101 protein-coding genes and 1 pseudogene (1 of these 102 running past the window's edge) are annotated in these 115,343 nt (G+C 51.3%); 56 read left to right on the forward strand and 46 right to left on the reverse strand.

Features of this window, described 5'->3' with window-relative positions; translation table 11 throughout:
- Positions 1-349: 349 nt before the first annotated feature.
- The 3 genes from IQ268_RS06125 to psaC form a co-directional block, all read right to left on the reverse strand.
- On the reverse strand, positions 350-3,043 hold the full coding sequence (locus IQ268_RS06125) for a DNA methyltransferase (protein WP_193876616.1): 2,694 nt from the start codon (positions 3,041-3,043) through the stop codon (positions 350-352).
- A gap of 141 nt (positions 3,044-3,184) precedes the next feature.
- The gene (glmS, locus tag IQ268_RS06130; protein ID WP_193876618.1) at positions 3,185-5,086 is read right to left on the reverse strand and encodes a glutamine--fructose-6-phosphate transaminase (isomerizing); all 1,902 of its coding nucleotides are present in this window, start codon (positions 5,084-5,086) and stop codon (positions 3,185-3,187) included.
- A 283-nt stretch (positions 5,087-5,369) separates the two neighbouring features.
- Complete coding sequence (psaC, locus tag IQ268_RS06135) at positions 5,370-5,615, reverse strand: photosystem I iron-sulfur center protein PsaC (RefSeq protein ID WP_015160556.1); 246 nt, start codon at positions 5,613-5,615, stop codon at positions 5,370-5,372.
- A 21-nt stretch (positions 5,616-5,636) separates the two neighbouring features.
- On the opposite strand from psaC, the gene IQ268_RS06140 reads away from it, so the two are divergent.
- The 6 genes from IQ268_RS06140 to IQ268_RS06165 all read left to right on the forward strand — a co-directional run bounded on the left by IQ268_RS06140 (position 5,637) and on the right by IQ268_RS06165 (position 10,964).
- The gene (locus tag IQ268_RS06140; protein ID WP_193876620.1) at positions 5,637-5,912 is read left to right on the forward strand and encodes a hypothetical protein; all 276 of its coding nucleotides are present in this window, start codon (positions 5,637-5,639) and stop codon (positions 5,910-5,912) included.
- Between the two features lie 256 nt (positions 5,913-6,168).
- The gene (locus IQ268_RS06145) at positions 6,169-6,921 is read left to right on the forward strand and encodes a GntR family transcriptional regulator (RefSeq protein WP_193876622.1); all 753 of its coding nucleotides are present in this window, start codon (positions 6,169-6,171) and stop codon (positions 6,919-6,921) included.
- Positions 6,922-7,047: 126 nt separating this feature from the next.
- Positions 7,048-7,989 (forward strand): hypothetical protein, encoded by a 942-nt coding sequence (locus tag IQ268_RS06150; protein WP_193876624.1) that lies wholly within the window; start codon positions 7,048-7,050, stop codon positions 7,987-7,989.
- A 66-nt stretch (positions 7,990-8,055) separates the two neighbouring features.
- On the forward strand, positions 8,056-8,766 hold the full coding sequence (locus IQ268_RS06155; RefSeq protein WP_193876626.1) for a protein glxC: 711 nt from the start codon (positions 8,056-8,058) through the stop codon (positions 8,764-8,766).
- Positions 8,767-8,863: 97 nt separating this feature from the next.
- Positions 8,864-10,174: an FMN-binding glutamate synthase family protein gene (locus IQ268_RS06160; RefSeq protein ID WP_193876628.1), complete on the forward strand. Its 1,311-nt coding sequence runs from the start codon at positions 8,864-8,866 to the stop codon at positions 10,172-10,174.
- A gap of 376 nt (positions 10,175-10,550) precedes the next feature.
- Entirely contained in the window at positions 10,551-10,964 is a 414-nt protein-coding gene (locus tag IQ268_RS06165) for an RDD family protein (protein WP_193876630.1), read from the forward strand.
- Between the two features lie 71 nt (positions 10,965-11,035).
- On the opposite strand, the gene nfi is transcribed toward IQ268_RS06165, so the two are convergent.
- The 5 genes from nfi to lepA form a co-directional block, all read right to left on the reverse strand.
- The gene (gene nfi, locus IQ268_RS06170) at positions 11,036-11,779 is read right to left on the reverse strand and encodes a deoxyribonuclease V (RefSeq protein WP_193876632.1); all 744 of its coding nucleotides are present in this window, start codon (positions 11,777-11,779) and stop codon (positions 11,036-11,038) included.
- On the reverse strand, positions 11,776-12,597 hold the full coding sequence (gene panB / locus IQ268_RS06175; RefSeq protein WP_193876634.1) for a 3-methyl-2-oxobutanoate hydroxymethyltransferase: 822 nt from the start codon (positions 12,595-12,597) through the stop codon (positions 11,776-11,778). The genes nfi and panB overlap by 4 nt, the downstream gene beginning before the upstream one ends.
- A gap of 180 nt (positions 12,598-12,777) precedes the next feature.
- Positions 12,778-14,166, reverse strand: a complete 1,389-nt coding sequence (locus tag IQ268_RS06180; RefSeq protein ID WP_193876636.1) for a UDP-glucose/GDP-mannose dehydrogenase family protein — start codon at positions 14,164-14,166, stop codon at positions 12,778-12,780.
- A gap of 86 nt (positions 14,167-14,252) precedes the next feature.
- Positions 14,253-15,215: a UDP-glucuronic acid decarboxylase family protein gene (locus tag IQ268_RS06185; RefSeq protein WP_193876637.1), complete on the reverse strand. Its 963-nt coding sequence runs from the start codon at positions 15,213-15,215 to the stop codon at positions 14,253-14,255.
- Between the two features lie 503 nt (positions 15,216-15,718).
- Positions 15,719-17,521 (reverse strand): translation elongation factor 4, encoded by a 1,803-nt coding sequence (gene lepA / locus IQ268_RS06190; RefSeq protein WP_193876639.1) that lies wholly within the window; start codon positions 17,519-17,521, stop codon positions 15,719-15,721.
- A 523-nt stretch (positions 17,522-18,044) separates the two neighbouring features.
- Here lepA and IQ268_RS06195 point away from each other — a divergent pair.
- Both IQ268_RS06195 and IQ268_RS06200 read left to right on the forward strand, forming a co-directional pair.
- On the forward strand, positions 18,045-18,275 hold the full coding sequence (locus IQ268_RS06195) for a hypothetical protein (protein ID WP_193876641.1): 231 nt from the start codon (positions 18,045-18,047) through the stop codon (positions 18,273-18,275).
- A 192-nt stretch (positions 18,276-18,467) separates the two neighbouring features.
- On the forward strand, positions 18,468-20,318 hold the full coding sequence (locus tag IQ268_RS06200; RefSeq protein ID WP_193876643.1) for an ATP-binding protein: 1,851 nt from the start codon (positions 18,468-18,470) through the stop codon (positions 20,316-20,318).
- A gap of 89 nt (positions 20,319-20,407) precedes the next feature.
- Here IQ268_RS06200 and IQ268_RS33230 read toward each other — a convergent pair whose 3' ends face one another.
- Positions 20,408-22,540 carry a S8 family serine peptidase gene (locus tag IQ268_RS33230; protein ID WP_228035140.1) on the reverse strand — a complete coding sequence of 711 codons (2,133 nt, stop codon included), beginning with the start codon at positions 22,538-22,540 and terminating at the stop codon, positions 20,408-20,410.
- A 326-nt stretch (positions 22,541-22,866) separates the two neighbouring features.
- On the opposite strand from IQ268_RS33230, the gene IQ268_RS06210 reads away from it, so the two are divergent.
- The 3 genes from IQ268_RS06210 to grxD all read left to right on the forward strand — a co-directional run bounded on the left by IQ268_RS06210 (position 22,867) and on the right by grxD (position 24,301).
- Entirely contained in the window at positions 22,867-23,523 is a 657-nt protein-coding gene (locus IQ268_RS06210) for a hypothetical protein (RefSeq protein WP_193876645.1), read from the forward strand.
- 72 nt (positions 23,524-23,595) lie between these two features.
- Entirely contained in the window at positions 23,596-23,847 is a 252-nt protein-coding gene (locus tag IQ268_RS06215) for a BolA family protein (RefSeq protein WP_193876647.1), read from the forward strand.
- Positions 23,848-23,977: 130 nt separating this feature from the next.
- A complete protein-coding gene (gene grxD / locus IQ268_RS06220; RefSeq protein ID WP_193876649.1) occupies positions 23,978-24,301 on the forward strand; it encodes a Grx4 family monothiol glutaredoxin in 324 nt (107 codons plus the stop codon).
- Positions 24,302-24,379: 78 nt separating this feature from the next.
- Here the strand turns inward: grxD and IQ268_RS06225 are convergent, their stop codons facing one another.
- Positions 24,380-24,628 (reverse strand): DUF6761 family protein, encoded by a 249-nt coding sequence (locus tag IQ268_RS06225; RefSeq protein WP_193876651.1) that lies wholly within the window; start codon positions 24,626-24,628, stop codon positions 24,380-24,382.
- 531 nt (positions 24,629-25,159) lie between these two features.
- On the opposite strand from IQ268_RS06225, the gene IQ268_RS06230 reads away from it, so the two are divergent.
- The gene (locus tag IQ268_RS06230) at positions 25,160-25,933 is read left to right on the forward strand and encodes a response regulator transcription factor (protein ID WP_193876653.1); all 774 of its coding nucleotides are present in this window, start codon (positions 25,160-25,162) and stop codon (positions 25,931-25,933) included.
- Between the two features lie 13 nt (positions 25,934-25,946).
- On the opposite strand, the gene IQ268_RS06235 is transcribed toward IQ268_RS06230, so the two are convergent.
- Together IQ268_RS06235 and IQ268_RS06240 are read right to left on the reverse strand one after the other, a co-directional pair.
- The gene (locus tag IQ268_RS06235) at positions 25,947-26,705 is read right to left on the reverse strand and encodes an ATP-binding cassette domain-containing protein (protein ID WP_193876654.1); all 759 of its coding nucleotides are present in this window, start codon (positions 26,703-26,705) and stop codon (positions 25,947-25,949) included.
- Between the two features lie 80 nt (positions 26,706-26,785).
- Positions 26,786-27,340: a hypothetical protein gene (locus IQ268_RS06240; RefSeq protein ID WP_193876893.1), complete on the reverse strand. Its 555-nt coding sequence runs from the start codon at positions 27,338-27,340 to the stop codon at positions 26,786-26,788.
- Positions 27,341-27,749: 409 nt separating this feature from the next.
- Here IQ268_RS06240 and IQ268_RS06245 point away from each other — a divergent pair, with 409 nt between their 5' ends.
- Entirely contained in the window at positions 27,750-28,439 is a 690-nt protein-coding gene (locus tag IQ268_RS06245) for a hypothetical protein (protein ID WP_193876656.1), read from the forward strand.
- 92 nt (positions 28,440-28,531) lie between these two features.
- Here the strand turns inward: IQ268_RS06245 and IQ268_RS06250 are convergent, their stop codons facing one another.
- From IQ268_RS06250 to IQ268_RS06260, 3 genes are all read right to left on the reverse strand, one after another.
- A complete protein-coding gene (locus tag IQ268_RS06250; RefSeq protein ID WP_193876658.1) occupies positions 28,532-29,425 on the reverse strand; it encodes a hypothetical protein in 894 nt (297 codons plus the stop codon).
- A gap of 354 nt (positions 29,426-29,779) precedes the next feature.
- On the reverse strand, positions 29,780-30,217 hold the full coding sequence (locus IQ268_RS06255; protein WP_193876660.1) for a DUF4079 domain-containing protein: 438 nt from the start codon (positions 30,215-30,217) through the stop codon (positions 29,780-29,782).
- Positions 30,218-30,635: 418 nt separating this feature from the next.
- Positions 30,636-30,998, reverse strand: coding sequence for a DUF1830 domain-containing protein (locus IQ268_RS06260; RefSeq protein ID WP_193876662.1), 363 nt, complete (start codon positions 30,996-30,998; stop codon positions 30,636-30,638).
- 473 nt (positions 30,999-31,471) lie between these two features.
- On the opposite strand from IQ268_RS06260, the gene IQ268_RS06265 reads away from it, so the two are divergent.
- The 3 genes from IQ268_RS06265 (at position 31,472) to IQ268_RS06275 (ending at position 35,265) form a co-directional block, all read left to right on the forward strand.
- Positions 31,472-33,037 carry a photosystem II high light acclimation radical SAM protein gene (locus IQ268_RS06265; RefSeq protein ID WP_193876664.1) on the forward strand — a complete coding sequence of 522 codons (1,566 nt, stop codon included), beginning with the start codon at positions 31,472-31,474 and terminating at the stop codon, positions 33,035-33,037.
- Between the two features lie 106 nt (positions 33,038-33,143).
- Complete coding sequence (locus IQ268_RS06270; RefSeq protein WP_193876666.1) at positions 33,144-34,616, forward strand: DICT sensory domain-containing protein; 1,473 nt, start codon at positions 33,144-33,146, stop codon at positions 34,614-34,616.
- Between the two features lie 7 nt (positions 34,617-34,623).
- A complete protein-coding gene (locus IQ268_RS06275) occupies positions 34,624-35,265 on the forward strand; it encodes a pentapeptide repeat-containing protein (protein WP_193876668.1) in 642 nt (213 codons plus the stop codon).
- Positions 35,266-35,939: 674 nt separating this feature from the next.
- Here the strand turns inward: IQ268_RS06275 and IQ268_RS06280 are convergent.
- From IQ268_RS06280 to IQ268_RS06290, 3 genes are all read right to left on the reverse strand, one after another.
- Positions 35,940-36,695, reverse strand: coding sequence for a Uma2 family endonuclease (locus IQ268_RS06280; RefSeq protein ID WP_193876670.1), 756 nt, complete (start codon positions 36,693-36,695; stop codon positions 35,940-35,942).
- 188 nt (positions 36,696-36,883) lie between these two features.
- Entirely contained in the window at positions 36,884-37,489 is a 606-nt protein-coding gene (locus IQ268_RS06285) for a hypothetical protein (protein ID WP_193876671.1), read from the reverse strand.
- A 327-nt stretch (positions 37,490-37,816) separates the two neighbouring features.
- A complete protein-coding gene (locus IQ268_RS06290) occupies positions 37,817-38,302 on the reverse strand; it encodes an allophycocyanin subunit alpha-B (protein WP_193876673.1) in 486 nt (161 codons plus the stop codon).
- A gap of 381 nt (positions 38,303-38,683) precedes the next feature.
- Between IQ268_RS06290 and rlmD the strand changes: the two genes are divergently transcribed.
- Both rlmD and lpxD read left to right on the forward strand, forming a co-directional pair.
- Entirely contained in the window at positions 38,684-40,111 is a 1,428-nt protein-coding gene (rlmD, locus tag IQ268_RS06295; protein WP_193876896.1) for a 23S rRNA (uracil(1939)-C(5))-methyltransferase RlmD, read from the forward strand.
- 93 nt (positions 40,112-40,204) lie between these two features.
- A complete protein-coding gene (gene lpxD / locus IQ268_RS06300) occupies positions 40,205-41,257 on the forward strand; it encodes a UDP-3-O-(3-hydroxymyristoyl)glucosamine N-acyltransferase (RefSeq protein WP_193876675.1) in 1,053 nt (350 codons plus the stop codon).
- 37 nt (positions 41,258-41,294) lie between these two features.
- Here the strand turns inward: lpxD and IQ268_RS06305 are convergent, their stop codons facing one another.
- The 4 genes from IQ268_RS06305 to IQ268_RS06320 all read right to left on the reverse strand — a co-directional run bounded on the left by IQ268_RS06305 (position 41,295) and on the right by IQ268_RS06320 (position 45,774).
- Entirely contained in the window at positions 41,295-41,666 is a 372-nt protein-coding gene (locus tag IQ268_RS06305) for a VOC family protein (RefSeq protein ID WP_193876677.1), read from the reverse strand.
- Between the two features lie 27 nt (positions 41,667-41,693).
- Positions 41,694-43,292 (reverse strand): ATP-binding protein, encoded by a 1,599-nt coding sequence (locus IQ268_RS06310; RefSeq protein WP_193876679.1) that lies wholly within the window; start codon positions 43,290-43,292, stop codon positions 41,694-41,696.
- Between the two features lie 560 nt (positions 43,293-43,852).
- Entirely contained in the window at positions 43,853-44,779 is a 927-nt protein-coding gene (locus IQ268_RS06315; protein WP_193876681.1) for a D-isomer specific 2-hydroxyacid dehydrogenase family protein, read from the reverse strand.
- 179 nt (positions 44,780-44,958) lie between these two features.
- On the reverse strand, positions 44,959-45,774 hold the full coding sequence (locus IQ268_RS06320; RefSeq protein ID WP_370584652.1) for an ABC transporter ATP-binding protein: 816 nt from the start codon (positions 45,772-45,774) through the stop codon (positions 44,959-44,961).
- 293 nt (positions 45,775-46,067) lie between these two features.
- On the opposite strand from IQ268_RS06320, the gene IQ268_RS06325 reads away from it, so the two are divergent.
- From IQ268_RS06325 to IQ268_RS06340, 4 genes are all read left to right on the forward strand, one after another.
- Positions 46,068-46,844, forward strand: a complete 777-nt coding sequence (locus IQ268_RS06325; protein ID WP_193876684.1) for a creatininase family protein — start codon at positions 46,068-46,070, stop codon at positions 46,842-46,844.
- A gap of 84 nt (positions 46,845-46,928) precedes the next feature.
- Positions 46,929-48,287, forward strand: coding sequence for a type III glutamate--ammonia ligase (gene glnT / locus IQ268_RS06330; RefSeq protein WP_193876898.1), 1,359 nt, complete (start codon positions 46,929-46,931; stop codon positions 48,285-48,287).
- 157 nt (positions 48,288-48,444) lie between these two features.
- The gene (locus IQ268_RS06335; RefSeq protein WP_193876899.1) at positions 48,445-49,275 is read left to right on the forward strand and encodes an ABC transporter permease; all 831 of its coding nucleotides are present in this window, start codon (positions 48,445-48,447) and stop codon (positions 49,273-49,275) included.
- 328 nt (positions 49,276-49,603) lie between these two features.
- A complete protein-coding gene (locus IQ268_RS06340) occupies positions 49,604-49,993 on the forward strand; it encodes a hypothetical protein (protein ID WP_193876686.1) in 390 nt (129 codons plus the stop codon).
- Between the two features lie 102 nt (positions 49,994-50,095).
- On the opposite strand, the gene mutY is transcribed toward IQ268_RS06340, so the two are convergent.
- Together mutY and IQ268_RS06350 are read right to left on the reverse strand one after the other, a co-directional pair.
- Positions 50,096-51,184, reverse strand: coding sequence for an A/G-specific adenine glycosylase (gene mutY, locus IQ268_RS06345; RefSeq protein WP_370584653.1), 1,089 nt, complete (start codon positions 51,182-51,184; stop codon positions 50,096-50,098).
- A 69-nt stretch (positions 51,185-51,253) separates the two neighbouring features.
- A complete protein-coding gene (locus IQ268_RS06350; protein ID WP_193876688.1) occupies positions 51,254-51,601 on the reverse strand; it encodes a DUF760 domain-containing protein in 348 nt (115 codons plus the stop codon).
- A gap of 17 nt (positions 51,602-51,618) precedes the next feature.
- Here IQ268_RS06350 and IQ268_RS06355 point away from each other — a divergent pair, with 17 nt between their 5' ends.
- Positions 51,619-51,765 (forward strand): hypothetical protein, encoded by a 147-nt coding sequence (locus tag IQ268_RS06355; RefSeq protein WP_193876690.1) that lies wholly within the window; start codon positions 51,619-51,621, stop codon positions 51,763-51,765.
- A 28-nt stretch (positions 51,766-51,793) separates the two neighbouring features.
- Complete coding sequence (locus IQ268_RS06360; RefSeq protein ID WP_193876692.1) at positions 51,794-52,123, forward strand: STAS domain-containing protein; 330 nt, start codon at positions 51,794-51,796, stop codon at positions 52,121-52,123.
- Positions 52,124-52,213: 90 nt separating this feature from the next.
- On the opposite strand, the gene thiL is transcribed toward IQ268_RS06360, so the two are convergent.
- Positions 52,214-53,227 carry a thiamine-phosphate kinase gene (gene thiL, locus IQ268_RS06365; RefSeq protein WP_193876901.1) on the reverse strand — a complete coding sequence of 338 codons (1,014 nt, stop codon included), beginning with the start codon at positions 53,225-53,227 and terminating at the stop codon, positions 52,214-52,216.
- 58 nt (positions 53,228-53,285) lie between these two features.
- Complete coding sequence (locus IQ268_RS06370) at positions 53,286-54,440, reverse strand: peptidylprolyl isomerase (RefSeq protein ID WP_193876694.1); 1,155 nt, start codon at positions 54,438-54,440, stop codon at positions 53,286-53,288.
- Here IQ268_RS06370 and IQ268_RS06375 point away from each other — a divergent pair.
- The 3 genes from IQ268_RS06375 (at position 54,432) to accB (ending at position 55,924) form a co-directional block, all read left to right on the forward strand.
- On the forward strand, positions 54,432-54,647 hold the full coding sequence (locus IQ268_RS06375; RefSeq protein ID WP_193876696.1) for a hypothetical protein: 216 nt from the start codon (positions 54,432-54,434) through the stop codon (positions 54,645-54,647). The genes IQ268_RS06370 and IQ268_RS06375 overlap by 9 nt on opposite strands.
- 83 nt (positions 54,648-54,730) lie before the next feature.
- Complete coding sequence (efp, locus tag IQ268_RS06380) at positions 54,731-55,288, forward strand: elongation factor P (protein ID WP_193876698.1); 558 nt, start codon at positions 54,731-54,733, stop codon at positions 55,286-55,288.
- A gap of 111 nt (positions 55,289-55,399) precedes the next feature.
- Positions 55,400-55,924 (forward strand): acetyl-CoA carboxylase biotin carboxyl carrier protein, encoded by a 525-nt coding sequence (gene accB, locus IQ268_RS06385; protein ID WP_193876700.1) that lies wholly within the window; start codon positions 55,400-55,402, stop codon positions 55,922-55,924.
- Between the two features lie 44 nt (positions 55,925-55,968).
- Here the strand turns inward: accB and IQ268_RS06390 are convergent, their stop codons facing one another.
- From IQ268_RS06390 to IQ268_RS06400, 3 genes are all read right to left on the reverse strand, one after another.
- Positions 55,969-57,360, reverse strand: coding sequence for a glycoside hydrolase family 3 protein (locus tag IQ268_RS06390; RefSeq protein WP_193876702.1), 1,392 nt, complete (start codon positions 57,358-57,360; stop codon positions 55,969-55,971).
- A gap of 193 nt (positions 57,361-57,553) precedes the next feature.
- A complete protein-coding gene (locus IQ268_RS06395) occupies positions 57,554-61,558 on the reverse strand; it encodes a magnesium chelatase subunit H (RefSeq protein ID WP_193876704.1) in 4,005 nt (1,334 codons plus the stop codon).
- A 379-nt stretch (positions 61,559-61,937) separates the two neighbouring features.
- On the reverse strand, positions 61,938-63,500 hold the full coding sequence (locus IQ268_RS06400) for a glycosyltransferase family 39 protein (RefSeq protein ID WP_193876706.1): 1,563 nt from the start codon (positions 63,498-63,500) through the stop codon (positions 61,938-61,940).
- Between the two features lie 217 nt (positions 63,501-63,717).
- Between IQ268_RS06400 and IQ268_RS06405 the strand changes: the two genes are divergently transcribed.
- Entirely contained in the window at positions 63,718-64,980 is a 1,263-nt protein-coding gene (locus tag IQ268_RS06405) for a lipid-A-disaccharide synthase (protein ID WP_193876708.1), read from the forward strand.
- A gap of 340 nt (positions 64,981-65,320) precedes the next feature.
- Positions 65,321-65,614, forward strand: coding sequence for a DUF2470 domain-containing protein (locus tag IQ268_RS06410; protein ID WP_193876710.1), 294 nt, complete (start codon positions 65,321-65,323; stop codon positions 65,612-65,614).
- Between the two features lie 94 nt (positions 65,615-65,708).
- On the opposite strand, the gene petH is transcribed toward IQ268_RS06410, so the two are convergent.
- On the reverse strand, positions 65,709-66,929 hold the full coding sequence (petH, locus tag IQ268_RS06415; RefSeq protein WP_193876712.1) for a ferredoxin--NADP reductase: 1,221 nt from the start codon (positions 66,927-66,929) through the stop codon (positions 65,709-65,711).
- 615 nt (positions 66,930-67,544) lie between these two features.
- Between petH and IQ268_RS06420 the strand changes: the two genes are divergently transcribed.
- The 4 genes from IQ268_RS06420 to IQ268_RS06435 all read left to right on the forward strand — a co-directional run bounded on the left by IQ268_RS06420 (position 67,545) and on the right by IQ268_RS06435 (position 70,262).
- Positions 67,545-68,555 carry a phosphoribulokinase gene (locus tag IQ268_RS06420; RefSeq protein WP_193876714.1) on the forward strand — a complete coding sequence of 337 codons (1,011 nt, stop codon included), beginning with the start codon at positions 67,545-67,547 and terminating at the stop codon, positions 68,553-68,555.
- Positions 68,556-68,666: 111 nt separating this feature from the next.
- On the forward strand, positions 68,667-69,299 hold the full coding sequence (locus tag IQ268_RS06425; protein WP_193876716.1) for a TenA family protein: 633 nt from the start codon (positions 68,667-68,669) through the stop codon (positions 69,297-69,299).
- 19 nt (positions 69,300-69,318) lie between these two features.
- Complete coding sequence (locus IQ268_RS06430; protein ID WP_193876718.1) at positions 69,319-69,495, forward strand: hypothetical protein; 177 nt, start codon at positions 69,319-69,321, stop codon at positions 69,493-69,495.
- Positions 69,474-70,262, forward strand: a complete 789-nt coding sequence (locus tag IQ268_RS06435; RefSeq protein WP_193876720.1) for a TIGR00297 family protein — start codon at positions 69,474-69,476, stop codon at positions 70,260-70,262. The genes IQ268_RS06430 and IQ268_RS06435 overlap by 22 nt, the downstream gene beginning before the upstream one ends.
- Positions 70,263-70,309: 47 nt before the next feature.
- Here IQ268_RS06435 and IQ268_RS06440 read toward each other — a convergent pair whose 3' ends face one another.
- Both IQ268_RS06440 and IQ268_RS06445 read right to left on the reverse strand, forming a co-directional pair.
- Positions 70,310-71,197 carry an SDR family oxidoreductase gene (locus IQ268_RS06440; RefSeq protein ID WP_193876722.1) on the reverse strand — a complete coding sequence of 296 codons (888 nt, stop codon included), beginning with the start codon at positions 71,195-71,197 and terminating at the stop codon, positions 70,310-70,312.
- 60 nt (positions 71,198-71,257) lie between these two features.
- Entirely contained in the window at positions 71,258-71,896 is a 639-nt protein-coding gene (locus IQ268_RS06445; protein ID WP_193876724.1) for a GNAT family N-acetyltransferase, read from the reverse strand.
- Positions 71,897-72,523: 627 nt separating this feature from the next.
- On the opposite strand from IQ268_RS06445, the gene IQ268_RS06450 reads away from it, so the two are divergent.
- Both IQ268_RS06450 and IQ268_RS06455 read left to right on the forward strand, forming a co-directional pair.
- Positions 72,524-76,081, forward strand: a complete 3,558-nt coding sequence (locus IQ268_RS06450) for a response regulator (protein WP_193876726.1) — start codon at positions 72,524-72,526, stop codon at positions 76,079-76,081.
- A 172-nt stretch (positions 76,082-76,253) separates the two neighbouring features.
- On the forward strand, positions 76,254-76,577 hold the full coding sequence (locus tag IQ268_RS06455) for a DUF1825 family protein (protein WP_193876728.1): 324 nt from the start codon (positions 76,254-76,256) through the stop codon (positions 76,575-76,577).
- A gap of 167 nt (positions 76,578-76,744) precedes the next feature.
- Here the strand turns inward: IQ268_RS06455 and IQ268_RS06460 are convergent, their stop codons facing one another.
- Positions 76,745-78,673, reverse strand: a complete 1,929-nt coding sequence (locus IQ268_RS06460) for a penicillin-binding protein 1A (protein WP_339383666.1) — start codon at positions 78,671-78,673, stop codon at positions 76,745-76,747.
- Between the two features lie 338 nt (positions 78,674-79,011).
- Here IQ268_RS06460 and tyrS point away from each other — a divergent pair, with 338 nt between their 5' ends.
- From tyrS to IQ268_RS06475, 3 genes are all read left to right on the forward strand, one after another.
- Entirely contained in the window at positions 79,012-80,244 is a 1,233-nt protein-coding gene (tyrS, locus tag IQ268_RS06465) for a tyrosine--tRNA ligase (RefSeq protein ID WP_193876730.1), read from the forward strand.
- Between the two features lie 77 nt (positions 80,245-80,321).
- Complete coding sequence (gene pyrF, locus IQ268_RS06470) at positions 80,322-81,044, forward strand: orotidine-5'-phosphate decarboxylase (protein ID WP_193876732.1); 723 nt, start codon at positions 80,322-80,324, stop codon at positions 81,042-81,044.
- Between the two features lie 14 nt (positions 81,045-81,058).
- Positions 81,059-81,694, forward strand: coding sequence for a hypothetical protein (locus IQ268_RS06475; RefSeq protein WP_228035142.1), 636 nt, complete (start codon positions 81,059-81,061; stop codon positions 81,692-81,694).
- A 47-nt stretch (positions 81,695-81,741) separates the two neighbouring features.
- On the opposite strand, the gene IQ268_RS06480 is transcribed toward IQ268_RS06475, so the two are convergent.
- The 4 genes from IQ268_RS06480 to hpsL all read right to left on the reverse strand — a co-directional run bounded on the left by IQ268_RS06480 (position 81,742) and on the right by hpsL (position 86,555).
- Positions 81,742-82,440, reverse strand: coding sequence for a uracil-DNA glycosylase family protein (locus IQ268_RS06480; protein WP_193876733.1), 699 nt, complete (start codon positions 82,438-82,440; stop codon positions 81,742-81,744).
- Between the two features lie 137 nt (positions 82,441-82,577).
- Positions 82,578-83,786 carry a hormogonium polysaccharide biosynthesis glycosyltransferase HpsP gene (gene hpsP / locus IQ268_RS06485; RefSeq protein ID WP_193876735.1) on the reverse strand — a complete coding sequence of 403 codons (1,209 nt, stop codon included), beginning with the start codon at positions 83,784-83,786 and terminating at the stop codon, positions 82,578-82,580.
- Positions 83,787-83,812: 26 nt separating this feature from the next.
- On the reverse strand, positions 83,813-84,829 hold the full coding sequence (hpsN, locus tag IQ268_RS06490) for a hormogonium polysaccharide biosynthesis glycosyltransferase HpsN (RefSeq protein ID WP_193876904.1): 1,017 nt from the start codon (positions 84,827-84,829) through the stop codon (positions 83,813-83,815).
- Between the two features lie 94 nt (positions 84,830-84,923).
- Positions 84,924-86,555: a hormogonium polysaccharide biosynthesis protein HpsL gene (hpsL, locus tag IQ268_RS06495; RefSeq protein ID WP_193876737.1), complete on the reverse strand. Its 1,632-nt coding sequence runs from the start codon at positions 86,553-86,555 to the stop codon at positions 84,924-84,926.
- 233 nt (positions 86,556-86,788) lie between these two features.
- Here hpsL and IQ268_RS06500 point away from each other — a divergent pair, with 233 nt between their 5' ends.
- The gene (locus IQ268_RS06500; protein WP_193876739.1) at positions 86,789-88,273 is read left to right on the forward strand and encodes a DUF2157 domain-containing protein; all 1,485 of its coding nucleotides are present in this window, start codon (positions 86,789-86,791) and stop codon (positions 88,271-88,273) included.
- On the forward strand, positions 88,270-88,956 hold the full coding sequence (locus tag IQ268_RS06505; protein WP_193876741.1) for a GDYXXLXY domain-containing protein: 687 nt from the start codon (positions 88,270-88,272) through the stop codon (positions 88,954-88,956). The genes IQ268_RS06500 and IQ268_RS06505 overlap by 4 nt, the downstream gene beginning before the upstream one ends.
- 35 nt (positions 88,957-88,991) lie before the next feature.
- Here the strand turns inward: IQ268_RS06505 and IQ268_RS06510 are convergent, their stop codons facing one another.
- The 3 genes from IQ268_RS06510 to fni form a co-directional block, all read right to left on the reverse strand.
- A complete protein-coding gene (locus IQ268_RS06510; RefSeq protein WP_193876743.1) occupies positions 88,992-90,314 on the reverse strand; it encodes a pre-peptidase C-terminal domain-containing protein in 1,323 nt (440 codons plus the stop codon).
- Between the two features lie 210 nt (positions 90,315-90,524).
- Positions 90,525-92,357, reverse strand: a complete 1,833-nt coding sequence (gene sppA / locus IQ268_RS06515) for a signal peptide peptidase SppA (protein WP_193876745.1) — start codon at positions 92,355-92,357, stop codon at positions 90,525-90,527.
- Between the two features lie 167 nt (positions 92,358-92,524).
- Positions 92,525-93,628 carry a type 2 isopentenyl-diphosphate Delta-isomerase gene (gene fni / locus IQ268_RS06520; RefSeq protein WP_193876747.1) on the reverse strand — a complete coding sequence of 368 codons (1,104 nt, stop codon included), beginning with the start codon at positions 93,626-93,628 and terminating at the stop codon, positions 92,525-92,527.
- Between the two features lie 326 nt (positions 93,629-93,954).
- Here fni and IQ268_RS06525 point away from each other — a divergent pair, with 326 nt between their 5' ends.
- On the forward strand, positions 93,955-95,991 hold the full coding sequence (locus IQ268_RS06525; protein ID WP_193876749.1) for an alpha-amylase family glycosyl hydrolase: 2,037 nt from the start codon (positions 93,955-93,957) through the stop codon (positions 95,989-95,991).
- Between the two features lie 270 nt (positions 95,992-96,261).
- Complete coding sequence (locus tag IQ268_RS06530; protein ID WP_193876751.1) at positions 96,262-97,776, forward strand: CIA30 family protein; 1,515 nt, start codon at positions 96,262-96,264, stop codon at positions 97,774-97,776.
- Between the two features lie 322 nt (positions 97,777-98,098).
- Here IQ268_RS06530 and IQ268_RS33320 read toward each other — a convergent pair.
- Both IQ268_RS33320 and map read right to left on the reverse strand, forming a co-directional pair.
- A pseudogene (locus IQ268_RS33320) lies at positions 98,099-98,614 on the reverse strand (globin family protein); the annotation flags it as partial.
- 19 nt (positions 98,615-98,633) lie between these two features.
- Entirely contained in the window at positions 98,634-99,497 is an 864-nt protein-coding gene (map, locus tag IQ268_RS06540) for a type I methionyl aminopeptidase (protein WP_193876753.1), read from the reverse strand.
- Between the two features lie 169 nt (positions 99,498-99,666).
- On the opposite strand from map, the gene IQ268_RS06545 reads away from it, so the two are divergent.
- Positions 99,667-99,882, forward strand: a complete 216-nt coding sequence (locus tag IQ268_RS06545) for a CopG family transcriptional regulator (protein ID WP_193876755.1) — start codon at positions 99,667-99,669, stop codon at positions 99,880-99,882.
- 45 nt (positions 99,883-99,927) lie between these two features.
- Here IQ268_RS06545 and mnmE read toward each other — a convergent pair whose 3' ends face one another.
- Positions 99,928-101,310 carry a tRNA uridine-5-carboxymethylaminomethyl(34) synthesis GTPase MnmE gene (mnmE, locus tag IQ268_RS06550; protein ID WP_193876758.1) on the reverse strand — a complete coding sequence of 461 codons (1,383 nt, stop codon included), beginning with the start codon at positions 101,308-101,310 and terminating at the stop codon, positions 99,928-99,930.
- Between the two features lie 122 nt (positions 101,311-101,432).
- Here mnmE and IQ268_RS06555 point away from each other — a divergent pair, with 122 nt between their 5' ends.
- From IQ268_RS06555 to IQ268_RS06570, 4 genes are all read left to right on the forward strand, one after another.
- A complete protein-coding gene (locus IQ268_RS06555; protein ID WP_193876760.1) occupies positions 101,433-101,984 on the forward strand; it encodes a DUF2062 domain-containing protein in 552 nt (183 codons plus the stop codon).
- 128 nt (positions 101,985-102,112) lie between these two features.
- Positions 102,113-102,742 (forward strand): tRNA-(ms[2]io[6]A)-hydroxylase, encoded by a 630-nt coding sequence (locus tag IQ268_RS06560; RefSeq protein WP_193876762.1) that lies wholly within the window; start codon positions 102,113-102,115, stop codon positions 102,740-102,742.
- Between the two features lie 41 nt (positions 102,743-102,783).
- Positions 102,784-103,284, forward strand: a complete 501-nt coding sequence (locus IQ268_RS06565) for a GNAT family N-acetyltransferase (RefSeq protein WP_193876763.1) — start codon at positions 102,784-102,786, stop codon at positions 103,282-103,284.
- Between the two features lie 178 nt (positions 103,285-103,462).
- Entirely contained in the window at positions 103,463-103,687 is a 225-nt protein-coding gene (locus IQ268_RS06570) for a hypothetical protein (protein WP_193876765.1), read from the forward strand.
- A 63-nt stretch (positions 103,688-103,750) separates the two neighbouring features.
- Here IQ268_RS06570 and ribD read toward each other — a convergent pair whose 3' ends face one another.
- The gene (gene ribD / locus IQ268_RS06575) at positions 103,751-104,845 is read right to left on the reverse strand and encodes a bifunctional diaminohydroxyphosphoribosylaminopyrimidine deaminase/5-amino-6-(5-phosphoribosylamino)uracil reductase RibD (RefSeq protein WP_193876767.1); all 1,095 of its coding nucleotides are present in this window, start codon (positions 104,843-104,845) and stop codon (positions 103,751-103,753) included.
- Positions 104,846-105,400: 555 nt separating this feature from the next.
- Here ribD and IQ268_RS06580 point away from each other — a divergent pair.
- The 6 genes from IQ268_RS06580 to IQ268_RS06605 all read left to right on the forward strand — a co-directional run bounded on the left by IQ268_RS06580 (position 105,401) and on the right by IQ268_RS06605 (position 112,268).
- On the forward strand, positions 105,401-106,831 hold the full coding sequence (locus IQ268_RS06580) for a GAF domain-containing SpoIIE family protein phosphatase (protein ID WP_193876769.1): 1,431 nt from the start codon (positions 105,401-105,403) through the stop codon (positions 106,829-106,831).
- A gap of 472 nt (positions 106,832-107,303) precedes the next feature.
- Entirely contained in the window at positions 107,304-107,522 is a 219-nt protein-coding gene (locus IQ268_RS06585; protein ID WP_193876912.1) for a hypothetical protein, read from the forward strand.
- An 85-nt stretch (positions 107,523-107,607) separates the two neighbouring features.
- Complete coding sequence (gene argH, locus IQ268_RS06590; protein WP_193876905.1) at positions 107,608-109,008, forward strand: argininosuccinate lyase; 1,401 nt, start codon at positions 107,608-107,610, stop codon at positions 109,006-109,008.
- An 86-nt stretch (positions 109,009-109,094) separates the two neighbouring features.
- A complete protein-coding gene (locus IQ268_RS06595; RefSeq protein ID WP_193876771.1) occupies positions 109,095-109,292 on the forward strand; it encodes a hypothetical protein in 198 nt (65 codons plus the stop codon).
- Between the two features lie 241 nt (positions 109,293-109,533).
- Positions 109,534-111,831, forward strand: a complete 2,298-nt coding sequence (gene nrdJ / locus IQ268_RS06600; RefSeq protein WP_193876773.1) for a ribonucleoside-triphosphate reductase, adenosylcobalamin-dependent — start codon at positions 109,534-109,536, stop codon at positions 111,829-111,831.
- A gap of 218 nt (positions 111,832-112,049) precedes the next feature.
- Positions 112,050-112,268 (forward strand): hypothetical protein, encoded by a 219-nt coding sequence (locus tag IQ268_RS06605; protein WP_193876775.1) that lies wholly within the window; start codon positions 112,050-112,052, stop codon positions 112,266-112,268.
- 165 nt (positions 112,269-112,433) lie between these two features.
- On the opposite strand, the gene IQ268_RS06610 is transcribed toward IQ268_RS06605, so the two are convergent.
- Positions 112,434-113,219, reverse strand: a complete 786-nt coding sequence (locus IQ268_RS06610) for a tetratricopeptide repeat protein (protein WP_193876777.1) — start codon at positions 113,217-113,219, stop codon at positions 112,434-112,436.
- A 467-nt stretch (positions 113,220-113,686) separates the two neighbouring features.
- On the opposite strand from IQ268_RS06610, the gene IQ268_RS06615 reads away from it, so the two are divergent.
- Positions 113,687-114,151, forward strand: a complete 465-nt coding sequence (locus IQ268_RS06615; RefSeq protein ID WP_193876779.1) for a hypothetical protein — start codon at positions 113,687-113,689, stop codon at positions 114,149-114,151.
- Positions 114,151-114,711, forward strand: coding sequence for a glutathione S-transferase family protein (locus IQ268_RS06620; protein WP_193876781.1), 561 nt, complete (start codon positions 114,151-114,153; stop codon positions 114,709-114,711). Before IQ268_RS06615 ends, IQ268_RS06620 begins: the two co-directional genes overlap by 1 nt.
- Positions 114,712-114,803: 92 nt before the next feature.
- Here the strand turns inward: IQ268_RS06620 and IQ268_RS06625 are convergent, their stop codons facing one another.
- Positions 114,804-114,941, reverse strand: a complete 138-nt coding sequence (locus IQ268_RS06625) for a photosystem II reaction center protein K (protein ID WP_193876783.1) — start codon at positions 114,939-114,941, stop codon at positions 114,804-114,806.
- Positions 114,942-115,325: 384 nt separating this feature from the next.
- On the opposite strand from IQ268_RS06625, the gene malQ reads away from it, so the two are divergent.
- Positions 115,326-115,343, forward strand: the start of a protein-coding gene (gene malQ, locus IQ268_RS06630; protein ID WP_193876785.1) for a 4-alpha-glucanotransferase. Its footprint extends 1,482 nt past the window's final position; only the first 18 of its 1,500 coding nucleotides appear in the window; the start codon lies at positions 115,326-115,328; its stop codon lies off the right edge, out of view.

The following is a 115,343-nucleotide window of genomic DNA, read 5'->3' on the forward strand; positions in this document are numbered from 1 at the left end:
TGACAACCTTGCGATCTCAAAATCGCCCAGTGTTAGATTACTTGGTTGAGGCATGTCGGGCTGCTCGCCAGGGAGAACCTGTTCCATCCTTGCTGCCTACTGATACCCCCACCCCGTGAACGATTACAGAAAAAGAAAACAGAATTGCGTCTGTATATTACGCCTAGCTTAGATAGGCTGTTGAAGACACTATCTGGTCTTAGCGATCAAACCGTAAGCGGTATTGTCGAGGACACACTCAGAGAGAGTTTGCCCAATCGATACCAAGATTTGATGGAAGCTCACAACCTCGGAAAGCTTCTAGAAGATGAGGAATAGTGTAATTCTTTCAGGAAAGAACGATCGCCTCTCATTCTGTTTGAGGTGCCCAAGGCCCGATTACAGATTCACCTCGCTTCTCTTTTTCTGCCAGTTCAAGATTCAGGGCGAGTAGTTTTTCGAGAATATCATCGCTGTCGCTGAAGCCATAAGCTTGCATCACGAGGCGATCGAGTTTGGCATGGAGTTTATAGAGCTGGCTGGTGGGTTCAGCAAAATATTCGTTGTAGAGTTTGGTGATGCCCCACTGTTTTTTCTCCATCTGTTCGCTGCGATATTGATGGAGTTCTAAAGCAGACGATCGGATTTGTTCAACAATATTTGAATCTGGGTTTTGGGGAAAAGGGAAGGTTTCAAAGCAGGTGTTGTGGGTGTAGCGAGTTCGATCTTCTAGCGTAGAACTTTGAGCTTTAACCCAAAGCCGATGAACATTGGAGGTGAGAATTCCAAGAATATAAAAATCGTCTGAAACTACCGGATGAGCATTGTTCCCTGCCAACCAATTATTAGGAAAGGGAATGAACAAAGCCCACTTTGAAACTTCTGGAACAGCAAAACAGTAAGAAAGAGGGGCAAGAGCCCTTCTCAATGCGGGTCGTTTCTCTCCATACTTCCACCAATTGAGTTTAGTAACCTCTCTACGATTTCGATCTCGGACAGGTTTAACGGTTGTTCTCACATGATTAAAGGGCAGCTTATATTCACTTGCCTCCTCAATCGACATATCGTTGAAATCAACAATCCAACGTTCGGGCAATCCGTTTGGATTTTTGGCTAGATTTGCTCCCATTGAGAATAGCTTGAGAACATTTTTGTTTTTTGGATCTGTCTCAATCCAACTGTTAACTTGTTCTTCTGTAACAATGAAGCCTTCACCAACTGGAATCACACCCTGAAAACACCAGTTGAGATTTGCCTTTAACCGAACGGCTTGGGTGACATCGGTAATTGCCTTTAGCGAGGAGATAATGTGTGGAACTTCTACATTATCTAGGAAATATCTTTTGGGTTCTTCTCGACTCCAGTTAGCAATACTTACATGCACATTCGCCTCACCAGACCAAACCTGTGTAGAAACAGCTTCATGAATATACCCGTTGTTCTGAGTAATGTATCCTAACGATGCAGTTCTACTCTTGCCTTGACTAATTGAATTTGTGCCAACTAATCCTGCTCTACCGTTGGTTTCTTGAATCAAATCATGAGCTAAGCGGAACCAATAAGCACAGAAATCAACCGAGTCTCTGACATCAGGAAACCGATTAAACACGCGATCGATATACTCATCTCCGATCGCAATTCGCATATGTTTTCCACCTAGAAAAGGAGGGTTTCCAATAATTGCGTCTGCTTTTACCCACTCATTAAACAACGCATCTTTGCATTCAATATTTTGGTCGAGCGTATCTAGCGGAAGTGCAGGTTCAAACAAACCGAGGCGATCGATCGCCACTTTACGACCAATCATCATTGTCACCCGTGCCAGTTCCACCGCAAACGGGTTTGTATCCATGCCATAAAACTGTTGCGGTGTCACAAAGCCCATTTGCATTTGCTCACGAGGCGACCTGCGACGTTCCGCCATCTTATCGAGCAAAACCTGTTCAATGCGCTTTAGTTCTTGATAGGCAATGTAGAGAAAGTTACCAGAACCGCAAGCCGGATCAAGCACCTTATACGTTTGCAGTTCAAGTTGTAAGGCAGTGAGTTCAGCGATCGTGCTAGCCGCTTCAATCCGTTCTTCCCAATAGCGCGAAATGGTAGGACGAACGATCTTCATGATGTCTGCTTCAGATGTGAAATGAATGCCGTGGGCGTGGCGTTCTTGTTCGTCAATGGCAGACTCAAACAAATTGCCAAAAATCGCCGGACGAACCTTGCTCCAATCTTCCAGCGCACATACTTCCAGAAACTTCAATTCCTCCTTGCTCAACTGCAATGGATGAATGAGCGAGAACAAACCACCATTGAAGTAATCCACACCCTGATAGCGTCCAGCAGGTGTAATGCCGGGTGTATTCATCTCTCGGAACAAGCCCCCCAACATATCATAGGAACTCTGCCCATTCAAACAATCTTGCACACAGGAAATAAACAAACTATTGGGCAATAGCCTGCGGTCTTCGGCAAACATCGCTAATACGCATTGCAAGATAAACCGTTGTGCCACCAGCCCATCAATACCCCGTTTTTTCAGCTCCACCAGCAATGCGCCCATGCGACGGGCAGCCCGTTCCGTCACCTCTATCTGATTGTTGTTGAAGACCGGAGTGCGGTTCTCAAACTCCATGAAAGCAAAGGCACTGATCCGCTCTGGCAGTTGCACCAGCGGAATCATATCCACTGGCGTATCTAACTGAATATCAAAATCAAAGATCCAAAACTCATCAAAATTGCACAGCAAAACATACCGGGGGCGATCTGGCACTAAGCGAGTCCAGTATTCAAACGCCTGAGAATAGTGTTTGTTGAGGTCTTCCCCGCGCTTCTTCATCTCAATCAATACACGCGGCTTCCAGACCAGATCGGCAAAGCCTGTTCTCCCTGCCTTGCTGCCCTTCTTTACCCGTTCCTCATAGGTTGCGCCTGCTTCGATCGCCCCTTCATGCCCAAATGCCCGAAAGAAGCGATCGAGAAACACCTGTGCCTCTCCTTTTTCGTCGCCTTTCAAATGCTGTTGGCAGAATTGGATAAATTTAGAGAGAGTCTCAGGTGTAGAAGGCATAAGACCTTAAATTAGGAGGAGTAGAGACAGCAAATACTCAAGCGTCAAACGCCACATCCGAGTATTCCCATCTTCCACTCCATCCTTGATCCTCAAGCCCTAGAATGTCAGCCGCTAATTACAAAAATTGGCATTTGGTAACTATTCGACGGTTACAGATTTAGCCAAATTCCTTGGCTGATCGACATCTAAGCCTCTGCGTGCCGCAATGTGATACGCCAAAAATTGCAATGGAATTACCGTCAATATCGGAGACAGCAACTCCTCCACCGACGGCACTGGCAGGATATTGTCAAATACATCTGCCGCCTCTTCATTATTCATCGGCGTTACCCCAATCAACCGCGCATCTCTCGCCTTTGCTTCTTGAGCATTAGAAAGCACCTTTTCATACACCGTTCCCGGCATGGCGATCGCCACCACAGGCACCTTAGCATCCAATAGCGCGATCGGGCCATGCTTCATCTCACCCGCCGGATAGCCCTCTGCATGAATGTAGCTAATTTCCTTCAGCTTCAATGCACCTTCAAGGGCGATCGGGAAATTAATCCCCCGTCCCAAAAAGATAAAGTCCTGCGTTTCAGCAAAATCGTGAGCCAGTTCCTCAATGTACCGTTCCTGGCTTTCTAAAATCAATTCCATCTGAGACGGAAGCTGCCGCAGTTCAGTAATGATTTGCTCTAGCCGCTCCAATGATAATGTCTTGCGACGATAAGCCAAATCCAGCGCCAAACAATAGAACGCCACCAGTTGCGCCGTAAACGTTTTGGTTGCCGCAACGCCAATTTCAATTCCGGCTCGCGTATCAATCAAGTAATCCACCAGTTGAGCCAGGGTGCTGTCTGTGCGGTTGGTAATGCCCAAAAAGCGAACCTGATGTTCTGTACCTTGATCGGCTCGCCGTTGCTTTTCCATCTGCAAAGCCGACAACGTATCCGCCGTCTCGCCCGACTGCGTCACCCCAATCATCACCATATTTGGAGACATCGGCGGCGGCGCATAGCGAAACTCGGACGAATACTGCACCTGGGTAGGAATGCCAGCCAGTTGTTCTAGCAAATACTTGCCCACCAGGCCAGCGTGCCAACTGGTGCCGCACGCCACGATTTGAATCTGATCCAGATTGTCGTAAAAAGACTCCGCCAGCCCAAGCTGAATCGGAGAAGTGGTGGAACTGGATGACCAATGACTATCCACATAGGCTTCCAAACACGATCGCACCACCCCCGGCTGTTCATAGATCTCCTTCACCATAAAGTGCCGGAAACCTTGCTTCTCCACCACGATTGGGTTCCAGTTCAGCGTGCGCGGCGTTTTCTTGAGGCGATCGCCCTCAAAACTGTAAATTTCAACGCCCAATGGCGTGAGCCGCGCCAGTTCGCCATTGTCCAGAGTCAACACGGCACGCGTGTGAGTGACCAGAGCAGGCGTATCAGAGGCGCAAAAGAACTCACCCTGACCAAAGCCGATCGCCAATGGAGCCTGCTGCCGCACCGCAATCAGCTCATCGGGATGATCAGCACAGATCATCGCCAGGGCAAACGCCCCCTTCAACTTATTCACCGCCAGACGTACCGCTTCCAAAAATGGAGACTGCTGACCTAGCGATTTCTCGGCAGGAAGAGGCCGCTTCATAAATTCCGCAATCAGGTGCGGAATCACTTCAGTATCAGTATCAGAACGAAACTCGTGACCTTTCGCTTTTAGCTCTTCCCGCAGTTCTCGATAGTTTTCGATGATGCCGTTTTGCACCACCGCAATCCGACAGGCCATATCCATATGAGGATGGGCATTGTACTCTTCTGGCTTGCCATGAGTCGCCCACCGAGTGTGCCCAATACCCAGTTGTGCCGGATTTTCTAACCCTTCTAGCTTCTCTTGCAGATTTTGCAGCTTGCCTTTGGCGCGAACGCAGTGAATTTCGCCTTCCAAAACGGTGGCAATGCCAGCAGAGTCATACCCGCGATATTCTAGCTTTCGTAGCCCTTCGAGTAAGATGCTGCTGGCTGCTTGGGTACCGATATATCCAACAATTCCACACATGCTGCACCAATCCTGCAAGGTATAAAAGACGGTCTAGTCGTAACTTATTCTATTCATTCCGTTTGATCTTGAGGCTGAGAGACAGTAAAGAGTAGAACAAGGTTTGAGGGCTATGCCACAAAAAATGAACAATACTCTCCCCCGATCCGTTTAGGGTGCTACAGTTCCGTACCAGCCCTTTCCTGAAACATGGCCTAAAAAAAGACAAAAAAAGAGGGGGATGATCCCCCAATTTAATAAATGGATTCTGAAACGTTACGACGTAAAAATGAAAGCGTACTATCTAGTAAGCCAGGCCCATACTGCGAGTGGTTTCAGCACCAAGATAGACCCGGATGCTGAGGAAGTCTGTGGGGCAAGCCGTTTCGCAACGCTTGCAACCGACACAGTCTTCGGTGCGGGGGGATGAGGCAATTTGTTGTGCCTTGCAACCGTCCCAGGGAACCATTTCCAGAACGTCAGTTGGGCAAGCACGGACGCACTGGGTACATCCAATACAGGTGTCATAGATTTTGACTGAATGAGACATTGAATACAGGCTCCAAACTACGTGATGTTAACGGTCGTGCTTGTTAACGGTAGCTGTGCGGCTGAACCTTTACAGTTGACCGATACGTATTGCGATGCAATTGAATACTATATTGCGGTGCAATCGAAACCAGTGTACAGCAGCGCTTTTACCCGATTCAGTAAAAGGCTTAAAAACTTCAAACAACGTAATATCCAAACCTGGAAGCATAGAATGGGGCGATCGCACCATCGCATCTTGCCCCTGGCAAGGGGTGCCCTGGCAGCCCCCTATTGGCTCAGCCTTCTACCGATTTGAGCCACGCTGAACCCATTTATACTGCTTCAGCGGCTGAGATGCTGGCTGTCGGCTCAGATTAAGTACTGCAAAAAGATGTTAACTTTCGTTTAGTCTTTAGACAGCTCAATTGCTTCACACGGGTTCCGTGGGGCAACCATGAATCACAGCCAGTTTTCTCCATGCAAATTCTAAAATGGCATCGGTTGATGCCTTTCCTGCGAATTCAGGGGCTACACTGATAACAAAGAAATAGTGTTGAGACGAACGTGCCCGAATGGCAAGGACAGCAGTGGCTCAAGACCAAATTCCCCTGCATTTGGCAATCTCAGAGAAGCTACGGGGACAGATTTTTAATGAGCGCTACACGCCAGGGGAACAACTGCCCAGCGAACATCAATTAATGGAGCAGTTTGGGGTTAGCCGCATTACCGTGAGACGGGCGATCGCCAATTTGGTCAATCAAGGCTTAGTGGTTTCGCAACGGGGACGCGGTGTTTTTGTTAAACCACAGCAAAAGGTAACGCGATCGCTCTCTAATCCACTGATCTTTTTCGACGAAGACATGGGACGGCAGGGAGTCTCCACCTCGATTCGCAGCCTCTCCTTTGAGACGTTGCCCCCACCCTATGAGGTGCGCCATAAGCTAAAGCTGTTGCCTTCTGTGGAACAAATCTACTGTCAAACAAAGGTCATCTTGACCGAACAGGTTCCCGTAGCGCTAGACATCACATACATTCCGCTGGAGATTGGCAAAACCTTTGCTAAAGAGCTGCAATCCAGCCTGATTTATCCCACGCTAGACAAAAACGGAGTGTCGATCGAACGGGTTGAAACGACGCTGGAATGCACCCATGCCACGCACAACGTGAGCGAACATCTCGAAATTCCGCTGGGTGCCCCTTTATTGGTGAACCGATACACGACCTATACCAGCCAAAACCAGCCGATTATTTGCGGAGAGACGCTATCACGGGGCGATCGCCTCTGTTACTCGGTGGTGCTCACCAAAAGCACGCCTGAAAAGTGATGCCGTACACAGTTTGTTGAATTTTCACTTGTTATAACGAGTTGGGCGTTTCTGTTTCCTGAGAGCGTTTCAACGACTCTCTCAGTTCTTACTTCTGTATCGATCACGGTTTCCCAGGAGGCGACTTTGTGCGGAATTGCAGGCGTTATCTACCGTAACCCAACCCACCACTCTGAACTGGGTTCAGATTTGCTGGCGTTGATTCAACCCCTTGAAAGCCGTGGCCCTGATTCATGCGGAGTGGCGTTATATGGCAACGAAGCGGCTCCAGGGCAAATTAAGCTGATGCTGCGCGGCAGCGAGTCCTGGTCGCAGGTCAGTCAATGGTTGGAACAGTTTACAGAGGTCGTTGATACAGCCGCCGATCCGGGTGGACAACGCTTTATCCTTCGGTTGGATGTCGATCGCCCGTTTGATATCAGGCAGTTTAAGCAGGCGTTGCATCAGCAGTTTCCGTCGCTTCATCTCAGCAGCATCGGGCAAAAGCTGGAAATTTATAAGGGCGTTGGAGCCGTTAGTTTTCTCTCACGGCAGTACGGGCTGGATGGGTTCAGCGGCAGCCACGGCATTGCCCACACCCGCATGGCAACCGAGTCGGTGGTTGATACTGACCATAGCCATCCGTTTACCACCAGCTACGATCTGTCGATCGTCCACAATGGACAAATTTCAAATTACTACAAACTGCGGTTCCAGCTAGAGCGGGCAGGTATGGTGTTTGAAACCAACAATGATTCGGAGGCGATCGCCCACTACATTCACTATCAGCTTCTTCAAGGCGAACCGCTAGAAACAGCGCTGGAAAAGGTGTTGAGCGCTATTGATGGTACCTATACCTTTTTAGTGGCAACGGCTGACAAAGTGGGACTGGTGCGAGACAAATTTGCCGCCAAACCTGCCGTCATTTACGAATCGGATGAGATGGTGGCGATCGCCTCTGAATATCGATCGCTGCTCAACTTGCCGGGTTTTAATCCTGAAGCTGGCATTCGCGAACCCGATGCCAGTGAAGTCAACGTTTGGTCGGTGGCAACCGCCTCCCGCGAATTGCAGCTTACGGCCTCATAACGCCTTTCCCGTCTTTATCGTTCACCTGGACACCTCAATCTTTCCCAACCTACTTCCCCAACCTCAATGGAGACAACGCTCTCGAAAACCAGTTTGGATTGCACCCTATTAACGACCCGCGAAATTAACCAGCAGCTTAAAGCATTGGCGGCTCAGGGCGTTGAGCAGGTGGATTTAATTAACCCCGCCGGACGGCATAATCTGGCTGTGGCGATCGATCGCCCAATCGTCATTCAGATTCATGGTGCAGTCGGCTACTACTGCGGCGGATTGGGCGACGGCAGCACCATCGACATTCATGGCTCTTGCGGCTGGTCGGTGGGTGAAAACTTAATGTCTGGACAAATTATCGTTCGGGGAAATGCCTCGGCCAACGTTGCGGCCTCAGCCCACGGCGGCAAGGTTTGCATTTTGGGTCATGCAGGGCCAAGGGCGGCAATATCCCTCAAGGGTGGCACCGTGGTTGTAACCGGAAATGTAGGGCAAAGCAGCGCCTTCATGATGCAGCAAGGACGGTTCATTGTTTGCGGCAATGCGGGTGATAGTTTGGGCGACTCTATCTATGATGGTGAAATTTTTGTGGGGGGCGAGGTGCGATCGCTCGGTGCCGATGCCCGCATTGAACCCATGACCGGGCAGGACTGGCAGACCCTCAATGACGAGCTAAACCCGCTCGGTATTGATCCACACACCCATGACTTTAAAAAAATAGTCTGCGCCCAAGAGCTATATCACTTTAAAGCCCGTGACTTTAGTAAATGGAAGGATGCGTATTAGAAACGATTGAATCGGCCTTCAAAGGTAGCTGGTACCGTTCCAGAGCATCCTTTAGTCTATCTAGCATTTATTTCTACCTCACCCTTCATCTGCCACTATGGAACGACGCGTATTAAGCACCAGCAACACCTTTACTCCAGACGTAATTCAAGCCATCCAGGAACGGGCAGAATTGGGACGCTACATGATTCGGGGCTTTGGTGCGTTTCGTAACCTGCCTCGCTTTGATGACCTTGTGTTTCTCACGGCTTCTCTCACGCGCCTGCCGCTCGAAGGGTATCGTGAACGCTGTAATACCAAAACGTTGTTGGGCACTCGCTACGCCAAGCGCCCAATGGAATTAGAAATTCCGATCACGATCGCTGGGATGAGTTTTGGAGCGCTATCCCGCAATGCCAAAGTAGCGTTGGGTCAAGCTGCAACGTGGGTTGGCACCTCGACCACCACCGGAGACGGCGGTATGTTGGCAGAAGAACGGGAAGCCTCTGAAAAGCTGGTGTATCAATGTCTGCCCTCGCGCTATGGGTTTAACCCCAAAGATTTGAAGCAGGCCGACGCGATCGAAATTGTCATTGGTCAGGGTGCAAAACCCGGCGGTGGCGGGTTGCTGTTGGGGCAAAAGGTGAACAAAGTGGTGGCTGGAATGCGGACGCTACCAGAAGGGGTAGATCAGCGATCGCCTTCTCGCCATCCCGATTGGATTGGACCAGACGACCTCCGCATCAAAATTGAAGAACTGCGGGAAGCCACCGATTGGGAAATTCCCATTTACATCAAAATGGGCGCTACCCGTGTCAAAGATGATGTAAAACTGGCGGTTAAATCCGGTGCCGATGTAATTGTGTTGGACGGCATGGAGGGAGGCACGGCAGCCACCCAAAGCATTTTCCAGGAGCATTCCGGCATTCCTACCCTTCCGGCATTGGTGCAAGCGGTGGAAGCGCTAAAGGAAAGCGGGGTCTATGGCGACGTTCAACTCGTCATTTCAGGCGGCATTCGCTCTGGCCCTGACGTGGCAAAAGCGCTGGCGCTCGGTGCCGATGCGGTCAGCATTGGAACGGCTAGCCTTATTGCGTTGGGTTGCAACAAACCCATTTACGAAGAGGACTATCTCAAACTCGGCACAGAACCTTATCACTGCCACCACTGCCACACCGGGTTATGTCCGGTGGGCATTGCCACCCAGGACGAAGAGTTAATGGCGCGATTGCCTGTAGAGGAAGCCGCCACTCATGTTGCTAACTATCTACAGGCGATGGTGATGGAAGTGCAAAGCCTTGCCCGTGCTTGCGGTAAGTCGGATGTGCATAATTTTGAACGGGAAGATCTGGTGGCTTTAACGCTAGAAGCGTCAGCAATGGCAAAGCTGCCTCTGGCTGGCACCGATTTCGTAATGGGTCAGACGTAAGAGGTGCATCAAAGTACTGGACAACCGGAGCCGTTGCTCAAAAGTTGTTTAGAGAGCTATTAGTTACAAGACAGCTCGGTAACCGCTAACAGGCCACCGAGCTGTTTTTTGCTGTGCCGCCACTCAGTTTTCTGTAGGTAAACTTTTACTACATTGATAGTTAATGCGAATACAGTCCTGGGAAACCTTTTAATACTGCCAAGAAATATTGCCAAGAAATATGGTTTTGGGAAGAAAGTACCTGCCCAAAATCATTAGAACTACTCACCTATTTCAACAGGTTATAGTTGACAGTTTTACACGGGGTTTCATGCAAACGAAACGTCCTGATTGTCGTGTCTGTATTGAGTGATTAAGAATTACCAGGAGTTCAAGAATGAGATATGCGAATTTTTGGACAAGATTTGCAGCTTCTTTGATCGATGGCATTATTTTATATATTCTAGGTGCCATTGCAGGATTTATGATTGGGTTTGTTTATGGTCTAACCACTGGAACTTCAGAAGGTGCTGCCCTGCTGGGGGGCATTGCGGGGCTTTTGGTTGGTTGGCTGTATTATGCGCTGATGGAGAGTTCACCCCAACAAGCAACCCTGGGCAAACAAGCAATGGGAATTGTAGTAACTGATGAAAATGGCGATCGCATTTCATTTGGCAAAGCTACAGGAAGACATTTCGGCAAATTTATTTCGTCCATTATTCTTTTGATTGGCTACATCATGGCAGCGTTCACCGAGAAGCGGCAGGCACTTCATGACATGATGGCTGGAACATTGGTTGTCAAAAAATAAGTTCTCTTGGCTCAAACCTCAGCCCATGAGAATAGTGCTGACGCAATCCAGCCGTTAGGCATTGAAAGAAACTACAGTTCCAGATTGAGCTGATCGCCGTTATCTACCGATCGCGCCGCCTCTGGAGTAAACGCAACTGGGTTCACGCTGCCGGACTTGTCGGAGGCGAGTTTGTCGGCAAATCGCGTCGTTTCAGGTAGTCGATATTTGGTCGTGCAGCGCAAAACATAGTCGATCGCCGTTGACAAACCAACGCGGTGCCCACTGGAAATGTAGAGCGGTTTGGTGCCCGTTCGGGTTCGCAACACCGCACCAATCGTTTCACCTTTGTGTTGCAGCGATCGCCACTCGCCCTTTTCGTTGGGCACCTCGTCGTGTTTGCCTACCAATAGCGACTTACCAACGCCGATCGTCGGCCAGTTGATGATCACTCCTAAATGGCTGGCAATCCCAAAGCGGCGTGGATGGGCAATTCCCTGACCGTCACACAGCAGCAGATCGGGCGTAGACTGAAGCTTTTCCAGCGCGTCTAACACCGTCGGAATTTCGCGAAACGACAGTAACCCAGGAATATAGGGAAAACTCGTGGGGCGACGTGCCAACACCTGTTCCTGTAGTTGCAAATCTGGAAAGCTCAACACCGCCACCGCCGCCCGGGTGGTTTCTCCTCCATCCTCAAAGCCAACGTCAACCCCAGCGACTAACCCCACTGAGCCAACCTGGTCGGTGGTGATTACCTGCTGGCGCAACGACTGCTGGAGGGCGATCGCCTCTTCTGCGGTGTCTGCCCAGGGGTAATCTGCTGGAACCTTCATTCGCGGTGCTTCACCCAATCCAGCAACTGTTGCAGTTCTTCGGGTGCCATGTGGCGAACATTATCTTCCGATGGAAAGACCTGCTCTTCTACTTCTAATTTGTACTGGTTCATCACGGCAAGCGTTGACGTTTGATAGTCTGCATAGCGCTTAGCCAATCTCAATTTGCGGGGAGTAATGCCTAAAATGTCATTGACAATCAGCACTTGACCGTCAGTGTAGCGACCTGCGCCAATTCCAATTGTGGGCACGGTAACCGCTTCGGTGATCAGTTTACCTACTTCCTCTGGCACCAGTTCTAAAACGAGCAGTTTGATGCCCGCCTGCTCCAGGTCTAACGCCTGCTCCAGTAACTCTTTCGCTTGAGCAAAGCTTTTTCCTTGCACGGCTTTCTGCTGATGGGTTTGCGGCTGCAACCCAATATGGCCGCACACCTCAATGCCGTGGGCAACCAGATGCGATACGATTGTGGGGCGATCGCCTTCCAGTTTTACAATATCGGCTCCCGCCGCTACCAACCGTTGAGCGTTATCCAACGCTTGTTCGGGTGTGTCGTAGCACGCATAGGGCAAATCACCCAGAATGTAACTTTGACGTGCACCCCGACGCACCGCTTTAAGATGGTGAATAATGTCATCCAGCGTCACCTGGGTTTCGTTGTCATACCCCAAGATGTTGGTGCCCACACTATCGCCCACAAAAATGACATCGACTCCAGCCTGCTCTTCTAGCACCGCAGTTGGATAGTCATAACAGGTCAGTGCTGCAATCTTAAGATTGTTTTGCTTCTTCGCGAGTAGCTGTTCTGAAGTCGTCATCAAACCCACCCTCGTAATTCACGATGAGCGTTCCCCATCAAACCCAGCGTAAAGGGAAGATGGGAAAGGGTAAAGAGCGTTGAGCGATCGGATGCCTGGACTTTTCAATTCTAGCCAAAACAAGTAAGGGCAAGTAACCTTGCCCCTACTGCTCAACGTTTATTGAGGTTGGTTGCCAGGTTAGCGACCGATGCCAACGTAGCGGAAGCCCAACTTCTCTAGCTCTTCTTGGTCGAGGAAGTTGCGACCATCAATGATTACTGGGTTATTCATTAGCTTCGCCATCTTGGCAAAATCCAGCGTGCGGAATTGTTTCCAGTCGGTTACTAGCACCAGGGCATCGCAGCCATCAGCCAGGCGCTCTGGATCGGTTTCAACCATCACATTCGACAAACCATGCCGCATTCCAGTTTGGGAAACGAGTGGGTCAAATGCCTTAACTTTGGTGCCCAAACGGGTGAGGTGCTCAATCAGGTCGAGAGCAGGCGCATCGCGCATGTCATCTGTGTCGGGCTTAAAGGTCAGTCCTAAAAGACCAACCGTCTTACCCTTGAGGATTTTGAGCACTTGCTGCAACTTCTCAACCGCAATTAAACGCTGGCGCTGGTTAACATTCACAGCCGCTTTAAGCAGGTGGGTGTCATAGCCGTAATCGTCAGCCGTGTGGATCAGGGCAGACACATCTTTGGGGAAGCAGGAACCACCCCAGCCAATGCCCGCTTGCAAGAACTTGTTGCCAATCCGGGAATCTAGACCAATACCCTTTGCCACCTGGGTTACGTCTGCACCAACGCGATCGCAAATGTTAGCCACTTCGTTGATGAAGCTGATTTTGGTCGCCAGGAATGCATTCGAGGCATATTTAACCATTTCAGCCGAGCTGAGGTCAGTAACCACCACAGGGACAGTGGGCGCTGCTTTATCGTCTGCAAACTGACGAGACACAATCGGCGCATAAAGTTCTTTCATCATCGCAACGGCACGGGGGCTGTTGCTGCCTAGCACAATCCGATCGGGGTTGAAGGTATCGTAAACAGCTGACCCTTCCCGCAAGAACTCTGGATTGCTGACTACGTCAAAGCTAGCGTCACTCTCGGGTGCAACTACGTCGGTGGCTCCCCCTGCTGGAACCAGGGTCTTTTGCCGCTCAGCAATGCCATCCAGGACAATCATCCGCACCCAGTCGCCCGAACCGATGGGCACGGTTGATTTGTTAACGATGACCTTGTAACCACCGTTCAGATGGGCACCAATTCCGCGAGCAACCGCTTCTACATAGCGCGTGTCACTCTCTCCAGTCGGTAAGGGGGGCGTTCCAACCGCAATAAACAGAACTTCCCCGTGTGATACGCCAGATGCTAGGTCTGTAGTGAACTCGATCCGTCCAGCATCGATCGATTCCTTCATCAGTTCCGACAGCCCTGGTTCAAAAATGGGAGACTGCCCGGACTGCATCAGTTTGACCTTTTCTTCATTGTTATCTACACAGATAACCTGATGCCCGATATGAGCAAGGCAAACTCCAGTAACTAGACCAACGTATCCTGTACCGATGACACAAACGCGCATAGGGTAAATCCTCGCAAAAAGCAGGTGGTTAAACAGCACAAACAATTGGACGAGCGAACCAAAGGGTTCTTACCAGGCGGTAAGAGTTATAGGGGCGAAGTCGGCTGCGCTGTGGCGGCGCGATCGCCCATACGGGAACGGAAATCCTCTATCGTCAGCGTTAATCCTTCTGTCAGAGGAACTGCTGGCTGCCAACCCAGCCAAGTCCGTGCCCTGGTAATATCTGGCTTACGACGACGGGGGTCATCCTGCGGCAACGGCTCAAACTTAATGTCAGCATCCGGATTAACCATTTGCTGCACCGCTTCAGCCAACTGCAAAATCGTGTATTCGTCTGGGTTGCCCAGGTTAACCGGGCCAATATGGTCGCCGTTCATCAACCGCATCAATCCTTCAACCAGGTCAGAGACAAAGCAAAAGCTGCGGGTTTGTGAACCGTTGCCATACACTGTCAAGGGCTGACCGCGCAGGGCTTGCACCACAAAGTTGCTAACAACACGACCATCGTTCTCTAACATCCGAGGGCCATAGGTGTTGAAGATTCGCGCCACTCGAATTTCCACATCGTTTTGACGGTGGTAGTCAAATGCCAGCGTTTCAGCTACTCGCTTTCCTTCGTCATAGCAACTGCGAATCCCAATCGGGTTAACGTTGCCCCGATAGTCTTCCGTTTGGGGATGAACTTCTGGATCGCCATACACTTCAGAGGTTGATGCCAGCAAGAAACGAGCTTTTACCCGCTTTGCCAACCCCAACATGTTTAGAGTACCCATCACGTTGGTTTTGATGGTTTTAACCGGATTGTATTGGTAATGGATGGGGGATGCCGGACAGGCCAAATGATAAACCTGGTCAACCTCCAACCGAATGGGTTCGGTAATGTCGTGACGGATTAATTCAAAATAAGGATGATCGAACCACTTGAGCAGGTTTCGCCTGTGACCGGTGTAAAAGTTATCTAAACAGATTACTTCGTGACCTTCTGTCATCAGCCGATCAATCAGATGAGAACCGATAAAGCCCGCACCGCCTGTGACTAGAATTCGCATAGCTTCGTATTTCGAATAACTTGACAATTGCAGAATTGAAACAGCCTGGAATAACCCAAATCCCTGATTCACTGCCAAACTACCTTAGAAACTCACTAATGCCGCATCACCGATCAGCGCCATCGTGTTTCCACTGATTTGTATAGCAACTTAACAGAGATTCATGGATTAAGAAGCCTTTAAATCAATAGTTCACCAAATCTTCAACGCCTTACCGAGCATTTTGAAGGAATTCTAAGGCGTCGCAGCCTTATGTATGCACACTAGTTATCTACATTGCTCACCGTTTCTTATCCGCAAGATATAAGGCGACGAAACAACAAGATGTGATGAAGAGTACGATTTCTGCTCAATTTTCGCTCTACAGCAACAGAATTGAGGGTCTGAAATTTGCCTGAAACTACTTAGATCACCCTTGTACGACCAATCCGCTATGGGCTGAGTTGGGTTGCACCAGCCTATAGCGGATTGGTCGTACATTTGACTAAATGGCTCTACTGAACTTAAAGCTTCAGCACGGCCATGAAGGCTTCTTGAGGAACATCAACGGTGCCGATCGCCTTCAACCGTTTCTTACCCTTGGCCTGCTTCTGCAATAGCTTTTTCTTGCGGCTAATATCGCCACCGTAGCATTTTGCCAATACATCTTTTCGCAATGCCGGGATGTGTTCGCTGGCAACCACACGGCTACCGATCGATGCCTGAACTGGGATCTTAAACTGATGGCGTGGAATCAGTTCCTTTAGCTTCTCAACCAGGGCTTTACCCACATAATAGGCTTTGTCGCGATGCACAATGGTCGCTAGCGGATCGACCTGATCGCCGTTGATCAGGATGTCGAGCTTCACCAGCGGATTTTCTCGGTAGCCAATCAGGTGATATTCCATGCTGGCATATCCGCGCGATCGCGACTTCATCTGATCAAAAAAGTCAGTCACGACCTCGGCCAGCGGAATCTCATAGGTTAACGTGGTACGTCCCTGCGTTAGATATTTCATATCTTTGAACACACCCCGGCGGTTCTGGCTCAGCTCCATCAGCGAGCCAACAAACTCTTCCGGCGTAATCATGTCTACTTTGACGTAGGGTTCCTCAATCATCTCCCGCTCTTGCGGATCGGGCAGGAGACTGGGGTTGTCGATCATCACCACTTCGCCATCGATCTTCGTTACCTTGTAAATAACCGAAGGCGCAGTAGTAATCAGATCCAGGTCATACTCTCGCTCTAACCGCTCTTGCACAATTTCCATGTGCAGCAGCCCCAGGAAGCCGCACCGGAAACCAAACCCCATCGCGCTAGAGGTTTCTGGTTCATATTGCAGAGCCGCATCGTTGAGGCGCAGCTTTTCTAGAGCTTCCCGCAATTCTTCAAACTGATCGGCATCGGTGGGAAACAAGCCGCAGAACACCATCGGCTTGGCTTCTGTGTAACCCGGCAACGGGGCGGCGGCGGGTGCCTTTGCCAGGGTAATTGTGTCGCCAACACGGGCATCTTCCACAGACTTAATCGCCGCCGCTAAATAGCCCACTTCTCCGGCGTGTAGTTCATCGACCTGAATTTGAGTGGGGGATAGAACCCCTAATTCGTCAATCTCATACTCTTTTTTAGACACCATTAGCCGGACGCGATCGCCCTTCCGCACCGTGCCATCCATCACCCGGAAGTAAACAATAACTCCCCGGTATGGATCGTAGTAGCTATCAAAAATAAGCGCCCGTAGGGGCTCCTGGATCGTATCTTGGGGCGGCGGCACCAGAAACACAATAGATTCTAGAATCTCGTCAATGCCAATGCCCTCTTTGGCCGAGGCTAAAATCGCGTTGCTGCAATCGAGTCCAATAATCTCTTCAATTTCGCCTTTTACCCGCTCCGGTTCGGCTCCCGGCAGATCGATTTTGTTGAGAACGGGAATAATTTCCAGGTTGTGTTCTAACGCTAAATACACGTTTGCTAGCGTTTGCGCTTCAACCCCCTGTGAGGCATCGACCACTAACAGCGCTCCTTCACAGGCGGCAAGCGATCGCGACACCTCATAGGAAAAGTCAACATGCCCCGGCGTATCAATCAAGTTCAACACATATTGCTGTCCATCCCGCGCGGTGTAGTTCATCCGGGCGGCCTGTAGCTTGATGGTGATGCCCCTCTCCCGCTCCAGATCCATTGTGTCGAGGAACTGTTGCTTCATCTCGCGATCGCTGACGGTTCCGGTGGTCTGGAGCAAGCGATCGGCCAGGGTTGATTTACCGTGGTCGATGTGAGCAATAATCGAAAAATTCCGAATACGAGAGACGGGTACCTCAGTCATACACTTCCATTAACTGCTTAAGATATTGTAATACTTTCGTCAACTCAGCGCATTTCTACCGAAGTTCAGTTCAGCAAACGGTTAGTGCAGTTTTACCCAGGTTCTTTAGAAAATTCATCGTTAACCATGCAAAATAGGATAGAAATGAGGACTCTACATCCAGATGGCGACTGAGAGCGAGTGAAGGCTGTCACTATGCTGTCACTATAGAGATCTAAAGCTGCAACTCTCTTGCTAGTTTGGTTAATTGTCGTCGCTATGACAGAAGTGTTAGGCCAAAAGCGATCAGGGTTATGGACGGAACTTCTCCTGTACGGGTGCGCCTAAGTGTATCTTAAACTGTTATCTCATTGGGAATCTGAATTTCTCTGGCTGGGTTCCTCGATCCTTAAGTTACTCAATCCTTAAAGTTATTAGAGAGTCTCTACCCATTCTGAATCCATTCTGACAGGCTGAGCGAAACCAGAGTCGGCTCATCCTTTGTTGTATCGCCGTCAAAGCATTACCAGGAGTCCTAGCGTTTATGACTGACCCCACCGTGCGCTCAGAACCACAGTCGAATCGAGTTGACCTGTCCATCCAGATTGATGCTGAACTGCTAGAACAAATTAGCCACCTTACCAGCGATCCTAGCAAGGTAATCGAGGTTGCCGTCCGGCAATGGCTGCGGGGCAGTTCTCGACGGGATGACGATCTTACCCGTACCCTACAGCGCAATCCCCCCGTTCCTCCTCGGGGTGAATGGAATGATTAAGTAGAGTCCCTACAAACACTCGACTCACAATTGCATATAAGCTAGGTTAGAACGGGAATTCTAGAATTGGACGCTGAATTGTGATCTGCTTTACGATCCGAGCGTCTGCTTGTTGCATCTGCTAGTCACTCCTGCTAGTCAACAAACGCAATTGCTTAGTTCTTCATCCTGACAGTTTGCAATTCTAAGCTGATGACTTCGTCCGGCGATTTTTCCCTCTCACTTACGGAATCTATAGACCTGGCGGCTACCAAGACGTACGATGGTTTTTTGCCCACTTCCCAGGCAGATTTAGTCTTCACCCAAGATCGAACGGGTGATTACCAGTCTTTCTATTGGCGAGACGCTAAACGGCACGGGGTAGAGCCAGAACACCTGGTTGAGGGACGGGTGGGTGCAGCATTTGCTCCAGTTGCGATCGACTCCTACCTGAATCGCGTCTGCCGCATCCTGGATTATGTCGAGCCAGAACGGTTCAACTACCCGTTTCACTGCGACAGTGATTATCTCGTCTTCGATCTGGTGATCAGCCCTGTTTTGGTGCCCAACAGCGCTGCAACAACGGTAATCGTAACCGGGCAGTTTTTGTATGCCGCTTCTAGAGATCAGGCGTTAGAACTGGTCAACCAGTTGGGGCATACCCCATGCTTGACCAACCACGACTCCAAGCGATATCGCAAGTTGCTAAATCAGGTGGCGTGGAATATTCGCCGTACGCTTGATCTGGATACCATCTGGCAGCAAACGGTCGATGGTTTGGGCGAAGCGCTGGACGTTAGCCGCTGCTTGATTTGTCCGTATCCCCCATCCGCAACCGAGCTAGAAGTAGTGGCCGAGTATTGCCATGCCAGCCTCAGTTCGATGCTAGGAACAACGCTGTCGCTGGATCAGGATTCGTATCTCAGTCAAGCGTTGGCAACCCATAAACCGATCGCCCTCACTTCGGTAGAAGCCAATTTAGCGAACCAGCCCTACTCAATTCTGGCGGTGGCCACCTGCTATCAAGACCAGCCCAATGGTTTGATCGTTCTGCATCAGTTCGATCGCTCCCGTGTCTGGAACGACCTTGAGATTAACCTGATTCGAGAATTGGCCGATCAGGTGGGTACTGGCATTGCTCATGCCACGCTATTTGCCGAGAGCCAAAACTTGGCTGCTGAATTTGGGCGGCTTAACGATAGCCTGATGCAGCAGCATCAAGATTTGGAAGATGCTCGACAACAGGCCGAGGAAGCCTCTCGTCGCAAGAGCGAGTTTTTGGCGAACACGTCCCACGAACTGCGAACGCCGCTAAACGGCATGATTGGCTTTTTGAAGCTGATCATAGACGGCATGGCAGACGACCCGGCAGAGCAAATGGAATTCATTCAGGAGGCTCATAATTCAGCCGTCCATTTGCTGAGTCTGATCAATGACATCTTAGATATTGCCAAGATTGAGTCGGGTAAAATGCAGCTTGACTTTACCCAGGTCAAGCTAGATGACTTGTTAACGGCTGTGGAGAACTTTACCCGTACCCAGGCTCAGCAAAAAGGTCTTAGTTTCGAAATCCGAACTCCGGTGACGCGCGATGAAGTTGTCCTTTACGGCAACTATCAACGGTTGCTGCAAGTCATGCTGAATCTAGTTGGGAATGCGATCAAGTTCACCCACGAAGGCGGCATCACCATTACGGCTGAAGTGATTCAAAAGAGTGCCGTCATTCATGATCATGATGAGGAGAACCTGGGAATGGCAAAAATTAGCGTTGCCGATACCGGGATTGGGGTGTCGTTGGAGAAGCAGGACAAGCTATTTCAGTCGTTTAGCCAGCTAGATGGGTCGCGCACGCGTCAGTATGGCGGCACTGGTCTGGGGCTGGCGATTTCACAAAAGCTAGTAGAGGCCATGGACGGTGTGGTGAACTTTTACAGCATGGGTGAAGGGTTGGGTTCAACGGTGACCTTTACCGTACCGCTGTATCAAGATCCGGTGATGGTAGTTTCTCCCATCCAGAACTCCAGTGATGGGTTAATTTACGAGTCAGATACCCAATTGACCTGAGCCAGGGTCGGCGTTTTGGTTCGTCTTGCTGCCCACGATCGCCAGACCCGCTCCATTGCAGTGGCCGCATGGGCGCTTCCGCACCTGACCTAACTGATACCAATACTCAACTGCCACTGGGTTAAGGTGCCCGTATTGAGTGGGGCATAGTCGGTGACTTGCAGCCGCCAATTGCCGTTAGCCGCCTGGTTGAGACATTGCCTTAGCGCTGGCGTTGTTTGCAGAGAATAGGTTGTTTGCAGCCTGGTTCTGCGCCCTAGCGTGCGGCTTTGCAACAATACCGTTGTTCCGCGAGGCGGCATCAAGACGACTTCGATATCGCCCAGGTAACTATGGTTAATGTCTAAGCTGATCTGAATATCGCGAATCTGGCTGGTATTCGTTATTTGAATGCTGCTAACGGCACCCCTGGGATTATCGTCGGGAATGGCGATCGCTGCCGTATTTTGCTGCCGTACCCACTGCGATACCCTGGGAACCGCTGCTAGTCGCTGTTGTGCCGCCTGTACCGCCCTAGCCGCATTAACTTTGCCATAGCCAAACCACTGGGAATGACCTTTGGCATCATATGTTCCTTTCCTTAGCCCGAATTGAGGTTCCGGGGTCGAGTCAACAATTTTGTCCGTCGTCTCTTGCAGAATTTGCTTGACTTCCCTGGCTGTGAGGTCAGGATTGGCCGACAGCATTAAGGCGGCCACGCCTGCCACCAACGGGCAGGCACTAGAGGTGCCACCAAAGCCAGCCGTATAGTTGCCCGATTCGTAACCCGCTGCGCCGACGCGATCGCTTGTAAACACGCTTCGTCCCCGCAACGAGTCGCGAATGGTGGGGGCTGTGTTGGTGTAGCCAGTTTGTTGCAACCACATACCGGGCAACGAGTTGTTGCTGGGAGCCGCAACGGAAATATCCGTGCCCCAATTGCTGTACGCTGCTTTTTGGTTCAGGCTGGTGCTGGCCGCCACGGTGATCACATCAGGATGCACAGCAAACCCATTGAGCCAGTTGGTGGGGCCGCGCAACACATTATTAGGCCAGCCCTGTTCGTTGACGCTGCCGTTGACCGGACGGTTGGCATTTCCGGCGGCGAAAATAATAACGCATCCCTTACCGTTTCGCCCCTGAGTGGCGGCACGCGTTAGGGCTGCCCGTTGACGCAGCGGCAGCGGAAAGTAGACTTCGCTCGGCCCCCAACTGCACGAAATCACAGACGCGCCTTTTTCGATCGCCCAACCAAACAGTTGCTCGATCGCCCGATCGTCTACAAAGCCACTGGTACGAATCGGCATGAAAGCACAGCCCGGTGCCACACCAACCATGCCGTTGCCGTTTTCTTCCGCGATCGCCAACCCAGCACAGGCGGTGCCATGATTTTCCTGGGTGCTTCCCGGCATCGGCAAAAAATCCTGATCTTTTAGATCGCGTGGGGCAACAATCTTACCTTTTCCCTGAAAATCGGGGTGGTTTAAATCGATCGCGTCATCCGCTACGGCAACCACAACCGATCGCACCCCGCGCGTTATATCCCAGGCCGCTTCTGCGGAAATATGAGAATTGGCGGTTAAATCAGCCCCACCAGCATGGTTGAGATACCACTGCTTGCCATACTCTGAATCACGGGGACGGTAGAGTGGCTGAGTTCGAGTCACAATATTTGGCTCCGCCGTCAAGATTTCAGGGCGGCGCATCAGTTGGTTGGCTAGCTTGATCGGGTTGGCCGGAGACTGCCCCGATAGCCGAAAGACAAACGCCTGGGAAACCCCTTCAACCGCCTGAATAGCTTGCAACCCAAACGACTGCGCGATCGCCCTGGCGGTTTCTGGCTTGATTTGCTTCGCAAACTGTACCGTAAGCTGGTCGGTCAAATAGAACCAGGCATTAGGACTGCCCTTGAGTTGATAAACATGACTGGCAAACGAGACATCCCCCGATGCCCGTGCCAACTGCATCATCTGTTCCAACACACCAGGATCAACCTGAATTTCGACTAAATCGACCGATGCAATGGGGTTGACCGCAACAGCACCGACCTGCTGCGTCAGGTGATCGAGCGTGCGATTGGCGGTAGGCCGTACCGTGAAGCGATCGGGTACTTTTTCTAAGATCAGTTCTTCACCGCCACGCTGGAGAATCATCCCTTCACTAACGGGCAGTGTCAATTCAGTCTCAACAGAATCTGGCCATGGGTCAGGAAAGGCATCAGATGAGCGCACGTTGCCAGTCATAGGATTAAGTTTCAGTTGAGCTGCCGCTTGCAGAAGTGATTCGATTTGATTCTAATCGCTTGCAACGAGCTTGGGCGATGAGCTAACACTTTCTTCTACTTGACGGTACCATCTGGCGTTTGCCGGGTGGTTTAACTCTGGTGGAGCAATCCAGCCTTAAGGAACTTATTCGTAGCGGTTCAGTCTAAAAGGGTTTGGATGATTTGGGAGCCATGAGCAGGCTCGCAGTATAGCGGCTAAAGTGCTCATTTACGCGAAGACTTGCAATGGTAATATACCCAAGTGTTATATTGTTCTGCTCTTACACAATGGCATAGGGTTACTTCATGTTACTCGCTAGGACTGCTCGTTCCCTTTCTCTCACTTGCCTGTTATCGCTTTCGGCGACAGCGGCCTTGACTTGGCTGAGTCCACTAGCGGCTCAAGCACAAACGCCTTCTGAAGAAGGTTCGCTTGAGCAGCCCGCCGAACTCGATGACGATTTGCGTCCGTTGACACAAGATGGAAGCATCCTGAGTCTTGCTGGTGGACAACGTCTGATGTCAGAGGCCAATACTGCGGTCTCTGCCCAAAACTACGACCTCGCCGTGCAAAAGCTTCAGCAAGCCCGTCAGGTCTTCAATCAGCTTTCCAACTTTTATCAAGAACTAGCAGCTAGCTTCTCAGGAATTGATAACCGCATTTCTGAAAGTCAGCGGCAGCAAGCACTGGAAACGGCTCAGATGCGAGATCAAGCAACCTATCAACTGGCATTGGTGCACCGGGCACAAAACAAGCCCGAACTGGCGGTGCCCTTGTTGATTCAGATTATTCGCAGTCAGCAACCGACCCGTGACCTGGGACAACGAGCCTATCGTCAATTGTTTGAACTTGGGTTTGTCAATGCTCCTTACCAAGGCAGGCAGGGCGGCGGGGCATCGACTCCTAACCAGCCAGCGCAGCAGAGTCAAGAGTTAGTCCAGCCTCAGCAGCCTCAACAATAGGCTACGGGTTGGGGGTGAACCAGCTTAAGCTATAGTTTCAGTAGAGTTCAGAATTGCCGAGGTAAGAGAAGAATGGTCAGCCCCAGTCAGGTTGAATCGATGATCAAGGCTGCAATACCAGATGCCGAAGTGGAGATCCAGGACCTGACCGGTGGTGGAGATCACTATCAGGTAACGGTAATTTCATCCCAGTTTGAAGGGAAAGGACTGGTGCAGCAGCATCAGCTAGTGTATCGTGCGGTGCAGCAAGCCATGTCTTCTGAAGCGATCCATGCCTTGTCGTTGCGAACCTTCACCCCTCAATCTCGGGCGCAAGCAGGCTAGGCATGTTTGGTGTAGAGGAACTGTTTACTTGGGTTTCAACCTTGGCCTGACCTTAAAAGTTCAATCATCTCACCCAGTCAGTAAAGTTCCAGGTAGTATAGAACTGTTTAGTCATTTCAGTGATTTAGATATGACTCCAGAAGTGCAACAGCGGATTGACGATCTGGTTAATCAAGACAAAATTGTCGTCTTCATGAAGGGCAACAAACTGATGCCCCAGTGCGGTTTTTCGAACAACGTGGTGCAAATTCTAAATATGCTGGGCGTGCCTTACCAGACTGTTGATGTTCTGGATGACGCTGAGATTCGTCAGGGCATCAAAGAATATTCCACCTGGCCTACCATCCCTCAGGTTTACATCAACGGCCAGTTTGTGGGTGGTTCAGATATTTTGATCGAACTGTACCAGAAAGGTGAGTTGCAGCAAATGGTCGAGGTTGCTCTAGCGTCCTAGCTTATTTTGCTGGTGTTTAATTCAGCAGGGACGCACTAGCGCGTCCCTGTTTTTTTGTGCGGACAGTATGTGAACGAATTAATAATAGTCAGGCTCGGCCTCGGGTTCGGGTACCTGGAAACTCGACGGATCGAGCAAATAACGCGTTACTTCTTCTTCTAGTCGGTGGATCAAATAGGGTTCGATCGCATTTGCGTGCCGTAGAGCAGCCAGGTAGCCATCCAGATACAAACGAAGTTCATCAAGGCGATACCCTCGGTTCCACTGCTCGCTTAGAGCGTCGGTCGCTCGCTGGTAATAACGAATGGTTTGTGCGTCTTGCAGCATGGTATGTTCCGCTACTCGTCTACTTTAACTACAGATAGAGCCAGATATAATTTATACACGTTCAGATGTTTGTACTGACGATGCTAATGTTTTCCGGTGCCACCTCAGCAATTTCACGAACTTGTTGACTCTACACTTACCTTGCCCAAGTTTGGAATCAAGTCAGTGGGGATCGAATTTCCTTACAAACTTCAACATTTCTTAGAACTAAGCCTATAAAAATGAGAGGCGGTTTGTGCGGGGATTTAAGGGTTGGGAAACGGTCTAGAAAGATTCATGCTTATGGGTTTATTGTAACTTCAACTGCATTCCTTTCCTCTCTAGCCTGGGATGTAGTTAATCATACGGTAAACTTTCTATGACGTAACGTTAAGAGAGGATGGGTTAACGATGAAGACTTCGTTGGGCGTTTTCCTCTCTTTTCAGTATTTATTCAGCAGATGATGCTGAGATGAAGTAACAGCAGTTACAAAACCATGACAAACGCTTCTGATAACCTTGTAGCGCGAACCTGAAACAAAGCGTAGCGCTGTGGGCTCTGTTTGTATTCAAATTGTTGAAGGAAATCCTCATTTGCGATCGCTCCTTGGCTGGCATTTGCAGCAAGTGGGCTATTGGGTTCACCAGTCGGCTGACCTGCATCAGGCGAGGGAGGTCTTTCAAGACCGCCAACCTGATCTGGTTATTCTAGACTCCGAATTACCCGATGGGGATGGATTAGAGTTTTGTCGCTGGCTCCAGCAGCAGCGGCAAGCGCTTGTTTTGATATTGTCGGCTCGAAATACTGAATCAGATATTGTTGCCGGGTTACGAGCGGGTGCAGATGACTATCTGACAAAGCCATTTGGGATGCAGGAGTTTTTAGCCAGGGTCGAGGCGCTAACCCGCCGTAGCCGATCGCTTAGCGCTCCAGTTTCGTTAGATTATGGCGATCTCAAGATTGATTTAGTACAGCGCCGAGTGTGTCTCAAAAGCGAATTTATTGATTTAACTCCGCAGGAATTTAGCCTGCTTTATGTTTTAGCTCAGGCGGGTGGCTTACCGTTAAGCCGAACGGAACTGCTGCGACGAGCCTGGCCGGATGCGATCGACAACCATCGCACTGTAGACACGCATGTTCTATCGCTGCGAAAGAAAATTGAAGTTGATCCTCGGCAACCGAGCCTGATTCAAACCGTGCGGAATGTGGGCTATCGCTTTAACGTAGAGATGTTAGGATCTGGGCCGCAGTCGGCGGCAACCGAGCCGCTTAACCATAAGAAGCGAACCGCTCGCCCACTGTCGAGAGTGGCAGAAGGACTCTAGCCTGACCACACGTTCATTCCATCCACTCTTCGGCTTCTTTTGCTTCTGCCGCAATCAATGCTTGCTTTAGCTCTGCCCAATCGGTTTGGTCGGCGGCGGTTTCTTGCACCAGCCGACCCTGTTCTAAATACAGCAGTCGGTTGCAAAACTGCTGGGCAATATCAAGCTGGTGATTGGCCATTAAAATAGTGAGCTGTTGCTGGGTGGCTAGCTGGGTCAACAGGTTGATTAGATTGTGGCCCCGACCTGCATCTAGCGCTGAAGTCGGCTCATCTAGCAGTAAGACATGGGGTTGAATCATTAGCGCCCGGGCGATCGCCACTAGCTGCCGCTGCCCAACCGAAAGCTGCATTTCGGTTCGATCCAGCCAATCTGTTGGGATATGTAGCTGTTCTGTCCAGGTGAGTAGCCGTTGCTGAATGGTTTGCTTGGTTTCGCCCCGCAGCACCAGAGGGTAAGCCAACGTGTCTCGCACGGTCATTCCCAGCAATTTAGATTCCTGGGGTACCAACGTCACCTGCTGCCGCAGTTGGATGACTGGAATGTGGCGAATGTCTTGCCCGTTTAGGTAAATATGCCCGTCGCTTAGCTCACTCAACCGATTGAGCAGTCGCAATAACGAGGTTTTACCGGAACCAGAAGGGCCAACTAGAGCAAGGCGATCGCCCCGAGCCACCTTGCATGAAACGTTCTGCAAAATGTAGCGGGGGCCGATCGCCGCTTTTAAGCCAACCTGTTCTAAATGCAAGCAAGGCGTTAGGGAATCGGGCAACGTCTTGTGTTCCTGAGAAAAAGCAGCGTCATTACTGTAGCAAACCAGGTACACCCATTAGGGATCTGAGGCATCTATCCTTACGGCATGTATCCCATTGCCATCGCTGACCAGATCGTCCAACCATCGATCATCAACAGCACCAGCGTAAACGCCAACAAGATTAGATACATCCACGGTTGGGACAATGGCCGAACATCGGTTGTGTCAATTCCAGTCCTGGCTTGTACCTGTCGCACCAGTTGGGCAAATCCAGCGACGCGCATCGGTAACAGGTAAGCTTCGCCATCGCTGCTAAGAAAGTAATAGACCAGCCCCCCCTGCCCGGTCGAGCGGGGCTTTAGCGCCTGGATCTTAGACCAGGGCAATGTCCATCCCTTGCGCCAGAAACGGGGCACCCAGTTGGGGTAGGTGACTTGAATGCCCTGCTCATCTAAAACAACCTGTTCGCTGAGAGCGGCATACAGCCCAATGCCTCCCAGGACAACCCCCACAAACAGCAGCGTTGGTGGTACTGGGGCATGGGTCACATGCGCCAACAGGGGCAACGGTAACGTCAACGCCACATACAACGTCAGCAGAGTGAGGCGAATTAATGGCGAAAGGTTAAACCGTTCGATTGCTATTTCGGGCATAGGAACCGATGGAAGCGGCGTAGGTTCTGAATGAAATGGGTTTGACGGTTGAGACACGGCGATCGCAGTTGCGGTTGTTTCATCTAATTTAAGCCAATTTTCCAGTCGGTGCTGGGAATCGATCGCTGCCCTCAAGCGATCCGCCAAAGCAAGCCGTAAACACGAACTTACAGCCATTTTCATTTGCATTCACCACACCCCAAACTCTACACCTCAACCCCATCCTGGCGAGACTGTGGCTGACTCGATTGAGAACTGCTGTAGTTAGATCTACCCTGAGACAGAGCGTTGTTTAGACGTTTTATGCCCGTTGCCAGTCGTTTAATTGGGTTTTGTCTAACTAGCCTGAAAGGACAACCCGTGTGAAAACGGTTGCACTGTATCTCTTGGGAATTTCTTAGGAGGCGCTATGCCACAACGCAAACTAGACAACAAAGCATACCTTGGTCTCATTGGTGCTGCCTGTAGCAGTCTTGTATTGGGGTTGCCTGCGGTCATTCAACCCGCAGCGGCACAAACTGAAACTCCACAGGCGGAGGCGTTTCGAAACCCGTGCCCTCAAATTTATTATGAAGAACCATTTAACACCAATACCTTAGTTCCTGCGGGCTGTGCCCCCAACAGCATTAGCAGCCAACTTGGTTTTGACCAAACAACCGTTCCCACTGGCGTAATCCTGGGCAATCCCGATGGCACGCCCAACACTGCGATCGGTGGTATTACTCCCGCAGAGTCCTATAGTCCGCTTCAAGCGCAGCCTCCCTTGCCCAGCGTTCAAGGTGCATCGATCGCCACTGTTTCACCCATTGCTGGTGCAGTCAATGTACGCCTGGTGAATACCACCAATGCAGCCATCACCTATGAGGTCATTGGCGACACTCAGCCCCGGATGCTGATGGGCGGGGAAGAAACCATGTTAACGAACCTATCTCTGCCAACGACGATTACTGCTGTTCGGCAGGATGGGGGCTTGCTTGATTTGAGTCCAAGCAGCTTCGAGCAAGGCATGTTGGAAATCTCCCTGGGCGAAAATACCAGCTTTGATGAGACGCAAGGCGTTCTTCAAATTCAAGGGGATGGCCAGGTCTTTGTGAACTAAAACTCTATGAATCACAAATCAAGCAGAAGGGGCGCTTCGGCAAGCGCCCCTTCTATCCCGAACACGGGGAGTGCAGTCTACCCGAGGTTTAGCTAATTGTTTCGAGAGACGGCTCGCGCCTGTTGGTCAACCGGATAAATTTCCCTGGCTATCAGGGTTGGTTGATTGGCATATTGCCGTTCTAGCTGTTCTTGCGTGCTTGAATCCCACGCCAGGTTGTAATCTCGCTGGATGGTGGATGGCACAAACGGGCGCAGTTCCCCGATCGCCGTTACCGCTTCACCCTGGGTCATCCGAGTATCTGGCGTTGCCCCTACTACTAGCATATTGCCATCCTCAAAGAGGCGACCGTTGCTTAGCGTAAAGGTATCGGGAGCCAGGATATCGGCGATTTCGCCTTCAATGATGATGCGACGACCGTAGAATGCGTCTGGATTGTCGCGCAGTGCTGCTGCATCTGGAGCGAGCGCCAGCGAGTTTGCTACAATGACGGGCTGATCTTCAAACTGTGCAAACAGCGTTGGATCGAGAGCCTGGTCATACTCTCGCTGTATTCCTCTAACCGTAAACTGACGGACATCACCCGTCACCTGCACTGGTGCGATCGGATTCTGCGATAGCTCAGGCAGTTCGAAGGGTTGACCTGTGTTGTTAAATACCAGCACTTCTCGGCCATTGAACAAGTTGCTGGTCATAACGAATGCATTTTCGCCAATCCGTTCGCCAGCGTTGCCTCTAGTCGTCACCCGTTGTCCAATCAGGTCTTGCGAACCGCCGATGGTGGTCTCGGTTCCAGTGGTGCCAAACTCATCCTGCTCGATTGGCTGTCTGGCGCTGTTGTCATTGTCAACATTGAAGCGGCTGACTCCTGATTCAAGCGCATTGCAGGACGATAATAGCAGTGTTGCTGTCAGAGCGATCGCGCCAAAGCGACTCTGCCGATTGGCAGCAAGGAAACCACGCTGGAGTTGGTAGATTGTTTTCATGGAAGTTTCCTCAACATGTACCGGGCACCCAAGGGGAACATTAAGTTACAGGCGAACCAAGTCTACACCTGAGTGTGTAACCATGCGCCAGACGTTTGCTTTCAATTGCTTTCAATGTAGTCGGAATCGGATGGCTGCTGTCTCCTTCTACAGAGGAAAATCGTCTCTTTCCAGAAGCGGATCTTTGAAGCTATTCCCCTCTTATTTCAACAGTGCCATACCTCATTAGAGGTGGACACGACCCTGTGACGCTTGCTAAGCTGCCCAGGCACTGGGCAACCGTGACCCAGGTTAGTCACCTGGGGTAGAGGCTGGCAAACTCGCCAATTTCACTTCAGTCTGCTTGGAAATTTGTCAGGGCAAATATTTTTGGACAACGCTCCAGCCAGTCAACGACACCGCTATGAAGCCAAACAGCAAGGTGAGGTTGATACTTAAATGAAGCGATCGCGCCCACGGTCGGCTGGGGCTAATTTGGGTGGAACTCCAGGCTGAAACCAAAGTCAGGCCAACCACCGCCAGGCCAATGGGTAGATGAGCAGAGTGTCCTAAGCTGCCGTAATGCCCTACGGTTCCCACTAAGCCGATCGCCAACAGCAGCAGCACCAATGCAACCAGTGTGCCCCCAATAGTGTAGTGCAGGGGGCGCAACCACGCCGGACGAGGTTCGCTGTTCGATCGGCCATACAGTAGCCAACCGCCAGTGATGGCCAGCAGCAGATAAGCCAGCAATGATAGACCCATTGACCAGGCTGCGATCCGCCAAAGCCACAGGAAGGAAGGAAGATTCAAAAGCACCAACGCTTAAACAACAGTCTTTATTATTGCTTGAGTTGAACTAACCCAACATCAAACATGGGATGGATTAGCCAATCCTCTTGTTCGTTTCAGCGGCCAGGTTGGGAGCGATCGCGGCACCCCACCCGTTTCTCCAATAGACGTACTCTTTTTCACAAAACCTGCTACACCGATAACGGCCAGAGTTGCCGCATGTCTTCACACCAACTTGTAAATTGCACCGAAGGTGTACTGTCCGGTCGGCTAAATTTTATAGTTTATAGATTGGACGATCGTATGAATCAAATGATGGATCACCCCGATTGAGGTCGCCTTGAATCCGAGTGAGTCATGGCGGCAAGCAACACACGACTTTATGAGCTAAATCACCGCTGTTCGAATTTTACGCCTGTCATTGCCTTATTCAATTGCCTTATTCAACAGAGGATGCTGCCAGCGATTCGTGGGTGAGCTTGTTATGGTGAAACTCATCGACGGCAGTGCTAGACGCGTCAACCAATGTGCTTTCGTCTTTGGTTTCCTCTGCAACACAGAGGCGATCGCATGGAATCCGATCGGATAAGATAGCGCTGGCCATCATTCCGGTATGAATTTCTAAGTAAGCATCCGGCACCGCTTCAAAAATGAGCCGCTGCCCTGGAAACACGACACGCTCAAAATACCAATTTGGTACATTGGTAATCCGAGCAATTTGAATCTTGCTCGTAGCGTTTACATAACAGCAGAGTGCTTTGTCGGCTGCATTAGATGGTACGGGATCAATAATTTGAGCCATAGCAGTAGAGGAGTGTTACATCATCGTTGGGGTACTCGAACCGTAACACTCTGTGATCCCTGATAGCTGTAAACCCGACTACCAACCCTGCTGTAGGCAATGAGAAATTGGGCAACCCAACTGAGGCCAGGCCGTCTAATTTGGCAAATCTTGCCCGGTATTTATGATAATTGAGAGAAAAGCTGCCGTAGTGATGGAACGGCTCAAACTTTCTCAAACTAAAACAACCATACTCCCTCAGCGGCACCAATTTGAAGGACTCAAAAAACTTCCATGCAGGCAAAGAGAGTCAATGGTATCGTGAAGTTATATGAAACTGATTTCAGAATCCTATCAGATATCGTCGATCGCGTGAAGGTGGACGAGATCACGTTTCGTGAACTGTAATTCATCTGGCTGACGCTTAGTATCCCTCCTTAAATCCCATTCGATGACGTTGCAGGCTCGGAAGTCACAACATAGATTAGGTTCCAATGGAAAATCGTATTCTTTACGTTCGTTTGCCTTGTAATCCAATTTTTCCAATTGGAGTAGTATATTTAGCCGATCACGTCCACAAGTGCTTTCCCACGATCGAACAGCGCATTTTTGATTTGGGAGCCGTGCCGCCGCTCGATTTCTCCGCAGCGCTCGATCGGTGCATTGATCAGTTTCGCCCAACCATTTTGGTATTTTCCTGGCGCGACATTCAAATCTATGCTCCTGTGGGCGGGCGAGGCGGTAATCCGCTCCAGAATGCGTTCGAATTCTACTATGCTCGCAACCCTTTCACTAAGATGAGAGGTGCTGTTGGCGCTCTGCGAATGGCTACCAACTACTATGCAGAGCTGTGGCGCAACCTTGGTTTGATTAAGCGCGGCTTGAAACGAGCACAACGCTACAACCCCGGTGCTCGTATGATCATCGGCGGTGGCGCGGTGAGTGTCTTCTACGAACAGCTAGGCAGTATGGTGCCTCAAGGAACCATCATTTCGGTGGGGGAAGGAGAGGTACTGCTAGAACGGTTGCTGCAAAACCAGCCCTTTGCCGACCAGCGTTGCTACATTGCCGGAGAGACAGAACCGCGCGATCGCATGATTCACGAGTTTCCGACGCAAATCGAGAAAACCGCGTGCAACTACGATTACATCGCCAGCATCTGGGCAGATTTTGAGTATTATCTGCAAGCGCAAGACTTTTATATTGGCGTTCAAACCAAACGCGGCTGTCCACACAACTGCTGCTACTGCGTTTATACCGTGGTTGAAGGCAAGCAGGTGCGAATCAATCCCGCCGATGAAGTCGTTGCAGAAATGCGCCAACTTTACGACCGTGGGGTTCGCAACTTCTGGTTTACCGATGCCCAATTTATCCCGGCACGGCGGTTTATCGATGATGCGATCGAACTGCTGCAAAAAATCCTCGCCGCTGGCATGACCGACATTCATTGGGCTGCCTACATTCGAGCCGATAACCTAACGCCCGAACTGTGTCACCTGATGGTGCAAACGGGCATGAACTACTTTGAAATTGGCATTACCAGCGGTTCGCAGGAACTTGTTCGTAAAATGCGAATGGGCTATAACCTTCGTACCGTGCTGCAAAACTGCCGCGATCTCAAATCAGCCGGTTTCAACGATTTGGTTTCGGTCAACTACTCGTTTAATGTCATTGATGAGCGACCTGAAACGATTCGGCAAACGATCGCCTACCACCGTGAACTGGAGCGCATCTTTGGGGCAGACAAGGTAGAACCCGCTATCTTCTTTATTGGTCTACAGCCGCATACTCATTTGGAGGCGTATGCGTTTGAAAACCAGGTGCTGAAGCCGGGATATAACCCAATGAGTGTTATGCCCTGGACAGCGAAGAAGCTCCTGTGGAACCCCGAGCCGCTGGGGTCATTCTTTGGAGAGGTCTGCCTGCAAGCGTGGCAGCAAAACCCCAACGATTTTGGCCGGGAAGTCATGGCCATTTTAGAACAGCGCCTTGGTGTGGCTGATCTAGAAGAAGCGCTGACGGCTCCCATTACTCCAAAACGCGAGTTGGCTGCTGTCTAGCGAGTTGCAATGACGGGTTCTCTATTTTTCATCTTTTCATCTCGATTTTAATGTTGTGGCGATCGCCGCCTGACCAATCCTGGAGTTTGTAAGCATATCCATCGGCATGTTAAAAGGCTCAATTTTACAAAAACTAAGAGACGCCCATCGTCCGGAGTACTCGGCTCAGCGACCGCTTAATTTTGGCGTGTATTACAAAAACACGCTGGTTGCTCTATGCCATGCGCTCGAAGATTCGATTTTAACCAACGACTATTCGCCACTGGTGATTACTGCCTTTCAACAAGGAAAGTGGTATTTGCAGGAAGCCGATCGCTACAGTGACATTGCCGAGCAGTCGCAGCAGATTGTAATTATGGCTGGAGGGGATGCGGGGTTTGCTGACCACGCGACCAGCCAGCGATCGAATGTGGCGTTGGTTAGTTTAAATAGCGACGATCCGGTTGCTCAAGAGTGGCATCTAATCATTTTGTCGCCCAACTACACAGCGATGGTGCTGTGTCAGGAACTAACCGAGGAAGACTACGGTGCGGCTGGGATGCCTGATACCGATCTGGAGCGGAAGTTCTACGGGTTTTGGACATTTGAGCCAACACTCATTTTGGAAACGGCGCAACTGGCGATCGAACATGTGGGTCGTTACAATCCAGAATTGCAGCAAACGCTTCAGGCTCAGGTTCAGGCCATCCAGGCTCAAAGCTCACCGGAGCCGCCGCCGATTGTCGATCGCTTAAGCGACATTGTGGCTAGAGTTGTGGATTATCTTCACTCTAGCCAGCAAGAATTGACCCACAACGCCGATTACACGACTGGGGCGCGTCATTTAGACAACAATCTAATTTCTAACGAGCTACAGGCGTTTTTACGCGTTGCTCAATTGCTGGATCAAACTGATTTAAGTAACCCAATGGCTGCTGCCGAAGTGGCAACGCTGGCTGAAACCCTGGGGCAACTGTTGGATTTACCCGCATGGCAGCTCAACCGACTACGATTAGCGGGCTTACTCCACCGTCTGGCCTTTTTAGAAGGAATAGAAGAGACGGGCATGTTTTTGAATACAGGCTCGTCTCCCCGGTATCAAGACGAGGCTCCTAGTTTGCCCCTTACCTGTCCCTTGGTGCCAGGAACGCAGGTTTTACGAAAAATGCCTCGTTTACGGGCGATCGCCACAATCCTGACGCACCAGGCCGAATGGTGGAATGGGGCTGGTAAACCTGCCGGGTTATCGGGTGATGAGATTCCAATCGAGTCAAGAATTCTGGGCCTGGTGGCTTACTTTCAAATGCAGTTTGCTCAGCATCGGGCACAGCAAACCCACGCTGCGGTTTCTAATGAGACGAATCCACTGGTTGCCGCACTCACCGCCTGCCAACAGCAACAGGGCGATCGCTGGGATCCAAAATTAGTGGATACGCTAGCGCTGTTAGTTAGTGGACTCCAGCAAGGGCTTGACCTGTCTGTCGCGTTACCCAAAATCGCGGCTGGAATCTGGTTGTTGGACTCTCATTCGGAAGACGATTTGCTTAGCCTGTATCGGGAAGTAGACTTTTCTACATCGACAAGCACTCCAGTAAGCTGAAACACGTATGGATATTGAAGCAATTCGTTTAGGGAAGCTAAAAGACTTAGCAGGCGCAGATCTAGAGGACGAAGATTTCTCTAATACCGACTTAAGCAAGGTGAACCTAGCTGGAGCCAACCTGGTGGGTGCCAACTTGAACCAGGCAAACCTGAACGGTGCCCGGTTGGATGGTGCCAACATGGCTGGGAGCGACTGTAGCAGAGCCAACTTGCGTGCCCACCTGATGGGCACTAATTTGATGCAGGTGGATCTAACCGAAGCCGACCTGCGCGGCAGCAACTTGCGCGGAGCTAACTTGATGCAGGCACGGTTGCGCCACACGGCACTGGCAGGTGCGTTTCTCAGCGGCGCGAACCTGATGGGGGTAAACCTGGAGGGCGTTGATTTGCGCGGAGCCGACCTGCGCGGCAGCAACTTAAGCAACGCCAATCTTAAAGGGGCAAACCTGAGTGAAGCCGATTTGCAGGGCGCAACTCTAAGCGAAACCAACCTTGAAGAAGCAGACTTACGAGGAGCCAACCTATCAGGGGCGAATTTAACCCGCGCCAACTTACTCTGTGCCGAGTTAGAGGATACCAATGTGACGGGGGCGACTTTGACGGGTGCCTGCCTGATAGGAACGATTCTGGCAGATTTGGATAAGTAGCAGAGCAGGGCTTAGTTGAACCCAGCCAGCACCAGCACGACTCCACCGACTAGCGCCAGGATAGCGAGTACAAATCCGGCGTTGGGACTGCCCTTCCAGGAATAGTTCTTGTCTTTCATTCGGTTAACCTAAACGATTGATAACTAGTCTGATTGTGACACCTGACGCATATCAGGTAAATCTGCCTCTGGTGGTTTTTAGCTGTGATCAAGATCACGCCCCAACATGATCAAAGTCCTAAGCATTGGCACCTTACTCATCCATACTTAAAAAGACTCAACTCTAGCCGAGTCATCAACAGGGAACACACGACTTGCCGACAAATTCCATCTGGAATCTGTCGGTTTTTTGTTTCTAGACCGCGACTGACTACGGTTCACCTATCCTGGTAGCTCGGTGCAGATGCCGCTAACACTTCTGTTTGTTGCTGGCTCTGGTACAGGCTTTCGGGCGATCGCACATCCACATTACTTCATCCACCTGAGCAGCCACCTGAGTAACAATGCGGTTTGCTCAGCAGTAAACCAAAGATTCTCTTTCACTCAGCAACGCTGCACAACTCCACTGCAAACTGAGCCATCGCACGGGACGACAGAACTCCGCTGGATTTCCGGCACCCTAAAAGACTTTGATGCCATAGATGAATTCGGTACTCAACGCCAGCTTGCAATTGCTTATCCCAATTGCTCAGGGTCAATCCCCAACTCTCTGAGTTTCGCTGCCAGGGACTCTGCTCGTTGGTGTTCCTGTTCTGCCCGCTGGCGTTCCTGCTCTGCCTGCTCTGCGCTCCATAGAAGTAAATGTCCAGACGCATCCCACCAGCGCAACCAGTTCATGGTTTGCCCTAGACGCTCTCCTTGCCAAATCCCCAGCCACAGATCTAGCTCTGGAATCCGTATTCGTCCTTCAGAGTCAGCAGATTGCACAACATAGCGTCCTTCTTGCAGACATCGTACTTCTAATTCGGGTTCGTAGGGGTCGAAGGTAACGTAAGTAGGAACTTGCAGAATGTGTTCATAGAAATAAAGCTTGCCGTAGGGTGGCGTGGAACGGACAGACAGTTCGCCGCCATCTTCTTCCGACAAAAACTCCATCACTACTGCCACTGGATCACCCCCTAAGTTGGGGGTATAGCTTCGACGAATCACCCCTTCCGCAACTGGATTCACACGGGGAACATAGAGCCAATCGGGAGCTTTAACGACAATCTTTTTGTTAACAGTGGCAACCAGCCCAAAGTTGGAGACGATCAGCATCTCTGGTTGAATTCGTTGGTTTGCGCCCAGTGCGTCGGTGAGGGCAGCAGCGAGGAGCGGTTGTTGAAAATTTTCCACCGGATCGTCAGGTAGTTTAAAGTCGGCAGGAAGGGCTTCCCAGGTAACGATTGGGGTTGACTGAGCAGAGGGATTGTGTGTGGCTTGTAGCACCATCAGCTTGCCCCTTAACTAGCGAGTCAGTACAAATAGATTAGTACATTTGTTGCCGCTTCAAGTATACCAATCCGGCTGATGGTTAATTTCGCGAAATTTTAAGCCAGCCCAACTGTTAACCAACACGACCCTGTGGTTCAAGGCGGTTCAACGGGCGTAGGGATTACCAACCTCCCAAACTCCAGACATTAGCGCATGGCACCCATCGTATTTTTCCAGGACAGCTCCTTGCAGAGAATATCCAATGCTCTTCGATCGGCCTCTGGAAATAGATTGCTATCGGCCAGTTCTCTAAGGACTTGCTGGGTGAGTTGAGCGGCAAACGCGCCGCCGAAGCGCAGTAAGTGGCTGTAGTAACAAAACTGAGGTCGGTCGTTAGCGTTGAGATGAAAGCGATAAATTTCGGTCTGGCTCATGCGATAGACCACCGTATCGACGGGAACCACCACACGGGGAATACCGTGCGTGCCGTATGTGCGATCGCCCTCTGCTGCAATCGAACCAATTAGAACCACGCCCAGCAGCGTGCGCGTATCTGTAATTAGATCAGGGGTAAATAGCGGGTCTGGACTACTCGACAACCGAGGCCCGTTATTGAGAAACATGGGATTAAACAACTGCGAATTGTAAATCACCCCAACGGCCCAATGGTGTCCTTTGGGTTTCTCTAGCTTCACAAAACAGCCAAATCCATAGTCGTCAGACGTAGGCGGATTCGTTACCTCGATCTCATCGTCTAGCTGCACTACATAATCACAATGAGAGTTAGATTTAACTACCTTACCTAGCCGCATGACCGTCTCCTTCAGAACCAAAAACACCAGGGGATGAGGAACCAATCACCATCAAAGCTTAGAGCTTCAAACCGGGCAGTACAAATTTACTGAGTGTGACTTAATCTATCACCTTACAGCGATTTGCACCTCTGTTCCCCACTCATCCTCCTAAAACACATCCCCACGCATTGCCAAAACTCTGGCCGCAAATCAGCCAATAGTCTTTGCAAAACGTGGGGATTGAAATGATTCTATAAATCGACTTGAAATACTAAAACAGGATGCAAGAAAGCTCAAGGCTTAGAGCCATTCTTCTTTCCCGAAAACAGAGGTGGGTAGCTAGAGCTACGACATGGCTTGAATAATGTAATCGAAATAAGGTGCTGCTTCAGCCGCGTCGGTATCGCTTAGCAACCCAAGAGAGGCTTTTTTCAAACACCGAATTGACTCGGCCATGCCAGGAACCGGAACTCCGAGGGAGTTGTACATTTCCCGAACACCAACCAAACCGATTTTTTCGATTGGCTCTTTGCCGCCAGCTAACACGCCATAGGTAATTAAGCGTAAGTACCAGCCGTAGTCGCGCAGACAGAGCGCACGTTGGCGATCGCCATACGCGTTGCCGCCTGGAGCAATAAAGTCAGGACGCTTTTGCCACAGTTGCTTGCTCGCTTCTTGTACAATTTTTTTCTCATTGTCAGCCAGCGTGGATGCAATCCGCAACCGCTGCTCACCTGTTTGCAAAAAGCCTTTGATACTTTCTAACTCACCGCTAGTCGGATAGCGGAGTTCGTCATCAGCATTGAGAATAACTTGGCTAACTACACTCATAACGCAGGAATATTTATCGGGATGATTCAGCTATCGCTCGTATTTTAACGGCATTAGGGTACTGAGAGAAAGGTTAAGAGCTATGTAGAATTTTAAGATTTAAGTTTTGAGCGGTGAGTCGTGCAGAGATACTAGATTCTTCAACCTGTTTGGTTAAATTTGCTTCCACAACGTTCACAATTGCTTACAAAACACCACCAAACCACCACCGACATAGGGGCGATTTCTGTCTGTTCAGTCTGTCTGTGAATAAGCCGTTACCGGGAAACAGACTGAATTATTTAAGACAGTGTTGATTACCATCCCCCATTCTTCCTCACTTTCTCTATGATCGATCTACACTGCCAAACTTAGGAAGATTCCGTGCCTACGATTTATCCGATGAGCGAGTCTGGAGAAGAATCACCTCTCATCCCCCATTCAACCTCCTCAGCGACTGGGACATGGCGGCAGGGAGAACTGGTTGAAGTGACCATCATTGACCTTAACCACAGTGGTGAGGGCGTTGGTCGGTACGACGGACGCGTGGTGTTCGTGCCAGATACGGTGGTGGGCGATCGCCTCCTGGCTCGTTTGGTGCGCGTCAAGCCCAAATATGCCTACGGCAAACTTCATGAACTGTTAGATGCCTCCCCCCACCGCATTCGCCCCAACTGCATCGTTGCCGACAAATGCGGCGGCTGCCAATGGCAGCACGTTGAGTATCAGCATCAGCTCAATGCAAAGCACCACCTTGTTCTGCATGACCTGGAGAAGATTGGCGGTTTTACACATCCCCGTGTCGATCCGGTGTTGCCCGCCACGGCCTGCCTGGGATATCGCAACAAAGCAACCTACCCTCTATCCAGTTTGGTTTCCGGTCAGGTGCAAGCAGGCTATTACCAAAAAGGCAGCCACTCTTTAATTAACCTCAACCGTTGCCCGGTACAAGATCCGCGGCTTAACCCACTGTTGGCCGAAGTAAAATGGGACATTCAACGGCGAGGCTGGCGCATTTATGACGAAAAATACCACCGGGGACAACTGCGCCATCTTGGTTTGCGGATGGGACGGCGAACCGGAGAAGTATTGCTAACGCTTATCTCGAAGGATGCGGACTTAGACGGCATAGAGGAGCAGGCCGAAGATTGGCTAAACCGTTATCCCGGCCTGGTTGGAGTGTTTCTAAACATCAACTCCGATCGCACCAATGCTATTTTTGGTGCCGAGACGCGATGTATTGCAGGGCAGCCCTACCTCAACGAAGAGTTTGCTGGGTTGCAGTTTCAGATTCAGCCAACGACGTTTTTCCAGGTTCACACCGAACAGGCAGAAGCTCTGCTGAACGTGATTGAGGAAGAGCTGGATTTACAGGGCAGCGAAATTTTGTTGGATGCCTATTGCGGAATTGGCACGCTAACGTTGCCGTTGGCGAGACGAGTACAGCAGGCGGTAGGACTGGAAGTGCAGCCAGAAGCGGTGGAACAAGCCCGACTCAATGCAGAACTGAACGCGATTACAAACGCTACGTTTGAAGCCGGTACGGTTGAGCGTCTGCTGCCAGCATTGACGCTAACGCCAACGATTGTATTGCTCGACCCACCTCGTAAAGGCTGCGATAAATCGGTGCTGGAGGCGCTGCTGACCATTGGTAGCGATCGCATTGTTTATGTCAGTTGCAATCCATCTACCCTGGCTCGCGATCTCAAAATCCTCTGCCAAACGGGAGCCTATCGGCTGACTCGGGTTCAGCCTGCTGATTTCTTCCCCCAAACGGCTCACGTTGAAGCCGTTGCCTTTTTAACCCGAACAAGCGGTGCTGAATCTTGATCAGGCCAGGAGGCTTTCCCGGTCAGTTCAACCTTTACAATGGAGGGGGCCTAAACCCTGCCAAGTGTTTATCGTCACACGTTAATTCCCTCGATGAAGTTTAGTGAACTGGTACAAAAACTGGGGACTGCCAACAACAGCAGCCTGAATACCCTGCCACAGCACGATCCTGAGATCCTGGGAGTATCGGCTATTGAGGCTGCCGCCCCGGCGACACTGAGCTACATTGATGGCGAAAAGTTTGCCTCACAGGTTATGACAACGGTGGCCGACGCGTTAATTTTGCCGCAGAATGATCGGTTGCAGCAGCAGGCGACCGATCGCCAACTGGCCTGGTTGAGTACCGCCCACCCCCGCTTAGTCTTTGCCCAGGCAATCGCGCTGTTTTATCAACCGTTTCGTCCGGCGGCTGGCATTCATCCCACCGCTGTGATTGATCCGTCCGTGAGGGTGGGCGATCGCGTTTCGGTGGGGGCGCATGTGGTGATTCAAGCAGGAGCCACCATCGGCAATGAGGTTTGCATTCATCCCAATGTGGTGGTGTATCCAGAGGTGCAGATTGGCGATCGCACCGTGCTGCACGCCAACTGTGTGATTCATGAGCGCACTCAAATTGGAGCCGATTGTGTGATCCATAGCGGGGCTGCAATTGGGGCTGAGGGATTTGGGTTTGTGCCCATTACCGACGGCTGGATGAAGATGGAGCAGTCGGGCTATACGGTGCTGGAAGATGGGGTTGAAGTGGGCTGCAATTCGGCGGTCGATCGCCCGTCGGTGGGCGAAACGCGAATCAGGCGCAACACCAAGCTAGACAACATGGTTCACATTGCCCACGGCTGCCAGATTGGAGAAGGCTGCGCGATGGCGGCTCAAGTGGGTTTGGCGGGTGGTGTCACCGTTGGCAATCGCGTCATTTTGGGCGGGCAGGTTGGCATTGCCAATCAGGCGCGGATTGGAGATGGGGCACAGGCAGGCGCAAAAGCCGGAATTCATAGCAATGTCGAAGCAGGAGCCGTTGTAATGGGCAGTCCGGCGTTGCCCTATCACAAGTTTTTAAAGGCATCTGCAATCTTCAGCCGGTTGCCCGACATGCACAAAGCGCTGAAGCAGATTCAGCGTCACCTGAGGCAAACTCCATCACCGTAGCTTTACCTGCAAATACCGTTGAGCTAAGCGCGACAGGCTAAGCTTGATGCAAAATGAGTCGGTTGCCAGCCGGATCGTAGGCATAGATTTCTCTACCGTGAGAGGTGGCGATCGGTTCGCCTGGTGGTGGGCAACCCAATGCCGTGAGATGAGCGATCGCCGCCTCCAAATCATCCACTTCCAGGCAGAGGCTCATACTACCGCTGCTGGGGTGAATGAATTCTGGCTGATGGGTTGTTTTCGGCTTGAAAATGCCAAGACGCAAGCCTGGTAGCTCAAATTCGGCATATTTACCTGGAATGAGCTGAGCGGGTGCCTGTCCCAATAATTCTTGATAAAACGGAACCAGCGATTGATCCTCTCGCTCGGCCAGAGCCAGAAACGCCGCACGATATTTTAATCCAGTCATGTAGAAGTGAGCAGCAACGGAAGCGGGTTAATGATAAATCGGCAGCATTACGTTAAACGCCGATCCCTCACCCGGTTTACTTTTAACGGAAATAGACCCGCCGCAGCGCAGTAGCAACTGTTGCACAATAGATAACCCCAGGCCAGCACCGCTAGCGTCGTCTGTAGCGGCTTGCCGAACCCGGTAGAAGCGATCGAAAATTTTGGGAATTTCCACGGTCGGAATTCCTACCCCTGTATCTCGAAATTCAATTTGAACATAATCACCCTGCTGCTTGGCACGCACCCACACCTGCCCACCCTTCGGCGTAAACTTGATGCCGTTGTGCAAGAGGTTAATTACAATTTGCCGCAGCCAGGTACTAAAACACGAAATGGCGGGTAAATCTTCTGGAATGGTATACGCCAGCATGATGCCTTTTTCCTGAGCTAGCGGCTGATAAGTGCTGACTACTCCCGGCACCACATCAGAGATGCGTAGCGGTTGGGCGGGGGTTTGGTCTTCCACGTTTTCGAGCTGAATCAAATCCAGCACGCTAGTAATCAAAGAGCTTTGGCGATCGCATTCCTGGCTAATCATTTCCATATAACGCTGGCGCTGCGGCGGTTTCAGATTAGGCGAGCCAAGCAAGCTCAAGGCCGTCTTCATAGTAGAGAGGGGTGTCCGCAATTCTTGCCCAACATTGTTGAGAAATTCGTCCTTTAACCGAATCGCGTTCAACAGCTTTTCGTTTTCCAACTGGAGGCTCGATGCGGTATCCGACTGCTTCCGATGCGTTGCGCCCCCAAGCCAAAGATCCTCTTGACGCTGAATTTGTTTCGTTAGCAGGTGACCTAGAATAGCCGGGTTGAGCGTTTCAGACAGCTTTTGGGTTACAACACTGTCCCAGTTAACCAACAGTTCTTCTGCCTCTGCCAGCGGTTCCGTGGCAGATTGCCCATAACAGATTGCCCGGTGAATTCCTTCTAAAATGTGCTGAATGGTGGTTGATTCTAGCGAACACAGCCCCAGAAGCGTGTGTCGTCGCTCCAGATCCTCTTCTGTGGCTTGACTGGCCTTCATCCCTGAGCGAACATCCTGACTCTCGGCTTCAGGCTTGCGCTGGCGCATCGTACGAGGACGATGCGCCAGCACCAGGCCACAAAACTCTTCTGACAGTACCAACAAAAAGTATTCCCGCCTGAGCTGGCTTTCAGCCGCCAGGGGCAGCGCCAGTGAGGTTAGTTCCTTGATGGAAGACACACCTGAGCCTTGCTCGTCGATCAGGGCGGTTGCCTCTGGGGGAAAGTTGCCCAGGGAATTTAAGTCGGTTGCCCTGTTTGCTGGTTCTACTGACTTTTCTAAATCAATCTTCTCAAGGGTGTCCTCTCGATAGGTGTTGAGAGTGTAAAGCGAATAGGGGGCACTTGCTAAACGGCGGTATCGATCGACCTCTGCTTGCCACACATCGCCTTTCGGTAGCTTCATCCAGAGCGTTGCCGAAATGTTGCGCTCGATGAGCATATCAAAGAAAACGCTCATCATTGATTTAAACGTGGTCGGGCTAATTTGCAGCGGTTGGGGGGGCTGCTCAGAACTAATAGCTAATTCGTAAAGGGATGTATCTGGGGGGCAAGATAAGTTCATAGACGAAAACTAATCCTAAGCAAACTGTTATGCAGGTAAATGAAAAGTTGATAACGGACATTCCCTCCGTTCAGCCCCACTGTGCTGGCTGAAGCGATGGTTTAACATTCTGGTTTAAAGCTAGTGATGCACCGTCCATAGAAGCCCACAGTTAAGAGGCTCATGCGTCAGTCTTAACATGCCCATGTCTGCGTAAATCTATGCACGTTTAATTGGGTTCACCCATTCAGGTGATTAACCAGCACACCGTCTGGAACACCATCAGCACCTCTATTTTTTGCTTCCATCAATATTAGAATTAACGAATCGATCGCTTAATTCCATCAGGCTGAGTGCCCTGGAAAGGCCACCCCTTAGAGGTGCTATGGCCGTCTTCGGGGCACCAAAACAGATCACGCGATCGACAGGCGTAGAGCGAACAACAGGAACCCTCGAACGGCAAACAGCTCAACCTCCAGCCAGACACGAGCCACTTGCCTTCAGACTGTATCGAGAAGGCTGGGAAATTTCCAGAGTTATCGTTTTTTCTCAACATTCCTTTAGCCAACAGCAACGCCCCATTAGTTGACCAAGTTCATCGGGTTTCCGTTAATGCAAGCCTGGATGTTGACAATTAATTCTTGCCCCAGACGAATGCGGCTTTCCTCAGTGTTATACGCAATATGGGGCGTTGCTACAACGTTGTCTAATGTAGCCAGCTCCAAAATTTCGGCATTTGGGCTACCTGTAACGGGTTCATTTTCAAACACATCCAAAGCGGCACCTGCAATCTGGTTTTGCTTTAACGCTGCCAGTAGTGCTGTTTGGTCGGCGATCGCTCCCCGTGATGTGTTGATCAAATAGGCCGATGGTTTCATCAACTCCAGCCGTCGAGCATCGATTAAATGACGCGTCTGTGGAGTCAACGGTACATGCAAGCTCAAAATATCGGCAGCAGCAATCAGGGTATCCAGTTCATCCGAGGTGGTTTTAGAGCTGGCAGAATGAACGGTCATGCCTAAGGCAGCGGCTAATGTGGCAAACTCTCGACCAATGGTGCCGTACCCAACCAAACACACCGTTTTCCCCTTTAATTCAGTGCCTAAATAATCATACGGTTGCCATTTTCCCTGCCGCAGCGCGGCACTGGCGGGCAAAATTTGACGGCTCAGGGCAAGAATCAACCCGACTGTGTATTCGGCTACCGCTAAAGCGTTGTGGGTGGGGCAGTTAATAACTTTAATCCCAGCTTGTGTCGCTGCCTGCACATCTACCTGGTCGTAGCCAACGGCAGGAACCACAATATATTTCAAATTGGAATTGCTTTGAATAATCGGCGCGGTGATGTCAACCCAGCTCGCGGTAATTAATTCAGCCCCGGCAATGCGTTGGATGATTTCAGTGTCGCTGTCGGGAGTGTCATCGTAGATCGTCACGGCTCCCAGGGTTCGCAGTTGGGCTTTGTCTGATTCCAGCAGGTCAATATAGTCGGGAACAGCGATATTCATATCCAGTCAACAACACACTGAACGGAGTGCAGTATCACTACAGAACCGGGTTGGAGCGATCGAATGATGGAAGACCTGCGATCGCTATTGGCTTGAAAAGTCGCCTGAAGCCCAGACGATGAATGGTCAGTTACGAGATACCCCTGCTAGCAGGACAATGCCGACCTGTCCGATTTGCACTAGCCATCGTCTCGCAGCGCGTGGATTATCTCGCGCTTGATGTCCACAAATTCGGGCGACAGTTTAATTTCCAGATCCCGATCGAGCGGCAGGTTAATGGGCGCTTCAAGTTTGATCCGTCCGGGGCTGCGGCTCATCACATAAACCCGCTGCGAGACGAAGATCGCTTCTTCCACATCATGGGTAATCATCATGACGCTAACGTGGGTTTGCTCCCACAGCTTTAGCAAAAACTGCTGCATCTGCTCTTTGGTTTGAGCATCCAATGCGCCAAATGGTTCATCCATCAGCAGCACTTCTGGTTCGTTAGCCAGGGCACGGGCGATCGCCACCCGTTGCTTCATTCCACCCGATAACTGCTTGGGGTACGCCTTGGAAAATGGAGTTAACCCAACCACATCCAGATAGTAGGACACCCGCTCCCGAATTTCGTTTCGCCGCATCTTGCGTAGCTTTAACCCAAAGGCAATATTGTTGGCGACCGTCAACCACGGGTAGAGGGTGTAGCCCTGAAACACCATGCCTCGATCCGATCCTGGCCCCTGTACCGCCTGCCCATCCACCAACACCTGCCCTGCGGATGGCGTTTCTAACCCAGCCGCAATATTTAGCAGTGTGGATTTGCCACAGCCCGACGCGCCCACCAGGCAGATAAACTCACCGGGATGCAATTGCAGGTTAATGTTCTGCAACACCATCAGCGGCTTGTTTTGAACTTGAAACGATTTAAAGACGCCGCAAATTTCCATTTTTGGCGGTACCGATGCAGAGGAGCCATCGGGTCTGGTTAATGTCTGGTGCTGTGGTCGCCGCATCTCGTTAGATGTTTGGGCGTCAAGCATACGCTAATCCTCGGAATTTGACGGGGTTGGGCTGATCCTAATTATTCAGTTAAACCGATTACTTTAAGCAGAAATGTTAAACGAAATACAGTCTAACCCGATTGAATGCGATCGCCTCAGAACAACTCCAATCCTTCACATAGACTGACTCTGCGCTGGGGAAACCCGTATAACCAAATACAAAAAAAAGCCTGTAGCGCTATAGACTAAGCGATGATTCCTTAACAAAAACCAAACGCTAGCCGTGATTATTCAGGCGTAACCCAATGGCAACATCCGATCAGCCTGTTCTCTGGGAGGAACTGACCTGGGAGCAGATCACCGCCTTGCAAACCAGCGGCATGGATATGGTGATTCTGCCCATCGGTGCAACAGAGCAACACGCGTTGCATTTACCTGTCGGTGTCGATACTTTCTCTGCGACTGCCGTTGCCCGTGGTGTCTCTGCAAAAACGGGAATTCCGGTATTGCCGCCCCTGCCTTACGGATGTTCGTTGGGTCACTCCAAACAGTGGGCTGGAACAATTTCCCTGCGCCCCGAAACGCTGGCTACGCTAATCCTGGAAATTGCCGAATGGGTCGTTAGCGCTGGCTTTGGACGAATGCTGCTGCTGAATGGGCATGTCACCAACTGGGCACCGCTCCGCTGTGGATTAGAAAACGTGCGCCACCAGTATCCAACGTTGCGAATTGCGTTGCGCTCGATCTGGGAAATTTCGCCCAAGGTGCATGAGTTTTATCATCACGATGCGGCTAACTTTCATGCTAACTGTGCTGAAACCTCCGTTATGCTTACCCTGCGGCCTGATCTGGTGCAACTGGATAAGGCGGTTGATGAACCCGATCGCTCGGCAGGTTGCTTTTTTGCCTATACCGTCAACAAAGAAAGCGTCTACGGTGCGGTGGGCAGTCCAAGCAAGGCCGATCGGGCGTTCGGCCAGCAGATTCTGGACACCTGCATTGACGAGTTGAGCCAACAGTTAATAAAAGCGCTGATTGAAAAAACGCCGCTCGAAGAAATGCCGCCCCCATCTCTTCCCTAGCGCAACGGCGGCATAACTCAATGCCTGGTTGTGTTGTCTCAATTGGCGATCGCTGCCCCTGTTCCTCCTTATAGTTATTCGCTTATGGAAACCCTCTCTCCCCAACTCCAAACCCTGAAAGACACCCTGGCCGATCAGGGGGTGAAGTATGCCCTGGCTAGTTTTGTAGATATTCACGGCATGTGCAAAGCCAAAGCAGTGCCGATTGCCCATTTGGGGCAAATGATGCACGGCTCTGAACTCTTCACCGGAGCAGCATTAGATGGCGTACCCCAGGAGGTGAGTGATGAAGAGGTGGCGGCACATCCCGACCCCAACTCAATGACCATCTTGCCGTGGAATCCTGAGTTTGCCTGGTTTGCTAGCGACCTTTACCTGAAAGGAAAACCCTTTGATGCCTGCTGTCGCGGCATTCTGAAAACGGTGCTGGCCCAAGCCGCCGAAATGGGATTCATGTTTAACCTGGGCATTGAAACTGAGTTCTTCATTTTGAAAGAGTCGGAAGATGGGCGCGTTCATCCGGTGAGCGATCGCGACATCCTGGCAAAGCCGTGTTACGACCTTCAGGGCTTGCTGGACAACTATGCCTGGGTGGATGAAATTGTAGAGTCCATGAACCGCCTGGGTTGGGATGTGTATTCTTTCGACCATGAAGACGGCAACGGACAGTTTGAAACGGATTTTGCCTACTGCGATGCGCTAAAGATGGCCGATCGCCTGACCTTCTTTCGGCTCATGGTGAAAGAAATTGCCAGAAAATACGGCTACTTTGCCACTTTCATGCCCAAGCCCTTTGCCAACCGCACGGGCAGCGGCGCTCATTACAATATGTCGTTGGCTGATCTGGAAACGGGCGAGAATCTGTTTGTTGATCCAGACGATGCGCGGCGATGCGGGTTGTCATCACTGGGGTATCAGTTCATTGCCGGAGTATTGCGACACGCTAGCGCTATTTGTGCCGTAATTGCACCCACGGTCAACAGCTACAAACGCCTCGTAGCCAGGGGCAGTATGTCTGGTTTTACCTGGGCACCCGTTTACGTTTGTTATGGCAACAACAACCGCACCAATATGCTGCGAATTCCGCTGGGTGGAGGTCGGGTAGAATGCCGAGCCGCTGATATCTCAACCAATCTCTATTTAGGTGCGGCTATGATTTTAGCGGCAGGGTTAGAAGGGATTCGAGAAGGGCTTGATCCAGGGGAACCCCACACTGAAAACATGTACAACTATTCGCTGGAAGAGCTAAACGCGAAGGGCATTAAGATGTTGCCGCGCACTTTAGGAGAGGCGATCGAGGCGTTTGCTGCCGACCCGCTCAGCAAAGCGGTGATGGGGCCGCTGATGTACGACGCGTATGTTAACTTCAAAACGCAGGAATGGCAGGAGTATCACAATCACGTTTCCGATTGGGAAATTCAGCGATATCTCAAGTTCTTTTGATCGGTTTTTCCAGTATCTTGTAGCGATCGCTACGAAACGGCTGCAAATCAAAATGGCAGTCTAGGGCAAGTTCGTGCGATTGGTTTGGTCGTCAGCAGGTCACATTCAGTGGAGGTCTATACGCTCGGTGGCACAATCTAGTATTTCTAACACGGGCATGGCTTTTTCCTCGCCGCCCAAGCGATATCTGAAACCGTCTGTGTTTTGGAGCATTCGGCAGGGGTTTCCGCACTGGCTGGCTATTTTATTGTCGGCGATCGCGCTGGCGATTCCGTTAACCGCCTGGGCTGTTTTTAGCTATGCGGGGTTAGTTACCCCCATGTTTTTGCCCACGCCAACGTCTGTCTTGCAGTCGGGCATTCAAATGTTCACGCAGGAAGACTTAATTGTGGACGTTTTAGCCAGTTGTGCTCGCGTGGCGGCTGGGTTTGTCATCGCTGGGTTTGTTGGGGTGCCAATGGGGATTGCTATGGGTACCTTCTACAGTATGGAAAGCCTGTTTGCGCCCATTGTCGGCACAGTGCGCTACATGCCAGTTATGGCATTTGTCCCGCTGATTGTAATTTGGGTTGGCCTGGGTGAAGATGCCAAAGCGCTCATTATTTTCCTGGGTGTAGTGCTATACAACGCCATGATGGTGGCTGATGCGGTTAAGTTTATTCCCAACGAAATGATTAATGTGGCGTACACTCTGGGAGCAAATCGGCGGGATGTGCTGTTTAAAGTGATTTGTCCGGCGGTCTTTCCCAGCGTTTTAGACACATTGAGAGTCAACATTTCTGGCGCGTGGAATTACCTGGTCATTGCCGAATTGGTGGCGGCCCAAAGCGGATTAGGCTTTAAAATTGTGCAGTCGCAACGGTTTTTGCAAACCGAGAAGGTGCTGTTCTGCATTGCCTTAATTGGTTTGATTGGGTTGCTAATTGATTATGGATTGAAATGGATTTCGATGCTGCTTACGCCCTGGGCAGACCAAACTCGGAGTTAAAGAAGATTGAGGTTGCAGAGTTGCAACAAAACACTAGGTGAGCGAACCAATCAGCTACCATTGGAGTCGCTTACGTAGCTTACATAACGGTACAGTGAGGAGGTACAGGGTTGTACATCCTCATTTTTTATGGTCAGGCTAAGGAGGGGCGATCGCCTGAAACGACCTAACCGCAGGCAATTGACCTGAACCCACTGTGCCCCTCACCCCCTCAAAACTTAATTTCCTCCTAATTGCAGATAATCCCTAAGCCTTGGGTGTAATGTGCCGAGATTAGGCAACCTCTATACTGAAACCACATTATTAAATCGCTGTTGGAGGAAATGATATGAGTAATGAGACCTCGCCTAAAAAAACCGATCCCAATCATGATGATTCGGCAGCCCCCGATCAGTACGATCGCGGCATCGTTCCGGCTGAAACCGCAGCCCGCAAGGAGCGTGAAGGTGGCGAATATAAGCACTCCTTACATGAAGAAAAGGCCGACCCCGATAGTGTTGAAACCACAGGTGGATACACGATCGACAAAGAGGGTCTGGCAAATAACTTCGCGGTTGAACCCGAAATGTATATAAACGAGCCAGGTGATTTAAGGCAGGACGAAGACGAAGACGCGGCTGAGCGCGCTCAAGAAGTGGCAGAAGTGAATGAGACGGATGAAACTGGCAAGTTGACCGATCACGGTGACAAGCGCGGCAAAGGCCCAGGCGTTATTTAATCTCTCTTTCGTCCTGTTTTCAACCGATCGCCTCCTGCCGATAACTGGCATCAGCCCGCAGAAACGCAAGTACCGCGTTTCTACGGGCATCTGTTTTTTTATTTAGGGGGATAGGTGTTGGTGTAGTGCGGCAATAATTTGCGTATTGGCTTTGGGAAACGGGTATTGATCTAGCTCTGCCAGCGTCACCCAGCGTACTTCATCGCACTCAATCGGGGTGGGTTCACCGCCAACGTGGCGGCAGTGATGCACGTTGAGCGTCACCCGAAAATGAGAATAGGCATGATCGATGGTAATGAGGCGATCGCCCACTTCAATCTCAATACCCAACTCTTCCAGAATTTCTCGCTGGATACAGGCTTCGACGGTTTCTCCTGGCTCAATTTTGCCACCTGGAAATTCCCAAAGCCCGCCCAGTAAACCAGACTGGCGGCGGCGATCGATCAAAATCTGGCCGCGATCGTTCCAGATCACACCGACCCCAATCATTTTGTGGGGCACTGGCGATCGGTTCTCGGTCAGGGGTAATTCATCTTGCATAGTCAGATGGTAAGCTCGACAGTCGGTTCTCCAGGGACATACCAAACAAGCTGGATTTTTGACGGTGCAAACCGTGGCACCTAAATCCATCAATGCCTGGTTAAAGTCGCGCGGGTTTTGTGGATCGAGCAGCGCTTCTGACCAGTGCCATAGTGCCTCGATCGCCTGCTTGGGCGGTACTTGTAAAGCCATCACCCGTGACAACACCCGTTTTACATTACCATCTAATATTGGCAATGGCTGATTGAACGCAGCGCTGAGAATACCGCCTGCGGTCGTGCGCCCAATTCCCGGTAGAGCCAGTACTGCTTCAAGCTGGTTAGGAAACTGCCCTGCGTGTTGCTGTACGACCACCTGTGCAGCGCGATGCAAATTACGGGCACGGGCATAATATCCCAACCCTTCCCACGCTTTAAGCACATGCTGCTGGCTTGCCGTTGCCAGAGCTTCCACGGTAGGAAATTGAGTGAGCCACCGCTCGTAATAGGGAATCACCGTTTTGACCTGGGTTTGTTGCAGCATGATCTCAGAAACCCAGATGGAATAGGGTTTACGGCTCTGCCGCCACGGTAACACTCGCCCCGAATTGCCATACCATTGCAGCAGCGATCGCCGCAGTACCAAAATAGTAGAACTCGGCAGATCAAACAGTTGATCTGCCGAGTGGGTCGCTTTATCTACAAAATTTCGTTTGCCAGACACAATACTGCGCTAAGTCAATTACTCGATGGGTTCGGCATCAGAGGAACTGGGTACTGCCTGCCATGACTTTTCAAACGCCATTCGCTGCTCTGCCCCGTGCAGAAAGTAACCGCTCATCATAGCAGAGGCCAGCAAACGACCCAGGCTTTCGCGGCTAGTGGTTACAGTGACTTCAAAATCGTCAGATGGTAGTCCACCCAGCAATCCGAAAATGTTCCGCTCCATGACCTGTAACACTTCGGCAGAGGTTGGGCGCGATAGTTGGGCGATCGCCTCTGGACTCATCGACTGCACATATTGCCAGAGAAGATTTTTGCCCGCGTTGCCCTCAAAGAATTCTGAAGTTTGGTTGGATAGGTTATTCACTCGGAAACCTCACTCAGATGCTGTTAATAACTCTTAAACCCAATGTAACAGTCTCGTTTTTAAGCGGCAGTGGGTGGAACCGAACCCGATTTGGCGGATATGCTCACCAAGACGAAACCCTGCAAATTCCTATCGAGCAACGGGCATTCTATGACTACCAATGAGGAACGTGTAGAGAAGCAGGTGTAGAGCATGTCTACAATACGTGTGTTTGAGCCAGAGCGCATTTTGAGTTCAGCTAGTGCCAGTGCTCTGATGGAATGGATCGATCGCAACCTTTATTCTGGCGGCAGCAAGCTACTGCTGATTGACTTACAAAAGGTATCGTTCATGGACAGCAATGGCCTGGGTGCGTTGATTACAGCACACAACCAGGTGCAGCAAGCAGGAGGGAAACTGGGTGTGTGCTCTCTGCACGGACAGGCTCAAATGCTGTTTGAGTTGGCCAATATGGAGAAGTTTTTCGCAATTTACGCCAGCCGCAACGAGTTTGAACAAGCAGTGCTAGAGTCGTCTTTTTAGCCGTTTGAGCCATATACTTCCTGACGCTGCCCTGACTGACGCTGACCTGAGTACGGTACAGCGCAGGTCGTCCCGCTTACTGGTGGGAGGTTAAAAGTGCTGAAAGCCTTTCTGAAGGTTCAGTTGTTCAGAACGGGTTTCTGTACGGTCGGTTAATATCACTTCGTTACCAGCGGCGATCGTACCCACAATGGCGGCTCCTGTCCCCAACCGCTTCACGACTGCTTCCGCAACTTGTTGTGTCAAACACAGCACCAGTTCAAAATCTTCTCCACCATACAGCGCCCACTCTAGCGCTTGCTCAGCAGAAAGCCAGTTGTGGACGGCGGGCAGTGTTGAAATGCGATCGCGATCGAGCCGAGCGCCAACCCCGCTAGCCCGACACAGTTGCAGCACAGCATCGGCTAAACCGTCGCTGCTGTCCATGCCAGCCACTCGATAGGGAGCAGAGACGGCCTCAAACACCGATTCGAGTAAGGGAAGCACGTCAAACCGGGGAACAGGACGCTGATGCGCCTGAATGAGCCGTTGCCGCTCGGCTTCCCTGAGCATTAGAGCGCTGGCTGGCTGTAGCAAAAGCTCTAACCCGGCTCGCGCCACACCATGAACGCCCGTCACCAAAATGGCATCTCCCGGTTGAGCTAGCGAACGGCGAATGGCTCGGTTGGGCAATACTTGTCCTACAGCGGCGATCGCCACGGTTAACACAGACGAACGGCAAACATCCCCTCCCACGATTGCCGCACCGTAGCGCTGTACGCACTGCGCCATGCCCTCATAAAGCTGCTCCAGCCAGGTAACTGATGTTTCTCCTGGCAGGCTCAGGCCGACGGTGATGCCCAACGGTGTCGCTCCCATGGCAGCCAGATCAGATAGGTTGGCCGCCGCCGCTCGCCAACCCACATCCGCCGCAGAGGTCGTGCGATCGCTAAAATGCACGCCATCGACCAGGACATCAGTGGTCATTACAAGTGCCTGGTGCGGCTGCACGGTTAGCAATGCCGCATCGTCGCCTACCACATCTGGAGGGCAAAATTGCTGCAACCGAGCCAGTAGACCCTGTTCGCCAATATCCGTTACGGTGAGGGGCGATCGTTGATTCACGCTATGTTCTTGTTCGCTGTGGCAAATGGGCGATCGCTCGGCTTCGCTTCGGTTTGGTTCAGGTAATTGGTGTAGGTTGCACCAGGTTTTCGGCACCGTCAATTACTCTGGCTGTTTCAATGCGATCGCCCTGCTTGAGCTGACCCAAAACCTCTTTGTTTTCGGTGACATAGCCAAACACCGAGTAACGCCCATCCAACAAATTGCGTCCGGCAGGGGTTAATTCTGCTTCAAACAGGAAGAAAAAGAATTGGGAAGAACCGCCGTTAGGGTCATCGCCAGGACGAGCCATCCCCAAGGTGCCGTAGGCCGAGAACGGCAACACGGGCTGATCGAGATAGCGCCCCGATTCTTCCAGGGTGACACCATAGGTGGGTTCAGTATCTCCTTCCACCAGAACCTCAATTGGGATAGAGCGATACTTTCCGGTTTTGGGGTCGATAAAGCCTTCATCTGCTCCCGGCGGATCGCCCACCTGCACCACATAGAAGTCTTCAGCCCGCGTGAACTCTAAACCGTCATAGAACCCACGCTGTACTAAATCTATAAAGTTACCTGCCGTAACTGGAGCGCTGTAGCCGTCTACCACCGCTTTCATGGTTCCTTTGCTGGTAACAAACTCGACGGTGGCTCGTCCCTTGAGCTGAGGCAGATTGCTGTACTCAGCGGGAACCTCAAACGGAAACTGGCTCACCATTAACTCTTCCAGTTGTCCTACCAGGTCTAGCAGTTCGCCTCGCTTGAGCCAGAGCTTTTCTCTGTCTTTTTCCTCAACGCCCATTTGCATGTCGTCAAGACCCGATTGCAGTTGAGCGACGATCGCCTCTGCTTCTGGCTTGCGCTCCTGAGCCACACTACCCAAAATTTCGGTCTGTTTGGAATCTAAAATTCGTCGTGCCCGCTTCAGGTTGCCGTTAATTGCCCCAAATCGCTTGCGGGTTCGCAGTGATTCTGAAGTCTCTTCTATACTTTTCTGAATGTCGCGGATGGCTTCATTATCAATGGGCAGCGCATACCGCAGCAGCGCTTTGCCGTCGGTGATGGCATTGCCTCCTGGCAAGGCGCTGATCAAAACCGGATCGGCAGCCGCCGAGCGGTTCCAGCTTATCGTGCTAATTCCCAGCAATGAGACCGTTAGCAGAATGACCAACGCTCCCGTTTTTAGCCAGCGCTTGAGTGCAGTCATCATTAAATGGCTTAAAGAGTGCAGCATAAAAATTATCCCAGAGGCTTATACATCCACCACGGCATTATTAGCCTACAGGGTGAAAATCCCATGTTTAATCTTGCCATAGTGAGAGACGGGTGCAGCAGAAATGCCAATGCACCGTTTCAGCCAGAAGGGTTGCGATCGCCAGAATGGTTTTCCTGCAATCGTGCGTTTCGCGGCGAGCCTTCCGCTTCAAGCATTCAATTCTAAAAAAATCAACTCGCCGCTCTCCACCTGCTTACCCCTTGAGCGGTAAAATGAATTGCCGATGTTCTCCCTAGACAACAAGATTCATGATTTCCAGCAACGACTTTCGCCCTGGTGTCAGCATTGAATTAGACGGCTCGGTGTGGCGAGTCGTGGAATTCCTCCACGTCAAACCCGGAAAAGGGTCTGCGTTTGTTCGCACTAAACTCAAAAACGCTCAAACGGGCAGTGTGGTTGAACGAACCTTCCGGGCAGGTGAGACGGTTCCTCAAGCCACGCTTGAAAAGAGCGTGATGCAGCATACCTACAAAGAAGCTGACCAGTACGTCTTCATGGATATGGACAGCTATGAGGAAGGTCGTCTCAGCGCAGCGCAGATTGGCGATCGCGTCAAATATTTGAAAGAGGGCATGGAAGTGAACGTGGTTCGCTGGGGCGAGCAGGTTATAGAAGTAGAATTGCCGAACTCAGTGGTTTTAGAAGTCACCGAGACCGATCCCGGTGTGAAGGGAGACACGGCCACGGGTGGAACTAAACCAGCCATTGTCGAAACGGGGGCACAGGTCATGGTGCCGCTGTTTATCACCATTGGTGAGCGGATTAAAGTAGATACCCGCAACGACAGCTATTTAGGTCGTGAGTAAGTTCTGCCATCAGCGGCTGATTAGGAACGGCAAATGTCAGCCGCTGATGGTAGAGCCGGAGCGATCAGTCGGAGCCGATCAAGAAATACGTTAACGTGAGCTATATAAATTGTGGAATTAGACTTCAACGAACTCCGCGAGTTGCTAGCGGCGCTAAACCAGACGGATATTGCAGAGCTGACCTTAAAGAGCAACGATTTTGAGCTGGTGATCCGCAAGGGTACACAGGGCAGCGATCGCGTTGTCATCCAGGAGCGCAGCAATGTCCCTGACGCTTTAACGGTTCCCAGCATTTCGGTTGCTCCAGCACCGTCAGCCACCCCTAGCGCAACGGCAACAGCGGCAGTTACCACGGCAACTCCGGCTCCGACTTCTGCTCCATCGGCTACCGAGCGACTGCTCACGATCACGTCGCCAATGGTGGGCACTTTCTACCGCTCCCCTGCACCTGATGAACCGCCGTTTGTTGAGGTGGGCGATCGCATTCGCTCTGGACAAACGGTGTGCATCATTGAAGCCATGAAGCTGATGAATGAGATTGAGGCAGAGGTTTCTGGTGAAGTGGTTGATGTTTTGGTGGAGAACGGCGAACCCGTGGAATATGGGCAGGTGTTGATGCGGGTCAATCCAGGATAGTTAGCGCTGAGCCTGTCTGCTTTTGCTCCAGGGCTAACGTGCGCTTAGCTCGACTTTTCGGTTTCAGGATGGGGAAGTGTGGGGCGATTGCTCATGGATGCTGCTAATCGGCGTTGGCTAGTTTCTAACTGTTTTACGTTTAGAAGTCCGTTTGTTTCTGCCTTGAGTAGTGCCATCATCGCTTCATAATACAGGTCGGTATCGTAGGAAATCAGGATCAGGTCAACGCCAGCGTTGAGTGAGGCGATCGCTGCATTTTCAAGCCCCAATTCGCTGCCGTACACGGCTTGCATACTGAAATCATCGGTAATTAAAACGCCTTGATGTTGCCAACTGTCTCGCAGGATGCCGGTAACAACAGGTTGAGAAAATGAGACAGGATGGCGATCGTCAACGGCCATTAATTTGGCATGTCCCAGCATGACCACTGCATTTGATTGGCTCATCACCTTACGAAAAGGCACCCAATCAGCCTGAGTTAATTCTGCAATAGAAGACCACAATTCGGCCTCTTCAATGTGGGTATCGGTTGCCACGCCCCCCAACCCCGGAAAATGTTTAATAGTGCAACGAACACCGTAGTCTTCTAACGTCTGGCAATATTGAAGCGCTACGTCGGCAACTACCTGTTGATGGGTTGAAATGGCTCGTCGATAAATTTGCGAAAACTTATCCCTGGGGTTAACGACGTTTTTATTCAAATCAACCACGGGGGCAAAGTTGAGGTTTACACCCAGGTTCGCTAACTCTTCTCCATGCACTCTGGCATATTGAATTACGTCTGCGGTTTGTTGATCCATACTGTTTGCTGAATCACTGTTTGCTGAATCAACGATCTGTGCCAGTGGTGGTAACTGTGTCAGCGGTGGAGACAAGCGTGAAACAATTCCTCCTTCTTGATCGGTTGCAACCCACAACGGCGGCAGATGATGTTGAACTCGCGCTGATTGCAGCGCTGCAATTTCCTGTTTAATTTCTAATACTGTTTTGTTTTTAATATTGCGTCTAGTAATGAAAATACCGCCGATCGCTCCTGTTTCTGCTAGCTTTTTGACCTCATCAATATTGCGATATCCCACCACAAAATGTTGGCCTAATGCGGCTAGCTGAGCCGAATTAGAGTTTAGTATCCTTTGCTTCGCAAAATTGAATTTAAGTTCGGACGTGGTCAGGATGGCGATCGCCCCAAATGCGATACTCAGTATCAGTAACCCACCTATTCTTGAACTGCGATGTTGATGCTTAAGGCGAACCAGTTCAAGCCCAAACAATCCAACGCCAAGTAGCAGAAGTATCCAAAATAGTATGTTTCTGGTTCCTGCAAATAAAGGGGTTCTTAAATAGAGTGCCAGACTAAAACACAAGATAGCTAAACTGCACTTTGCGATCGCCACAAAAACCGCCACAACAATGGATAAATAGTTTGATTTAACCATCAGATTTTTCAGTCAGATCCTCTGAAGTTTAGTGGGCAGCAGATGGGTTAGGGACATACCGATACGTCACCCCAACCTATCCATTGACCGCTATACAAACGCTAAATAAACGCTAAACAAAACAGAGACGCTGCACGCAACGTCTCTGTGATGACTTATCAATGATTACAACTGGCTAAAGCAAAATTTCGGATTATTCAATTCCTTCAATCCGATCTTCTACTTCTTGATACAGTTCGCGCAGCATATTGAGATTGCTTTCGCTCGTTTCCCAGTAGCCGCGCCCGTTAACCTCCAGCAAGGTGCCCACAATTTTGCGGAACGAGTGCGGATTCATGTTCAGCAGCCGTTGCCGCATGGCCTCATCCTGGATGAATGTGGCATTGGTGTCTTCATAAATCCAGTTGTCTACGGCTCCAGCCGTTGCCGACCAGCCCATAGTATTAACCAGGCGCTTCGACAGTTCCCGCACCCCCTCATAGCCATGGGAGAGCATTCCCTCGTACCATTTGGGGTTAAGCATTTTAGTCCGAGCGTCTAACCGCACCGTCTCAGAGAGCGATCGCACCTGAGCATTCGCCGTGGTGGTATCTGCAATATAAGATGCTGGCGTTGTGCCATCACCCCGCAAACTAGAAACCAACTTGGTGGGGTCAGAGTCAAAGTAGTGCGACACATCCGTGAGCGAAATCTCGGACGAATCGAGGTTCTGGAAGGTCACATCCACCGTTTTAAGCGCCGTCTCAAACAGTTCGCGCGACTGCTCCATCATGCCGGGGTTGTCGGAACTAAAGGCAAAGGATTTGCGTGCCAGATACATATCTTGCAGTTCCGTTTCACTTTCCCAGGTGCTGTTTTCCACCGCCAGGTTGATGTTAGAAGAATAGGAACCAGAGGCATTAGAAAACACGCGGGTTGCCGCCTGACGCAGGTTCACACCCAGGTCTTCTGCTTGCTTCATCGCGTGTTTGCGAACATAGTTCATCTCCAGCGGCTCATTGGCTTCTGCGGCCATTTTGATAGCGCGATCGAGCAAACTCATCTGGTTAATGAACAAATCGCGGAACACGCCAGAACAGTTCACCACCACATCAATTCGGGGTCGCCCTAACTCTTCTAGAGACATTAACTCCAGTTTGTTGACCCGACCCAACGAGTCAGGCACCGGACGAACACCCACCAGCATCAACACCTGCGCCAGCGATTCGCCGTAGGTCTTGATGTTGTCGGTGCCCCACAGCACAAAGGCGATCGTTTCTGGATAGGTGCCGCCGTTTTCTGCCTTTTGCCGAGCCAGCAGGCGCTCGACCACAATCTGAGCCGACTTAATCGCCGCAGTGGTAGGAATCGACTGGGGATCAAGGGCGTGCATATTCTTGCCCGTTGGCAGCACATCCGGATTGCGAATGGGATCGCCACCAGGGCCAGGAATCACATATTCGCCTTCCAGCGCCTTGAGCAATGCCCCCAGTTCGTTATCGGCAACCACCTGTTTCAGGCAAAACTCCAGATATTCAAACAGCGGTTTGAGCTGTTCAGGATCAACCTTGGAATAGCCCGCTTCGTGCAACACTTCCACCCAGGGCGCTTTTTTGCCCATGTTGAAGAAGTTGAGCTTAGAGACGCGAGACACGCGGCCATCGGCATCGGTTTGCTCTTTCACCAGCGCCGCAACGGCAAGGCGAGTTGCCTGGTTGATGTCGAATAGGAGCTGCACGTCGTCTAAAACGCCGCGATCGCTATTCTTGAAGATCTGATCCAGATCGCGCCCAATGCTGTTGGCAATAATGCGCGGCAGACTCACAATCTCTTCTTCGGTGCGATCGAGACTGGCAATGTTAACCAGGGTGGCGATCGCTTCGGTGGCGGTGGGCGGTTTGCCGATCACATGCAGGCCACAGGGCAGCAGACGCGACTCAATCTCCATCAACCGAATGTACACCTTGCCCACCAGCGCATCCCGCTCCTCGGCACTGAGATCGGCGGCATCTTGCTCTGGCAGTTCAATGTCCTTGTCCAGATTGACCAAACGGCACTTGTCAACGATGGCATTCACAATCGGAACTGCCCGACCAGAATCCTTTAAGGTTTGATACGAAGCAATTAGCTCGCTCAGCTCCTTTAACCCTTTATAGAGTCCAGCATTTTCAGCGGGTGGAGTCAGGTAGCTAATGGTTTCGGCATAGCTGCGGCGTTTGGCGATCGTCGCTTCCGAAGGATTATTCGCTGCGTAGTAATACAGATTGGGGATCATGCCAATCAGCGAATCGGGATAGCAATCGCCAGACATTCCCATTTGCTTACCCGGCATAAATTCCAACGATCCGTGTGTGCCAAAATGCAGCACGGCATCCGCTTGCCAGATATGCTCCAGGTAGGTGTAGTAAGCTGCAAATCCGTGGTGGGGGCTAGCCGATCGCGAGAACAGCAGCCGCATTGGGTCGCCTTCATAGCCAAAAGTAGGCTGTATTCCAATGAAGACATTGCCAAAATGCTTGCCAAACACCAGCAGATTTTGCCCATCCGTATTGAGATGCCCCGGAGCCGCACCCCAGGAATCTTCCAGGCGCTTGTGATACGGTGTCAGCGCTTCATACTCCGGTACAGTCATGCGATAGGCCACATTCAGTTCAGGGCTGCTGTACTGCGCCTGAGCATCGTGAATCACCGCTTGCATGAGCGCTTCGGCAGAGTCGGGCAGATCCTGCACGTCGTAGCCGTTGCACTTCAGCGCTTGCAGCACTTCATAGATGGAACCAAACACGTCTAAATAAGCGGCGGTGCCGACGTTGCCCTTATCGGGCGGGAAGCTAAAGACGGTGATGGCTACTCTCTTTTGCACCTTGGGCTTGCGGCGCAGATTCGCCCATTTCATCGCCCGTTGCGCGATCGCTTCGACCCGATCTTGCAGCGCGATCGCCTTGCCAGTGTTGCCATCCCGACCCGACAAAATAATCGGCTCGATCGCTCCATCCAACTCCGGAATGGCGATTTGGAGCGCTACCTGAATTGGGTGCAGACCCAGATCGCTGTCCTGCCACTCTTCGGTGGTCTGGAATACGAGCGGTAGCGCCACCATATAAGGACGATTCAACCGCTTCAGGGCATCGATCGCCTTGGGATGATCTTGACGAGCTGGCCCACCCACCAGGGCAAATCCGGTTAATGAGATTGCCACATCAACTAGCGGTGCAGAGACCGTACGGCTATCCCCTTTGTTAGGAGACTCGTGGAAATAAGCATCAACTGGTTTAGAAAAATCTAACCCGCCCGCAAAGACCGGGATCACCCTTGCTCCCATGCATTCCAGTTCTTGCACCATCGCCACATAATGAGCGTCGTCGCCCGTTACCAGGTGGGTGCGTTGCAGCACTAACCCCACGCAGGGAGCCAGCGGATCTTTTAGATCATCTGAAATATCTCGACGAGAGCTGTACCAGTTGAAATAGTCTTTGACATCTTCAAACATGCGGGGAGCCAGCGGATGCCAGATTCCCATATCGGGGTAAGTGACCGGATCGCGATACTTCAGCGGCAGATCGCGGCTCGTTGTAGCACCCGACACATATTTGTCGGCCAACATCAGCAAAAAGTTTTCCAGATTTTCGGCAGAGCCACCCAGCCAGTATTGAAAACTGAGCATAAAGTTGCGGGCATCCTGCGCTTTGTCCATTGGCAGGTACTTCAGCACCTTGGGCAGGGTTTGCAGCAACTTCAGCATTCCATCCTGGAACGACGACCCAGACTTCTCCTTCCGCTTCCGCATGAACTGAGCGATCGCGCTTTTCGACTGACCCAACTGCGCCATCGAAAAACTTCCCATTTTGTTGAGCCGCATCACCTGCGGCATGGAGGGAAAGACGACAGCAACATCCAGGCGATCGCGATGCGGCTCAACAGCAGCCACAACCTTGTCAGCCAGATCTTCAATGAAAATTAGAGAAGCAATGAAGATATTGGCAGTAGCAATGTCCTGCTGGAAGGCTTCGTAATTTTCTGGGTTGCGGAGTTCTTCGAGCAAATAACCGCTGATTTCAACAGCCAGATTAGGATTGTTCTGATTGATCGAGCGGACGGCGGCTGAGAGTGAACTTTGGTACTGTGGCTCTAGCACGACATAGACCACTTTGATCAGAGACCGCTCCTGAAGAGATTCAGGGGCAATGTGTCTGATCGTGGGCTTGACGTGAGTGAACATGCGGTTAGGCTCCTTTGCAAGGCTGTGAGCGTGTAAACCATCAGCAGTCAGAGTTGCAAATTGTGAGGGGTGGCGGGCGCAGCACCAATATCGTGCTGCCGAAACCCAGGCAACTGCTGATAACGAATGGTCGAATGTAAAAACGTTACATGAGTGTTTTTACCAAAAAACCCTTACCAAGTGACCATTCAGACGCTCATCTGACACAATTCGAAAAAATATCCGAGATATTTTTTTACAATCATTGACAAATTAATAAAGCGTCTACTTCAACGGTTATTAAGTTTTGTCAAGCCGACCACAGCGGCTTTTTGGCAACCATTTTCAATAAGCCCTCAGTGTTCAGTAGGGGGAGTTCCCCGAAGGGTGCGCGGTAAAATTATCGATTTACCTGCCACAAATCTCCCACGATGGGAGTGAGGCTTGCCTGGTAGTTTTGCTCAAATTGCGTCCGAAATACCTCCGGCAGGTTAAGCAAAAAGACGGTATTGGCATTGAGATCAATAGGCGGGACGTTGAAGGATTCTCCAACCTCGGACAGCAGCAAAAATCTTGTTTGCGGATTTAGTACGTAGCTGAGCGATACCACATTAGCCGGATTCACTCCAAACGCATCGCTAATGACCAGAGGGCGATCGCTGGCATTAATGATGCGTGCCATCTCAGGGTTGGTGTAGCCTACCACTTTGTTCCACCAGGTATCCGCTTGGGCACTAACCGCACACGACGCGATTCCGGCCAGCACTGTTATGGCTGCGATCGCTCCCCAAAGGCGAAGACGCATCAGGTTTGTAGTACGAAGACGCTGGGTTAGCAGATAGGCTAGGGCTAGGTGAATACCAAGATGGCTTGGAATTAAATAACGGGTGACGGTCGATCGCTGCCCACCCAGCACCAGATCGGGCAGCAGCAGCGCAACAAAACTAGAAAACGTGAGGCACAACACAAACAGCCAAACCCTGGATGATGTGCGGCGGCACAGGTAATACAGCGCATACCCCTCCAATAGCAGCACGGGTACGATGAAGAAATAGGCTCGCAAATCATCCAGGCTGAAATCGAAATCAACAATCAGGCGACTAACGTTAAAGGCCCACATGTTTGCCATCGTCGGTAATGTGAGCGACTGAGTCGTCCATGCGGTTGATCCCTTAACCGTGTCGGCATAGGTGCGAATGAAATACATCCACGGGCTGAGAACCACCAGCGCGATCGCAGAACTCACCAGATAGGAAACCGATCGCCGATTTAAGCTAAAACCCGTGTTGATTAGTACATAGAGGGCATGTCCAACGGCAAAAAGGGCGGTCAGCAAAAACGTGTAGAACGACAGAATGAGCGATATGGCATAGAAGCCCCAGTTTCGTATCGTTGGCACGTTCATGGCTCGAAACAGGGCGATGCTACACAACAACACCGTGGCCGTCCACAGGCTATACTCCCGCGCTTCCTGAGCGTAAAGTACATGAAACGGAGACACTGCTATTAGTGCGATCGCTACCCAGCCTGTCAGCGGGCATTCAAACAGCTCTAAACACAGCCAATACAGCAGCGGAAATGTCAACAAGCTGGTCAAGGCCGAGAAACTGCGAATAGCAGTAGCCGAGTCGCCAAACCACTGCGCCCATGCTTTCGCCAGAACATAGTAAAGCGGCGGATGTTGAGAATCTTCAGCGCCCAAAATTTGAACGGTTAACCCAACCCCTCTCGACGGATCGAGGCGCTGGAACGCTTGCAGATCCTGGACTGTAACCTCTTCTCCCCTGAATGCTCGTTCAACTAATTCGGAGCGGCTATGCCCTGTAATGTGCAGGGAGGTAAAAACCTCATCATGCCAATAGATTTTGCGATCGAGGTTAGCCCAGCGAAACACAATCCCCAGTACTAGAATGGCAACACACAACAATCGCACCCAGGTCAGCCGATCGTTTGGTTTTAGCATCTGCTTCTTTTCAGTAGAGGACGAGGGTAAACCGTTGAGGGATCAAACCGTAACCGTCTGGGTCAAACGACTATTTCCCATTCAGCAAAACGTACGGTTCAACCATACTCGCAAATATTTAACCTGGCGAAAATTGAGCCGTCCGTGAGACACTTGGGCACAACGGTCACTGATACATCAATACATTTATTCAGCAGGGTGCAATAGGAGTTGCCTTATGCAGCCAATCGACATCCTTGTGTTATCGAATGGGCCAGGCGAACTCACCACCTGGGTAAGACCAGTTGTACAAGAACTACGGCAAACCTTGGGGCACGATCGCTCGCAGGTTCGTATTTCGGTAGTGCTTTCTCCCTGTCCCAACGCTAGCGGGCGAGAAGTAAGCCTTGCCCAGCAGATGCCTGAGGTCGATCGCGTTCAGGGGGCAGATCGCTTTTTTCCGTTTTTGCTCTGGGGAAAGACAGCGGAATCCTGGGAGTGGCGCGATCGCGGCGTTATCATATTTTTGGGTGGCGATCAGATCTTTCCCGTCATCATTGGCAGGCGGTTGGGCTACCGCACCGTCATTTATGGAGAATGGCAGACTCGCTGGCATCGCTGGATCGATCGCTTTGGGGTGATGAAGCCAGAACTGGTCGAGCGGGCTGATCCCAGATACCAGCACAAGTTCACAGTCGTAGGCGATTTGATGGCAGAGGCCAGTGGGCATACATCCTCCTCGTTGCAAGCTATTACCCAAGCCTCTTCCGCTGAACTGATTGGACTGTTGCCCGGTTCAAAGTCTGCCAAACTGGCGCAGGGCGTACCGCTGGGGCTGGCGATCGCGCAACACATCCATGCCGTCCGGCCTCAAACGCAGTTTGTAATTCTGGTGGCACCGACGCTCGATCTGGAGGCAATCGCCAAATATGCCGATCCGGCCTTTAATCCCTTTGCGCTTACGTTTGAGGGCGGTACAGCCGAACTGGTGACTGAACCAAACGGTGCTTACTTTAAAACGGCAAGCGGGTTGCGAATTGAGCTGTGGACTGAAACCCCAGCCTACGATGTTTTAGCTCGATGTCGGCTCTGTTTAACTACGGTCGGAGCCAACACGGCTGAGTTAGGATCGTTAGCCATTCCCATGATTGTGTTACTTCCCACCCAGCAGCTCGATTCTATGCGTGCCTGGGATGGCTTACCGGGCTTATTGGCAAACCTGCCCGGTGTTGGTTCAATGTTTGCCAGGGTGATTAACGGGTGGTTTGTGCGAACTCCTCGGCTGTTAGCATGGCCGAACATTTGGGCAGGAGAGGCGATCGTCCCAGAGCTAATCGGAAAACTCCAGCCGCAAGAGGTGGCAGCAGTGGCGCTAAACTGGCTGGAGCATCCCGACCAGTTGGAGCAGGTTAAGGCTCGCTTGCAAGGGGTACGGGGGCAGGCTGGGGCAGCGCATAAACTGGCTCAAGTGGTGTGTGACACGTTAGCAATGGAGGACTAGCGGCTTCTGAACTGGCGATACGCCCCAACGCGGCAAATCGTGTCTCTACGGTTCTTTGTTCCCTGCGTCTGTTGGCAAGTTACTATTTGATCAAACCGATTGATCAAACCAATGAATCCGTCCAGCGAATGCAGAACGCACGCAATGTAATTAACGTCCTGATTAGCATGGCCTTGATTTCGTTCATTGCAATGAACCTATTCCGGCTAGTAGCCTTCTTTTTACAGGGGCAGCCAACTCCCTAAATCACCCAATCGATCAGCTCGATAGATCACCCGATAGACCGCCAGTAGTGGCTTGAAATTTAGTTGTTTAGAGACAGGATAGTACGGAATTTACTATGGCTGACGCATTTTCCTCTGAGGTGAGCGATCGCATCTGCAAGCACATGAACGAAGACCATGCCGATGCCGTCACGCTATATGCCAAAGCATTTGGTGGAGTTACTGAGGCGATCGCCGCTCAAATGCTCCAAATCGACGCTCAAGGCATGGACTTATTAGTTCAATCAGAGACAGCAACAACTCCGGTGCGAGTAGCATTTGACCACACGTTGCAAGACTCGGAAGACGCGCATCATACATTGATTGATATGGTAAAGCAGGCAAGACAGACCGCCGGGAAACGCGAATAAAAAAGTACCCGGAAAAGCGATCGCTTTTCCGGGTACTTCCGGTTTTGATCTAAACAACCAGTCAACCAGGGACAGCAGTGCTAGCCCTTAAACCTTAGTAAGTTTCAACGTGCCAGCGGCCTTCTTTCTTGGCTTGCTTTTGATAGTCTTTCCACTCCACTCCATCCTTAGCCGCCGCTACAGACAGAGCTTCGTCGATGCCACCCTCCATTCCCTTTAGACCACAAATATAAGTGTGGGTCTTCGGGTTTTGGATCATCTTCCAGAGTTCATCTGCGTGTTCGGCAACACGGTGCTGAATATACATCCGACCACCTTCCGAGTTCTTTTGCTCACGGCTGATGGCATAGGTCAGGCGGAAATTGTCGGGATACTGTTCCTGAATCTCTTCCAACTCCTGCTTATAAAGGATGTTGGGGCTGGTTGGAATACCGAAGATTAACCAGGCAAACCCTTTATAATCGTTGTACTCTGGGTTTGCTTTTCTCTCGGCATCCTTAAACATGCGCCACAAATACGCACGGAAGGGAGCGATACCCGTTCCGGTTGCCAGCATGATGACGTTGGCCTCTGGATCGTCAGGCAGCAACATTTCTTTGCCGACTGGCCCCGTAATTTTGACGTCTGCACCCGTTTCTAGATGACACAGGAACGTCGAACAAACCCCATAGACGGTTTCACCCGTTTCAGGATGCTTGTACTCCAACTGGCGAACACAGAGAGAGACCGTTTTGTCATCAACGTGATCGCCATGCCGGGTAGACGCGATCGAGTACAGTCTCAGTTTGTGCGGCTTGCCCTTCTCATCGGTACCGTCTGGAATAATGCCAATACTTTGACCTTCTAAATAGCGGAGATCGCCTTCAGAAATGTCAAAGATAAGATGGCGAACTGTACCAATACCACCCTCGCCGACTAGTTCTTCGTTAGAGATACACTTGCCGACAAACGGTGCATTTGGACGATAGATGTTGACAGGAACATCAGATTTAGCCTTGGCTTGAGTCATGGGCTTTTTCTCTTCTGCTGACTTCGTTTGCGGTGACTCAGTGCTAGAGGAGACTTTGCCATTAGCGACGCTATCAGCGGTCATCGGGCGAATACTGACGATCGTGCCACCCATGCGGGTGATGCGCTGCATTTCCTGATTCATGCGGTTGTAGGGCACCGTGATAAACACGCTGCCGCTCTGACGAATCGGATAATCCCTTTTGTCAGTTTCCGAGTTTTGGCGTAGACCTTCTACTTCATAGATAAAGAGACGGCTACCGTAGTCTGTATTAGCAGCACCACCCGCTGCGCTTGGATTGTACATCGGTAATCAATAACTCTCTGAACCCAACTTGTTGAACGCGCTGTAGTTACGTGCCATTTCTCACGACATGCCAACTAAGCGATCGGAACGTTAGTCCGCAAATCAGACCTAATCTGCTATTAGCGTAGCATTGCAAAGCCGCTCTCACTCACTGAAGGAGGCAAGTGAAGAAAAATTACGCTTACCTCCGCTCCACCATAACGAGCAATTTAGGGAAAGAATGTCAATTTCATACCAATTTCATTTTCAATTTCAGTTTCGTAGTGGGCACAATGCCTTTAGCATGAGTATTAGCAACCGAAATGTTATCCATAGAACTCTTGTAGGGATGCATGGGTTCTGGTAGGATCAGGCTATTCTGTAGTACTAAATACCTACCAGCTCCATTCATCTGCGATCGCCTGAGCTTTTTCTAACCGTGGGTAGATGAACCGCTGCTTATTAATTGCAATGGTCAGCCGTTTCATCTTGATACACATCCTAGGTCAGTAAAAGCGACAGGAATCGAAGGGAAAGAGTCACACTGAACCACAGTTAGGCTGCTTCCACATTTTTCAGGGTTTAAACCTGTCCAAATTTCATTCAATATAGCCGTTTTATTTTCAGAGGAAACCTATGACCAGTCAGCCAGACCGTGTGGTTATTATTGGCGTAGCCGGGGATTCCGGATGCGGTAAATCGACCTTCCTTCGCCGCTTGGCAGATCTGTTTGGGGAAGAGTTATTAACAGTCATCTGCCTGGACGATTACCACAGTCTGGATCGCAAGCAGCGCAAAGAAACTGGTATCACTGCTCTTAACCCTAAAGCAAACAACTTCGACCTGATGTATGAGCAGGTCAAAGCGCTGAAGGAAGGAAAGTCAATCGAGAAACCCATTTACAACCACGAAACGGGGATGATTGACCCACCCGAAACTATTCGCCCCAACCGCATTATTGTCATCGAAGGGCTTCACCCGATGTATGACGAACGGGTGCGATCGCTGCTTGACTTTAGCGTTTACCTGGATATTGACGACGAAGTGAAAATTGCCTGGAAGATCCAGCGCGACATGGCAGAACGGGGTCATCGCTACGAAGACGTGCTGGCTGCTATCAACTCTCGCCGTCCCGACTTTAATGCTTACATCGATCCGCAGAAAGCTCATGCCGATGTGGTGATTCAAGTCCTACCCACCAACCTGATTCCAAACGATACCGAACGCCGCGTGCTGCGGGTTCGCCTGATTCAGAAAGATGACGTTGAAGGGCTGGAGCCTGTTTATCTGTTTGATGAAGGGTCTACGATTCACTGGACACCTTGCGGTCGCAAGCTCACCTGCTCCTATCCAGGGATGCAGATGTACTATGGTCCCGATGCGTACTACAAAAACAGCGTCTCTATCCTGGAGGTAGACGGACAGTTTGACAAGCTTGAGGAAGTCATTTACATCGAAAGTCACCTCAGCAATACCTCAACCAAGTACTACGGTGAAATGACCGAGCTGTTGCTGAAGCACAAAGAATATCCTGGCTCCAACAACGGTACAGGTCTGTTCCAGGTGCTCGTTGGGCTGAAGATGCGTACCACCTATGAGCGGTTAGTTAGCAGTGGGGCCCAAGCGAAGGTGGCTGCTAGCAACTAATTGCGTCACAAGTTGCGGTTAGGCGTAGTTTAATTTGTAACTGTGGTTCAGTAGGGACGAGATTATCTCGTCCCTACTGTGGTTTTAGGGGGTGGAAATGAGGAGGTGTCAATGTCTCTGGCCATAGAACTCTGGCAAGCTAATCAGGATTTGGCGATCGCCTGTTTAAACAATCCGTTTGTTCAGGGTATCGCTGACGGTACATTGCCAATGGAAACGTTCGCTTATTACGTTGGGCAAGATGCCTTTTTTCTAGATGCTTTTGCCCGAGCCTACAGCATTGCTGCCGCTAAAGCACCTGATTGGGAAGGGTTTAGCATTTTCCATAGTCTGGCGGATGGTGTACTTCAAGAACTTAAGCTGCATCAGAGCTATGCGGCTGAGTGGGGCGTAAACCTTCAGGATGTCGTACCAGGTAGCGCTACCCGTCGCTATACCGATTTTCTGTCAGCAACCGCCTGGAGTCAGGATGTTGGTATTACGGCAGTGGCAATGTTGCCCTGTATGCGGCTATACGCATTTTTGGGACAAACATTGGCGCAATCTGGCATTCCAGAGCATCGGTATGCAAACTGGATTCAAACCTATAGCAGCCAGGAGTTTGAGCCGTTGGCGCAACAGCTAGCCGCACTCACCGATCGCTACGCTGGCTACAGCCAGTTGGCTGCATCCACCTATCGCTATGCCATGCAATGCGAAGCAGACTTTTTCCAGGCTGCGTGGGAGTTCGGTGCGGTAGTGTAACCTGAAGCTCAACCGCATAATGTCAGTCAATGTTGCGGCAAACAATCAGCCCAACGTTGCCGGGATGCAATACCATGCAGTTAGGCATTTTGGAGCAGTAACACCAGCCGCACGCATGATTTACTGCCTCACTGGAATCGACGGTGCCCTGGATACCACATTCCTCAATCAACAATGGCTGTTTCTTCCACACTGATGAGTCTCCTGCCCTGGCTGGTAGCGATCGCCCTCAATTCTGCCCTGGCGGCGATCGCCTACTTTGCTCCCAAGAAGCTTCTCACACCTGCTGGACTGGTTCACGCATGGATATTGGGCATTCTGCTGTGGGGGACGTTGGGCTGGCAGGGCTATCTAATTATGATGGTCTACTTTCTGGTAGGTTCGAGCGTTACCCGCATTGGCATGGCACAAAAGGAAGCTGCCGGAATTGCCGAGAAGCGCTCTGGCGCACGTGGGCCAGAAAATGTTTGGGGTTCTGCTTTAATTGGCACCCTTTGCGCGATCGCGGCCTATGTCGTTTCCCTGGCACAACCCGATCGAGCCGCAACCCTGGTTCCGTTACTGATACTAGGATACGTTGCCAGCATTAGCACCAAGCTATCCGATACCTCTGCCAGTGAAATTGGCAAAGCTTACGGCAAACACACGTTCTTAATTACCACCCTGAAGCCTGTGCCACCCGGAACCGAGGGAGCCGTTAGTTTAGAAGGAACCCTGGCTGGCGTAGTCGCCTCAGCCGCGATCGCTCTAATTGCCTGGGGCGTTGGGCTAGTTTCGCTGCCGGGTGTCGCCATCTGTATCATCGCTGCGTTTGTTGCCACCACAGCCGAGAGTTTGATTGGAGCAACGCTGCAATCTAGCTATGAATGGCTCACGAATGAGATTGTGAATGTGTTGAACACCTTGATAGGGGCGATCGTGGCTCTCCTGCTCGCTACAGCCATTCAGGTTCTCGGAGCGTGAGGAGCAGAGTGGAACCGTTAACGTCTGGATCAGCGCCAATGACCACGTCAAGGAGTTAAATAGCGGCGCATGAAGCTTTCTAGCGACTCCATTTTGATGTTGAAGGTTGTCTCTAGCAATTGAACTTCAGCAGGCGTACAAAAAAATTCATTCGCCAGTAGAGTCCGTAACGTTCCCAACGCCCGTTTTGCTTCCGGATTGATTACCCCCACTGCGGTACGAATGCCGTCTAAAACCACCAGAGGTGGTGTAATAACCAGCGGTTCTCGGTCAAAAATGCGGCCAAAGATCTGGGGAATGGCGGCTCGTTCCAGAATATCTGGCCCCCCCACCGCAAAGGTTTGATTGTGTGCTGCTTCAGTAGTAGCCGCTGCCACGGCAATCTGTGCCAGGTCATCTGTACTCACAATCGAGGTTCGAGTTTTGGGATCACCAATCAACAAATAAAGTCCAGTCTGCTGAAATCGTTCGGCCAGGGGCAGCAAATTTGAGGCAAAGCCAGAGGGTCGCAAAATGGTGTAATTTAACCCGCTCGTTTTCAAATACTGCTCAACCGCTCGTTTTGCTTTAAAGACAGGTGCATCTTCATACCCACGTTCTGCCCCTAGCACTGAGATAAAAACAAAATGCTTCGCGCCAGCCGCTTTAGCAGCATCAATCAGGTCAATGTTGGCTCGGTAGTCTAACGACTGAGCATCGCCACCATTCGCGTCGTTAGATCCGTGAGCGCTAATCACAAATTCCGCCCCATGACAGGCTTTGTGAATGTCTCGCTCTTGCAGTAAATCTCCGATAAAAACCTGTGCTCCCCGATTCTCTATCTCGCCATATCGCGACGTTAGCTTAACAAACGCCCGCGTCGGCTGTTCTCGTTCACAAAGCAATCGGATAATTCTGCGTCCTAGCCCCCCTGTGGCTCCTGTGACTAAAAACATAACCTGTTCTCCTCAAGGCAATACAGCAGCCAACGTCGTCGGTGGAAAATCGATCCCTGGCTATCCCTGCAATCGTTTATGCAAAAATAGCTGTCGCGGTTGCCCCAACACCATAGAACTCATGGTTGAGTCGATGCGCTGCAACCGATATCCGGCTTTCATATAAAGTCTTCTAGCTTTGTAGTTATTTTCTAAAACGTGGAGATATAAGTCTTGATGTCCCCATTCCAGAGCGATTCGTTCGCAGGTCTTCAGTAGCTGTTGTGCAACCCCCTGACGACGGTAATCGGATTGAACCGCCAGATTGGATAAATACAAGTGTCGTGAATGATGAGGTTGCCAGAGGTGTTGCGATCGCAGCGAGATTTCGATAGTGCCAGCCAAGTTGTTGACTGCCTGGGTGGGCATGGGCGAACGGTTGGCTGAAGCAGCGGCGATCGCGACTAAACAAGCATGATGCGGCATTTTCTTCTGCAAGCGGCTACGCAAATCTTCATAGATTCCCATCCGAAACAGAGGGTATAACCACCCCATCAGTCCGTCTCGATGATGAAAGCTAGCCGCCAATACATCCGTCAGACGCTGTAAATCCTGTTGCCTGACGGTTCGGATCAGAAATGGCAATTCTCCAAACGAGCGATGTGTTAAGTCCCACGCCGGGGATGGCGAAGCAAAGACATCGGTGCCAGAAGTAGACATAGCAATATAAACCTTATTGCCCTTATTTTAGTCCTGAGAAGCGGAGGTGAAAGCTGTATTGAGATAATGGCAGCAAATCTGATGAATGCACCCTTGCAGATAGCCTATCGTTCCTGACTCATCTTGTTGTTTCGATTGTAATGACAGGTTACATCGTTTTTAAGTTAGGGCATCCTAGACTTGAGCCTCACGTAAACAGCATCTTAAACGCGATCGCTAGCCGCTCATAGCACTCCAGACATCGAATGACAAAATCTGCCATGCTGCACTTAGCAATCCGTAGTACAAACTGCTTAACTGCCACTCGTCACGATGTGAAAGGAAAAAGATACCCCTATGATTGGATAGAACCTCTCTAACCAACTTGGAACGGCACAACGGTTTCATGTCACCAGTCGTTAGAGTGCAGATCAGGGTGCCAGGGTAATTGCTGAGTGGGTGCATGGCGAGTCGTTTCCTCTCAGGTCAATTTAGCCATAATTTAGCCATATTTAGCCGAGAGATGGGCAGGATTTAGGGCAAGATGTTGAATTGCAATCAATTGAGCGATCTTCCCAGGCAACTGGGAGTAGTTCAGATTAAATGGAAATGGCTTTTATCTGACTGCCCCCACAGCAGGAGCGGTGCATGAAATCCTCAAATCACAGTAAACCTAAAATTCTGGTGGTCGATGATGAGCCAGATAACTTGGACTTGCTCTATCGCACCTTTCATCGCGAGTATAAAGTGCTTAGAGCCGAGAGTGGGCCTGCGGCTTTAGAGATTTTGGCAAGCGAGGGCGAAGTTGCCGTCATCATCTCTGATCAGCGTATGCCCTTCATGAGCGGTACAGAGTTTCTGAGCCTTACGGCCACTCAGTATCCAGATATTATTCGTATTATTTTGACTGGCTACACCGATGTTGGCGATTTGGTTGAAGCAATCAACTCCGGCAAGGTGTTTAAATATGTCACTAAGCCGTGGGATGACGACGAGCTAAAAGCCGTTGTCAGGCAGGCTGTTGATACCCACAACGTTCTCAAGACTCGCACTCAAGAACTGCGGCGCACGCTGCGGCAGGAATCGCTGCTGAACGCCGTTACCAACACTATTCGGAGTGCGCTCAGCTATCGTCAAATTCTACAGACGATTGTTGAAACCGTGGGGCAAATGTTTGAGGCAGACTGCTGCATTCTTCGCCCGTTCCAGGAGGGGCGCATGGAGGATGAGCCGTTTGTCTACACCTCTAAAGCATCCAAGATAGAGTCAGCGTTTCCTGACTTCACCACGAATTCAAATCACCTGGCTTATACCGTCTGGGAAACACAGGATGTCCAGGTGATCTACAATGCCCAAACCGATGAGCGGACGGCAGGAGAACAGATTGACCCACAGTTACGCCAGTCCTATCAAACGGCCAACATTTGCTCCAGTGTGATCGTACCGTTAGTATGCCAGCAAGAGTTGATGGCCGTGCTGGCTCTGCACCAGTGTGAGCAACCTCGCATTTGGCAGGACGACGAAGTGCAGCTTGTGATTATGGTGGCCGATCAAGCTGCTCTGGCGCTGTCACAGGCTCGCGCCTATGAACAAGTTAGAGCGTTGGCTAAACGAGAAGCGCTAGTCAACACCATTACGACAGCGATTCGTTCTAGCCTTGATCCCCAGGATATTTTTGCCGCCATCACCCAAAAACTGGGGCAAGCGCTGCGTGCCGATGGCTGTGCTTTATCCCTCTGGACAGAAGAAGATGAGTTTGTGCAGTGCGTTGGGTTGCATGATGCCACCCGCGAGGATACGGCTCCTAAAAATTCCCTGGTCTTAGCTACTAGCGATGGTACATCCCCGGTTCATAGCGTCAATGGCGCTAATCCTGCTGCCGTGTTCGAGGAAAGTGGCTCTATTCCCCGTCAACAGTTACCTCAGTCGTTAGTGCCAATTGACGGCAACCCAGTGTTGCAACGTCTGCTGGCGTTGCAAGCGCCTGTTGTGATCGATGACCTGAGTCGGCATCTAGACCTGAACGTTCCCGATTTGCCGTTGCGATCGCCTGCTCGGGCGCTGCTGGTTGTTCCCCTCCTATCCGATGGCAAGATCATTGGCAGTATTTCATTACGACAAATTCATGCTCCGCGTCGCTGGCAAGCCAGCGAGGTAGAGTTGGCGCAGGCGGTGGCAGCCCAGGCGGCGATCGCGGTGCAGCAATCGCGACTCTATCAAAAGACACGCCAGCAAGCTGAACAGCTTTTGGAACTCGATCGGCAAAAAACCGAATTCTTCCAGAACGTATCTCACGAATTCCGTACACCTCTCACTCTTACCATTGGTCCCTTAGAATCAGCCGTCGCGCAGCAACAGGGATTGTCCCACGAGCAATCGGTGATTGCCCTACGCAACTCACGCCGATTACTGCGGCTCGTCAATCAACTGCTTGACCTGCAACGGTTAGATGCTGGACGGATGCAGCCAAGGTTCCGTCCGTGCAACTTGGTTGAGTTCGTCAGCCAGATCGTTGAGTCGTTTCGTACCTACTGTGAAAAGAAACAAATCGCGCTCTCTACTAACTTTTCCAACTGTCCCTCTATTTATTTGGACTTAGAGAAATTTGATAAGGTTCTCTATAATCTTTTGTCGAACGCCATGAAATTTACGGCGGCAGGCGGCCAAATTGAAGTTGCCGTTTTTCCTGCTGGCGATCACTGCCTGTTGCAAATTAGTGATACCGGAATTGGCATTCGTCCCGATCAGGTTCCTCACCTGTTTGAACGGTTCCGGCAGGCCGATGGCTCTGCCAATCGCAGTTATGAGGGGAGCGGGCTGGGTCTGGCTCTGGTTAAGGAGTTAGTAGAGTTGCACAGCGGCAAAATTACTGTAGAGTCTGCCTATGGTCAAGGCACTACTTTTACCGTTTGGCTCCAGGCGGGAACGCTGCATCTGCCCGCCGGACAGGTCATTGAGATTCCAGCGGAGATTGAACACAGTCGGGCGTTTGTAGAATTGGCAGACGTTGAAACCGAACTGTCTCAGATGCAAGAAGCGCTGCCGGAACAGTCAGACGTTCCTGCCTTTAACCTTTCCCCAACCATGCCCTCGGTCGTCAGCCTGCCCAAAACGACTGCCGAAATACTGGTGGTCGATGACAATGCCGATCTGCGGAATTACGTGGCCAGGGTGTTGCAACAGGCAGGCTATCAGGTTCGAACGGCACGAAATGGAGCGGATGGGTTTCAAATCGCACAGTCGCGCCGTCCTCACCTGGTGGTAACTGATTTGATGATGCCGCTGGTGTCTGGGTTGGAAATGATCCAGATGATTCGGCAGGATGAAGCCCTGAGGGGAATTCCCATCGTATTGTTAACAGCCAAAGCGGATGAAGATACGCGAATTGAAGGAGCAGAAAGTGGGGCTGATGCCTATTTGTCAAAACCGTTTAACGACCGCGAACTGTTGGCTGAAGTTCGCAACTTACTGGCGTTGAAAGAAAACGAACGAAAAGTTCAAGAACTCAACACCTATCTCACTGAATCGGTACTGAAGCGGTTCCTGCCCCCCGCGTTGGTTACTAAAGCGGCCAGAGGCGAACTATCGCTTGATCTGCGTCCAGAACCCCGGATGATTACGGTGTTGTTCAGCGACATTATTGGGTTTACGCAGTTATCCAATACCCTGCGATCGCGCCGGGTATCTGAACTGTTGAATGAATATTTAGCTGAAATGACCCACGCCATTTTCGATAATGGCGGCACCGTAGATAAATTTATGGGAGATGCTATTTTAGCCATCTTTGGGGCACCTGAAGAAATTAGCCCCAATGAACAGGTTCGTCGGGCGATCGCCGCTGCACGGCAAATGTATCGTTCGCTGGCAAAGCTGAATGAACGCTGGCAGGCTCAGGGGATCAACGAAGTTCAGTTCCGGTGTGGTATCCACCAGGGCACTGCCGTTGTTGGTATGTTCGGTGGAGCCGAACGAGCCGATTACACTGCGATCGGGCCAAGCGTTAACATTGCCGCCCGGATTCAGGAAGCAGCAGAGCCAAACTCGATTCTGGTATCTGCTGCCGTTGCAGATTACCTGGAGCTAGAAGAAGAGAGTATTACCAAATTTAGCCCACTCAAACTAAAAGGGGTTGATGAAACCGTACTCACTTTCTGCATTCATCCCGACCCGGAAGCCCAGTCGCAAGTCTCGCTTGGCTCCTCCTGAGCAAAGTGCCGACCAGGGTAGCATCCTATACTAATACCCAGGTAGAGATTCCCGCACTGCAAGCAGAATGCAAGCTAGATTACAATAATGGCTAACGGCAGAGCTAAAGACGCTCTGTTAGTCCTACATTTTTGTAGGTGTCCGCATAAGCATTCCACAAAGCAAAAGAGCGATGGGATTCTTCGACTCCGATATTGTTCAGCAAGAAGCCAAGCAGCTATTTGAGGACTACCAGTCTCTCATGGAATTAGGCAATGGCTATGGTAAGTTCGATCGCGAAGGTAAAAAGCTGTTCATTGAAAAAATGGAAGAAATGATGGAGCGCTACCGCATCTTTATGAAGCGGTTTGAGCTATCCGAAGATTTCATGGCGCAGATGACCGTTGAACAGCTAAAAACGCAGCTTGGTCAGTTTGGGATCACGCCACAGCAGATGTTTGACCAGATGCACTACACCTTGGAGCGGATGAAGGCTGACGTTGAAAGTCAGTCTTAGCACTCATTCAGGCTCGTTAGGCAATTCCAGATCGCTACGTTGATTTAGATTTGAACGCCGATCGAGTGCAGTGTTGGCTCGTTGATTTTTGTCGAGGCGATCGCAACTCACGGCAACCCCAAATTTACTGGGCACCCTGTTGACTGAAGCAGCTTACTTCTGCAAGGTTAAGGACGGGGGAAATCGGACATGGGACGGAACCGTTCAACGGGTACGCCATTCAGCGCTTGATCCATAAAGTCTTTCCAAATAGGAGCAACATAGCCACCCCCTGTGGCTCCAACGCCGAGCGGGCGGTAATCATCGTTGCCAATCCATACCGCTACCGAGAGCTGCGGCACATACCCTACAAACCAGATGTCTCGCTCTGAGCTGGTTGTACCAGTTTTACCGGCTGCGGGACGATTGAGCCTGGCAGCGGTTCCCGTTCCACGGGTAATAACCCCTTGCAGCACATCATTCAGTGCCGCTACAGCCCACGGATCAAGAACCAGTTGAGGCTGAGGTGTATTGTCTAATAGAACTCGTCCTGTCGTATCCGCTACTTGAACAATCACGGTCGTTTCAGATTGCCACCCGCCGCTGGCAAAAGTAGCGTAGGCCGCGGCCATTTCTAGTGGGGTTAAGTCTACAGAACCTAATGGCAGTGAGGTCACTGGTTCAATGGGGCTGGAGATGCCCAGGATACGGCAGACTTCAATGACTCGACTGATGCCGATCGCCTGTCCCAGCTTGATCGCAGGCACATTCCGAGATTGCTCTAAAGCCGCGCGAATTGGCATCGGGCCTCGGAAGCTACCGTCATAGTTCTGGGGAGAATAACTCTTATAACCATCGGGGTAGCTAACGGGGCTGTCGTTCACGGTTGAATCTGGACTGTATTTACCAGATGCAAAAGCTGCATAGTACACAAACGGTTTGAAGGCAGAACCAGGTTGCCGCATCGCTTGAATAGCGCGGTTGTACTGGCTGGAGTCGTAATCAACGCCTCCCACCATTGCCTTAACAAAGTGAGTTCTAGGATCAACGGCGACTAGAGAGATCTGATCGGCTCTTAAACCGCGACGGCGGATGGTTTGATATCCGCGCCTCACGGTTTCTTCTGCGATGCGCTGTAGGTTGAGATCGACAGTGGTTTGGACGCGCATTCCACCCTTCAGTACCGCATCTGAGCCAAACCGATCGTTCAACTCAGCCACAACCGCTTCGGTGATATAGGGAGCTTTACTTTGTTGGAATGAAGTCACCTGACCGAGGCGAATAGGCTGCTTGCGGGCGGCGTCTGCTTCTTCGGGCGTAATCCACTGCAACCGTAGCATCCGATCTAAAACGACGGCTTGCCGTTGCTTCGCCACCTGATAATCCACAAATGGGCTATAGTTTTCTGGCGCTTGAATTAGCCCCGACATCATAGCCGACTCCGCTAGCGTCAATTCAGAGGCTCGTTTGTTGAAGTAACTTTCAGATGAGGTTTCAACGCCATAGGTGTTATGCCCCCAATAGACCTGATTTAGATACATCTCTAAAATCTGGTCTTTGGTGAAGATTTGTTCTAAACGAAGGGCTAAAACGGCCTCTGCCACTTTACGGCTGAACGATCGCTCTGGTGTGAGAAATAGGTTCTTTACCAACTGCATTGTCAGCGTTGAACCGCCTTCAACCGTTTGTCCCTCTTCCAGGTTGCTCAACAATGCCCGGATCACGCTCGTCGGGTTAACGCCATGATGAAAGTAAAAATTGCTGTCTTCGATCGCAATGACGGCTCGCTTCAGTTGCGGCGAAATTTCGTTGAGGTCAACCACTTCCCGGTTAACCTCATCGTGCATGCTGTCTAGCAATGTTCCGTTTACGTCATAAACGTAACTGGTTTGGGCGGGACTGTAGTTACGCAGCACTCGCACATCAGGCAGGTTACGAAAACTGACCGCCAACCCTACCAAGCCTCCGGCAACCACTGAACTGGAAAGCATAGTGATACCAAGGATGGTTCCTGCTGTCACCTTTCCAACGGCTTGCACGAACTGAAAAATAGGAGTCAGTTCCTCTATCTGTTTGCGGTGGGGGGGTTGCTTTTCTCTGGCAGTATTGGACGACACAGCTGTTCTAGTTCCTTAAGAAGTTTCAGCGAAGTGCACCGAGTGGGAATGTAGATCTTAATAGGGTTGTTAACTCAAAGGATCATCCTACGGAAGAGCGATTAAGTCGAGTTAACCATCAATATTAAGCAGATATTGAACCCCGATCTACCTCATTAATGCCCAAATGGTTCCCAAATGTTGAAGATGGCTTAAGCCATTCCGCACGAAATTTTGAATTGGGGCGGTCTACCTGTGACAAGTTTTTGCAATTATAGTAGGTTGGTTGCCTGATGCTGAAACCAGCATTGAAAGCATGATCGGTAAGTGTAGCGAATCGAACTGGATATCTGCCAAGCATGGCTCTTGATCACTCATCAAACTTAACGCCTTCTCTGGATTGGCTGTACCGGGGAACTAGCGAGATTTTTCCGCACCAGCCTGATTCGCAAGATCCCAATGAACAGTTAGCGGCTCGGCTTGTCCAGGCCGACAAACCGCTACGGGTGAAACTGGGGATCGACCCTACGGGAACGGACATTCATCTGGGTCATAGTATTGTTTTCCGTAAGTTGCGGGCATTTCAGGATGCAGGACATACTGCTGTTCTGATTATTGGAGATTTTACCGCTCGCATTGGTGATCCAACTGGAAAATCGGAGGTGCGGCGACAGCTCACTGAAGCGGACGTGCGGCAAAACGCCCAAACCTATCTTGAGCAAGTTCGCCCGATTTTGGATTTTGACACGCCTGGCCGACTAGAAATTCGTTACAACTCGGAGTGGCTTTCAGCGCTTGATCTGGCGAAAATCTTAGAGCTGTTGTCTACGATGACCGTAGGGCAAATGCTGGCAAAAGAAGGATTTGCCGAGCGCTATAGAAAGGAGAACCCAATTTACCTGCATGAGTTCCTGTATCCACTGATGCAGGGGTATGACTCGGTGGCTGTCGAGGCTGATGTGGAGCTGGGTGGAACCGACCAGAAGTTTAATATTGCAGTAGGGCGAGACTTACAGCGTCATTTTAAGCTGAAGCCTCAGTTCGGGTTACTGTTACCGATTTTAATTGGCACAGACGGTGTACAGAAGATGTCGAAATCGCTGGGCAACTATGTTGGGCTGGGGGAAGATGCCCTATCAATGTACTCCAAGCTGGAAAAGGTGGCAGATAGCCAGATCGAGTCGTACTTTGAGCTGCTGACCAATTTGCCAATGGATCAATTGCCAGAGAATCCGCGCGATCGCCAAAAGCTGTTAGCGTTAACCATTGTTACCCAGTTACGCGGCGAAGACGCTGCCAGCGACGCTCAAAAAGCGGCTCTCACTCTGGTGCAAGGGGATGCTAAGCAGGCCGATGCTGTCCCAGAATTTTCGCTAGAAACAATTCAGTTTCCCGCCAAGCTGTTCTACGTTCTCAATGCCAGCGGGTTGTGTGCCAGCAGTTCGGAAGCGAGACGGCAGATTCAAGGGGGAGCGGTGCGGTTAGATGGCGATCGCATCCAGGACACCAACCTCAGCTTTGAAACCCCCACCGATTTGAAAGGCAAGGTGTTGCAAGTGGGAAAAAACAAATTCGTGCGGCTGGTAATGTAACCTACGTCTCCTTCATCCCACTTGCTCAATCAGCTCGCTGCTCTCTACCCTTACTTTCCTTTATCTTTTAAAGTTCAATGCCTTCTCCTTCTAGCCACATCATTGTGCCTTTAGACGTTCCAAGTGAGGATGAAGCCGTTGCGTTGATCGATCGCCTCCCCGATGTCACTTTCTGGAAAGTGGGGTTGGAACTGTTTGTCAGCAGTGGCCCCAACCTTCTTCAACAGCTCAAAGCGCGGCAGAAACGAATTTTTTTAGATCTCAAGTTTCACGATATTCCCAACACAATGGCAGGGGCTTGCCGTGCCGCAGGGAAATATGGGGTTGATTTACTCACCGTTCATGCCACGGCTGGCCAGGAAGCGTTAGAAGCAGCTCATGCCGCTGCCAAGCAGGGTGCGGCGGCCAGCGAACAGGCTGCCCCCAATGTGATTGCCATTACTCTGCTCACCAGCCTCACCTCACGCTCCCTGGCCTTTGAACTCAAGATTCCGTTGGAGTTGCCAGAGTATGCCTTGCAAATGGCCTTACTGGCACAAGAGAGTGGCCTGTCCGGTGCGGTTTGCTCACCCCAAGAAGTGGCTCAGTTGAGGCAGGTGTGCGGCGATCGATTTTTGTTAGTCTGTCCAGGGGTGCGGCCTACATGGGCAGAGACAGGCGATCAGCGGCGATCGCTCACCCCAGCGCAAGCATTGCAAGCTGGTGCCGATTATCTGGTGATTGGTCGCCCTATCACGGCATCGGCCGATCCAGTTGCAGCCTTTCAGCGCATCTGCGATGAATTGGCCGCTGTTGTATAGATCAGGACGGTAGTATGCAGCGGCAACCAGTGTGGCTGATAGGAATCGGGATCGGTGTCAGCGGGTTGGTGTGGCCGCTTGAGGTGGCGATCGCCTCACTTCCATCCCCACCTCAAGCTTTGCTAGCTCAAACGCCTTCCGAAGCGTCTGATTCTACTCGTCTACGCTCAAGCTGCCCTGCTGATCTAGAAACCCTGGTAGCTCTCTTGCTGCACGATTTGCCAGCGTATACCAACCGTGTGCGGCAACGGGCGATCGGCAGAAACCGCAGCGCCAACGTGCCGGGATATATGCTGCTCGCTGCTCGTCCCGAATTTGACCCGTTGACCCTTGGCCCCGGTGAGTATGTGGCCGGAATCCCAGCCGATAGCGATACCACTCAGGTCTTTTTTACCACGCTGGAACGTCAATACGTCAGCAATACAGCCGTTAACCTGCAACACTATCACTGGCTGTTTTTAACGCAGACGATGGATGGCCACTGGCGATTAGTGCTGATGATTTCTCGAATTGGCGGTTATCCAGCCAGCGATCCACCCTCTCCACCGCAAGACAGCAGCTATGGCGTGGTCGCTCAATCCATTCGCCTGTGGTTAAGAGACTGTCGGGCAGGACGGGTGCGATCGCCGCAGAGCATCGAAACCAGGTAGATAGCAGACCTCTCAAGATAGATCCCAACAGAACCGCTTGCATCTGACTACGACGCTCGGATCTCGTCTAACTTGGTACGAACCGCCTGAATATCTTGCCACATCAGCCATTTGGGGCTGCCCTTATCGCGGGATTGGTTCCGCAGCAAATAGGCCGGATGGAAGATGGGCATACACTGCCGATTATCCCACTCGAGCCACTGCCCGCGAATTTTTGTGATCCCGCGTTTGTCTCCGGTAATGCCACGCACGGCTGACGCGCCAGTTAACAAAATGATTTTGGGATCAATCAAACGAATTTGCTCTATCAAATAAGGACGACAGGCATCCATTTCTTCGATCGCCGGGGTTCGGTTTCCGGGCGGGCGACACTTGACAATATTGGAAATATAGACATCGTCTTCTGTGAGCTTAACCGATGCCAAAATCCTGTCTAAGAGTTGTCCGGCTTTACCCACAAACGGCATACCCGTTTCATCTTCATTCTGCCCTGGTCCTTCCCCCACAATCATGATGTCAGCGTTGGGATTGCCCCGTCCGACCACAGCATGAGTGCGGGTTGCACCCAGGCCGCAACGCTGGCAACGATTGCAATGTTCTACGATCGGGTCGATGCTGGCATAGGTACCGGGCGGAATCGGAATTTTTGCATCTGTCGGAATCAAATCTGGATCAAAATTTGCGGGGGGTGCAGAGTCCGCAACCTCATTGACGTTAAACAAATCGATTTGATCTTGACTAGCCATGAACCTATATAGAAGCAGTATCCAACCCTGAAGAACCAGCAAAACAGCCGTAAGCTTACTAATTTTAGGACTAATTGCGGCAGTCTGAGGGGAATCGCAAGAGGGATTTTGCTTCAATTGTGACGCACTAGCGCCGATTATGTCCTGATGCGGGTCTGCACGATTTGTTGATAAGCATGGATCATTTGTTGGGCGATCGCTTCCCAACTATAGTGAGTTGCCGCATGAGTATGAGCCTGCAACCCTCTATACTGGCGCTCCTCTGGGTTCTGCAATGCCGTTCGCAGCGCAGTGGTGAGTGCAGCAGCATCACAGGTCGCAACCCAGCCCGCTTTTGCCTGCTCAATTTCGCCACAGATATGAACCTGGTCTGAGATGACAACAGGCACCCCAGCGGCCATCGCTTCTGCGACAGCGATACCGAAATTCTCGTAATAGGACGGCAGCACAAACACATCCGCGGCTTGCAGCAGTGAGGCTTTTGCTGCACCCGTGACAAATCCGGTGATGGTTGTGTGCGGTGCCAACGCAGAGGTTTGAATTCGATTGCCAATCTGACGCTCGTAGGCTGGATCTTGAGGATTGGCACCCGCCAGCACGAAATGAAAGCGAACGCCCTCTGCCAAAAGTTGTTCCAGGGCTGGCAAGAGTAGATCAAACCCCTTTTTCGGATCGATGCGAGACAAGAAGAGGAGTAGAGGGCGATCGCTCGGTATCCCCCAACGGTGAGGGAGCGGGGCAGCAGCCTTTCCGTCTTTGCCTTGCTCTGGTAAACGCACGCCTAGCGGAATTACTAAATCGGTTGTGGTCACGCCAAACCGCTCAGACACCTGCGCTTCCTGGAGGCTGGTGAAGTGAATGGCAGCGGCACCTGCTAAATTGGGTTTCTCTAGCAGCGCCGCATATCCCTGCTTGAGGTAGCGCTTTTTGCGTAAATCGGCTGGATCGAGCGTGCCCAATGGACGCAAAATATAGGGCAAGCCCTGCCTGCGTGCGATCGTTGCAGCTACGGTACTCACCGGAGAAAACAGCGCATGAATATGGGCTATATCAAACCCATTGGCATGATGCGCTAGCCAGGAAAGCAAGTGCCGCGAGAATTTGTACCGTCGAAACGGCGAACAGCGAAAATAGCGAATTTGATAGCCATCTTGCCAAACTGGATGATCGAGCGGCACGTCTAAGGGCAACTGGCCAGTATCCCCGTTGGCATCAGTCGTCAGGATGGTGACCTCGACTCCAGCATCCGCCAGTGCAGCCGACAACCCCAACACCATCTGGCTGGGGCCACCATAGACCAGCGAAATAGACGGTACGATTTGCAGAATTCGAAGCGGCTGACCCATAGCACTATCCCCTCGCGGTTGGACCATCAAGAGGATGCAGTTGGGACGGATGGCAAAGGCAAAACCGCTGCCGCAGCGTACTGGTCTTGCCGACTGTAGACCTGCCCATCATCCCAAATCGCTTGGATAAGAGTACCCACTGCTCGCAGCAGTCCCAGTGTGTAAGACCCAACGCGTCCTAAAATCTTCGGCAGGGCACGGCTCTTGCGCGAAGGCGGTTTACCCAGCACTTGATAGTTGAATAAGGCGATCGCAAACCGCAATAGTTGAGAAACAGTAAGGCTTTTGAACGCCATCCAAAAATGGTTATGGTAAAACGTGATTTGATATTGCAGCGATCGCGTGCTGATATCGTGACAGCCACCCGTTTCTTCACCTAAATGCACCAGGTAAGCCTCCGGGTCGTACCAAATGGTGTACCCCGTCGATCGCATTCGCAAACAGAAGTCCGATTCTTCCCGAACGGCGCTGCCCCGAAACCGCTCATCAAACCAGAGGCCGTGCTGTTCAAACAGTGCCCGACGGAAGGACATGTTGCAGCCCCTTGCTGTCAAGACTGGTTGCGGCAAAACGGTGTGAACCAGATTGAGGTGAAACCAACCAATAGCCGGATCAAGCGCCTCTGGTGGAAGCTGCTGGATGGTTAGCCCAACGTCGGCTTCAGCTAATTTTTGCCGATCGAGTACTCGTCCCGCCACCGCACCAATGTGAGGCTGCCTCTGATAATGACGGGCATGGGCAGCCAAAAAGCCTGCCGGTAGCTGCACATCGTCATCCAGAAAGACAATTACCTCCCCCACGGAGCGACGAACGCCATAGTTCCGTGCCCCTGGCAAGCTAGCCCAATCAAGCTTAAATAACCGAATCGCCTGCTGCTGAACCAGTTCTTCTAAATAGGCTTGTGTTTCAGGCTCGTGAACCGGAGTTTGATCTACTACTATGACTTCAAAGCTGGGATAGGTTTGCTGAAGCACCTCTGCCAGCGTTTCTCGCAAGGTCTGTTCACGACCGTAAGTTGGCACGATTACGGAAATTAAAGGCATTGTCACAGGCGATCGCTCCTCGTTGCAAGGGCTTCCATCATAAAGAGACATTCAATAGGATCAATATGCCCTAACTTCTATATATCCCTCTCGCTCAGGCGAAACCCGACCGTTTCAGCCGCCGTCGTTTAGTGCTAACGGGCTGATCTTTACGAGAGGCTTCCAGACGTTCTGCCCGTTCAATATCGGGAAGTCGCAAGATCACACCTGCAAAAAACCAGTAATAGACCGCCACTGGATCAACATCCAGCGGGTAGTAGTAAGTGTTGTAGCTAATGAATAAAACGAAGACCCAGAGCGACGCCCCCAAATTTCGCAAACCGCGATCGCGTAGACCTCGGTAGGCTTTGAACGTGACATACACTAAAACGGTAACGACCAGCAAGAAGGCTAACGCACCAAATGGCCCCACTTCGTAGATGAGCTTGGGATAGTAGGTTTCAATTAACGCCGTTTCTCCCAGCGTTCGTGCAGAATTGGTTGCCCGACCCAATCCGCGCCCCAGTAATTCCGATGAGCGAGTGACCCACTGAAATTGATCGACGATAAACTGATGCGGTGGCGACGCATTCCAGCGGCTCTCAAAACTGTCGAGCCGTTGTTGTAACACATCAGGATTCTGGAGTGCCGCTACCCCCAACAAGAGCAACAACCCAAACGCGGTGGGAATAAATCGTTTCAGGTTAGCCACCTGCCCCGTGAGTAGCAGCAGCAGCACAAAGGTAAACGGAACCAGCGCCAGCGCCACTCGCTGCCCCGACAGCACTGCCATAATAAACACGGCGGCTAGCGACGTTAACCCCAGCGTTCGCCAGTGAGCTTTAGGATCGTTAAACGCTGTGGCAAAGGCCAGAAACCCTGCCGAAATCAAAAACCAGCCCCATTGCCAGGGAGCCACAAACGTTCCTGGCAGGCGGATTTGACCATGCTGGGGACTGTACAAAACAGAACCACCTACAAAACATCGAGCGTCCAGGGCTGCCTTGAACTGAGCGGCTCCTTCTGCAAACCGGGTGCCTTCGCATCGCCCTGTTTTTAAAAGGAGATACTGCATGAAACACAGTCCGCAGCACACCAGGATCAAAATGACGGTCAACCGCATCAAAAATAATAGATCGTTGCGATCGCGCAATAGATAGTAAGCACAAACAATTAGAGGCACATAGCCAATGAGAACCTTCAGCCCCAAAATTCCCATAAACAAAGGCTGTTCGTCGCCATCGGCTGCAAACTGCTGCGACATATTGACCAGCAGCATCGTTAACATACATAGCGCTAGCAGCAGGGCTAAAGGTGCAACAAGCTGTTTCGAAACGATAATAGGCAGTTTTTCACGACGACAATACTGGATGACCCCAATGAGCGCAGGAATATAAAATCCGTCCTTAGCAAGCTGAAGGAGAGGGCTGTTGCCAAGGGTATAGGTAATAGTGCCACTGAAGGGCATGTAGATCAGGAAAGCCCAAAGCGCCTGACGCGGATATTTGAACGATAGGGACGTACAGAGTACCCCCATTGCCGCCCCCAATCCGAGTTTTGGGCCACTCGCCAATCCCAGAAGGAAGCCGATGATCGCCGAGAAAAAGACTGCAAAGGTTGTAAAGGTAACCAGTTCTTTCCGCAGACGTTCTGCTTTGCGACGTTGTGCCAGTCGTTCTTTCAGGCTTAACGGCTGAGGATCTGAAACGGTACCCTGCTGCTTCTGTTTTTGTTTGGTCTTTAACATAAGCAGTCACATTCAGTGGCGGTGCATTCCGAGCGTAACACTTGCGCTCGATGGTTTCATTTGTAACCACACGGATTTTTGAACGGTTCCATTCACGCAGGTAAAGTTGCGTGACGAACACCTGTTGAAGTGTCATAGTCTTAGCGCAAAAAGTTCCCGAAATTTTGCACACTGCTATTACTAGAGCAACGGCTATCGATTCAGCGAGGCTCGCCAGGGGCTTTGAGGTAGGTATGGTTTCAGATAAATTTCGGCGACAGCTCCGCCACGAAGCTGAGCAATGGCAAGACGATGGCATTATCAGTGCGGATCAATACCAGCAGTTAGCTAAACGGTACGAACTGCATGAATTTGATGTGGCAGCACGCGATCGCTTCATCGTTGTGCTGCTTGGGTTAGGCAGCCTGTTACTGGGTCTAGGCATCATCACCTTTGTGGCGGCAAACTGGCAAGCTATTCCGCGATTGGCCAAGCTGCTACTGCTGATGAGCTTGTTTGTTGGGGTTAACGCCTCTGGGTTTTATTTGTGGAAGCGGGTACCCAACTTACCCAATGGGCGAGAGCGCTGGCAGCAACGGCTAGGGCAGGGATTGTTGCTATTGGGAGCGCTGATTCTGGGTGCCAATATGGCGTTGATGAGCCAGATGTATCACCTGAGCGGCTCTGCATACGAGCTTTGTCTGGCCTGGGGGTTAGGCGTATTGATCATGGCCTACAGCCTGCAGCTCACTTCTATTGGCGTATTGTCTATTGTCGTGACGGGCATTGGCTACTGGTTGGGCATTCAGGAGTTAACGGCCACAGGAATGCTGCCTGCACTGAGCCTGCTGATGCAGTATATGCCGATCGCCGCTGGGATTATGTTTTTGCCGCTGGCTTACTGGTGCCGATCGAGAGCCATTTTTGTCCTGGGAGCGATCGCCATCTTCTCCTCATTCGAAGTGGTAATAACAGATCTGGGTCGCCTGTTTTCGGACGCACCAGGTGGTGTTGTAGCCATTGCCCTGACGCTGCCACCTGCTTTTTTGTGGAGCTATGATGACACGCTCTGGTTCCAACTGTTGAAGCGGCCTTTACCCCAGGGAGACCAAGCCCGTCCCTTTCAACCCCTGGCACGAGGGTTAGCCCTGCTTTATCTGATTGTCTTAATTTATGTTCTGTCGTTTCATCAAGTGTGGTTTGACTACACTCCCGACTCGCCTTTGGCGCAAGGGAGCCGCCTCTGGAGTACCGGACTACCGCTTTTACTCAATCTCAATCTGCTGGTGTTAGTTGGTTTAACCGTAGTGCAATGGGGGCGATTACCCCGCCGCAATCGCTGGACGAAGAAACGGCGCTTTGAGCAAACCGACCTGGCTGTACTGGCCTTACTTGGCGTTGTGGCAGTGGTTGCATTTTGGCATTGGAGCGTGTTTCCAATTCAGGCAATCGCCACGATCGCCTTCAATGTTGTGCTGTTCTTGCTAGCAGCCGTGCTAATGCGCGAGGGGTTGGCCGGAGGTTACCGCCGCCTGTTCTGGAGCAGTATGGTACTGCTCGCCCTGCAAATTCTGAGCCGCATGTTGGAATACAACACGGGATTGCTGCTCAAATCGTTAGCCTTCGTATTGTGTGGCGTAGTGGTTATTGTGGTCGGGCTGTGGTTTGAGCGCTATGTTCGTACCCTCAATTCATCCGCTACTCTTGTCTCTCCATCGTCTCAGGAGGATTTGTCATGATATCCAAGCGTTCAACCTCACCATCAACCGCTCCGGTCTTTTCGCCGCTTCTGCCAAACCAAATTCCGGGTCGGCGGTTCTGGTTGCCGCTGGTTGCTCAAGCCCTGCTTATTTTAGCCATTCCTGCCCAGGCGATTTATACCCACGTCACAGGGACAACGATTGTGCTACAAACGGGGCCAGTTGACCCCTACGATTTCTTTCGTGGCTATTACGTGACCCTGAGCTACGACATTTCCAATCCCACGACGCTCCAAAACCTACCGGGGTGGGATACGGTGGTTGACGCAGCTACAGCGAATGTGGCTGAACCTTCAACTGCGAATGCTGCCCCATCGCTCTTTGCAGCGGGTCAGGAGTTCTACATCATTTTGCAGGCACCCCAAACGCTAACGGCACAACCACCCCAGACCTGGGAGCCAGTGGAAGTGAGTGCCGATCGCCCTACCAACCTGGCCGAGAATCAGGTTGCGCTCCAGGGTATGTATCGGCGCAATCGCATCACGTATGGCGTGGAGACATACTATATCCCCGAAAATCAACGAGTTGAGATTAATGACCAAATCAACCAGCTTCAGGCTCTCCAGGGAAATGCCCCATTCGTGGTTGAGGTTAAAGTCACTGCGGACGGTCATGCCGTTCCGTTAGGGCTATGGCTGAAAGACCAGTACTACCGCTTCTAACCAATCACGGAAGACCATGCACCCTGATGAATGGATTAGCCTCTGGATGCGGCTTGGAACACGGTTGATAAAGGCGATCGCTGCGAGCGGGGTTTGGAAGCAGGTGCCCGGTTAGACGACGACATCAAACAACTGGCACAACCACACTGAGCCGTCGTTGCAGGTGCAGCAGAGCGGAGTCCAGCAATGCGGAGGCGAGCAAAGCGTGGATCGACAGGGGGTTGCAACGTGCTGATAGGCGCATTCTGTGCGGCTTTGCTGTAGTCTACCGTGTAGCCAAGATCGTTCAGAATGGCCAGATCGAGCACCGTCGGCAGTTTTCTTGTTCCAGGCGTGGCTCGCGGCGACATCAACGTTTCGCCAGAGGTGCCAAACTGATATCCCGCCAGCGTATGGCTACTGCCTGAAGCCTCCAGTGGAATAGGTTGCCCACCGTTCAGAGCGATCGCATTGGCACCGCTAAAACTGTTGCCCACCGTTTGATTGGTGAAGGCGTTAACACCAGAGGGGCCATTTAAGAAACCCAGTACATGACCCATTTCATGAACAGCCGTAAAAATGAAATCGAAACTGCTGGCAGGAATATCCGTTGCCGTATCGGGCGTTGAATCAAAAAACCAGTTAGTGTTTGTGTTGAAAGCGATCGACCCTAACCAGGGTTGAAACTTGGAGCCAGTATATCGGGGCTGGTTCGGCGGATCGCCAGAGGGACCTCCCAGGGCTAATGTGCCAGAGGACAACGGGCGCGCGCCAACAAAAATCATTACGTCATCAATCACCTTATCGGTGACAAATTCTGCAAGTACCTCGCCAGTCAACGGGTTGGAAATGGAAGGCGTTCGGGTGCCAATTGGAGTGTCGGGAAATTCATCCAGAATAATATTTTCCCAAATGTTGGCCGCTGCATTGAGAGCGGCTTTTCGCTCTGGGGTAAACCAACCGTTATCAAAACGGTAGTCAAACTGGATGTTGAACGGTTTAGCCGCCGCCGCAACAGCCGTCGGATTACTGTCGATCGCCTTGGTTGTCAGGCGATAGGAGGTGCTAACCTTGTTGTTTCTGGGAAAAACACGAATGAAGTACGTTCCTGGATCGAGGGTTTGTTGAATCGATTCGGGTCGGGTTCCCTGGCGGGCAGAACGCTTTAATACTTTGCCTGCTGCATCCAGCAGCGCCATATTAGCATCGGCTTTGAGGTCTTTGAGCGCAAGGGTAACGTTACTGCTTGTGTTTAGCTTGAAACGATAAACATCATTTGGATCGAATCGGTTGACTGAATCTCTAACGGATTTAAGCGTATTGGATAGGGAGATGCTTCTGGCTCGATTTCGGGTATTACCTGCGCGATCGGCAATCATAAGCAATGCTTCAATCCTAAATACAACACAGCACAGAATCGGCTGAGTTCAGTCAATCGACAAACTCAGCCTTTTCGAAGTCCTCTCCTCAAGACGGATGTGGGAGCTATAAAGTTGCCGAAAAAAAGTTGCCAAAAAAAAAGGATGCCCAGTTTTGCATCCCTTAAATACTGAGTTCAGTTGGCAAATTCAGTTCATTTCGATCGCCGCCTAATCAATCCATGCGGTGAACGGCAACCGTGTGTAGGTTCCCAGCGGATCGTTGAGCGATCGCAACGTCTCTAGGTCGCTACGCAGCTTTTTCAGTTCGAGGCTGAGCGGATCGATCGGCTGGTTAGTCTGAACTAAACGGCTGCTAAACAACCGCCGCAGCAACCGGAATTCTAAGGTGCGCCCTTGCGGATATTCTTCAATGTGCCAGTCTTCGCCCAGGTCTGCCTGCGCGGCAGCGGCCTGAATTGCGGCATCTAGGCCGCCCAGTTCATCAACCAGACCTACTCTCTGCGCGGCCAAGCCTGACCAAACCCGCCCCTGAGCAATTTCACCCACCTGCTGTTTTGAAATCGATCGCGAATTAGCAACGACCGTGAGGAACTGATCATAAAAATGGTCAACCACCCGCTGCGTGTTAGCCAGCTCTGCTGCTGTTTTAGGACGAGTGATGGTGTTGCTGTTGGCAAACTGCCCTGTCTGCACCACGTCCCAGGTGATACCGTTGTCGTTGGCGATTTGCTGGACGTTGGGCAGGAGGCCGAATACACCAATGGAGCCAGTGATGGTTGTGGGAGAGGCGAAGATCTGATCGGCATAGGCTGAGATCAGATACCCGCCCGACGCGGCATAGCTGCCCATCGATACAATCACGGGCTTCACCTGGCTGGTCAACATTACCTCACGGGCGATCGCATCTGAAGCGGTAGCGCTACCGCCAGGGCTATTGATTCGCAGCACAACGGCTTTTATGTCGTCGTTTAAGCGCAGTTCACGGATTTGGCTGGTGTAGCGATCGCTGCCGATTGAGCCGTCGCCGCCCATACCGCTAACAATGTCTCCCTCGGCATACAGAACCGCAATTTGGTTTGAACCCACCTCAACATCAGCCGCCTGTTCTATAGTGGCCGCATAGGTGGGTAAGCTAATCTGCCGAAACGATTCAAGATCGTCTGCATCGAGGTCATCCTCTGTCTCTCCGGTTAGCTTTCGCAGTTCGCTAAAGATTTCATCTTCATACGCCACCTGGTCAATTAATCCGGCTGACTGCGCTTGAGCTGGCAAGAGCAATCCCTGACGATCGGCGATCGTCTGAATTTGCTCAGAGGTCACATCTCGGCTGTTAGAGGTTGTGACGCGAAATTCGTTCCACAAATCAGCCAGCAGTTGCTGAGTCTGCGTTTTGCTTTGAGGACTGCTTTCTGTCCGTGTAAATGGTTCTACTGCTGCCTTGTATTGCCCTGCTCGAATGGTTTGAATGCCAACACCATACTTTTGCAAGGCTCCAGCAAAGAAAGTCGTTTCGGCGCTGAAGCCGTCAAGCTCCATTACGCCAGCAGGATTGAGCGCAATCGTATCGGCCACAGATACTAAATAGTAGTCTCGCTCGGAGCCAGTCGTGGTGTAAGCCAGAATCGGCTTGCCCGATTGCTGAAATGCCTCTAGCGCGTCACGAACTTCCCGCAGTGCTGCAAACCCAGATCCTCCAGCTACCGAACTGGTATCCCCATGCAGGTATAGGCCGACGATGCGATCGTCTGTTGCCGCATCTTTGACGGCGCGAACCACCTCCTGTAGCCCAATCGAAGTAGGAATCTCTGTGCCAGACAGCGCATCACTAAGCAACCGACTGGGGTCAGGACTCGGTGGCGCATCTGTGATGTTGAGAGCAAGGTCGAAGGTCAAAATTGAATCGGCATCCACTTGGGGACTGGCATCACGACCTAAAGAGGCGATCGCCGTTAGCAACACCGCTAATCCGGCAAACCCCAGGGTGACGAATATAACCAGCCCGGCGAGCGTTGCAAACGTATGTTTTAGAAAGTCGCGCATCTTGAGAGGAAATAAGGATTGAACTGGAGGGAAGTTTCACCAACGCTGAAGAGACGGAGTGGAACACTGGCTTCCTATTTACCCTAACTCAACCGTAACGACTTCCCCACCTTTTGTATTCCCACTGATCGCGGTTCCTTATCGGATGCCCTTCTGCCCTAAATCGATTAAATTGATCGCACCAAAACACCAGCGTGTCTTAGATCCATCAATGTTGCGCTGCCCGTGCAGAACAAAACGGTTTTGATTTCTGCCATTAATACTTCAACCAGGTCAGAAAGAGCGGCTTCTGACTCAGAGGCCGCTTGCAGAAACGGCAATGCTAATCCAGCCAGGTCGGCTCCCAGGGCGATCGCTTTGGCTACGTCCAACCCGTCCCGCAGCCCACCCGATGCAATCAGCGGCAGATGAGGTGCGATCGCTCGAATGGCGACTACACACTCGGCCGTGGGCAACCCCCAATTCGCAAACGTTTGCCCCAATCGACGCTGATGGGTATCTTGCGCCCGTTCGCTTTCGACCCGTGCCCAGGACGTTCCGCCGGCTCCGGCTACATCGATCGCAGCTACGCCTGCTTCAATTAACCGTTGAGCCATTTTGGCAGAAATGCCGTTCCCCACTTCTTTGGCAATGACGGGAACGGGCAACGCGTTACACAGTGCCGCAATTTTGCTCAACAGTCCGCGAAAGTTAGTATCACCCCTGGTTTGAACGCACTCCTGCAACGGATTGAGATGTAAGATCAGCGCGTCGGCTTCCAGCCATTCAACCGCACGTAGGCATTCATCTAAGCCGTAATGATAATTAAGCTGAACGGCTCCTAAATTGGCAAACAGCAAAATATCGGGAGCGATCGATCGCACCGCAAAGGTAGACGCGACTTGAGGCGTTTCCAGTGCCACCCGTTGAGAACCCACTCCCATCGCAATCCGGTAATGCTGTGCCGCTTCGGCCAGACGGTAATTGATCCGCTGTGCCAGTTCGGTGCCGCCAGTCATCGACGAAATTAACAGCGGCGCACCCAAGTCTTTGCCTAGAAAGGACGTTTTGATCTCCACCTGATCGCGGTCTAGCTCGGGCAAGCAGCAGTGGGTAAACCGATACTGCTCTAATCCATTGGTCGTTTGATGAAACTGCACATCATCATCCAGACAAATGCGTAGATGATCGGCTTTACGGTTCTGCGTTGCTTCCGTTGGGTCAGAGGTCGTTGCCCGATCGCGCCATGTTTCCTGATAAAGAGATGAGTTTAAAGATGGATTGGTAGTCATTCAGCCATCCCGAATTACATGAGTGCTGGTTAAAACGTCCCTGCCTGGGTTGGGGCAGAATTGATGTCCCTGTGTGATTGCAATGTGCGTTTAATAGAAGGGCGATCGCTTACGCTAGTGTCCCATGTTGCGGTTCCCCGGTTGGCGGTGCGATAACAATCAGACACATAACGAACCTCCGCCAAAAAGCATGGTAGACATGGCATAGCAGCACAGCGAGGGTTGTGTTGCCTGTTTCATTTGGATGCGATCGCATCTATCGCACCCGGCACCCTACGGTTGTCAACTCATGCTGCTCTACTCCATGCTCCCAGGGGACTTCAGTCATGTCTATTGAGTTACTCCACCGCAAACAAACCCACTTTGTGCTGTGGCGGCCAGCCTATGTCGATCCCACGCCAGCCCTTTACATTGGGGCGATCGGTGAGGATATGAACGCGCTTAGCCGCTTCAGCCAGTTTCGGGAATATCCGCTTCAGCAATCGGCCTCAGCACCCGGAGTATGGGAACTAGAAGCGCAGTCCTGTGGGCTTGTTGATGGGCAGGTTTATTTCTACTGGTTTAAGGTGCGCGACTCTAACCCATACAGCGCCGCTCGACGTATTCTCTATTGCACCGATCCATTGGCCTACACGATCGATCGCCGTTTTTTAGCCCCTGCACCTGTAGAACCCGATGGGGACAAGAGTGATGATCCAGCGAGCGTTATTTTGTATCGCAACGGTCAACTGATTCCCTGTGACCCCTCCGGGCAGGTAATCGACTGGAGCGGAGATCCACCATTAAATACATTGCCAGCCAACAACCGACTGGTGATGTATGAGTTGCCCACTCGGTGGACTCGCAGCCAGATAGATGATAAACGCGAGGTGGGTACAGGAACCTTTCGTGATGCCCTGGCGTTGGTTCGGGCGGGCGCGATCGCCCCCGACTTTCCAACCGTTGCCGCCCTTAAACCTGGTGCCGCCCATCTGGCTGAACTGGGGATAAATGCCCTGGAGCTATTGCCGCCAGCCGATAGCGACGATGATTATAACTGGGGCTATGGCACCGCTAACTACTTTGCCGCCGACTTTAATTTGGGCTATCCCCATGTGCAATCGGCTCCAACGGCCTCCACCGACCTCGCTACTTTAATTAAAGTTTGCCATCAGCACGGTATTCGCTTCTTCACCGATATGGTGATGGCCTTTTCACGCAACAACCCTTACCAGAACGTTAACTTTCTCGATTTTTACGTTTGCTGGAAACCCAGGCATGACCCAGCCGCCGACCCAGAACATGGCGATCGCGATGGCTTTGGGGGCGATTTGTTCAAATACAACTGGTGGACAGACGGCTTCGATCCGATTACCGGAGCCATTAAGCCACTGGTTCCGGCTCGGGAGTACATGAAGCTACAGATGGCACACTGGTTACTTCACTACCGGGTGGACGGGCTGCGGCTGGATAGCGTTAACAATGTCGCAAACTATGATTTTCTGCAAGAATTCAAAGATTTAGCCCGACAGTTATGGGCAGAACGAGGAGGCCATAGCGACAATTTTTTGGTAGTGGGTGAAGAACTCAGCGTTCCCTTATCGTTGGTTCAGCAAAACCGCCTGGATGGACTGTGGAATGAAACATTTAAGTGCGTTGTCAGACGTGTGATTTTGGGGCAGTCGGCCAACCCTGGCGAGAGTTTTGAGCACAGTGTACAAAAGCTAATTGACTGCCGTTTGTTGGGATTTCGCGACGGCACCGAGGCAATCAATTATCTCACGTCCCATGATGTGGGTGGCTATGGCAACGAACGGCTTTATAACTACTTAGTTAACAACGGCATTGCAGATGTTGAGCGTCGCTTTAAACTGGCATTCGTCTGCCTGCTAACGGCAGTCGGGATTCCCATGATTTTGGCTGGGGATGAATTTGCCGATGAACACGATCTGGATATTAGCGATGAGCATAGCGATCACAAGCAGGTCGATCCGGTGAATTACAACCGCATGGATGAGGATTGGCGACGACGCATCTTCGACTATGTAGCGCGGCTGGTTCGCTTTCGCACCACGTTTGCAGCGCTGGCAGTAAACGATACAGCCTTTATCCATGCCGATTTCACTGAAGGGAAACGTGTGCTGGTTTGGCAACGAGGACAGGGCGATCGCCTCGCCGTCATTGTTGCCAACTTTTCGGACTACGGCACGCCTGACTCATCCAGTTCTACTGCTGAATATGTGATTGCTCGCTTTCCCAACACCCCTCTGGGAATGCAGTGGCAGGAGATCACTCAGGATCGGCAGGTGCCTGATGAATGGGCTGGAAGAGAGCCGATCTTTGCCTGGGAAGCAAAAGTGTACGCCACGGTGAACTTGCCATAGCCAATTTAAAGCTGAACGGCACTATTCAGAATTTTCGATCGTCATCCGGAATAAGCGCTTCTACTGCTGAGGTATTCCAATAAGACTGATGCGCTGGACAAGAACATTTTTGCTGGACACATACCCCGATCGGAAACGGTCGGGGTTTCTTTTGGGAACCATTTCATCCTCTGAACGAAACAGTCTAGTGAGACGATCGCCAACAGCAACCCCTCAACTTTTCTTAGGATGAAGGGAGACCGCGAATGGTGCCAAGGAGCAACAGCAATCATGACTCAGCAAAATGCAGGCAAATGGGACTTGGGCAGGTTTGTTAAAACCCTGTCTTACTTCGGTGCCATTCCGTTTTTAAGCAGTGTGGACTGGTTTCAGCAGTGGTTTGGCAGCCAGCCTGATCCTAAGGCAGACAGTTCTGCGATCGCCACCACTCTGGCGGCAGCTACCCGCGAGTCAAGCAACAATCAAGGTGTGATTCTGGTTGCTGGCGCAACGGGTGGAGTGGGCAAGCGAGTCGTGCAACGGCTGGTCGCTCAAGGTTATTCGGTGCGATCGCTGGTTCGAGAGGCCGAAAGGGCGCGATCGATTTTGGGCGAAGCGGTTCCGGTGGTGGAAGCCGATATTACTCTGCCTGAAACGCTGACCCCTGAGGTCATGGCAAATGTCAATGCCCTTATTTGCTGTACGGGCACGCGAGTACAACCCGTTGAGGGGGATACCCCCACGCGCGAAAAATATTATCAAGGTCTTAAGTTTTACCTGCCAGAAGTTGTTGATACTCCGGAATATATCGAGTATCAAGGCATTCAAAATTTAGTCCAGGCGCTCAACTCATCCGTTTACAGCCACCCCATTTTTGATTTCACCCAGCCCTCTAGCGGCTTACAGGACATTTGGGGGGCGCTGGATGATGTGGTAATGGGAGGCGTTAGTGAAAGCGGCATTCACTTCAGTGGGTCGGCGGCGCAGTTTGCGGGCAATGTATCAACGGCAAATTCTGGCGGGTTTGCTTCCGTGCGGACGCGCAACTTCGATCGCCCCATTAACCTGGCTGAGTATGACGGCATTGAACTGCGGGTTAAAGGTGACGGCAACCGCTACAAGTTTATGCTGCGTACCGAAACTCAGTGGGACGGGGTGGCGCACAGCTACTCGTTTGATACGATCGCCAATCAATGGATGACCGTGCGGATTCCATTTGCGGCTCTGGTGGCTGTCTTTCGCGCTAAGTCTGTGAGCGATCGCCCCCTTGACCCCAGCCAAATTAACGCGTTTCAGCTCATGCTGAGCAAATTCGAGTATGACGGAGGCTTGAATCCTCACTTTACGCCCGGAGCGTTTCATCTAGAAGTGGCATCCATTCGCGCCTATCGGCACAGCCAACTACCGCAATTTGTCATGGTGAGTTCAGCCGGGGTAACTCGCCCTGGCAAACCGGGTTTAAACCTGGAAGATGAGCCGCCTGCCGTACGTATGAATGACCAGTTGGGTGGAATCCTCACCTGGAAACTGAAGGGAGAAGAGGCCGTTCGGCATAGCGGCTTGCCCTACACCATTATTCGTCCCTGTGCGCTGACGGAGGAATCCGGTGGACAAGCCTTAATAGTTGCTCAGGGCGATACGCTCAAGGGTAAGGTTAGCCGAGAGGATGTGGCTGCCCTTTGTGTTGCAGCGATCGCGCATTCTGAAGCTCGCAATATTGTCTTTGAAGTGGCAGAAGGCCAGGGGGATTGTGCTCCAGACGATTGGCGGTGTCTGTTTTTGAAGTCAACATCATCGTCTGGTTGATGTAGCCGGAATTGTCTCCACCTGAGCGGTCATTGCGGTTACGAAGGACCAGAAATGCAACGATCGCTAATCCAACCACTCCCAACACGATCAGGACGGTTTCTAGCCCCCACGCCGAGGACGATGACTCTGTTTCACCAGAAGCCCGTCTTGCTGTAGTGGGTTCACGGTTTTGCGGAGTCAAATCTCGGGTTAGAGAGGTTGTGCCATCCCCAGACAGATTACGGTTAATGATGCTGGGCTGAGTGGCTTGCTGAGCGCGTTTTGCCGCAGCATTTTCCCCATAGCGGGCGGCTCCATCTAGCATGATTTGGGTGATGGACTCGTAGGCTTCAACCCACGCTTGTTTAACCTCATCTGTCCATTCTGCTCCCAAGTAAGATTCAAATGTCTTCAGCAAGGCTGCGCCCACAATGGGATAGTGTTCTTCCAGCGTTTGGTATCTAACGTGGCGTTCACCCAGGTCTTGCAACGCTTGGGTCAAGTAGTCTGGATAGCGGATATTATCAACGACCATGACTAGCGTGAGTGCTAGCTTCTTTTGCTGCCCTTCCATGTCGATGCGAGCAAATAAATTACGGGCTTCAGGGCAATCGGTAAACAAGTTTTCATAGAAACTGGCTGAGAATTCGTCGGCACAAGGTCTGATGCGATCGAAACTCTTTTCTATGAGTTCAACATTCAAAGACATAAGCGATAGACCCTCTTGTACTTCGACACTCGTATAAATACTGAAGCCCCTGAATGAATCCGGATACTTTGCTTGCGTAGAATCTCCGACCTTCAACGAGCCACTCCACACGCCCCAAGGCTTCTGTTGCCGGACGCGATCGCACATCACGAAGGCAACCGCCAGCTTACGCCAGAGTCAAAATTTCAACTCCGTCTTCTGTCACTGCAATGGTATGTTCAAACTGAGCCGACCAGCGGCGGTCTTTGGTTACAACCGTCCAGCCATCAGCCCAAATTTCGATGTCCCGCGTTCCTGCGTTGATCATCGGTTCAATGGTGAATACCATACCAGGACGCAGCCGTAACCCTCGCCCCCGCGTCCCAAAATGTGGAATAGAGGGTTCTGTGTGAAACCGTTTGCCCACTCCATGCCCCACCAGTTCACGCACCACCGAGAAGCCGTACGATTCGGCATACTCCTGAATGGCAGCCCCGATATCTCCCACTCGTGCCCCCGGCTTCACCTCGGCGATGCCTCGCATCAGGCACTCTTGAGTCACCTCAACCAACTGCCGAACCGTTGGCGAAGGCTCACCCACACAAAAAGTACGAGAGGTGTCACCGTGATAGCCATCCAGGATCGGCGTTACGTCGATGTTGATGATGTCACCATCTTTAAGCAGTTGCTTGGGGCTAGCGATGCCATGACAAACCACTTCATTCACGCTGGTGCAGATCGACTTAGGAAAGGGGGGACATCCTGACGGGGCATATCCCAACGGGGCGCTGATTGCCCCATGCGATCGCGTCCATTGTGCTGCCTCATCGTTCAACGTTTGGGTGCTAACTCCTGGCTGAACTAAAGGAGCCATATGGTCGAGCAAGGCGGCTGCAAGTTTGCCAACCCGACGCATTTTCTCTAACTCGCGGCTCGACAACAACACTACTCCTTGCCGAGTGTGAAATTGCCCTGATGCAATCGGCTTCTCCTGGTTTGTGCCGTTCGATCGCGGCTGCAACGTTACCCAGGGGAGTTGTTGGTTTTGCATAATGTCGCCTGTTGCTATCTCAAGTTGTTTTGCTGTGCCATGCTATCACAGCAAGAACTAGCGTATCACAGCAAGCCTCACGCTAGGCTATAGAGTTATATACTGAGGCCAGAAGAAACATTGTTCGCTTGGCAGCAAACGTTAGCAGGCGTTAGGAATCGTTGACACTATGGGCGGCAAAACTGATTTGGATCGGGTCACAACTTACATTCCACCCGAATGGAAGCAGGAACTTGAGGCGTGGGCAGACGCAGAAGAGCGCTCTATTTCATGGCTGGTTTCTAAGCTGATTGCCAATGCGCTACAGGAGCGCCGCGAGCAGGTCATCCCAGCAGAAACTAAAAACCTTCTCAAGCCCTCGTCAAGTTCTACAAAAACTCGCTAGAGCCTGTCCGTGACGAGTGAACGAAGCATTGACGATCGCGATCGCTCATTTTCCAATACAGAAGCGGCTAAAGATGCGATCGAGGACGGATTCGGTCACATCTTCTCCGGTAATTTCACCTAACGCCTGAATTGCACTACGAAGATCGATCGTCCAGAAGTCGAGCGGAAGCTGGTCGGCAATGGTCATTTGCACCTGGGACAAAGCCGTTTTAGCGCGAGTCAGCGCTGCCGCCTGTCGCTGGTTAATTGCCAATTCTAAATCGCTTGCGTGCAGCGCTCCAGCGTGCACCGTGGCTAAAATTGCCTGTTCTAGCGCGTCAATGCCTTGATGACGAGCCGCCACTGTTTCCACCCGTGATTGAATAGTTTGAGGAATGTCCCGATCATGCCCATCGGCCAAATCGACTTTGTTGATGACTAAAATCAACGGGCGATGCTGCACCTGTTCATAAATCGCCTGGTCTGCTTCCGTCCAGCCTACCTGCGCGTCGATGGTCAACAGCACTAAGTCTGCCGCCTGGGCAACTGTGCGCGATCGCTCCACCCCCAATTGTTCCACCCGATCAACCGCCTCACGAATTCCGGCAGTATCCAGCACTTGCACCGGAATGCCTCCAACGACAAGTTGCGATTCAACGACATCTCGTGTTGTGCCTGGTAGGTCAGTTACAATGGCGCGATCGCTTCGGCTCCAGGCATTGAGCAAGCTCGACTTACCCACATTCGGGCGACCCACGATCGCCACCTTCACACCAGAGCGCAGCAACTCCCCTTGATTGGCCGTAGCCAAAATACGCTCCACTTCATGCCGCACCTGCGCCAGTTGTGCTTTAACCTCCGGTTCGTTCAGGGGCGGCAAATCTTCCTCAAAGTCAATTCGGGCTTCCACCTCGGCCAAAAGATCCAGACAGGTGGCGCGGAGTTGGCGAATAGGATGAGCGAGTTTGCCCTGTAACCCGGCAAGAGCCGTTTGAGCCGCTTGAGGCGATCGCGCCCCCACCAGATCGGCAATACTTTCGGCCTGGGTCAGGTCTAGCCGTCCATTCAGAAACGCCCTGAGCGTAAATTCTCCCGGTTGAGCCAGTTTGGCACCCTGCTCCAGGCAAAGCTGAAGCACCTGCTGCACCGCCATAATGCCACCGTGACAGTGAAATTCAACCACATCTTCACGGGTGTAAGACCGGGGTGCCTGCATCAGCAGCAGCAAGGCTTCATCAATCACCTGGTGTGTTTGCGGATGGCGAATGTATCCATACAAAATTCGGTGGCTTTCCCACGGTTGCTGCCCCGGTGCGTGAAACAGCGCGTGGGCGATCGCCATCGCTTCTAACCCTGACATTCGCACAATGCCGACACTGCCCTGCTGCGGCACAATGGCCGTAGCGATCGCTGCAATAGTGCTACTTGAGAATTCGCTTTGTGTCATATCCCTGATGTAACCTTAAAGTTTTCACGAAGGGAAGTGTATGGACAGACACAACAAACCCGTCCTTAAGAACCAGCGTAATAAAATAGAAACAAAATAGTATTGATGACTCTTTAATAAATATGCCTCGCCCCAATTCGCCTGCACCGACGATCGACTCTGTGAAGCAGTTGCAGGAACTCAAAGCTCGAAACCGATGGCGACGGCAACTCCGCTATTTTTATCATCGATTCGTCCGCATTCAGGGAAAACCAGAAGCGATCGCCAGGGGACTTGCAGCAGGAGTCTTTGCCGGATGGTTTCCGCTGTTTGGCCTGCAAATTATTTTGGGAATTGCGATCGCCACTGCTGTGCGGGGCAATAAAATTATGGCGGCTGCTGGGACATGGGTCAGTAATCCGTTCACCTATGTGCCAATTTATGCCTTCAATTTTCAAGTCGGGCAATGGGTTCTTCGCTCGGGACAAGAATCTTATGGGTTTGGCGGCTTGCAGTCCTGGCAAGAGGTAATGTCCCTCGGAGCCGATTTCCTCTTCACCTTGGTGGTTGGCTGTTTTGTGGTGGGTATCGTCGGTGCGATCGTTAGCTATTTTGCAGGACTGCGGATAGTTCGCTATGTTCGGCAACAGCAACAGCTTCGCCGCTGCCAAAAACGGCTCAAAAAGCAACTTTAACGTTCTCAAGTATGGGCAAGCGCCAAACCTGTAGGGGGCTGGATAGGTTGCAAGTCATTGACTCCCACACCGTAAAGGGTCAACTTTTTGTAATCCGTAGATTAATCTAGAAGGTGGGATGTCTACACATGCCTGCACACAGGTTATTCACTCGACAATTGACTCTTTCACCTCTCCCAACCATCAAATTTCTACAACAGCCTACGTCACCTGCCTGGGTGGAACAGGCGATCGCCAATTTGGATACAATTTTGCTCGACCATTCGCAATGCGAACGCAAAGCTGCTGGAGTCGCGCTTAATCTCATCTTTCGCTATCCTTCCAGTGCCAAGCTGGTGCGAACCTTAACGGCGATCGCTCAAGAAGAACTGGAACACTTCGAGCAGGTGAATCAATGGCTGGATCGACGCGGCATTCCATTGGCGCCGCTGGCTCCACCGCCCTACGGTGCCGGATTGCGCGCCCAGATTCGCCGTCAGGAACCCGATCGCATGTTAGATTCGCTGCTGGTATCTGGGTTAATTGAAGCCCGCAGCCACGAGCGGTTAGGACTACTGGCTACCCACTGTCCAGAGCCTGAACTGGCTCAGTTTTATCGCGGGTTGATGGCCTCCGAAGCTCGCCATTATGGAATTTACTGGACGTTAGCCACCACCTATTTCGATCGCCCTCTGATTACTGAACGGCTAGAAGAACTGGCGGCAATTGAAAGTGATCTGCTCTCATCGCTACACCCTGCCCCTCGAATTCACAGCTAACGGTTCCTTGTGCTTTCTTTGTTTACCGATTCCACGATTTCATGCAAGCTTACTATCAAGATTTTCTGATTCGTGATTGGCAACCGAGCGATCGCACCGTTGCCAGTCAGTTGATTCGTTCAGTGCTGGCAGAATATCGTCTGTGTTGCGAACCAGACGGAGCCGATTGGGATGTGCTCAATATTGAAGAGGCGTATTGGGCAAAGGGTGGCGAGTTTTGGGTGGTAGAGCAACGGGGAACCCTGGTTGGTACCGCCGCCTACTATCCTGTGCCACGGGGAGAGAAGGCCGTAGAAATTCGTAAAATGTACCTCCAACCTGCCGCTAGAGGACATGGATTAGGGCGCTATTTACTGCAAGCCCTTGAACACCGAATTGCAGAGCAAGGATTTTGCCAAATCTGGATTGAAACAGCCAGTGTCTTAGCTGAAGCCGTAACGCTATACGAGCGCAATGGGTATCAGCCCAGTTCGGGTGTTGAAACTGCACGGTGCGATCGCGTCTATACCAAGTTCCTAACGGTTTTGTCGCCATTAGAATGACATTTGATTCCAATGATCTTTGTAATAAGCGCCAAATCTATCAGAGGAGCGATTAGCCGTTTCAAATGGATTCTAGCTAGAGACAGAGAATAGCAACAATGAGTTTCATCCTTAGAGAGTAAGAGATTTTTTTGTCTTTCTGCGAAAGTTAATTCATTCCATTGCAGGAGATCCTTTTATGAAACTCAAGTTCTTAGCTATTCCTTTAGTCCTTGGTGCTGCATTAGCCGTTAGCGCTTGCGAGGCTCCCACCACTGAAACCGATCCCGTGGCTCCCGGTGCAACCGACCCCGCTGCCCCTGGTACCACTACCGACCCTGCGGCTCCCGGCGCAACCGACCCCGCTGCTCCTGATACCACCGCTCCCGCAGATCCAGCAGCACCTGCTCCTGCCGCTCCATAGGCTTTATTAAAAAGCTAGTTCTCTACGTTCTTTAGAGTCGCGTATGCCTGTCAACGCTCAATGCTAGTTGCGAGCGATTGGCAGGTATCCTTCGATCAGCAGGTCGGGTGCAACCGATCGCCATCGCACCCCGTTTAGCTCAATGGCTTCAGTCATCTGGGTTAATCCCAGATCACCCACAGGGGATGAAGCGATCGCCCCACCGATCAGTTTGGGAGCAACAAACGCCAAAATCTTTTGAACAGCACCATCAGCGATCGCCTTTGCTGCCAATGTGCCACCACATTCCCATAGTACCGACAGCATTCCACGCTGATATAAATGAGCCATCACCGCAGCAGGAGACAAAACGGGCAACTCGATCACTTCCACCCCCTGTTGCACTAACGCCAGTTGAGTATCTGGTTGGGTGCCTGTCTCTGTAAATACCAGTGTTGGCGCAGTCTGGGCATGCCAAAGCTGTGCTGTTAGCGGTATGTCTAACGTGCGGCTCATCACAACCCGTAGCGGGTCGTGCCCAACCTGGTGGCTCGTTAGCAGTGGGTTATCACGCCGTACTGTATTCCCTCCAACCACCACCGCGTCACACCCTGCTCGCAGTTGATGCACCAGCGATCGCGCGGCGGCTGAAGTTACCCAGGCACTATGCCCGGTCGTCGTAGCAATCTTGCCGTCCAGGGTCATTGCATACTTCAAGATGCCAAACGGACGCTGATAAAGGATGCGAAACACAAACGCTTCATTCAATTCCTGGCAGGCCGCTTCCTCAACCCCCACTACTACGTCAATTCCTGCCTGCCTCAAACGCTCTACCCCGCTTCCGGCAACCCTGGGATTGGGGTCAATCATACCCACGACTACTTTAGAAACGCCCGCTGCAATCAGCGCTTCTGAACAGGGTGGTGTGCGTCCATAGTGATTGCACGGCTCCAGGTTGACATAAACCGTTGCTCCCCTGGCGCGATCGCCCGCTGCCTTTAGTGCAAACACTTCAGCATGGGGCTGTCCAGCACCGGGATGAAAGCCCTCCCCCACAATCTGCCCCTCTTGAACGACCACAGAGCCGACCAGTGGATTCGGGGCGGTTTGTCCCTGCGCTCGTCGTGCCAGATCGAGGCAGTGCTGCATCATTTGCCGATCAAACTCATCATTTACCATAGGAGCTGAAGTATGAGGTCTGCCATACACCGTTTAAAGTTGGACTGCTGAACTTAGATATGCGTAACAGGGGACTGGAAAAAAATAGGTTCAAAACGGAGCGGGTTGTTCCATTTTGATCGGTTCCTGTGATCTGTTTAATTTTCTATACGCGCTAAAAATCATCTATACGTCCTGACATCTAAGCTATAACTGAGTCTTGAGAGCCAAAACTTGAACGGGCGATCGCCCTATTCGGGAAACACGAATCCCCAGGTGGTTGCAGAACAAGGAAGGGGTGATAAAACGATATAGACAGAAATCACCGCGTTTAACGTGTCAAGCGTGTTTCTTGTGAAAAGGACTGAGTTTACCCTTAAACTAAATCAAATCGCTTTTGTCAAGCTTGTGTTAACTCTAACGAGCCGAATCGGGTAGAAATTTATATTGAAATCCCCTGGTATTCGTTAGAATTTATCCCAACCATTCCGAAGTTGCGGCTCCACAGGTTGTTTCATTAAATTCAGTGACATTCCGCTGTTATAAATTAAGCTTATTCAGTCCCTCCTTCGTCCAATGACTGCTGTGCCCGTCCCTCGACAGCCTTCCCAATCTCCTGATACTGATGGTGGCAGTTCACCGTCAGACATCACGCCTGTTTTTGCGCTGAAGGAACTGGTATCACGCCTGCATCGTGAGCAAAACAAGATTCAAGACTTGCTCAGTTCGTTGGGGTTTGCACTGCGAAGCTTTAAAAACTTGAATCAGTTTTTAGAGCTAACGCCGCTGATTGCCAGTCGGGTTACGGATGCAGACGGGGGCGCTTTGGTGTTGTTCAAACCCAACGGCCAAATGCGGTTAGAACGGCTGCACTGCCAGGACAGCCACCAATGTCACGATATTCGCAAGGCATTGGAAACCGCGACTCGCCAGTTAACAGCATCAACGGTGCCGTCTCCCGGCAAAGTAGTCGTGCCGTTCAGCAATCTGACCACCGCGTTAGATCACCATGTTAGCCACTCGTTGGGGTCTGAAATTCAGCTATTTGGAACGGCAATTTTAGCCAAAAATACAGAACGAGGGCGGCTTTATGTCTTCAGCCGCGATCCAGACTATGCCTGGACCGAAACTCGGCAAAAGCTAGTGCGGCTTGTGGCCGACCAAACGGCTGTTGCGATCGAAAACGATGAGCTGACGGTAGAACTCCGTAAGAAAGAACGCCTCGACCGAGAACTCGAAATTGGTGCTGAAATTCAGCATCAACTGCTGCCGCGTCAGTGCCCTCAAATTAAAGGAATTGAACTGGCCGCCCGCTGCCAGACGGCAAACCGCGTGGGTGGCGATTACTACGATTTCATCCCGGCTAATTACGATCAAATTCGTCCTCGTAAGACGGGACGAGGCGAACCAGGACGCTGGAGCATTGCCATTGGCGATGTTATGGGAAAAGGGGTTCCTGCTGGGCTAATCATGACCATGCTGCGGGGAATGCTGCGAGCAGAGGTGCTGAACGGTCACTCACCCGCTCGAATTTTGCAACACCTTAACCACGTCATGTATGGCGACCTGGAAAACTCCAACCGCTTTGTGACGCTGTTTTACTCCGAGTTTGACCCGGCTACGCGCACTCTGTCTTACAGCAATGCAGCGCATCATCCGCCTTTGCTGTGGCAAGCCGCAACGAACACCATCAAGCGCCTGGATACGCTGGGCATGTTGATTGGGTTAGACATGGATACTCGCTACCACGATGCTCATGTGGAGCTTAATCCGGGCGACACAATTATCTATTACACCGATGGCTTTACAGATGCGGCCAATCAAAGCGGTAGTCGGTTTGATGAAGAAAATCTGATTCAGGCCTTTCAGTGGGCATGCCATCACTGCGATGGGCCGCAGGGTGTTTTAGACCATCTGTTCAACCAGGTGCAGCAATTTATTGGTGTCGATCGCCACAACGACGATGATATGACGCTGATCGTTCTGCAAATGTCGCCTGCCGAGTAGCATTCTGCTCACCGCTGAGTGAACCTGAGCCGTAACCGCTCAATTGAGGCTGGCAAACTGAAGCGATCGCGGTGCTGCCCTGGGGCTGGAACGTTTTTCAGTTTCAGAACTGGCTCCTGATTGACTAACAATCCTCTCAAATCAACCAGACCGTTTTTGCATCGGTGGGGGTAGATTTGGCTATCAACCAGAAATTGCCTCTTTACAACGGTCGAAAATCTGCGACGCTATTGATGATCGATTCAAACTCGATTTGGGTTCATCAACCATCGCTGGTTCTGTTGGCTAAAGGCCGTTGCCAGTCCTCATTGTTTTGCTTGACAGCGTTTCATTCACGAATGGCCTGGGTAAACTTAAGCGGATATCTTAAGCGGATATGTGGTTTAGCTTGCCCTCATCCCGTTGATCATCATTACACCCTTCATCTGAGAGATAATCCCCCATGCCAGTTAACTCTTCTGTACCAATATCTATGGCTGACTTGAACAGCACCAGCTACTTTGACCAGTCCTGGCATACCCTCGGCCAGTACTCTACTCTGCAACCGATTGTGGCGCAAGAATTCCAGACCAATGTATTTGATGGCTTCTGGGACAGCATGGACAATTTCATTGAGTCTGGGCAAGTGTGGGCATTGCTAATTGGGTTCATTCTTGGCTACGTCATTAAAAGTTTGACCAGTTACGGTTAAACCATGACAAACAATTGCCCCCGCTTCTGCTTTAATCAAGAGTTCTAGGCAAACGTTTTGAAGCACATTCGGGACAGTTAACTTGGTGAACCCATCTGCACAACCCCAAACCTGGAGCCAGCGATTTGAAACGGCTTTACACCCGGCGATCGCCCAGTTCAACGCCAGCATTAGTTTCGACATTGAGCTAATCGAGTACGACATCACTGGTTCGCAAGCTCACGCCAAGATGTTGGCGCATACCAATATCATTTCATCTGAAGAAGGGGAAGCCCTCGTTTCAGGGTTAGAGCAAATTCGACAGGACTACCGTAAGGGTTTGTTTAAACCTGGGATTGATGCTGAGGATGTTCACTTTGCCGTAGAACATCGGCTCACCGAGTTGATTGGTGATACGGGCAAAAAGCTGCACACGGCGCGATCGCGCAACGACCAGGTCGGCACCGATACGCGTCTCTATCTGCGCGATCAAATTAACCAGATTCGTTCTCAACTGCGTGCGTTTCAAACCGTGTTGCTTACCCTGGCCGAGCAGCATGTTGAAACCCTGATTCCCGGCTACACCCATTTGCAACGGGCACAACCCCTCAGTCTGGCGCATCACTTGCTGGCCTATGTTGAAATGACTCAGCGCGATTGGGAACGCCTGGGAGATGTGTATCGCCGCGTTGATATCTCCCCCCTGGGATCTGGAGCGCTAGCGGGCACCACCTTTCCAATCGATCGCCATTATGCTGCCGACCTGCTGGGGTTTAGCCAGGTTTACGCTAACAGCCTGGATGGAGTGAGCGATCGCGATTTTGCCATTGAGTTTGTAGCCGCTGCCAGTTTAATTCTGGTGCATTTGTCCCGCCTATCCGAAGAAGTAATTTTGTGGGCATCTGAAGAGTTTCGGTTTGTCACCCTGAAGGACAGTTGTGCGACTGGCTCCAGCATCATGCCTCAGAAGAAGAACCCGGATGTGCCGGAGCTGGTACGGGGCAAAGCTGGACGAGTGTTCGGGCATTTGCAAGCCTTGCTGGTGCTGATGAAAGGCTTGCCGCTGGCCTATAACAAGGATCTACAGGAAGACAAAGAAGCCCTGTTTGATAGCGTTAAAACGGTACGGGCTTGCCTGGAAGCCATGACAATTTTGATGCAAGAAGGGTTGGAGTTTCGTACCGATCGCCTCAATCAAGCCGTTACCGAAGATTTCTCGAACGCGACCGACGTAGCCGACTATTTAGCCGCTAAGGGCGTTCCGTTCCGCGAGGCATACAACATGGTGGGTAAGGTCGTTAAAACCTCACTTGTCTCTGGTAAACTGCTCAAAGACTTGACCCTGGAAGAATGGCAAGCCATTCACCCGGCCTTCGAGCCGGATATCTATGAAGCGATCGCCCCTCGTCAAGTGGTTGCAGCCCGCAACAGCTATGGCGGAACCGGATTTGCTCAGGTGCAGCAAGCCCTGAGTGCGGCCAAAGAACGGTTGAGTCAGGTTAACTAATTGGTAAATTAGATTAACTTTTTTGCTGCCTACCGTTAGTTTCGCTATTGTAAAAAACTATGCCCTTGTAGATGAGATGCTTTTTAATGTTGGTTACAGACCTGGATAAACAAACAGAAATTTACCTGGCGGATCTCTTAGCCGCTGAAAATACAACAAGCACTGAATTGCTTAAAACCTTGATTCGCGATCGCTGGCTGTCGCTGCAAAGCGAGCAAGCTTCCCGTTCAAGACAGCATAAAGAGGTCATTGCGACCTACATTAGACGCAAGAGCTATCGATAACGTCGTCGCTCAAGCTTGCCTCTCAACTTAATATCTACAAATAGTCCCCATTCAGATCTGAGAACACCAGATGCATTGAGTGGGGATTTGCCGTTTTAGCCCATAGCCCATAGCCCGTAGCCCATCACCTCAGCTTTAGCGTATATTGTTCAATGTATGGCATTTTTGCCATACATCTAGTGTTCAACCCAACATAGAACAGTTTTTCGAGCATCACGTCCACACCCGCGAGATTTGACCTATGGTTCAAGATATCGAACGCATTCGCCAGTTCAACTTTCCTGAGTCTGCTCCTGCTGCCAATCCGGTGTTTTACCGCACCTATAGCCGTCGGGGTGAAGCGGCTGAAAATGTACGCGAGACGTGGGAAGAGGTGTGCGATCGCACCCTGAGCGGCATCATTCAACTGGGCAACCTGACCTCCGAGGAAGCCGCATTGATCAAACGGATGCAGCATCAACTCAAAAGCCTGCCCTCTGGACGGTGGCTATGGGTCGGTGGCACTCGCTGGGTTGAAAAGCCCGAAAACTTTTCGGGTGCATACAACTGCACCAGTACCAACGTGGTGGACTGGCGAGCCTTTGGGCTAATGATGGATCTGGCAATGATGGGATGCGGTACCGGAGCCGTTCTTGAACCCAAATACATCAGCCAGTTGCCGTCTATTCGCAATCGGCTCACCATCACAATGCAGGGTGAAATTGGCACCACGCCAGTCGAGCAACGCCAGCACGAAACCACGGTTCGAGTTGAAGGTACCCAGGTTCATCTGCAAGTGGGCGATAGCCGTCAGGGATGGGTCAATTCCTACCAAACTCTGTTGGAACTCTCTACAGATGAGCAGTTCTCTGGCGATGTTCAGGTGATGATTGACCTCAGCCATGTTCGCCCTGCCGGAGAGCGGCTCAACGGCTTTGGTGGCGTTGCCAATCCAGTTCGGTTACCCGGACTCTACCAGCGGTGCGCCAATATTCTCAACAAAGCGCTAGGCCGTCAGCTTACCTCCGTGGAATGCTGCATTTTGATTGACGAAGCAGCGGCATGTGTGGTGGCAGGCAACATCAGGCGAAGTGCAGGAATGCGGCAAAGCGGCAGTGGTGATGAAGCCTTTGCCAATGCCAAAGATAATCTCTGGCAGCAGGATGCAGCAGGCAACTGGCGTATTGACCCCGAAAGGGACGTGCTGCGGATGGCGAACCACACCCGAGTGTTTCACCACAAACCGACGCTAGATGAATGTCTGGAAGCTGTTCGCAAACAGTTCTATTCAGGAGAAGGTGCGATTCAGTGGGCAGGAGAGGCGATCGCCCGCTCCAATGCCGATTTGTTCACAACCGCAGAGCAAAAAACAGCCTTTTTGACCGCTTACGAACAAGGAACTGCCACAGAGTGGTTGCAGCACCATGCTCCCCAGATGTCAGAAACGGAACGAGCGCATCGGCTAGGTCGCTACGGACTGAATCCCTGCGGTGAGATCCTGGGTGACAACTTCCACTGCAATTTGTCTGAAGTTCACCTGAACCAGCTTGACCCGCATAACGTTAAGGAACAGGAAGAGGCATTTACGGCCGGGGCGCTGTCGGTTGCCGCATTGCTCAACCACCGGTTTCTGGAGCCACGCTATCAGCAATCTCGCGAACTCGACCCAATCGTGGGTGTCTCGTTTACTGGCCTGTTCGACTTCTTCGTTCAGGCGTTTGGGGTGGAATGGCTTCACTGGTGGACAGAAGGCCGCCCTGATACGATGAAGGGTCTGGAGTTTAAGGAAAAAGAGCGGCAGTATTTGAGCCGATGGAAGGACATCGTGCAACGCACTGTGTGGAATTATTGCGATCGCCACAACCTCAAGCGTCCCAACCGCTGTACTACCGTTCAACCCGCTGGCACAAAATCTCTTCTATCGGGTGCCAGCCCTGGATGGCATCCTCCCAAAGCGCAACGGTTCTTGCGTCGCATTACCTTCCGCAAAAACGATCCAGTGGCGTTGGCCTGTCTTGAGTATGGGTACAACATTGTGCCATCACAAACCGACAAAGATGAAAACGGGCAACTGCTCGACGACCCGTTTGATCCACGCTGCACCGAATGGCTGGTAGAAATTCCGGTTGAAGTGCCCTGGGCCAACATACCGGGTGCAGACGAAGTCGATATCTCGAAATTTTCTGCCCTGGCACAAATGGATTTCTGCCTTCAGGTGCAAAAGCATTACACCACGCACAATACCTCTGCCACGATAGAACTGCGAGAAGCTGAAGTCGAAGCGTTAGGAACTCGAATCTACGAGGCAATTCAGGCTAACGAAGGATACATCTCTGCCGCACTGCTCGCCCGGTTTGACGACCATCAAACCTTCCCCCGTTTACCGTTTGAACCCATTTCTAAGGTCGAGTATGAGCAGTACACCAATCAGGTGTTGGAGCGCCGTAAAACGGCAGACTTTCATCAAGCGCTCAGCCGCTACGATGCAGGAGAACTGATCGAAGCGGGGCCTGCCGGTTGCGATTCCGATAAGTGCATGTTCCCCGAAAAGCAAGGGTAGCTAGAAGTTTGTTCACGGACGTTAGCTGAGAGCGGAGGATGTTTTGCCAAATGTCCTCTGCTTTTGGTTGGCAATAGAGATGCCATTGGGCGGTGCTTGCCGCTTTCGTGGCAAGGTTGCATCGGCTCAGCGTGTCGATATCTTCCTTTCAGTCCAGCTCTAGACAGAATTTCACGCTAGGATCGGGCAAGCACAACGAACCTTGAGAGGCTTTCACGATGTTTTTAGACGAACTATCGCCTGTATTCAAAGAATTGACAGGTCATCCGCTGGAGTTCTTGGGAGGCTTCTTTTCGGGAATGCTGCGCCTGAACCTGGCAGATGATCCGGTGAAAAACTGGCTCAATCAGCAGACGGGAACATCGTCTTACTCCACAACCTCTGCGGACAACCATAACGGCAAAAGTAGCGGCCCCCAGTCTATTTCAATTGACTGATTGGCGATCGCACCCTTACTCCAGTGCTGACGGGTATCAGTTCCGGGCATGTCTTGCTCATGCCAGATCGTGCTCATGCATCTGGACTGAACCCGTCTTAGCTTTGTCTAGCACCGTGTCTGGCACTGCATCTAGCACCGCATCGATTTTGCACTGTGCCAGCTCCTACTGTTGCAGCGGCTCTAGCAGTTCATCCATCCACCCTTCCACTTGCAGCCGCAACCGCAAAGACGGATCAGCAACCGACAGGGACACTTCAGGAAGCTGCTCTAAAGCTCGTTTGTAGTCTGCGATCGCGCAGTTCCAGTCGCCCCAGAGATGGTAGGTACGCCCCCGCTCGGCGTAGGTATGGCCTTCAAACCGCCCAAAATGCAGAGCTAGGTCGAAGCTAATAATGGCCTGGTCATACATCTGTAAATCCCGGAAGGTAATGCCCTGGTTGATCCAGGCGCGAATGTTGCCGGGGTTGAGATCGAGAGCCGTGTCGTAATCTAAAATCGCTTCTAGCAGTTGCCCTTGTGAGGCGTAGTAGTTGGCGCGGTTGTTGTAAGCGCTATCGAGGCGAGGGTTCAAATCAAGCGCTGTATTGTAGTCTGCCAGAGCTGCATCGAACTGACCGCTTTGGAAGTAAACTAGCCCTCGATTGCTATAGTCGTTAGCGCTATCTGGGTTTCGTTGAATCAACTGGGAGAAGAGAACGATCGCATCTTCGTGGTGCCCCTGCTTTGCTTTAGCCAAAGCAGACTGACGCAGGCGATTGTCTAACTCCGTTTTACTTAACGTTCCAACCGACTGCTTTTGCCGGGTGGTGCTGCTCGATTTAGACGGTGGTTTAGAGTGCCAACGCTTTTGTGTACGATAAGCCGTAGGCCCTACTTTATGAGCGGTTAGTTCGTTGGAGCAAAAACCGCGATTGCAACTTCTGCGACTCGATGAAGATTGTGTATTCATGCCATCCTCACAGTAGATTCAGCCCAAGTGATCAGTTAAACGCCGGAGACCCACAAACCCATAAATCCAGTGTCTCGAATTTGGTTTTGTTCGGAATCTATCCATATGTCACTTGATAATGTGTCTTAGAGGGGAATGTTAGGTTGAAAGTACTGAATTGCCAGAAGCGGCTGAATTTCAACCAAAATTGATTGAAGCGAGTAGAAGCTAACCCCTGTCTGGACTCGATGCTTACGAATCCGCTACTAGAACTACAAATGATGTCAGTAGAATTCCTGAAGCATTCTCTAACCCCATAGAGTGTTGTTATGGAGAGACGCGATTTGTTACGGGTCTGCAATGCTTTGTAAGTGCGTGGAACCTCTAGCGTTACAATGCGGGGGAGGCGATCGTCCGTGAATACGCGATCGACCTGCTACAGTCTGCCTATTCGCACGCCCTCTCTAGATAGATGGTTAAACCTAGCTATGACGACTGAACGAACCTATCCCAACGCCCCCGACATTGCTGCCGACGATTACGTAGTTGTTGGTATAGCGACCTGCTTCATTAAGGATGATGGCGAGGTTCATGAGGTTAAAGTGGCAGAACCCATTCCATCGGCAGCGCTAGAAACGATTCTTAAAGGTATTCCAACGTCCTACAACATGGCGTATGGCACCCAAATTGGCAGTCTCGTTGCTGGTGAACATGTTTCCTTGCCAAGTGACTTTCCGGCTGAAACTCAGTTGTGTGACGACTTTGTATTTAGAGCGATCGCCGCAACCCGTACCTACAAAGCTCGACCGCAGGCACAGTCCTACATTCCGGCAGGAACCATGAGAAGCGATTTTCACTTCTCGACCGAGCGGAAACGTGTGTTGAACTCTGAACGCATCATCAAAACGGAGGACAACGTCAAGCAACACGCCTACACGCACGAGGTGCTTTGATGCTGAAGCTCTATGGTGGTGCCCGCAGTCGGGCATCAATCGTACAGTGGTATCTCGAAGAGTTAGCGGTGCCCTACGAGTTTGTCATGCTCGACATGCAAAATGGAGAGCATCTCAAGCCTGACTACCTGGCCATCAACCCGATGGGGAAGGTGCCAGCCGTGGTTGATGGCGACGTTGTGCTGTGGGAGTCGGGTGCTATTTTGCTGTATTTGGCTGAAAAGTACGGGTCGGTTGCCACCCCGGAGCAGCGAGCGATCGCGGCTCAATGGACTCTTTTTGCCAATGCCACGCTGGGACCCGGTATTTTTGTAGAAGCCAGCCGCGATCGCGAAATGCCGCGACTGTTCCCACCCCTGAATCAGCGGTTAGAACATCATCCGTTTTTGTTAGGTGAAGAGTTTAGCGTGGCAGATGTAGCCGTTGGGTCGATGCTGGCTTATATCCCACTTATGCTCAAGCTAGACCTGAGTGCGTATCCTGCCGTAGTGAATTACATTCAACGGTTATCAGAACGGCCTGCCTTTCAAAAAGCCATCGGCACCAGAAACCCGTCCTAAACGGTGCTTGCTAAGCAAAACTTGAAAAGGGTGCTGATACCAGCACCCTTTTCTCATAAATCGTTGATCTCAAACTAGCTTTAGATGAAAATTTATCTAAAACCAACCGCTGCCTGCCAGACAAACGCCAGCAGAAAGAAAAAGACTGGAATAATGGGCAGAACATCAACCAGTGGGTCGAAAATAGCGTAGGCTTCGGGCAACTTTGCCAACAGCATCACTGCTTCCATGAACGGGTCTACCTCTCCAACACAGATTCATAATTGCCAAACATCTTAACATGATTACTGTCGTCTCACCAGAAGTTAGCCAACTCTGACGGATGTTGCAACCCAACCACTATGAATCACCTGGCGGAGCAACCGCATCCGAGAAATGCACCCCAAATTTAGGTAAGATGGCGATCGCTTTGCCTTGAGCATGTCCAAAAGACAGAGTTAAACAGCAGCGAAATTCACCTTTTGCTAGAGGTTGATTCTAATTGCATCTTGTAGCCTTTTGTAGGTAATGGGTTTAATCGTGAATCTCGCTACTGCAACAGTTTCAATGCTGGTGCTGTGCTAGATTCGGTTCGTTGATCTTCTACTTCTAAGCGTTATCACTCCTTTCCCTCTATGCAGTCTCCGAGAGCC

The sequence above is a fragment of the Oculatella sp. LEGE 06141 genome (assembly GCF_015207605.1).
Lineage (GTDB): Bacteria > Cyanobacteriota > Cyanobacteriia > Elainellales > Elainellaceae > Oculatella.

What these genes read in the sequence shown, in the direction of transcription:
- IQ268_RS06455 (WP_193876728.1), top strand. Translation starts at nt 76,254, where the DNA reads ATGGGATTCTTCGACTCCGATATTGTTCAGCAAGAAGCCAAGCAGCTA.
- IQ268_RS06360 (WP_193876692.1), top strand. Translation starts at nt 51,794, where the DNA reads ATGTCTACAATACGTGTGTTTGAGCCAGAGCGCATTTTGAGTTCAGCT.
- hpsN (WP_193876904.1), bottom strand. Translation starts at nt 84,829, where the DNA reads ATGCCTTTAATTTCCGTAATCGTGCCAACTTACGGTCGTGAACAGACC.
- IQ268_RS06595 (WP_193876771.1), top strand. Translation starts at nt 109,095, where the DNA reads ATGTTGGTTACAGACCTGGATAAACAAACAGAAATTTACCTGGCGGAT.
- IQ268_RS06610 (WP_193876777.1), bottom strand. Translation starts at nt 113,219, where the DNA reads ATGAATACACAATCTTCATCGAGTCGCAGAAGTTGCAATCGCGGTTTT.
- IQ268_RS06450 (WP_193876726.1), top strand. Translation starts at nt 72,524, where the DNA reads ATGAAATCCTCAAATCACAGTAAACCTAAAATTCTGGTGGTCGATGAT.
- IQ268_RS06355 (WP_193876690.1), top strand. Translation starts at nt 51,619, where the DNA reads ATGCTGTTAATAACTCTTAAACCCAATGTAACAGTCTCGTTTTTAAGC.
- IQ268_RS33230 (WP_228035140.1), bottom strand. Translation starts at nt 22,540, where the DNA reads ATGACTGGCAACGTGCGCTCATCTGATGCCTTTCCTGACCCATGGCCA.
- IQ268_RS06315 (WP_193876681.1), bottom strand. Translation starts at nt 44,779, where the DNA reads ATGAATATCGCTGTTCCCGACTATATTGACCTGCTGGAATCAGACAAA.
- psaC (WP_015160556.1), bottom strand. Translation starts at nt 5,615, where the DNA reads ATGTCTCATTCAGTCAAAATCTATGACACCTGTATTGGATGTACCCAG.
- IQ268_RS06545 (WP_193876755.1), top strand. Translation starts at nt 99,667, where the DNA reads ATGGGCGGCAAAACTGATTTGGATCGGGTCACAACTTACATTCCACCC.
- IQ268_RS06240 (WP_193876893.1), bottom strand. Translation starts at nt 27,340, where the DNA reads ATGCCCGAAATAGCAATCGAACGGTTTAACCTTTCGCCATTAATTCGC.
- IQ268_RS06530 (WP_193876751.1), top strand. Translation starts at nt 96,262, where the DNA reads ATGACTCAGCAAAATGCAGGCAAATGGGACTTGGGCAGGTTTGTTAAA.
- IQ268_RS06510 (WP_193876743.1), bottom strand. Translation starts at nt 90,314, where the DNA reads ATGATTGCCGATCGCGCAGGTAATACCCGAAATCGAGCCAGAAGCATC.
- lepA (WP_193876639.1), bottom strand. Translation starts at nt 17,521, where the DNA reads ATGACTGAGGTACCCGTCTCTCGTATTCGGAATTTTTCGATTATTGCT.
- IQ268_RS06615 (WP_193876779.1), top strand. Translation starts at nt 113,687, where the DNA reads ATGACGACTGAACGAACCTATCCCAACGCCCCCGACATTGCTGCCGAC.
- glmS (WP_193876618.1), bottom strand. Translation starts at nt 5,086, where the DNA reads ATGTGTGGAATTGTTGGATATATCGGTACCCAAGCAGCCAGCAGCATC.
- glnT (WP_193876898.1), top strand. Translation starts at nt 46,929, where the DNA reads ATGGAAACCCTCTCTCCCCAACTCCAAACCCTGAAAGACACCCTGGCC.
- IQ268_RS06475 (WP_228035142.1), top strand. Translation starts at nt 81,059, where the DNA reads ATGCAGCGGCAACCAGTGTGGCTGATAGGAATCGGGATCGGTGTCAGC.
- IQ268_RS06440 (WP_193876722.1), bottom strand. Translation starts at nt 71,197, where the DNA reads ATGTTTTTAGTCACAGGAGCCACAGGGGGGCTAGGACGCAGAATTATC.
- IQ268_RS06265 (WP_193876664.1), top strand. Translation starts at nt 31,472, where the DNA reads ATGGAAAATCGTATTCTTTACGTTCGTTTGCCTTGTAATCCAATTTTT.
- IQ268_RS06290 (WP_193876673.1), bottom strand. Translation starts at nt 38,302, where the DNA reads ATGAGTGTAGTTAGCCAAGTTATTCTCAATGCTGATGACGAACTCCGC.
- IQ268_RS06570 (WP_193876765.1), top strand. Translation starts at nt 103,463, where the DNA reads ATGAAACTCAAGTTCTTAGCTATTCCTTTAGTCCTTGGTGCTGCATTA.
- IQ268_RS06425 (WP_193876716.1), top strand. Translation starts at nt 68,667, where the DNA reads ATGTCTCTGGCCATAGAACTCTGGCAAGCTAATCAGGATTTGGCGATC.
- IQ268_RS06410 (WP_193876710.1), top strand. Translation starts at nt 65,321, where the DNA reads ATGGCTGACGCATTTTCCTCTGAGGTGAGCGATCGCATCTGCAAGCAC.
- tyrS (WP_193876730.1), top strand. Translation starts at nt 79,012, where the DNA reads ATGGCTCTTGATCACTCATCAAACTTAACGCCTTCTCTGGATTGGCTG.
- IQ268_RS06500 (WP_193876739.1), top strand. Translation starts at nt 86,789, where the DNA reads ATGGTTTCAGATAAATTTCGGCGACAGCTCCGCCACGAAGCTGAGCAA.
- IQ268_RS06325 (WP_193876684.1), top strand. Translation starts at nt 46,068, where the DNA reads ATGGCAACATCCGATCAGCCTGTTCTCTGGGAGGAACTGACCTGGGAG.
- nfi (WP_193876632.1), bottom strand. Translation starts at nt 11,779, where the DNA reads ATGAAGGTTCCAGCAGATTACCCCTGGGCAGACACCGCAGAAGAGGCG.
- IQ268_RS06145 (WP_193876622.1), top strand. Translation starts at nt 6,169, where the DNA reads ATGGCAAGGACAGCAGTGGCTCAAGACCAAATTCCCCTGCATTTGGCA.
- panB (WP_193876634.1), bottom strand. Translation starts at nt 12,597, where the DNA reads ATGACGACTTCAGAACAGCTACTCGCGAAGAAGCAAAACAATCTTAAG.
- IQ268_RS06165 (WP_193876630.1), top strand. Translation starts at nt 10,551, where the DNA reads ATGAGATATGCGAATTTTTGGACAAGATTTGCAGCTTCTTTGATCGAT.
- IQ268_RS06405 (WP_193876708.1), top strand. Translation starts at nt 63,718, where the DNA reads ATGCAGCCAATCGACATCCTTGTGTTATCGAATGGGCCAGGCGAACTC.
- IQ268_RS06555 (WP_193876760.1), top strand. Translation starts at nt 101,433, where the DNA reads ATGCCTCGCCCCAATTCGCCTGCACCGACGATCGACTCTGTGAAGCAG.
- IQ268_RS06270 (WP_193876666.1), top strand. Translation starts at nt 33,144, where the DNA reads ATGTTAAAAGGCTCAATTTTACAAAAACTAAGAGACGCCCATCGTCCG.
- IQ268_RS06260 (WP_193876662.1), bottom strand. Translation starts at nt 30,998, where the DNA reads ATGGCTCAAATTATTGATCCCGTACCATCTAATGCAGCCGACAAAGCA.
- nrdJ (WP_193876773.1), top strand. Translation starts at nt 109,534, where the DNA reads ATGGTTCAAGATATCGAACGCATTCGCCAGTTCAACTTTCCTGAGTCT.
- IQ268_RS06305 (WP_193876677.1), bottom strand. Translation starts at nt 41,666, where the DNA reads ATGACTGGATTAAAATATCGTGCGGCGTTTCTGGCTCTGGCCGAGCGA.
- IQ268_RS06505 (WP_193876741.1), top strand. Translation starts at nt 88,270, where the DNA reads ATGATATCCAAGCGTTCAACCTCACCATCAACCGCTCCGGTCTTTTCG.
- IQ268_RS06340 (WP_193876686.1), top strand. Translation starts at nt 49,604, where the DNA reads ATGAGTAATGAGACCTCGCCTAAAAAAACCGATCCCAATCATGATGAT.
- IQ268_RS06585 (WP_193876912.1), top strand. Translation starts at nt 107,304, where the DNA reads ATGGCTGACTTGAACAGCACCAGCTACTTTGACCAGTCCTGGCATACC.
- IQ268_RS06580 (WP_193876769.1), top strand. Translation starts at nt 105,401, where the DNA reads ATGACTGCTGTGCCCGTCCCTCGACAGCCTTCCCAATCTCCTGATACT.
- map (WP_193876753.1), bottom strand. Translation starts at nt 99,497, where the DNA reads ATGCAAAACCAACAACTCCCCTGGGTAACGTTGCAGCCGCGATCGAAC.
- ribD (WP_193876767.1), bottom strand. Translation starts at nt 104,845, where the DNA reads ATGGTAAATGATGAGTTTGATCGGCAAATGATGCAGCACTGCCTCGAT.
- IQ268_RS06210 (WP_193876645.1), top strand. Translation starts at nt 22,867, where the DNA reads ATGTTACTCGCTAGGACTGCTCGTTCCCTTTCTCTCACTTGCCTGTTA.
- rlmD (WP_193876896.1), top strand. Translation starts at nt 38,684, where the DNA reads ATGAGCGAGTCTGGAGAAGAATCACCTCTCATCCCCCATTCAACCTCC.
- IQ268_RS06620 (WP_193876781.1), top strand. Translation starts at nt 114,151, where the DNA reads ATGCTGAAGCTCTATGGTGGTGCCCGCAGTCGGGCATCAATCGTACAG.
- IQ268_RS06430 (WP_193876718.1), top strand. Translation starts at nt 69,319, where the DNA reads ATGTCAGTCAATGTTGCGGCAAACAATCAGCCCAACGTTGCCGGGATG.
- fni (WP_193876747.1), bottom strand. Translation starts at nt 93,628, where the DNA reads ATGACTACCAATCCATCTTTAAACTCATCTCTTTATCAGGAAACATGG.
- IQ268_RS06370 (WP_193876694.1), bottom strand. Translation starts at nt 54,440, where the DNA reads ATGCTGCACTCTTTAAGCCATTTAATGATGACTGCACTCAAGCGCTGG.
- IQ268_RS06195 (WP_193876641.1), top strand. Translation starts at nt 18,045, where the DNA reads ATGACTGACCCCACCGTGCGCTCAGAACCACAGTCGAATCGAGTTGAC.
- hpsL (WP_193876737.1), bottom strand. Translation starts at nt 86,555, where the DNA reads ATGTTAAAGACCAAACAAAAACAGAAGCAGCAGGGTACCGTTTCAGAT.
- IQ268_RS06560 (WP_193876762.1), top strand. Translation starts at nt 102,113, where the DNA reads ATGCCTGCACACAGGTTATTCACTCGACAATTGACTCTTTCACCTCTC.
- IQ268_RS06310 (WP_193876679.1), bottom strand. Translation starts at nt 43,292, where the DNA reads ATGAACTTATCTTGCCCCCCAGATACATCCCTTTACGAATTAGCTATT.
- IQ268_RS06480 (WP_193876733.1), bottom strand. Translation starts at nt 82,440, where the DNA reads ATGGCTAGTCAAGATCAAATCGATTTGTTTAACGTCAATGAGGTTGCG.
- hpsP (WP_193876735.1), bottom strand. Translation starts at nt 83,786, where the DNA reads ATGGGTCAGCCGCTTCGAATTCTGCAAATCGTACCGTCTATTTCGCTG.
- IQ268_RS06395 (WP_193876704.1), bottom strand. Translation starts at nt 61,558, where the DNA reads ATGTTCACTCACGTCAAGCCCACGATCAGACACATTGCCCCTGAATCT.
- IQ268_RS06250 (WP_193876658.1), bottom strand. Translation starts at nt 29,425, where the DNA reads ATGAAAACAATCTACCAACTCCAGCGTGGTTTCCTTGCTGCCAATCGG.
- IQ268_RS06185 (WP_193876637.1), bottom strand. Translation starts at nt 15,215, where the DNA reads ATGCGAATTCTAGTCACAGGCGGTGCGGGCTTTATCGGTTCTCATCTG.
- IQ268_RS06605 (WP_193876775.1), top strand. Translation starts at nt 112,050, where the DNA reads ATGTTTTTAGACGAACTATCGCCTGTATTCAAAGAATTGACAGGTCAT.
- IQ268_RS06400 (WP_193876706.1), bottom strand. Translation starts at nt 63,500, where the DNA reads ATGCTAAAACCAAACGATCGGCTGACCTGGGTGCGATTGTTGTGTGTT.
- IQ268_RS06160 (WP_193876628.1), top strand. Translation starts at nt 8,864, where the DNA reads ATGGAACGACGCGTATTAAGCACCAGCAACACCTTTACTCCAGACGTA.
- pyrF (WP_193876732.1), top strand. Translation starts at nt 80,322, where the DNA reads ATGCCTTCTCCTTCTAGCCACATCATTGTGCCTTTAGACGTTCCAAGT.
- IQ268_RS06200 (WP_193876643.1), top strand. Translation starts at nt 18,468, where the DNA reads ATGACTTCGTCCGGCGATTTTTCCCTCTCACTTACGGAATCTATAGAC.
- IQ268_RS06335 (WP_193876899.1), top strand. Translation starts at nt 48,445, where the DNA reads ATGGCTTTTTCCTCGCCGCCCAAGCGATATCTGAAACCGTCTGTGTTT.
- efp (WP_193876698.1), top strand. Translation starts at nt 54,731, where the DNA reads ATGATTTCCAGCAACGACTTTCGCCCTGGTGTCAGCATTGAATTAGAC.
- IQ268_RS06125 (WP_193876616.1), bottom strand. Translation starts at nt 3,043, where the DNA reads ATGCCTTCTACACCTGAGACTCTCTCTAAATTTATCCAATTCTGCCAA.
- IQ268_RS06285 (WP_193876671.1), bottom strand. Translation starts at nt 37,489, where the DNA reads ATGCGGCTAGGTAAGGTAGTTAAATCTAACTCTCATTGTGATTATGTA.
- IQ268_RS06225 (WP_193876651.1), bottom strand. Translation starts at nt 24,628, where the DNA reads ATGCTGCAAGACGCACAAACCATTCGTTATTACCAGCGAGCGACCGAC.
- IQ268_RS06420 (WP_193876714.1), top strand. Translation starts at nt 67,545, where the DNA reads ATGACCAGTCAGCCAGACCGTGTGGTTATTATTGGCGTAGCCGGGGAT.
- IQ268_RS06625 (WP_193876783.1), bottom strand. Translation starts at nt 114,941, where the DNA reads ATGGAAGCAGTGATGCTGTTGGCAAAGTTGCCCGAAGCCTACGCTATT.
- petH (WP_193876712.1), bottom strand. Translation starts at nt 66,929, where the DNA reads ATGTACAATCCAAGCGCAGCGGGTGGTGCTGCTAATACAGACTACGGT.
- IQ268_RS06565 (WP_193876763.1), top strand. Translation starts at nt 102,784, where the DNA reads ATGCAAGCTTACTATCAAGATTTTCTGATTCGTGATTGGCAACCGAGC.
- IQ268_RS06245 (WP_193876656.1), top strand. Translation starts at nt 27,750, where the DNA reads ATGCCACAACGCAAACTAGACAACAAAGCATACCTTGGTCTCATTGGT.
- IQ268_RS06215 (WP_193876647.1), top strand. Translation starts at nt 23,596, where the DNA reads ATGGTCAGCCCCAGTCAGGTTGAATCGATGATCAAGGCTGCAATACCA.
- IQ268_RS06435 (WP_193876720.1), top strand. Translation starts at nt 69,474, where the DNA reads ATGGCTGTTTCTTCCACACTGATGAGTCTCCTGCCCTGGCTGGTAGCG.
- IQ268_RS06155 (WP_193876626.1), top strand. Translation starts at nt 8,056, where the DNA reads ATGGAGACAACGCTCTCGAAAACCAGTTTGGATTGCACCCTATTAACG.
- mnmE (WP_193876758.1), bottom strand. Translation starts at nt 101,310, where the DNA reads ATGACACAAAGCGAATTCTCAAGTAGCACTATTGCAGCGATCGCTACG.
- IQ268_RS06275 (WP_193876668.1), top strand. Translation starts at nt 34,624, where the DNA reads ATGGATATTGAAGCAATTCGTTTAGGGAAGCTAAAAGACTTAGCAGGC.
- lpxD (WP_193876675.1), top strand. Translation starts at nt 40,205, where the DNA reads ATGAAGTTTAGTGAACTGGTACAAAAACTGGGGACTGCCAACAACAGC.
- IQ268_RS06390 (WP_193876702.1), bottom strand. Translation starts at nt 57,360, where the DNA reads ATGGTTAAATCAAACTATTTATCCATTGTTGTGGCGGTTTTTGTGGCG.
- IQ268_RS06445 (WP_193876724.1), bottom strand. Translation starts at nt 71,896, where the DNA reads ATGTCTACTTCTGGCACCGATGTCTTTGCTTCGCCATCCCCGGCGTGG.
- IQ268_RS06525 (WP_193876749.1), top strand. Translation starts at nt 93,955, where the DNA reads ATGTCTATTGAGTTACTCCACCGCAAACAAACCCACTTTGTGCTGTGG.
- IQ268_RS06180 (WP_193876636.1), bottom strand. Translation starts at nt 14,166, where the DNA reads ATGCGCGTTTGTGTCATCGGTACAGGATACGTTGGTCTAGTTACTGGA.
- sppA (WP_193876745.1), bottom strand. Translation starts at nt 92,357, where the DNA reads ATGCGCGACTTTCTAAAACATACGTTTGCAACGCTCGCCGGGCTGGTT.
- IQ268_RS06320 (WP_370584652.1), bottom strand. Translation starts at nt 45,774, where the DNA reads ATGCGGCGACCACAGCACCAGACATTAACCAGACCCGATGGCTCCTCT.
- grxD (WP_193876649.1), top strand. Translation starts at nt 23,978, where the DNA reads ATGACTCCAGAAGTGCAACAGCGGATTGACGATCTGGTTAATCAAGAC.
- IQ268_RS06280 (WP_193876670.1), bottom strand. Translation starts at nt 36,695, where the DNA reads ATGGTGCTACAAGCCACACACAATCCCTCTGCTCAGTCAACCCCAATC.